The organism is Sphaerotilus microaerophilus (genome assembly GCF_023734135.1).
GTDB classification, from domain to species: Bacteria; Pseudomonadota; Gammaproteobacteria; order Burkholderiales; family Burkholderiaceae_C; genus Sphaerotilus; species Sphaerotilus microaerophilus.
Genome location: NZ_AP025730.1, coordinates 5,904,795 through 6,016,790, shown reverse-complemented (window position 1 = coordinate 6,016,790; position 111,996 = coordinate 5,904,795). Strand labels below are relative to the sequence as shown.

The 111,996-nt window shown below is 69.1% G+C and carries 109 protein-coding genes and 1 tRNA gene (2 of these 110 running past the window's edge); 66 read left to right on the top strand and 44 right to left on the bottom strand.

From position 1 onward, the window contains the following. The 4 genes in view from NGK70_RS26155 to mpl are tightly spaced (at most 58 nt apart) and all read right to left on the bottom strand, a layout consistent with a single transcriptional unit that may run on beyond the window. Positions 1-302: the 5' end (the start) of a ribonuclease catalytic domain-containing protein gene (locus tag NGK70_RS26155; RefSeq protein WP_251971346.1), read on the bottom strand. Its footprint begins 1,774 nt before the window's first position; the window shows 302 of its 2,076 coding nt (coding positions 1-302); its start codon is at positions 300-302; the stop codon falls past the left edge of the window. A 58-nt stretch (positions 303-360) separates the two neighbouring features. Further along, the gene (gene fabG / locus NGK70_RS26150; RefSeq protein ID WP_251971345.1) at positions 361-1,101 is read right to left on the bottom strand and encodes a 3-oxoacyl-ACP reductase FabG; all 741 of its coding nucleotides are present in this window, start codon (positions 1,099-1,101) and stop codon (positions 361-363) included. Between the two features lie 5 nt (positions 1,102-1,106). Continuing rightward, positions 1,107-1,721, bottom strand: coding sequence for a YqiA/YcfP family alpha/beta fold hydrolase (locus NGK70_RS26145; protein ID WP_251971344.1), 615 nt, complete (start codon positions 1,719-1,721; stop codon positions 1,107-1,109). 4 nt (positions 1,722-1,725) lie between these two features. Next, entirely contained in the window at positions 1,726-3,204 is a 1,479-nt protein-coding gene (gene mpl / locus NGK70_RS26140; RefSeq protein WP_251971343.1) for a UDP-N-acetylmuramate:L-alanyl-gamma-D-glutamyl-meso-diaminopimelate ligase, read from the bottom strand. Between the two features lie 170 nt (positions 3,205-3,374). Between mpl and NGK70_RS26135 the strand changes: the two genes are divergently transcribed. Further along, positions 3,375-4,433 (top strand): 6-phosphofructokinase, encoded by a 1,059-nt coding sequence (locus NGK70_RS26135; RefSeq protein WP_251971342.1) that lies wholly within the window; start codon positions 3,375-3,377, stop codon positions 4,431-4,433. Between the two features lies 1 nt (position 4,434). Here NGK70_RS26135 and NGK70_RS26130 read toward each other — a convergent pair whose 3' ends face one another. The 3 genes from NGK70_RS26130 to thiD all read right to left on the bottom strand — a co-directional run bounded on the left by NGK70_RS26130 (position 4,435) and on the right by thiD (position 7,624). Beyond that, positions 4,435-5,313: a D-hexose-6-phosphate mutarotase gene (locus tag NGK70_RS26130; RefSeq protein WP_251971341.1), complete on the bottom strand. Its 879-nt coding sequence runs from the start codon at positions 5,311-5,313 to the stop codon at positions 4,435-4,437. A gap of 8 nt (positions 5,314-5,321) precedes the next feature. Further along, positions 5,322-6,611 (bottom strand): glutamate-1-semialdehyde 2,1-aminomutase, encoded by a 1,290-nt coding sequence (hemL, locus tag NGK70_RS26125; protein WP_251971340.1) that lies wholly within the window; start codon positions 6,609-6,611, stop codon positions 5,322-5,324. A gap of 83 nt (positions 6,612-6,694) precedes the next feature. Beyond that, positions 6,695-7,624: a bifunctional hydroxymethylpyrimidine kinase/phosphomethylpyrimidine kinase gene (thiD, locus tag NGK70_RS26120; RefSeq protein ID WP_251971339.1), complete on the bottom strand. Its 930-nt coding sequence runs from the start codon at positions 7,622-7,624 to the stop codon at positions 6,695-6,697. A 222-nt stretch (positions 7,625-7,846) separates the two neighbouring features. On the opposite strand from thiD, the gene NGK70_RS26115 reads away from it, so the two are divergent. From NGK70_RS26115 to NGK70_RS26085, 7 genes are all read left to right on the top strand, one after another. Next, entirely contained in the window at positions 7,847-7,999 is a 153-nt protein-coding gene (locus NGK70_RS26115; RefSeq protein WP_251973909.1) for a rubredoxin, read from the top strand. Positions 8,000-8,018: 19 nt separating this feature from the next. After that, positions 8,019-8,468, top strand: coding sequence for a response regulator (locus NGK70_RS26110; RefSeq protein WP_251971338.1), 450 nt, complete (start codon positions 8,019-8,021; stop codon positions 8,466-8,468). 92 nt (positions 8,469-8,560) lie between these two features. Beyond that, positions 8,561-8,926 carry a response regulator gene (locus tag NGK70_RS26105; RefSeq protein WP_251971337.1) on the top strand — a complete coding sequence of 122 codons (366 nt, stop codon included), beginning with the start codon at positions 8,561-8,563 and terminating at the stop codon, positions 8,924-8,926. Positions 8,927-8,940: 14 nt separating this feature from the next. After that, positions 8,941-9,471 (top strand): chemotaxis protein CheW, encoded by a 531-nt coding sequence (locus NGK70_RS26100; protein WP_251971336.1) that lies wholly within the window; start codon positions 8,941-8,943, stop codon positions 9,469-9,471. 66 nt (positions 9,472-9,537) lie between these two features. After that, positions 9,538-11,874: a methyl-accepting chemotaxis protein gene (locus NGK70_RS26095; protein WP_251971335.1), complete on the top strand. Its 2,337-nt coding sequence runs from the start codon at positions 9,538-9,540 to the stop codon at positions 11,872-11,874. 64 nt (positions 11,875-11,938) lie between these two features. Beyond that, positions 11,939-18,811, top strand: coding sequence for a hybrid sensor histidine kinase/response regulator (locus NGK70_RS26090; RefSeq protein ID WP_251971334.1), 6,873 nt, complete (start codon positions 11,939-11,941; stop codon positions 18,809-18,811). A 26-nt stretch (positions 18,812-18,837) separates the two neighbouring features. Further along, positions 18,838-19,881: a GGDEF domain-containing protein gene (locus NGK70_RS26085; RefSeq protein ID WP_251971333.1), complete on the top strand. Its 1,044-nt coding sequence runs from the start codon at positions 18,838-18,840 to the stop codon at positions 19,879-19,881. A 37-nt stretch (positions 19,882-19,918) separates the two neighbouring features. Here NGK70_RS26085 and NGK70_RS26080 read toward each other — a convergent pair whose 3' ends face one another. Further along, positions 19,919-21,400 carry a cryptochrome/photolyase family protein gene (locus NGK70_RS26080; protein ID WP_251971332.1) on the bottom strand — a complete coding sequence of 494 codons (1,482 nt, stop codon included), beginning with the start codon at positions 21,398-21,400 and terminating at the stop codon, positions 19,919-19,921. 34 nt (positions 21,401-21,434) lie between these two features. Here NGK70_RS26080 and NGK70_RS26075 point away from each other — a divergent pair, with 34 nt between their 5' ends. The 8 genes from NGK70_RS26075 to NGK70_RS26040 all read left to right on the top strand — a co-directional run bounded on the left by NGK70_RS26075 (position 21,435) and on the right by NGK70_RS26040 (position 27,148). Continuing rightward, positions 21,435-22,016: a YqgE/AlgH family protein gene (locus NGK70_RS26075; RefSeq protein ID WP_251971331.1), complete on the top strand. Its 582-nt coding sequence runs from the start codon at positions 21,435-21,437 to the stop codon at positions 22,014-22,016. Beyond that, positions 22,013-22,504: a Holliday junction resolvase RuvX gene (gene ruvX / locus NGK70_RS26070; protein WP_251971330.1), complete on the top strand. Its 492-nt coding sequence runs from the start codon at positions 22,013-22,015 to the stop codon at positions 22,502-22,504. Before NGK70_RS26075 ends, ruvX begins: the two co-directional genes overlap by 4 nt. Then, complete coding sequence (gene pyrR, locus NGK70_RS26065) at positions 22,501-23,004, top strand: bifunctional pyr operon transcriptional regulator/uracil phosphoribosyltransferase PyrR (protein WP_251971329.1); 504 nt, start codon at positions 22,501-22,503, stop codon at positions 23,002-23,004. The genes ruvX and pyrR overlap by 4 nt, the downstream gene beginning before the upstream one ends. After that, complete coding sequence (locus NGK70_RS26060) at positions 23,004-23,966, top strand: aspartate carbamoyltransferase catalytic subunit (RefSeq protein ID WP_251971328.1); 963 nt, start codon at positions 23,004-23,006, stop codon at positions 23,964-23,966. Before pyrR ends, NGK70_RS26060 begins: the two co-directional genes overlap by 1 nt. 13 nt (positions 23,967-23,979) lie before the next feature. Further along, on the top strand, positions 23,980-25,290 hold the full coding sequence (locus tag NGK70_RS26055; protein ID WP_251971327.1) for a dihydroorotase: 1,311 nt from the start codon (positions 23,980-23,982) through the stop codon (positions 25,288-25,290). Positions 25,291-25,359: 69 nt separating this feature from the next. Then, positions 25,360-26,106, top strand: coding sequence for a lysophospholipid acyltransferase family protein (locus NGK70_RS26050; protein WP_251971326.1), 747 nt, complete (start codon positions 25,360-25,362; stop codon positions 26,104-26,106). Between the two features lie 30 nt (positions 26,107-26,136). Then, positions 26,137-26,463, top strand: coding sequence for a DUF1840 domain-containing protein (locus NGK70_RS26045; protein ID WP_251971325.1), 327 nt, complete (start codon positions 26,137-26,139; stop codon positions 26,461-26,463). A gap of 16 nt (positions 26,464-26,479) precedes the next feature. Further along, positions 26,480-27,148, top strand: a complete 669-nt coding sequence (locus NGK70_RS26040; RefSeq protein WP_251971324.1) for a histidine phosphatase family protein — start codon at positions 26,480-26,482, stop codon at positions 27,146-27,148. Between the two features lie 128 nt (positions 27,149-27,276). Here NGK70_RS26040 and NGK70_RS26035 read toward each other — a convergent pair whose 3' ends face one another. The 7 genes from NGK70_RS26035 to glpD form a co-directional block, all read right to left on the bottom strand. Beyond that, positions 27,277-29,007, bottom strand: a complete 1,731-nt coding sequence (locus tag NGK70_RS26035; RefSeq protein ID WP_251971323.1) for an ABC transporter substrate-binding protein — start codon at positions 29,005-29,007, stop codon at positions 27,277-27,279. Positions 29,008-29,097: 90 nt separating this feature from the next. Continuing rightward, on the bottom strand, positions 29,098-29,406 hold the full coding sequence (locus tag NGK70_RS26030) for a DUF2160 domain-containing protein (protein WP_251971322.1): 309 nt from the start codon (positions 29,404-29,406) through the stop codon (positions 29,098-29,100). A 12-nt stretch (positions 29,407-29,418) separates the two neighbouring features. After that, positions 29,419-30,231, bottom strand: coding sequence for a carbohydrate ABC transporter permease (locus NGK70_RS26025; protein WP_251971321.1), 813 nt, complete (start codon positions 30,229-30,231; stop codon positions 29,419-29,421). After that, the gene (locus NGK70_RS26020; protein ID WP_251971320.1) at positions 30,224-31,117 is read right to left on the bottom strand and encodes a carbohydrate ABC transporter permease; all 894 of its coding nucleotides are present in this window, start codon (positions 31,115-31,117) and stop codon (positions 30,224-30,226) included. Before NGK70_RS26020 ends, NGK70_RS26025 begins: the two co-directional genes overlap by 8 nt. Then, entirely contained in the window at positions 31,114-32,184 is a 1,071-nt protein-coding gene (locus NGK70_RS26015; protein ID WP_251971319.1) for an ABC transporter ATP-binding protein, read from the bottom strand. Before NGK70_RS26015 ends, NGK70_RS26020 begins: the two co-directional genes overlap by 4 nt. A gap of 3 nt (positions 32,185-32,187) precedes the next feature. Further along, complete coding sequence (locus tag NGK70_RS26010) at positions 32,188-33,261, bottom strand: ABC transporter ATP-binding protein (RefSeq protein ID WP_251971318.1); 1,074 nt, start codon at positions 33,259-33,261, stop codon at positions 32,188-32,190. Beyond that, a complete protein-coding gene (glpD, locus tag NGK70_RS26005) occupies positions 33,252-34,901 on the bottom strand; it encodes a glycerol-3-phosphate dehydrogenase (protein WP_251973908.1) in 1,650 nt (549 codons plus the stop codon). Before glpD ends, NGK70_RS26010 begins: the two co-directional genes overlap by 10 nt. Before the next feature lie 223 nt (positions 34,902-35,124). Between glpD and NGK70_RS26000 the strand changes: the two genes are divergently transcribed. The 3 genes from NGK70_RS26000 to NGK70_RS25990 all read left to right on the top strand — a co-directional run bounded on the left by NGK70_RS26000 (position 35,125) and on the right by NGK70_RS25990 (position 38,113). Next, on the top strand, positions 35,125-35,889 hold the full coding sequence (locus tag NGK70_RS26000) for a DeoR/GlpR family DNA-binding transcription regulator (protein ID WP_251971317.1): 765 nt from the start codon (positions 35,125-35,127) through the stop codon (positions 35,887-35,889). 68 nt (positions 35,890-35,957) lie between these two features. Then, a complete protein-coding gene (gene glpK, locus NGK70_RS25995; protein ID WP_251971316.1) occupies positions 35,958-37,451 on the top strand; it encodes a glycerol kinase GlpK in 1,494 nt (497 codons plus the stop codon). Between the two features lie 233 nt (positions 37,452-37,684). After that, positions 37,685-38,113 (top strand): VOC family protein, encoded by a 429-nt coding sequence (locus NGK70_RS25990; RefSeq protein WP_251971315.1) that lies wholly within the window; start codon positions 37,685-37,687, stop codon positions 38,111-38,113. Between the two features lie 3 nt (positions 38,114-38,116). Here the strand turns inward: NGK70_RS25990 and NGK70_RS26720 are convergent, their stop codons facing one another. The 6 genes from NGK70_RS26720 to NGK70_RS25960 form a co-directional block, all read right to left on the bottom strand. Beyond that, positions 38,117-38,722: a FitA-like ribbon-helix-helix domain-containing protein gene (locus NGK70_RS26720; RefSeq protein WP_428985557.1), complete on the bottom strand. Its 606-nt coding sequence runs from the start codon at positions 38,720-38,722 to the stop codon at positions 38,117-38,119. A gap of 26 nt (positions 38,723-38,748) precedes the next feature. Continuing rightward, complete coding sequence (gene ruvB, locus NGK70_RS25980; protein ID WP_251971314.1) at positions 38,749-39,819, bottom strand: Holliday junction branch migration DNA helicase RuvB; 1,071 nt, start codon at positions 39,817-39,819, stop codon at positions 38,749-38,751. Positions 39,820-39,847: 28 nt separating this feature from the next. After that, complete coding sequence (gene gpmI, locus NGK70_RS25975; protein ID WP_251971313.1) at positions 39,848-41,488, bottom strand: 2,3-bisphosphoglycerate-independent phosphoglycerate mutase; 1,641 nt, start codon at positions 41,486-41,488, stop codon at positions 39,848-39,850. Positions 41,489-41,617: 129 nt separating this feature from the next. Then, complete coding sequence (gene ruvA, locus NGK70_RS25970; RefSeq protein ID WP_251971312.1) at positions 41,618-42,190, bottom strand: Holliday junction branch migration protein RuvA; 573 nt, start codon at positions 42,188-42,190, stop codon at positions 41,618-41,620. Between the two features lie 43 nt (positions 42,191-42,233). Next, a complete protein-coding gene (locus NGK70_RS25965) occupies positions 42,234-42,908 on the bottom strand; it encodes a response regulator (protein ID WP_251971311.1) in 675 nt (224 codons plus the stop codon). Between the two features lie 93 nt (positions 42,909-43,001). Next, positions 43,002-44,957, bottom strand: coding sequence for a sensor histidine kinase (locus NGK70_RS25960; RefSeq protein WP_251971310.1), 1,956 nt, complete (start codon positions 44,955-44,957; stop codon positions 43,002-43,004). Positions 44,958-45,115: 158 nt separating this feature from the next. Between NGK70_RS25960 and NGK70_RS25955 the strand changes: the two genes are divergently transcribed. The 4 genes from NGK70_RS25955 to NGK70_RS25940 all read left to right on the top strand — a co-directional run bounded on the left by NGK70_RS25955 (position 45,116) and on the right by NGK70_RS25940 (position 49,260). Further along, positions 45,116-46,129: a PhoH family protein gene (locus tag NGK70_RS25955; protein WP_251971309.1), complete on the top strand. Its 1,014-nt coding sequence runs from the start codon at positions 45,116-45,118 to the stop codon at positions 46,127-46,129. Further along, the gene (gene ybeY, locus NGK70_RS25950) at positions 46,126-46,569 is read left to right on the top strand and encodes an rRNA maturation RNase YbeY (RefSeq protein WP_251971308.1); all 444 of its coding nucleotides are present in this window, start codon (positions 46,126-46,128) and stop codon (positions 46,567-46,569) included. The genes NGK70_RS25955 and ybeY overlap by 4 nt, the downstream gene beginning before the upstream one ends. 23 nt (positions 46,570-46,592) lie before the next feature. Next, positions 46,593-48,839 (top strand): prolyl oligopeptidase family serine peptidase, encoded by a 2,247-nt coding sequence (locus tag NGK70_RS25945; RefSeq protein WP_251971307.1) that lies wholly within the window; start codon positions 46,593-46,595, stop codon positions 48,837-48,839. 151 nt (positions 48,840-48,990) lie between these two features. Beyond that, positions 48,991-49,260: a hypothetical protein gene (locus NGK70_RS25940; protein ID WP_251971306.1), complete on the top strand. Its 270-nt coding sequence runs from the start codon at positions 48,991-48,993 to the stop codon at positions 49,258-49,260. Between the two features lie 97 nt (positions 49,261-49,357). On the opposite strand, the gene NGK70_RS25935 is transcribed toward NGK70_RS25940, so the two are convergent. From NGK70_RS25935 to NGK70_RS25925, 3 genes are all read right to left on the bottom strand, one after another. Then, positions 49,358-51,199 carry a phosphoenolpyruvate carboxykinase (GTP) gene (locus tag NGK70_RS25935; RefSeq protein ID WP_251971305.1) on the bottom strand — a complete coding sequence of 614 codons (1,842 nt, stop codon included), beginning with the start codon at positions 51,197-51,199 and terminating at the stop codon, positions 49,358-49,360. A 230-nt stretch (positions 51,200-51,429) separates the two neighbouring features. Beyond that, positions 51,430-52,179 carry a 16S rRNA (uracil(1498)-N(3))-methyltransferase gene (locus NGK70_RS25930; RefSeq protein ID WP_251973906.1) on the bottom strand — a complete coding sequence of 250 codons (750 nt, stop codon included), beginning with the start codon at positions 52,177-52,179 and terminating at the stop codon, positions 51,430-51,432. 75 nt (positions 52,180-52,254) lie between these two features. Then, positions 52,255-53,766 carry a YifB family Mg chelatase-like AAA ATPase gene (locus NGK70_RS25925; protein ID WP_251971304.1) on the bottom strand — a complete coding sequence of 504 codons (1,512 nt, stop codon included), beginning with the start codon at positions 53,764-53,766 and terminating at the stop codon, positions 52,255-52,257. Positions 53,767-54,015: 249 nt separating this feature from the next. Between NGK70_RS25925 and NGK70_RS25920 the strand changes: the two genes are divergently transcribed. The 22 genes from NGK70_RS25920 to htpX all read left to right on the top strand — a co-directional run bounded on the left by NGK70_RS25920 (position 54,016) and on the right by htpX (position 68,584). Then, positions 54,016-54,753 carry a TorF family putative porin gene (locus tag NGK70_RS25920; RefSeq protein ID WP_251971303.1) on the top strand — a complete coding sequence of 246 codons (738 nt, stop codon included), beginning with the start codon at positions 54,016-54,018 and terminating at the stop codon, positions 54,751-54,753. Positions 54,754-54,789: 36 nt separating this feature from the next. Then, positions 54,790-55,128 carry a P-II family nitrogen regulator gene (locus NGK70_RS25915; protein ID WP_251971302.1) on the top strand — a complete coding sequence of 113 codons (339 nt, stop codon included), beginning with the start codon at positions 54,790-54,792 and terminating at the stop codon, positions 55,126-55,128. A 34-nt stretch (positions 55,129-55,162) separates the two neighbouring features. Continuing rightward, positions 55,163-56,692: an ammonium transporter gene (locus tag NGK70_RS25910; protein WP_251973905.1), complete on the top strand. Its 1,530-nt coding sequence runs from the start codon at positions 55,163-55,165 to the stop codon at positions 56,690-56,692. Between the two features lie 178 nt (positions 56,693-56,870). Then, a complete protein-coding gene (gshA, locus tag NGK70_RS25905) occupies positions 56,871-58,166 on the top strand; it encodes a glutamate--cysteine ligase (RefSeq protein ID WP_251971301.1) in 1,296 nt (431 codons plus the stop codon). 255 nt (positions 58,167-58,421) lie between these two features. After that, complete coding sequence (gene rplN / locus NGK70_RS25900) at positions 58,422-58,790, top strand: 50S ribosomal protein L14 (protein ID WP_251971300.1); 369 nt, start codon at positions 58,422-58,424, stop codon at positions 58,788-58,790. 20 nt (positions 58,791-58,810) lie between these two features. Continuing rightward, on the top strand, positions 58,811-59,128 hold the full coding sequence (rplX, locus tag NGK70_RS25895; RefSeq protein ID WP_251971299.1) for a 50S ribosomal protein L24: 318 nt from the start codon (positions 58,811-58,813) through the stop codon (positions 59,126-59,128). Positions 59,129-59,142: 14 nt separating this feature from the next. Further along, positions 59,143-59,694: a 50S ribosomal protein L5 gene (gene rplE / locus NGK70_RS25890; RefSeq protein WP_251971298.1), complete on the top strand. Its 552-nt coding sequence runs from the start codon at positions 59,143-59,145 to the stop codon at positions 59,692-59,694. Between the two features lie 8 nt (positions 59,695-59,702). After that, positions 59,703-60,008, top strand: coding sequence for a 30S ribosomal protein S14 (rpsN, locus tag NGK70_RS25885; RefSeq protein ID WP_251971297.1), 306 nt, complete (start codon positions 59,703-59,705; stop codon positions 60,006-60,008). A gap of 35 nt (positions 60,009-60,043) precedes the next feature. After that, positions 60,044-60,439 carry a 30S ribosomal protein S8 gene (gene rpsH, locus NGK70_RS25880; protein ID WP_251971296.1) on the top strand — a complete coding sequence of 132 codons (396 nt, stop codon included), beginning with the start codon at positions 60,044-60,046 and terminating at the stop codon, positions 60,437-60,439. A gap of 15 nt (positions 60,440-60,454) precedes the next feature. Further along, complete coding sequence (gene rplF, locus NGK70_RS25875) at positions 60,455-60,988, top strand: 50S ribosomal protein L6 (protein ID WP_251971295.1); 534 nt, start codon at positions 60,455-60,457, stop codon at positions 60,986-60,988. 11 nt (positions 60,989-60,999) lie between these two features. Beyond that, positions 61,000-61,365 (top strand): 50S ribosomal protein L18, encoded by a 366-nt coding sequence (gene rplR / locus NGK70_RS25870; protein ID WP_251971294.1) that lies wholly within the window; start codon positions 61,000-61,002, stop codon positions 61,363-61,365. Between the two features lie 30 nt (positions 61,366-61,395). Further along, entirely contained in the window at positions 61,396-61,914 is a 519-nt protein-coding gene (rpsE, locus tag NGK70_RS25865; RefSeq protein WP_251971293.1) for a 30S ribosomal protein S5, read from the top strand. A gap of 17 nt (positions 61,915-61,931) precedes the next feature. Next, positions 61,932-62,114, top strand: coding sequence for a 50S ribosomal protein L30 (gene rpmD, locus NGK70_RS25860; RefSeq protein ID WP_251971292.1), 183 nt, complete (start codon positions 61,932-61,934; stop codon positions 62,112-62,114). A gap of 25 nt (positions 62,115-62,139) precedes the next feature. Then, positions 62,140-62,574, top strand: coding sequence for a 50S ribosomal protein L15 (rplO, locus tag NGK70_RS25855; protein ID WP_251971291.1), 435 nt, complete (start codon positions 62,140-62,142; stop codon positions 62,572-62,574). Positions 62,575-62,617: 43 nt separating this feature from the next. Next, positions 62,618-63,928, top strand: coding sequence for a preprotein translocase subunit SecY (secY, locus tag NGK70_RS25850; protein ID WP_251971290.1), 1,311 nt, complete (start codon positions 62,618-62,620; stop codon positions 63,926-63,928). A gap of 152 nt (positions 63,929-64,080) precedes the next feature. Further along, on the top strand, positions 64,081-64,194 hold the full coding sequence (gene rpmJ, locus NGK70_RS25845; protein ID WP_012348927.1) for a 50S ribosomal protein L36: 114 nt from the start codon (positions 64,081-64,083) through the stop codon (positions 64,192-64,194). A gap of 38 nt (positions 64,195-64,232) precedes the next feature. Continuing rightward, positions 64,233-64,598, top strand: a complete 366-nt coding sequence (gene rpsM, locus NGK70_RS25840; RefSeq protein WP_251971289.1) for a 30S ribosomal protein S13 — start codon at positions 64,233-64,235, stop codon at positions 64,596-64,598. 36 nt (positions 64,599-64,634) lie between these two features. Beyond that, positions 64,635-65,039: a 30S ribosomal protein S11 gene (gene rpsK, locus NGK70_RS25835; RefSeq protein WP_251971288.1), complete on the top strand. Its 405-nt coding sequence runs from the start codon at positions 64,635-64,637 to the stop codon at positions 65,037-65,039. Positions 65,040-65,265: 226 nt separating this feature from the next. Next, positions 65,266-65,889: a 30S ribosomal protein S4 gene (gene rpsD, locus NGK70_RS25830; RefSeq protein ID WP_251971287.1), complete on the top strand. Its 624-nt coding sequence runs from the start codon at positions 65,266-65,268 to the stop codon at positions 65,887-65,889. A gap of 137 nt (positions 65,890-66,026) precedes the next feature. Then, positions 66,027-67,013: a DNA-directed RNA polymerase subunit alpha gene (locus tag NGK70_RS25825; RefSeq protein WP_251971286.1), complete on the top strand. Its 987-nt coding sequence runs from the start codon at positions 66,027-66,029 to the stop codon at positions 67,011-67,013. Between the two features lie 105 nt (positions 67,014-67,118). Beyond that, positions 67,119-67,520, top strand: coding sequence for a 50S ribosomal protein L17 (gene rplQ / locus NGK70_RS25820; protein ID WP_251971285.1), 402 nt, complete (start codon positions 67,119-67,121; stop codon positions 67,518-67,520). Positions 67,521-67,708: 188 nt separating this feature from the next. Then, positions 67,709-68,584 carry a protease HtpX gene (gene htpX, locus NGK70_RS25815; RefSeq protein ID WP_251971284.1) on the top strand — a complete coding sequence of 292 codons (876 nt, stop codon included), beginning with the start codon at positions 67,709-67,711 and terminating at the stop codon, positions 68,582-68,584. A gap of 83 nt (positions 68,585-68,667) precedes the next feature. Here htpX and clsB read toward each other — a convergent pair whose 3' ends face one another. The 10 genes from clsB to NGK70_RS25765 all read right to left on the bottom strand — a co-directional run bounded on the left by clsB (position 68,668) and on the right by NGK70_RS25765 (position 79,052). Next, positions 68,668-69,978 carry a cardiolipin synthase ClsB gene (gene clsB, locus NGK70_RS25810; protein WP_251971283.1) on the bottom strand — a complete coding sequence of 437 codons (1,311 nt, stop codon included), beginning with the start codon at positions 69,976-69,978 and terminating at the stop codon, positions 68,668-68,670. Between the two features lie 7 nt (positions 69,979-69,985). Next, entirely contained in the window at positions 69,986-70,816 is an 831-nt protein-coding gene (locus NGK70_RS25805; protein WP_251971282.1) for an endonuclease/exonuclease/phosphatase family protein, read from the bottom strand. A gap of 34 nt (positions 70,817-70,850) precedes the next feature. Beyond that, positions 70,851-71,339 carry a dihydroneopterin triphosphate diphosphatase gene (gene nudB / locus NGK70_RS25800; RefSeq protein ID WP_251971281.1) on the bottom strand — a complete coding sequence of 163 codons (489 nt, stop codon included), beginning with the start codon at positions 71,337-71,339 and terminating at the stop codon, positions 70,851-70,853. 76 nt (positions 71,340-71,415) lie between these two features. Continuing rightward, positions 71,416-72,240 carry a hypothetical protein gene (locus NGK70_RS25795; protein ID WP_251971280.1) on the bottom strand — a complete coding sequence of 275 codons (825 nt, stop codon included), beginning with the start codon at positions 72,238-72,240 and terminating at the stop codon, positions 71,416-71,418. 117 nt (positions 72,241-72,357) lie between these two features. Continuing rightward, positions 72,358-74,154, bottom strand: coding sequence for an aspartate--tRNA ligase (aspS, locus tag NGK70_RS25790; protein WP_251971279.1), 1,797 nt, complete (start codon positions 74,152-74,154; stop codon positions 72,358-72,360). A gap of 65 nt (positions 74,155-74,219) precedes the next feature. Further along, on the bottom strand, positions 74,220-74,882 hold the full coding sequence (locus NGK70_RS25785; RefSeq protein ID WP_251973904.1) for a DUF502 domain-containing protein: 663 nt from the start codon (positions 74,880-74,882) through the stop codon (positions 74,220-74,222). Between the two features lie 13 nt (positions 74,883-74,895). Next, complete coding sequence (locus NGK70_RS25780) at positions 74,896-75,195, bottom strand: FmdB family zinc ribbon protein (RefSeq protein WP_251971278.1); 300 nt, start codon at positions 75,193-75,195, stop codon at positions 74,896-74,898. A 106-nt stretch (positions 75,196-75,301) separates the two neighbouring features. Continuing rightward, on the bottom strand, positions 75,302-76,765 hold the full coding sequence (locus NGK70_RS25775; protein ID WP_251971277.1) for a high affinity choline transporter 1: 1,464 nt from the start codon (positions 76,763-76,765) through the stop codon (positions 75,302-75,304). A gap of 132 nt (positions 76,766-76,897) precedes the next feature. Beyond that, the gene (ubiB, locus tag NGK70_RS25770; RefSeq protein WP_251971276.1) at positions 76,898-78,463 is read right to left on the bottom strand and encodes a ubiquinone biosynthesis regulatory protein kinase UbiB; all 1,566 of its coding nucleotides are present in this window, start codon (positions 78,461-78,463) and stop codon (positions 76,898-76,900) included. Positions 78,464-78,503: 40 nt separating this feature from the next. Then, a complete protein-coding gene (locus tag NGK70_RS25765) occupies positions 78,504-79,052 on the bottom strand; it encodes a hypothetical protein (RefSeq protein ID WP_251971275.1) in 549 nt (182 codons plus the stop codon). 146 nt (positions 79,053-79,198) lie between these two features. Between NGK70_RS25765 and galE the strand changes: the two genes are divergently transcribed. Next, positions 79,199-80,221 (top strand): UDP-glucose 4-epimerase GalE, encoded by a 1,023-nt coding sequence (gene galE, locus NGK70_RS25760; protein WP_251971274.1) that lies wholly within the window; start codon positions 79,199-79,201, stop codon positions 80,219-80,221. 39 nt (positions 80,222-80,260) lie between these two features. Here galE and NGK70_RS25755 read toward each other — a convergent pair whose 3' ends face one another. Both NGK70_RS25755 and NGK70_RS25750 read right to left on the bottom strand, forming a co-directional pair. Then, entirely contained in the window at positions 80,261-80,689 is a 429-nt protein-coding gene (locus NGK70_RS25755; RefSeq protein ID WP_251971273.1) for a TA system VapC family ribonuclease toxin, read from the bottom strand. Continuing rightward, positions 80,689-80,955: a CopG family transcriptional regulator gene (locus NGK70_RS25750; protein WP_251971272.1), complete on the bottom strand. Its 267-nt coding sequence runs from the start codon at positions 80,953-80,955 to the stop codon at positions 80,689-80,691. Before NGK70_RS25750 ends, NGK70_RS25755 begins: the two co-directional genes overlap by 1 nt. 92 nt (positions 80,956-81,047) lie before the next feature. Between NGK70_RS25750 and NGK70_RS25745 the strand changes: the two genes are divergently transcribed. The 11 genes from NGK70_RS25745 to NGK70_RS25695 all read left to right on the top strand — a co-directional run bounded on the left by NGK70_RS25745 (position 81,048) and on the right by NGK70_RS25695 (position 92,309). After that, on the top strand, positions 81,048-82,328 hold the full coding sequence (locus NGK70_RS25745) for a glutamate-5-semialdehyde dehydrogenase (RefSeq protein ID WP_251971271.1): 1,281 nt from the start codon (positions 81,048-81,050) through the stop codon (positions 82,326-82,328). A 10-nt stretch (positions 82,329-82,338) separates the two neighbouring features. Then, a complete protein-coding gene (queC, locus tag NGK70_RS25740; protein WP_251971270.1) occupies positions 82,339-83,067 on the top strand; it encodes a 7-cyano-7-deazaguanine synthase QueC in 729 nt (242 codons plus the stop codon). Continuing rightward, a complete protein-coding gene (locus NGK70_RS25735; protein WP_251971269.1) occupies positions 83,057-83,629 on the top strand; it encodes a LemA family protein in 573 nt (190 codons plus the stop codon). The genes queC and NGK70_RS25735 overlap by 11 nt, the downstream gene beginning before the upstream one ends. Before the next feature lie 181 nt (positions 83,630-83,810). Continuing rightward, a complete protein-coding gene (locus NGK70_RS25730) occupies positions 83,811-84,755 on the top strand; it encodes a hypothetical protein (RefSeq protein WP_251971268.1) in 945 nt (314 codons plus the stop codon). A 156-nt stretch (positions 84,756-84,911) separates the two neighbouring features. After that, positions 84,912-86,252 (top strand): 16S rRNA (cytosine(967)-C(5))-methyltransferase RsmB, encoded by a 1,341-nt coding sequence (gene rsmB, locus NGK70_RS25725; protein ID WP_251973903.1) that lies wholly within the window; start codon positions 84,912-84,914, stop codon positions 86,250-86,252. A gap of 68 nt (positions 86,253-86,320) precedes the next feature. Continuing rightward, entirely contained in the window at positions 86,321-86,995 is a 675-nt protein-coding gene (locus tag NGK70_RS25720; RefSeq protein ID WP_251971267.1) for a DUF4390 domain-containing protein, read from the top strand. Positions 86,996-87,068: 73 nt separating this feature from the next. Next, complete coding sequence (locus tag NGK70_RS25715) at positions 87,069-89,387, top strand: ATP-binding protein (protein ID WP_251971266.1); 2,319 nt, start codon at positions 87,069-87,071, stop codon at positions 89,385-89,387. 6 nt (positions 89,388-89,393) lie between these two features. Next, positions 89,394-90,155: a response regulator gene (locus NGK70_RS25710; protein WP_251971265.1), complete on the top strand. Its 762-nt coding sequence runs from the start codon at positions 89,394-89,396 to the stop codon at positions 90,153-90,155. 64 nt (positions 90,156-90,219) lie between these two features. Next, positions 90,220-90,295 (top strand) — tRNA-Phe (locus NGK70_RS25705). 49 nt (positions 90,296-90,344) lie between these two features. Continuing rightward, positions 90,345-90,773 (top strand): YkgJ family cysteine cluster protein, encoded by a 429-nt coding sequence (locus NGK70_RS25700; RefSeq protein WP_251971264.1) that lies wholly within the window; start codon positions 90,345-90,347, stop codon positions 90,771-90,773. A gap of 309 nt (positions 90,774-91,082) precedes the next feature. Continuing rightward, positions 91,083-92,309 carry an IS110 family RNA-guided transposase gene (locus tag NGK70_RS25695; RefSeq protein ID WP_251969229.1) on the top strand — a complete coding sequence of 409 codons (1,227 nt, stop codon included), beginning with the start codon at positions 91,083-91,085 and terminating at the stop codon, positions 92,307-92,309. Positions 92,310-92,502: 193 nt separating this feature from the next. Here the strand turns inward: NGK70_RS25695 and NGK70_RS25690 are convergent, their stop codons facing one another. Both NGK70_RS25690 and NGK70_RS25685 read right to left on the bottom strand, forming a co-directional pair. Then, a complete protein-coding gene (locus tag NGK70_RS25690) occupies positions 92,503-92,772 on the bottom strand; it encodes a hypothetical protein (RefSeq protein WP_251971263.1) in 270 nt (89 codons plus the stop codon). Positions 92,773-93,021: 249 nt separating this feature from the next. Beyond that, a complete protein-coding gene (locus NGK70_RS25685; RefSeq protein ID WP_251969229.1) occupies positions 93,022-94,248 on the bottom strand; it encodes an IS110 family RNA-guided transposase in 1,227 nt (408 codons plus the stop codon). Between the two features lie 338 nt (positions 94,249-94,586). Here NGK70_RS25685 and NGK70_RS25680 point away from each other — a divergent pair, with 338 nt between their 5' ends. Continuing rightward, a complete protein-coding gene (locus tag NGK70_RS25680; RefSeq protein WP_251971262.1) occupies positions 94,587-95,657 on the top strand; it encodes a helix-turn-helix domain-containing protein in 1,071 nt (356 codons plus the stop codon). A gap of 11 nt (positions 95,658-95,668) precedes the next feature. Here NGK70_RS25680 and NGK70_RS25675 read toward each other — a convergent pair whose 3' ends face one another. The 5 genes from NGK70_RS25675 to hsdR all read right to left on the bottom strand — a co-directional run bounded on the left by NGK70_RS25675 (position 95,669) and on the right by hsdR (position 102,107). After that, entirely contained in the window at positions 95,669-96,157 is a 489-nt protein-coding gene (locus tag NGK70_RS25675; protein WP_251971261.1) for a PIN domain-containing protein, read from the bottom strand. Positions 96,158-96,181: 24 nt separating this feature from the next. Beyond that, complete coding sequence (locus NGK70_RS25670; RefSeq protein WP_251971260.1) at positions 96,182-97,648, bottom strand: restriction endonuclease subunit S; 1,467 nt, start codon at positions 97,646-97,648, stop codon at positions 96,182-96,184. A 109-nt stretch (positions 97,649-97,757) separates the two neighbouring features. Then, positions 97,758-98,189 carry an endonuclease domain-containing protein gene (locus tag NGK70_RS25665; protein WP_256490726.1) on the bottom strand — a complete coding sequence of 144 codons (432 nt, stop codon included), beginning with the start codon at positions 98,187-98,189 and terminating at the stop codon, positions 97,758-97,760. A 1-nt stretch (position 98,190) separates the two neighbouring features. Beyond that, the gene (locus tag NGK70_RS25660; RefSeq protein ID WP_251971258.1) at positions 98,191-99,648 is read right to left on the bottom strand and encodes a type I restriction-modification system subunit M; all 1,458 of its coding nucleotides are present in this window, start codon (positions 99,646-99,648) and stop codon (positions 98,191-98,193) included. 17 nt (positions 99,649-99,665) lie between these two features. After that, positions 99,666-102,107, bottom strand: a complete 2,442-nt coding sequence (gene hsdR, locus NGK70_RS25655) for an EcoAI/FtnUII family type I restriction enzme subunit R (RefSeq protein ID WP_251971257.1) — start codon at positions 102,105-102,107, stop codon at positions 99,666-99,668. A gap of 246 nt (positions 102,108-102,353) precedes the next feature. Between hsdR and katG the strand changes: the two genes are divergently transcribed. The 5 genes from katG to NGK70_RS25630 all read left to right on the top strand — a co-directional run bounded on the left by katG (position 102,354) and on the right by NGK70_RS25630 (position 108,079). Next, on the top strand, positions 102,354-104,579 hold the full coding sequence (gene katG, locus NGK70_RS25650) for a catalase/peroxidase HPI (protein ID WP_251971256.1): 2,226 nt from the start codon (positions 102,354-102,356) through the stop codon (positions 104,577-104,579). A gap of 145 nt (positions 104,580-104,724) precedes the next feature. Next, the gene (gene minC, locus NGK70_RS25645; RefSeq protein ID WP_251971255.1) at positions 104,725-105,579 is read left to right on the top strand and encodes a septum site-determining protein MinC; all 855 of its coding nucleotides are present in this window, start codon (positions 104,725-104,727) and stop codon (positions 105,577-105,579) included. 93 nt (positions 105,580-105,672) lie between these two features. Further along, positions 105,673-106,488, top strand: a complete 816-nt coding sequence (gene minD / locus NGK70_RS25640; RefSeq protein ID WP_251971254.1) for a septum site-determining protein MinD — start codon at positions 105,673-105,675, stop codon at positions 106,486-106,488. Positions 106,489-106,493: 5 nt separating this feature from the next. Then, on the top strand, positions 106,494-106,757 hold the full coding sequence (gene minE / locus NGK70_RS25635) for a cell division topological specificity factor MinE (RefSeq protein ID WP_251971253.1): 264 nt from the start codon (positions 106,494-106,496) through the stop codon (positions 106,755-106,757). A gap of 8 nt (positions 106,758-106,765) precedes the next feature. Continuing rightward, the gene (locus NGK70_RS25630; RefSeq protein WP_251971252.1) at positions 106,766-108,079 is read left to right on the top strand and encodes a M16 family metallopeptidase; all 1,314 of its coding nucleotides are present in this window, start codon (positions 106,766-106,768) and stop codon (positions 108,077-108,079) included. A gap of 32 nt (positions 108,080-108,111) precedes the next feature. Here NGK70_RS25630 and NGK70_RS25625 read toward each other — a convergent pair whose 3' ends face one another. Then, positions 108,112-109,002 carry a LysR substrate-binding domain-containing protein gene (locus NGK70_RS25625; RefSeq protein ID WP_251971251.1) on the bottom strand — a complete coding sequence of 297 codons (891 nt, stop codon included), beginning with the start codon at positions 109,000-109,002 and terminating at the stop codon, positions 108,112-108,114. 238 nt (positions 109,003-109,240) lie between these two features. Here NGK70_RS25625 and NGK70_RS25620 point away from each other — a divergent pair, with 238 nt between their 5' ends. From NGK70_RS25620 to NGK70_RS25610, 3 genes are all read left to right on the top strand, one after another. Next, positions 109,241-110,467 carry an IS110 family RNA-guided transposase gene (locus NGK70_RS25620; RefSeq protein ID WP_251969340.1) on the top strand — a complete coding sequence of 409 codons (1,227 nt, stop codon included), beginning with the start codon at positions 109,241-109,243 and terminating at the stop codon, positions 110,465-110,467. 293 nt (positions 110,468-110,760) lie between these two features. After that, positions 110,761-111,510, top strand: coding sequence for an SDR family NAD(P)-dependent oxidoreductase (locus tag NGK70_RS25615; protein WP_251971250.1), 750 nt, complete (start codon positions 110,761-110,763; stop codon positions 111,508-111,510). 58 nt (positions 111,511-111,568) lie between these two features. Beyond that, a protein-coding gene (locus NGK70_RS25610; RefSeq protein WP_251971249.1) for a TRAP transporter substrate-binding protein crosses the window boundary here: on the top strand, positions 111,569-111,996 show its 5' end (the start). The gene runs 559 nt beyond the window's last position; the window shows 428 of its 987 coding nt (coding positions 1-428); it begins with the start codon at positions 111,569-111,571; its stop codon lies beyond the right edge, outside the window.

The following is a 111,996-nucleotide window of genomic DNA, read 5'->3' as shown; positions in this document are numbered from 1 at the left end:
AGCGCGGCGGCTTGCTGCACCACGCCGGCCTTGGCGTCGAAGTAGTCGCGTGCCAGGTCGGCGAAGCTGAACTCCTCGGTGGGCGCGAATTCCCAGGCCAGGTCCAGGTCCATCTCGGCGGCCAGCCGCTGCCCTTCGGCGAGCAGCTCGGCCGGGGTGGGCTTGTCGAATTTCAGCAGCACATTGGCCGCCTTGACCTTGACCCGCTTGCCCGATTCCAGCTCGATCTGCATCGAGCTATCGGCTTCGGACATCACGCGGCCGGCGAGGAACTTTCCGGCGTCTTCGAACAGGGCATGCATAGGGGCGCGATTGTCGCCGAACGGCCACCGCGCCCCGTGCCGGTCCCGGGTGGGGGGATCAGACGGTCAGGCCGCCTGCCACCTCGATCACGGTGCCGTTGATGTAGCTGGCCTCGTCGCTGGCCAGGAAGGCGTAGACGTTGGCAATTTCCTCGGGTTGGCCGAGGCGGCGCAGCGGGATGTCGGCGCGCATGCCGTCGATCACCTTCTCCGGCATGGTCTTCAGGATCGGCGTGTCGATGAAGCCCGGCGCCACCGCGTTGACGCGCACCCCCTTGGGGCCCAGCTCGCGGCTCCAGGTCTTGGTGAAGCCGATCACGCCGAACTTGGTGGCCGCGTAGTTGGTCTGGCCGAAGTTGCCGTAGATGCCCACCACGCTGGAAGCGTTGAGGATCACGCCCGAGCCCTGCGCGACCATGGTGTCAGACACCGCCTGGGCGCAGTGGAAGACGGCGCGCAGGTTGACGTCGATGACGGCGTCGAACTGCTCGATGGTCATCTTCTGCAGCCGGGCGTCCTTGGTGATGCCGGCGTTGTTGACCAGCACGTCGATGCGGCCGAACTGCTCGTTGACGGCCGCGACCATCGCGTCGACCGCATCACGGTCGGTCACGTTGACCGCGTAGCCAACGGCCTGGGCACCCAGCTCGCGGCAGCGCGCCACCGCCGCGTCGACGCCGGGCTGGCGCAGGTCGCAGACAATGACGATGGCACCTTCACGGGCGAACTTCTCGGCGGTGGCCAGGCCGATGCCCTGGGCGGCGCCGGTGATGATGGAAACCTTGTCTTTCAAGCGCATGGTGGTCAGGCGGCGTCGGGCGCCGCGGTGAGGTCGAGGAAGCCCAGGATGTCCGCGAGGTGATCGTCGAAATCGCTCAGGGCGTGGTCGCTGCCTTCGAGCAGCTTGATGTGGGCCCCTTCGTAGCGCGCGAACATCTCGCGCCAGTCCAGCAGCTCGTCTCCTTGGGCGATGATGGCCAGTCCGCGTTGCACCGGGCTGACCGTGGCAGGTCGCAGGGCCTGCAGTTCGGGGATGAATGCCGCCTTGAAATGGAAATGCTCGCTCGGGTCCTGCCAGGTGGTCTGCTCGCCGATGTACTTTTCCAGATCTCGGGCGGGTTCGACGGCCGGGTTGATCACCACGAAGCGGCAGCCCAGGCGGGCGGCCAGCACGGTGGCATAGAAGCCACCGAGGCTGGAGCCGATGACGGCCAAGTCGGCCGAAGGGTCGATGCCCCAGCGGGCGATCGTGTCGAGCAGCCCGGCCACCGCCTCGGCCGGCGAGGGCGGCAGCTGCGGGCAGTGCCAGACGATGTCAGGCCGGTGTTCGGCCATCCAGCGGCCCATCCGCTGCGCCTTGAACGACAGCGGCGAGGAGCGGAAGCCGTGCAGGTAGAGCAGGTGGGTGGGCGCGGCCATCGGCTCAGCGGCGTGCGGCCAATACGGCCAGGGCGTCGAGCAGCTTCGCGTGGATGCCGCCGAAGCCGCCGTTGCTCATGCACAGCAGGTGGTCGCCGGGCTGGGCCGCTTTGACGACGGCGGCCACCAGCGCGTCGATGCGGTCGTGCACCTGCGCCTGTGCGCCCATCGGCGCCAGCGCGTCGGCGGCGTTCCAGTCCAGCCCGCCGCTGTGGCAGAAGGCCAGGTCGGCCTCCTCCAGCGCCCAGGGCAGCTGGGATTTCATCGTGCCCAGCTTCATGGTGTTCGAGCGTGGCTCGAACACCGCCAGGATGCGTTGGTGGCCAGGCCCCTGGCGCTCGATGCGCCGGCGCAGGCCGTTGATGGTGGTGTGGATCGCGGTGGGGTGGTGGGCGAAGTCGTCGTAGACCTTCACCTCGCCCGCGCCGAGCATCACGCTGCCGCGCAGCTCCAGGCGACGGCGCACGTTCTCGAAGCGCGCCAGCGCGGCGGCCGCGGCGTCCGCCGCCACGCCGACCGACTCGGCCGCACCAATGGCGGCCAGCGCGTTGAGCTGGTTGTGCTCGCCGGCCAACGCCCACTCGACGCGGCCGATCTTCAGGCTGCCGCGCAGCACGTCGAAGGCGTGCGGCTCGCCACGGGCGCGCAGCGCGCCGGGCTCCTCCTTACGCGCCCCGAAGTGCTGCACCGGCGTCCAGCAGCCGCGGGCGAGCACCCGCTTGAGGCTGTCCTCGCGGATGTTGACCACCAGCCGGCCGTTGCCGGGCACGGTGCGCACCAGGTGGTGGAACTGGGTCTCGATGGCGCCGAGGTCCGGGAAGATGTCGGCGTGGTCGAACTCCAGGTTGTTCAGGATCGCGGTGCGTGGCCGGTAGTGGACGAACTTGCTGCGCTTGTCGAAGAAGGCGGTGTCGTACTCGTCCGCTTCGATGACAAATGGAGCCCCCACGCTTGCCACTGCGTGCGCTGCGCTGCCCCCCGAGGGGGCGCTCGCACCTTGGGACGGCCCGGCGGCGCTCGGTGGCGCTACCTGGCCAAGCCGCGCCGACACGCCAAAGTTCTGCGGCACGCCGCCCACCAGGAAACCCGGCTGCTGCCCGCAGGCCTCCAGGATCCAGGCCAGCATCGCGGTGGTGGTGGTCTTGCCGTGCGTGCCGGCCACCGCCAGCACCGGTCGGTCCGCCAGCACGTGCTCGGCCAGCCACTGCGGACCGCTGGTGTAGCGCGCCCCGGCGTTCAGGATGGCCTCCATCAGCGGGTTGCCGCGGCTGACGACGTTGCCGACCACGTAGACGTCGGGCGCCAGCGCCATCTGCCCGGGGTCCCAGCCCTCGATCAGCTCGATGCCCAGCGCGCGCAGCTGGTCGCTCATCGGCGGGTAGACGTTGGCGTCGCAGCCGGTGACGCGGTGGCCAGCCTCGCGCGCCAGCGCGGCCAGGCCGCCCATGAAGGTGCCGCAGATGCCCAGGATGTGGATGTGCATGGCCGCGGATTCTAGGAGTGGGGTCCCCGTTGGGCGGGGCCGGCGCCTGCAGGGGCGCGGCGCGCGTGCGACTTTGTTGCGTTGCAGCAGAAGGCGGCCACCGCTTGACACGCCGCTGGAACCGGCGCGCACTAGACTGACGCCCACGTCACATCAACCGGACCGCACCCATGCGCATCGGCATCCTCACCGGCGGCGGCGACTGCCCCGGGCTCAACGCGGTGATCCGCGCTGTCACTAAGTCCCTGATCCAGCGCTGCGGCGCCGAGGTGATCGGCATCGAAGACGGCTACCTCGGCCTGATTGAGCGGCGTGTGCGGCCGCTCAGCTGGGACGACGTGAGCAGCATCCTCGCGGTGGGTGGCACCATCCTGGGCACCAGCAACAAGGCCACGCCGTTCTCCTGGCAGGGCCGGGACCACTCGGGCGCCTGTGCCGAGTACGTGCGCGACCTGCAGCTCGAAGCCCTGGTGGCCATCGGCGGCGACGGCACCATGACCATCGCACAGCGCTTTGGCGAGCATGCCGGCGTGCCGGTGGTGGGTGTGCCCAAGACCATCGACAACGACATCGAGGGCACCGAGCGCAGCTTCGGCTTCGACACCGCGGTGGCCACCGTCACCGACGCGCTGGAGCGGGTGCAGACCACCGGCCAGAGCCACGGCCGGGTGATGATCGTCGAGACCATGGGCCGCTACGCTGGCTGGATCGCGCTGGAGGCCGGCCTGGCCGGTGCGGCCGATGTGATCCTGCTGCCCGAGATCGGCTACGACGTGCAGCAGATCGCCAAGGTCTGCCGTTCACGGGCGGCGCGCCGCCGCTCCACGCTGATCTGCGTGGCCGAAGGCGCTAAGCCGGCCGGCGGCGAGCTGACGGTGGAGAGCACGATCGCCGACAGCCCGGACCCGATCCGCCTGGGTGGCGTGGCGCATGTGCTGCGCGCGCAGCTGCAGCCGCTGGTCAACGCCGAGGTGCGTGCCACCGTGCTCGGCCACGTGCAGCGCGGCGGCTCGCCCACGCCCTTCGACCGCGTGTTGGCCACCCAGTACGGCAACGCCGCGGCGCACCTGCTGCAGAACCGCGACTACCACCGCATGGTGGCGCTGCAGCGCGGCGAACTCAGCAGCGTCTCGCTCAACGAGGTGGCCAACAAGAACCGCCTCGTGCCGCCCGACCACCCGCTGCTGGTCTGCGCCCGCGAAATCGGCGTCTGCCTGGGCGACGACTGACTCAGCTCGCCAGGATCAGCGTCTGCATGCCGGCCCACTCGTCGCCGGGGTGCAGGTGGATCGGCGTGCCGATCTGTGCCGCCTCGACGCAGAGCATGCCCAGCCAGCCGTCGGCGGGCATGTCGGGCAGGGTGGCGCACTTCTCCGGGCCGGGGTTCCAGACCACCACGTCCTCGAAGCCCTGCGAGGCGATGGTCAGCCGGCGGCCCGGCTCGCGCAGCAGCAACTGGTCCGGCGCGTTCCAGTAGATGCGGTCCAGCTCCTGGGCGACGGTGACCACGTCGATCCACTGCTCGCGGGTCTCGTCGGTCACGGCGTCCAGGTAGGTCCGGTTGATCAGGCCTTCGAGCTGGGCGCGGCGCACGTCGCCCACGCCCAGGTAGGTGTGCAGCGCAGCGGCGCACTCGAAGGGCGCGTCACCGCGGTTGATCACCGCCAGCTCCATGTCGAGCCGGCCGGCGTCGACCGACACCGTCAGCTCCAGCGCAAAGGCATGCGGCCAGATGGCGCGCGTGGCGTCATCGTCTTCCAGCCGCAGCACGGCAAAGGCATGTTCGCCGCGCACCTGCGCCTGGTCGAGCGTCCAGGCCCGGTTGCGGGCAAAGCCATGCTTGACCGGCAGTGTGCCGCGCAGGTTGAACTGCGGGAAGATCACCGGCACGCCGCCGCGCACCGCCGCGCCCTCGCCAAAGGCGGTGGCAGGGGAGAGGAAGAGCTGCTCCTCCGCGCCGGCCGGGATCCAGGACACCACATGCCCGCCGTGCAGCAGCACGGTGGCCTGCGCGCCGCCGGGCGAGCGCAGGTGAACGGCCGGTTGGCCATTGAATTCGCAGGGGCCGGTGGGGCGGAAGGCGCGGGGTTGCTCGTTGCTGCTCGACATGGTCGGCATCACAGCGTGGCAAACACCGCCCGTGCGGCGGTGAGCGTCGCTTCGAGGTCGGCATCGCTGTGCGCCGCGCTGACGAAGCCGGCCTCGTAGAGTGCCGGCGCCAGGTAGACGCCGCGGTCGAGCATGCCGTGGAAGAAGCGGTTGAAACGCTCCTTGTCGGTGGCCATCACGACGTTGTAGTTCTGCGGCAGTTCGCTGGTGAAGAAGAAGCCGAACATGCCACCTTCGCTGTCGCCGACGAAGGGGATGCCCGCGTCGCGTGCCGCCTGGGTCAGGCCGGCGACGAGGCGCTGCGTCTTCGCGCCCAGCGCCTCGTAGAAGCCGGGCTTGCTGATTTCCTTCAGCGTGGCCAGGCCGCAGGCGGTGGCCACCGGGTTGCCGCTGAGCGTGCCGGCCTGGTAGACCGGGCCCAGCGGGGTCAGGTTCTGCATGATCTGGCGGGTGGTGCCGAAGGCGGCCAGCGGCATGCCACCACCGATCACCTTGCCGAACACCGAGATGTCCGGGCGGAAGCCGGGGATGGCCTTCGCATACACGCTCTGCGCCGAGCCGAGTGCGACGCGAAAGCCTGTCATCACCTCGTCGAACACGAACAGCGCGCCGTGCTGGTCGCAGAGCTCGCGGATGCGCTTGACGAAGGGGATCTGCGCGCGCACGAAATTCATGTTGCCGGCAATCGGCTCGATCATCACGCAGGCGATCTCGCTGCCCTGGGTGCGGAAAGCCTCCTCGATCTGCTCGATGTTGTTGTATTCCAGGACCAGGGTGTGCTGCACCACCTCGGCGGGCACGCCCGCGGAGGTCGGGTGGCCGAAGGTGGCCAGGCCTGAGCCGGCCTTCACCAGCAGCGCGTCGGCGTGGCCGTGGTAGCAGCCCTCGAACTTGATGATCTTGCTGCGCCCGGTGGCGCCGCGTGCCAGGCGGATCGCGCTCATGCCGGCCTCGGTGCCGGAGCTGACCAGGCGCACCTGCTCGATGCTGGGCACCTGGGCGACGATGGCCTCGGCCAGCTCGATCTCGCGCTCGGTGGGCGCGCCGAAGCTGAAGCCCTCGCGCGCGGCGCTCAGCACCGCCTCCAGCACGGCGGGGTGGCCGTGGCCCAGGATCATCGGACCCCAGGAGCCGATGTAGTCGATGTACTTCTGGCCCTCGGCGTCCCACATGTAGGCGCCTTCGGCGCGGGCGATGAAGCGCGGGGTGCCGCCGACGGCGCGGAAGGCGCGCACGGGCGAGTTGACGCCACCGGGGATGACCTGCTGGGCGCGTTCGAAGAGTTGGGCGTTGTTCACGGGGGACCTGCCGGAAGCGAAAGGCCGCGACCAGGGGCCGCGGCCGTGGGGTGAAGCCAGATTCGGTGCGTCGGGGCAACGGCTCAGTGCACGCTGCGCGGGCCGGGGGGCGTGTCGCCGCCGGCCATCGGGTCGTCGGCGGCACCGTCCTCACCTTCTTCCTCGGGCGGCATGGCCCAGAAGAAGCGGTCGGGGATGACGTTGCCCATGCCGGGGCGGAAGCCCGCATCGAGCGACTGGTCGAGGAAGGCCAGCGCCTCCGATACCGCCAGGTGCAGCTCCTGCCCGGTGCCCAGCAGCGCAGCCAGCGCAGCCGTCAGCGTGTCGCCGGCACCGACGAAGCCGGTATCGAAGCGCTCGAACTTCTCGCCGGTGATGGCGCCCTGCGGCGAGGCCAGCACGTTGTCGATGAAGTTGTTGGGCAACTGAACGCCGGTGACCAGCACGTAGCCGCAACCGCGCTCGCCAGCGGCGACCGCCAGCTCGCGCGCCGAGGGCGGGCGCTCGGATTCCCAGTCGGGCAGCAGGAAGTCGGTGAGCGTCTTCTGGTTGCCCACCAGCACCTCGGTCTGCGGCAGCACCAGCTCGCGCAGCGCGTCGTGGTAGGCCTGCGCGGCGTCCTCGTCGTCCATCCAGCCCAGCTGCGGCAGGTAGGTCACCAGCGGCACATCGGGGTAGTCGGACAGGACCTCGGCCACGGCGCCGACGGTCTCAGCATTGCCGAGGAAGCCGACCTTCCAGGCCGAGATGGTCAGGTCTTCCAGCACGCTGCGGGCCTGTTCGACGACGACCTCGTCATCGATCGGGTGCTGGTCGAAGACCTCGGCGGTGTCGCGCATCACGATCGCGGTGACCACCGGCAGGGCGTGTGCACCCATCGCGGCGATGGTGGCGATGTCGGCGGACACGCCGCCGGCCCCGGTGGTGTCGCTGGCGTTGAAGCTCATCACGCAGGCCGGGGAGTCGAGCTCCTGGGCGTCCGGGCTGGTGGTGTCGGGGGCATTGGATGTCATGGGCGCGGGGATCGGCTGCGGAGCGGGCCTGCCAAACCGCCGAGCCGGCCGGTCCGACTCGCGCCAAGGGTGGGCATGCAAGCTCCGGGAGTTCCAGGAGTTTCTGAGAAATGTTGTGTAGGTGCCCACGCTGGCTTGCCTTTTCGCGCAGGGCCAGTCGCTACAATCAAAGTCCATTGTAGACAAGCTGGATCCTGCGGCGTGAGCTCTCCCAAAACCTGGATGTGTCTGATCTGCGGCTGGATGTACGACGAGGCGGAGGGCGACCCCGAGCATGGGATCGCACCCGGCACGCCCTGGCCTGACGTCCCGATGAACTGGGTCTGCCCGGAGTGCGGTGCCCGCAAGGAAGACTTCGAGATGGTGCCTGTCTGATGGACCAGGAGGCGCAGCCATGAACGAGCACCCCCATGAGGAACTGGCTGTCGTGGCGCCGCCATCCCTGTCAGGCTCGCCTGCACAGGCCCAGGCGTCCCTGCGGATCCTGGTCATCGACGACAGCAACACCATCCGCCGCAGCGCCGAGATCTTCCTGAAGCAGGGGGGCTGCGAGGTCGTGCTGGCCGAAGATGGCTTCGATGCCCTGGCCAAGATCAGCGACCACCGTCCCGATCTCATATTCTGCGACATCCTGATGCCGCGGCTGGATGGTTACCAGACCTGCGCGATCATCAAGCGCAATCCGCAGTTCGCCAGTGTGCCGGTGATCATGCTGTCGTCCAAGGACGGCCTGTTCGACAAGGCGCGCGGCCGCATGGTCGGCTCCGAGGATTACCTCACCAAGCCTTTCACCAAGGACCAGTTGCTGCAGGCCGTGCGCCAGCATTGCCGGGTCGCACCGTGACCGTCGCCCTGGCGGTCACTGGTCTATGCTCGCGCCTGATGAACCGTCGCGGTTCGTGGGCCTGCCTACGGGTCATGCCTTGAGGATGCGCCATGCCGATCCATAACATCCTGCTGGTGGATGATTCGAAAACTGAACTTCATTTCCTGTCTGACGTGCTGAGCCGTCAGGGCTTCAGGGTGCGTACCGCCGAGAACGGCAACGAGGCGCTGCGCCGCATTGCCGAGGAGAAGCCCGACCTGATCCTGATGGACGTGGTGATGCCCGGTCTCAATGGGTTTCAGTTGACACGGACGATTACACGCGACCCGCAGTACGCTGATGTGCCGGTGATCATGTGCACCAGCAAGAATCAGGAGACCGACAAGGTGTGGGGAATGCGGCAAGGTGCGCGTGACTATGTGGTCAAGCCCGTCAATCCGGACGAGCTGGTGCAGAAGATTCGCGCCTTCGGCTGAGGGCGGGGTTGTCGATGGCCAACAAGGAAGCCCTGCGAGAACTGCAGGGGCGGCTCGCCGAGCGCCTGCAGGAGGCGCGTGAACTGGAGCCCACCGTGGGCTGGCTCGCGGTCGAGTCGGCGGGGTACCCGTTCCTGCTGCCGCTGATCGAGGCGGGCGAGATCTTCCAGCCCGGTGCGCTGGTGACGGTGCCTCACGTGCTGCCCTGGTTCCTCGGCGTGGCCAACCTGCGTGGCGCCCTGACTGGCGTGGTGGACCTGGCGGGCTTCCTGGGGCTGCGCGAGCGCGTGCCGCAGGCGGTGCGTGACCAGGCCCGGCTGGTGGCCTTCAACCCGAAGCTGGAAATCAACGTGGCGTTGCTCGTCGACCGGCTGGCCGGCCTGCGCAATGCCGAACAACTCACGCCCGAGGCGCCGCAGGATCCGGCACGGCCGGCCTTTGTCGGGGCGCGTTACCGCGATGTCGCGGGGCGGGTGTGGCAGGAGCTGAGCCTGGCGGTGTTGGCGCGTGACGAGCGTTTCCTGCGCATTGCCGGCCGTGAATGACCTCATGATGCACTGTGCTGCGATGTTCTTCCTCACCGGATCAACCTGCGGAAAGACGAGGCGAGGATGAGTTTGCTGGATCGATTCAAGCGTCCCGACGCCCAACAGCGTGCCGACGAACTGGCCGATGACGTGTCCTACGGCGGCGCCTACCTGCCTTCGGGTGACGCCGCCGACGGGCCGGCGACCGTGCAGCAGGATTCGGCACAGCGCAGCGCGGTGGCTGATGCCGAGGCGGCCTCCATCATCAGCGAGGCGTCGCCTTCCGGGGCGGCTTCGGGTTACCTGCACACCCGCTCGCTGCCGCTGGAGTCGCAACGCGTGGACGCGTCCCGGGCCGGCTCGCGCCTGCCGCTGATTGGCCATCTGGCCCCGGAGCGCCAGCAACTGCTGCTGGTGGTGTTGCTGTCGCTGGGCCTGTTCGTCCTGGTGCTGGCCTCGGTGCTGGCAGTGCGTACTGCGGGTGGCAGTGCCGCCCAGGTGGGTGCCACCGGGCAGGCCCTGATGGAATCGCAGCGGCTGGCCAAGTCGGTGCTGCAGGCCCTGGTGGGGCAGGCACCCGCGTTCGCTGAGGTGCGTGAATCCGCTGCGGTGCTGGCGCGCAACGTGCGCGGCCTGCACGGCAGCAGCTCCGAGGCCGGGCTCGATGCCGCGCCGGCCGGCGCGCAACGGGCCCTGGAGCCGCTGCTGCCGCTGGTGGACCGGGCTGAAAAGAACGCCGGCACCATCCTGGCCCAGGAAAAGCTGCTGACGCAGGTGGGGCAGGCGCTGCAGGTCATCCAGCGCCAGTCCGGCGAGATGCTCGACACTGCCGAGGCCGTGGCTGCCTTCAAGGTGCAGCAGGATGCGCTGTCCACCGAGGTGTCCGCGGCGGGCCGGCTGGTGATGCTCACGCAGCGCATCGGCAAGTCCGCGCAGGAGACCGTCGGTGCGCGCGGCGTATCGCCCGAGGCGGTGTTCCTGCTGGGCAAGGACCTGAATACCTTCCGTGACATTGCCCACGGACTGCTCGATGGCAGCGCCGAACTGCGCCTGACGGCCACCCGCGACGCGGCCACCCGTGAGCGCCTGCAGGCGCTGATTGCCGCACACGACCAGCTGCGCACCCAGGCTGGCTCCATCCTGGGCAACCTGCAGGGGCTGGTTGCTGCCCGCGAGGCCCAGACGGCGGTGCTGGCCGATAGCGCGGCGTTGCGCCAGGGGCTGGCGCAGGTGCAGGCCAGCCTGTCGGCCGCTGGCGGCATGGGCTGGTTCAACGTGGCGCTGATCACTGCTGCATTGCTGCTGGTGGGGGTGGGTGGCGTCGGACTGCTGCTGGTGTTCACCCACGGCCAGCGCCAGCGGGCGGTGGTGGCCGAGGCCCAACGCCAGGAGGCCGAGCGCCAGGAACGCGAGGCCAAGCGCGTCAACGATGCCAACCAGGCCGCCATCCTGCGGCTGATGAACGAGCTGCAGTCGGTGGCCGAAGGCGACCTGACCCAGCAGGCCACCGTGACCGAGGACATCACCGGCGCCATCGCCGACTCGGTGAACTACACCGTCGAGGAGCTGCGCACGCTGGTGTCGCAGGTGCAGGGCACGGTGGCCCGGGTGACCGACACCACCCAGCAGGTCGAGGCAACCTCCACCGAGCTGCTGGCCGCGTCGGACGAGCAGCTGCGTGAGATCCGCGAGACCGGCGAGGCGGTGCTGCAGATGGCCGGGCGCATCCAGCGCGTGTCCGGCCAGGCCCAGCAGTCGGCCGATGTGGCCCGCGAGTCGCTGACGGCGGCCACCTCCGGCCTGACCGCGGTGCTCGACACCATCAGCGGCATGAACACCATCCGCGAGCAGATCCAGGAAACCTCCAAGCGCATCAAGCGCCTGGGCGAGAGCTCGCAGGAGATCGGCGAGATCACCGAGCTGATCTCCGACATCACCGAGCAGACCAACGTGCTGGCGCTGAATGCGGCCATCCAGGCCGCCTCGGCGGGTGAAGCCGGACGGGGTTTCTCGGTGGTGGCCGAGGAGGTGCAGCGCCTGGCCGAGCGCTCGGCCGACGCCACCCGCGCCATCGCCGTGCTGGTCAAGACCATCCAGACCGATACCGCCGATGCGGTGGCGGCCATGGAGCGTTCCACCCAGGGCGTGGTCGAGGGAGCCAAGCTGTCCGACAACGCCGGCACCGCGCTGGCCGAGATCGATCGGGTCTCGCGCCAGCTGGCCGAACTGATCGAGGACATTTCCGCCCAGTCGCGCCGCGAGGCCGAATCCGCCACCATCGTGGCGCAGAACATCCAGCACATCTTCGCTGTGACCGAGCAGACCGGCGAAGGGACCCGCTCGACCGCCCAGCTGGTGCGCCAGCTCTCGCGCACCGCCGAGGAGTTGCGTCAGTCGGTGGCCCGATTCAAGATTGCCTGAGCCGGCCCGCACCGTGTCGATGCCCCCGCAACGTACGCCCCGAGCCGCTGCCCCCTGAACCCCGATGGACAACCCAACCCCAGTGGCAGCCACCGATGATCTCAGCGCCCTGGCCTGGGTGCACGAAGAGCTGCGCAAGACGCTGGAAGCCGCGCACAAGGCGCTGCGCCGCTACCTGCGTGATGCCGAGGCCAGCCGGCAGTCGGACCTTGATGACATAGAGCCCACCGTGCTGCGCACCGCGCGCCAGCACCTGCATCAGGGTGTTGGCGCGCTGGAGCTGGTCAACATGCCCGAGGGCGCGCAGCTGCTGCGCGCCGCCGAGGCCGCGGTACAGCGCTTCATCGGTCGGGCCGGGCGCATCGATCCGGCCGGTGTGGAGACGGTCGAACGGGCTTCCTTCGCCCTGCTGGACTACATGGGCCGGCGCCTGGCCGGCAAGCCGGCGCCAGCGGTCGCGCTGTTCCCGCAACTGCGCGCGCTGCTTGAACTCAACGGCGCCGAGCGTGTGCATCCCGCCGACCTCTGGCTGCACGACTGGCGCTGGCGCGAGGTGCTGCCGCCCGAGTCGACCGTGGCCACCGTGGGGCCGCGACCGGGGGCGATGCAGGCCGATTTCGAGCGCCGCCTGCTGGCGCTGGTGCGCAGCAACGCCTCCGACGCGGCGGCAGCCCTGGCGCGTGACTGTGGCCTGATCGCCACCGAGTCGGCCCTTGCCAGCCCGGCGTCGGTGGCGCCGGCCACCTTCTGGCGCATCGCCGCGGCCTTCTTCGAAGCCTGGGGCCTCGGTCTGCTGGCGCCGGACGTCTTCGTCAAGCGCAGCGCCTCGCGCGTGATGGCGCAGCTGCGTGCGCGTGGCAAGGGCGATCTGGAGGTGTCGGACCGCCTCGCCCAGGACCTGCTGTTCTACTGCGCCCGTTGCGCGGTCCCGGCCCAGGATGCGGCAGTGGCGACGGCGCCCTGGCTGGCGAGCGTACGGCAGGCCTACCGCCTGGGTGACGAGCCGGCGGTCGACTACCACGCGGTGTTCTACGGCCGTGTCGATCCGGGCCTGGTCGGCCAGGCCCGCAAGCGCGTGGCGGCGGCCAAGGAGGCCTGGAACGGCGTGGCTGGCGGCGAGCTGCACCGGCTGGACAGCCTGCTCGAATCCTTCAGCCTGGTGGGCGACTCGATCCGCCGCCTCTACCCGGCGGGCACCCACCTGGCCGAGGCGCTGTCGCACGCCGCGGTACACACCGGGCGGCTGGCGCGGCCGCCGGCCGTACCGCTGGCGATGGAAGTCGCCACCAGCCTGCTGTACCTGGATGCCTCCCTTGAGGAGGGCGAGTTCGATCAGCCCGACCAGGCCGCTCGTTCCGAGCGGCTCGCGCAGCGCATCGCGGCGGCGGCGGCCGGCGAGCCGCCGCAGTCGCTCGAACCCTGGATGGAGGAGCTGTACCGCCGCGTGTCCGACCGCCAGACCATGGGCAGCGTCGTGCATGAGCTGCGCGCCACGCTGTCCGAGGTCGAGCGGCAGATCGACCAGTACTTCCGCAACCCGCGTGAAAGTGCGCTGCTGGTGGCGGTGCCGGGGCAGCTGGTGTCGATGCGCGGCGTGCTCTCGGTGCTTGGCGTCAACGCCGCGGTGCAGGCCAGCGCACGCATGCGCGAGGATGTCGAGCACCTGTTGCACGACGAGGCCGATCCGCAGGCGATCGCGACGCTGGAGTCCTTCCAGCGCCTGGCGGGCAACCTGGGCGCGCTGGGCTTCCTGATCGACATGCTCAGCGTGCAGCCGCAGATGGCTCGTTCGCTGTTCCGCTACGACGCCTCCACCGGCATCCTGGCGCCGGTGATGGGCCGCAGCGCCATGGCGCCGGACCTGATCGACCGCGCCCACGCGATCGCGGCGGCGGTGCAGCGCGACGAGGTGCCGCTGCAGGCCGTGTCGGCCCAGATCGACGCCCTGTCGAAGGAGCGTCAGGTCACTCGCCAGCCGGCGTTGACGGCCAGCTTGACGGCTGCGCAGGAGGCGCTGGACCGGATCGACCATCAGGCCGGTGCCGAGGAGGCCGCACGCGAGCACGTGGCCCAGGCGCTCAACGATTTCGTCGCCACGGCCACGAATCCGGTCGGCCTGGAGCCCGTGGCCGCGCCCAGCCTGATTTCCAGGCCGATCCCGCTGCAGCTGGACGAGCCGCCGGCCTTCGTGCCCACCGGGCTGGAGGACGACCAGGAGATGCGCGACGTCTTCCTGGAGGAATCGCGCGACGTGCTTGCCCAGGCCGAAGGCGCGCTGGCGATCCTGGCCGAGGCGCCCTCCGACGTGGCGCAGCTCACCACCGTGCGGCGTGCCTTCCACACCTTGAAGGGCAGCGCGCGCATGGTCGGGCTGGCGGCCTTCGGCGAGGCCGCCTGGGCTGGCGAGCAGCTGTACAACCACTGGCTGGCCGAGCAGGCGCCGGCCAGTGCCGACCTGCGCACCTTCACCTCGGATGCGCTGCAGTACTTCGACGCCTGGGTCGACGCGATCGGTGCCGGCCATGCCGAGGCCTTCGTGCCCGAGCCGGTGATCGCCGCGGCCGAAGCGCTGCGCCTGGCCGGTGAGTTGATGCGCGTGCATCTGCCGGGTGAGGCCTTCCCGGTCGCGCCGCCCGCGGTGCCCACCGAACCGATGGACCTGGGCGCGCTGGACCTGGAGGTGCCCTCCGAGTCGCCGAACACGCCGGTGATGGAGCCACTGCAGGCCACCCGGCCGCTGGAACTCACGCCGATCTGGGAAGAGGTCTACGGGGCCCAGCGGGACGGCCGTTCGATGCTGCCGGAAGTGTCCGGATTCGCGCTCGACCTCGATCTCGGTGGCGAACCGGCTGGCCTGCCCGCGCAGGCGCCGGCCGAGGAACAGCCGGATCTGGCCGAGGCCGTCGATCTGCCCATCGAGCCCGCCGGGCTCGACCTCGACCTGGGCGCCTCGGCAAGCGATGGCACCCTGTCTGCCGAACCCGCGGCGCCAATCATCGACTGGCCTGCCGAAGCCGTCGTCGAGCGCATCGAGGTGGGGGTGGCGCCAGCGCCATTCGACAGCCCGGACAGCTGGCGCGCGCCGCTGGAAACCCGCACCGGCCCGGTGGCCGGCGACACGGCGCAGCCGCCCGTCGACGAGGTGATGCCCCAGCCTGGGTTGCTGCCCGAGGCGCCCGCGGCCGAGCCGACCGCAGCCACCGAGGCGGGCGGCGCGATCGGCGTCGACGAGCCTGTGCCGCCGTTCGAGGAATCGTCCGGGGGGGCACAGGTCATCCGGCTGGAGGACTTCCGTGCGAGCGCGCCGGCGGCCGAACCGGTCGAACCCGTCGAATCGGCTGCGCCGGTCCACGACGAGGACGAGGAGGCGGACGAGGTCAAGGTCATCGGGCCGCTGCGCCTGCAGATCCCGCTGTTCAACATCTACCTGAACGAGGCCGACGAACTGTCGCGCCGCCTGAACACCGAGCTGGCGGAATGGGCGCTGGAGCTCCATCGGCCGGTGGGCGGCAACGCCGTCGCGCTGGCGCACTCGCTGGCGGGCAGTTCGTTCACGGTCGGCTTCAATGACCTGGCCCAGCTCGCGCGGGACCTGGAGCACGCGCTGTCCGACTCGGACCGCATCGGCCAGGGCGAGCCCGGCGACGCGGCGCTCTTCACCGAGGTGGCCGAGGAGATCCGTCGCCTGCTGCACCAGTTCGCCGCTGGTTTCCTGCGCAGCCCGCCCGAGGAGCTGGTGCAGCGACTGCACGCCTGGCAGGCCGCAGCGGGCGAGCAGGTGCAGCGGGCACTCGCCGCCGCTGCCCAGTTTGCCTCGCAGGACGAGGTGGGCGAACCGCTGGCAGAGGAGGTGACGTTCCCGTCGACCGACCTCGACCTTGACCTGGACATCGGCTCGCAGGAGTCTGCGCCTGTGGCGCTGGTCGAGCCGGACCAACCCATCGCTGGCGAGACCCGGGTGACGCTCGACCCCAGCCTGACCTGGCCCTGGGCGGATGGCCAGCCGGCAGGCGACGGCCAACCGCTGCTGGCGGCGACCGAGCCCGATCTGCTGCTGCCCGAGTTGCAGGACTCGGCGCTGGCGTCCCTCCCCGCGCTGCCCGAGCCGACCGAGTCGCCCGGTACACACGGTCTGGCCAGCATCGACCTGCCGCTGTTGCTGGACGAGGGCCTGGGCGACGCGGTGGACACGGGCGTCTCGGTCGACTTCCCGCTCGTCGAGGGGCTGCCCGATCAGGCCGCCACGGGGGCGACCGCGGACATCCCGCTGGACCTGCTGCCCGATTTGACGCTCGACCTGCAGCCCATCGGCGAGGTGACCGGGCTGGCTGTGCCCGCCGGACCGGCGCCGATGCCTGCACCGATCCCGGCCGCCGTGCCGCCGGCCGGGGCCTTCGACGCCGACATCGACCAGCAGGACCAGCTCGACGCCGAGCTCTTCCCGATCTTCGAGGAAGAAGCCGAAGAACTGATGCCGCTGCTGTCGACCCAGCTAGCGGAGTGGCTCATGCATCCGGGCGACAACGCGCTGGCGACCGCGTGCATGCGCACGCTGCACACCTTCAAGGGCAGCGCGCGCCTGGCCGGGGCGATGCGCCTGGGCGAACTGGCGCATCGATTCGAGTCCGCCATCGAAGCCCTGCAGACTGGCCCGGGCGAGCCGCTGCGCCAGGAGCTGGAGGCCCTGCAGCAGCGCGGGGACCACCTCGCGGCGGCCTTCGAGGCCCTGCGGGCGCAGCGTGGGGCACCGTCCCCGAGCACGCTCGCCGTGCTTGGGGCGATGCCGCTGCCAGCGCACTGGAGCGCGCCTGCGCCGGCCGCCCGGTCGGTGCGGCCGGGCGAGCCGATGCCGGCCGTGCCCGTGCTGCTCCCGCTGCCGGAGACCGAGGTGGCTCCGGCCGAGGACGACTCGGGTGGGATGGCTGCCGAGGCCGAGGCGAGCACCACGGTGCCGGCCACGCTCGATGCCCGGCCGCACGACGCGGGCGGCATGGAAGTGGTGCATGCCGATGCGCCGATCGACTGGTCGCGCTTCCTGGGCAATCTGCCTGCGAGCCGCCAGGTCACGGTGGACCGCAGCCCGGCCAGCACCCAGCCGGTGCGCGTGCGTGCGCCGCTGCTGGACCGGCTGGTCAACCTCGCTGGCGAGGTGAGCATCACCCGCACCCGGCTGGAGGCCGAGGTCGGACAGATCCGTTCGTCGCTGGCCGACCTGACCGACAACCTGGAGCGCCTGAACCAGCAGCTGCACGACATCGCGCTGCAGGCCGAGACGCAGCTTGAATCGCGCATGGAGGCCGCACGGGCGGCGGCGCAGGCCTTCGACCCGCTGGAGCTCGATCGCTACACCCGCCTGCAGGAACTGACGCGCATGATGGCCGAGTCGGTCAACGACGTGGCCACGGTGCGCAGCGCGATGCAGCGCACCCTGCAGACCACCGAGGACGAGCTGGCGGTGCAGGCCCGTCTCACGCGCGAGCTGCAGGGTGACCTGCTGCGCACCCGCATGATCGAGTTCGAGAGCCTGTCCGAGCGGCTCTACCGCGTCGTGCGCCAAGCCTCGAAGGAGACCGGCAAGCAGGTGCGCTTCGACATCGTCGGCGGTTCGATCGAAGTCGATCGGGGGGTGCTGGACCGCATGACCGCGGCCTTCGAGCACCTGCTGCGCAACTGCGTGACGCATGGCATCGAGCCGCCCGAACGGCGCGCGGCCGCCGGCAAGGACCCGACCGGCAGCATCGTCATCACCGCCGAGCAGGAAGGCAACGAGGTCAGCATCGAGATCCGTGACGATGGTGCCGGGCTGGACCTGGCGCGCATCAAGACGCGCGCCATCGAGATGGGCCTGCTGGCTGCGGATGCCCGGCCGTCCGACCGCGAGTTGGCCAACCTGATCATGGCGCCCGGTCTGTCCACGGCCGCGGCGGTCACCGAGCTGGCCGGCCGGGGCGTGGGCATGGACGTGGTGCGCTCGGACGTGCAGGCCATGGGCGGGCGGGTCGAGACCCGCACCAATGCCGGACGGGGCACCCGCTTCAAGCTGGTGCTGCCGCTGACGACCGTCGTGACGCAGGTGGTGATCCTGCGCGCGGGCGACAAGTCGATCGCGGTGCCCTCCAACCTGGTCGAGCTGGTGCAGCGGGCCACGCCGGTGACCATTGGCGATGCCTACGACGCCGGCGCCTACGGTTATGGCGGCCTGCAGTTGCCGTTCTACTGGCTCGGGGCCCTGCTGCAGTCCAGCGCGCGCGGCAGCGAGGTGGGCCGCACGCTGCCGGTGGTGATCGTGCGCTCGGCGCAGCAGCGCGTGGCGTTGCATGTGGACGAGGTGCAGGGCAGCCATGAAGTGGTGGTGAAGAACCTCGGGCCGCAGCTGTCGAGCGTGCCGGGCCTGGCCGGGATGACACTGCTGCCCTCCGGCGCGGTGGCGCTGATCTACAACCCGGTGGCGCTGGCCAGTGTCTACGGGCCTGGCGCGCTGCAGACCATGCGGTCGGCCCATGGGGCCATGCCGGGCGACGAGGCCGCCCGGTCCCACGAGGTGGCGTTGCCGGCGCCGCTGGTGCTGGTGGTGGACGACTCGCTCACCGTGCGTCGCATCACCAAGCGGCTGCTGGAGCGTGAAGGCTACCGGGTCGCGCTGGCCAAGGACGGACTGGACGCGCTGGACATGCTGGCCGGTGAACGCCCGGTGGTGGTGCTGTCGGACATCGAGATGCCGCGCATGGACGGCTTTGACCTGCTGCGCAACATCCGCGGCGATACCACGCTGGCCAGGCTGCCGGTGGTGATGATCACCTCGCGCATCGCGCAGAAGCACCGCGACATCGCGCTGGAACTGGGCGCCAACCAGTACCTCGGCAAGCCCTACCGCGAAGACGAGTTGCTCGCGCTCATCCGCCAGTACGCGGGCGAGGCTGTCCACGCGGGCGCCTGAGCGGCGCCACCGCAGGTCACGCCACCATGTCAGAAGCCCTTCAGCACGTCGCCGACATGACCCGCTCGCGCGACCGCGGGCAGGTCGATGCCAGCCTGCTCACGGCGCTGAAGGACTTGCTGCCGCTGCGGCGGGCGCTGCTGTGGCGTGTGCTGGGTGAACCGGGGGGCCGGCGGGCCTGGCAGTTGGTGGGCAGCCATGCCGCGGGTGCGCTGGTGCCCGCGGTGGATCACCTGGGGGGCGATGCGGCGGAACCATTGCCCTATGAGCAGTTGGCCTTGCACGTCGAGTGCTTCGAGCAGCTGGGCCTGGTCCAGCTGCCGGTTGCCGCCGGCCATGGCGTGCTGCTGCCCACGGCGAGTGAGCGCGAGGTGGATGGGGTGGTCGAGCTGGAGCTCGACGGGCCGCTCGATGCCGCACAGCTGCGCGTGGTGCAGACGCTGCTGAAGATCCACCGGAACTTCCTCGGCCTGCTGGACTACAGCGAGCGCGACACGTTGACCGGCCTGCTCAACCGCAAGAGCTTCGACGAGACCTTCCTGCGCGCCACCGTGCTGGAGGCCACGCGCATCTACGGCAGTGCCGCGCCGGAGTCGCAGGCACGCCGCCGTGGGGGGCTGCGGCGCCACTGGCTGGGGGTGCTGGACATCGACCATTTCAAGCAGGTCAATGACGTGCATGGCCACCTGATCGGCGACGAGGTGCTGCTGCTGGTGGCGCGCATCCTGCGCAGCACCTTCCGCTTCGACGACCGCCTCTACCGCTTCGGCGGCGAGGAGTTCGTGGTCCTGCTCACCGCGCCCGACGAAGCGGCGGCCGGCATCGCCTTTGAGCGCCTGCGGGTCAACCTGGGGTCCTACTCGTTCCCGCGCGTGGGCCGCATCACGGGCAGCATCGGCTACAGCGACGTGCGCCCCGGCGACACACCGCAGGCCGCTTTCGAGCGGGCCGACCGCGCGGTCTACCACGCCAAGCAGCACGGCCGGGACCAGGTGCAGTCGCAGGCCCGCCTGGTCGATGCCGGCCTGCTCGACGAATCCGGCATCGTCGGCGAGATCGAGCTGTTCTGACCCGGCGGCGCTCGCCGACGCCTCCCGCGCCGCGGGTTCAGCCCTTGGCGGGGCGCTTCACCACCGCATAGCGTTCCAGCGTGCGTTCGCGCGCCACGGCATGGTCCACGATCGGGCGGGGGTAGTCGCGGTCCAGCAGCACGCCGGCGGTGGCCAGGGCGATTGCCGGGGCGTCCCAGGGCGCGTGCAGGCTGGCATCGTCCAGCGCGGCCAGTTCCGGCACGTAGCGGCGGATGAAGCGCCCGTCCGGGTCGAACTTGCGGCTCTGGCTCACCGGGTTGAAGATGCGGAAGTAGGGCTGCGCGTCGCAGCCGGTGGAGGCCGCCCACTGCCAGCCGCCGTTGTTGGCGGCGAGGTCGAAGTCGTTGAGCTGGTGGGCGAAGTAGGCCTCGCCGCGGCGCCAGTCCAGCCCCAGGTCCTTGGTCAGGAAGCTCGCCACGATCATGCGCAGGCGGTTGTGCATGTAGCCGGTCTGGTTGAGCTGGCGCATCGCCGCGTCCACGATCGGGTAGCCGGTGCGGCCCTCGCACCAAGCCGCGAAGTGGGCCGTGGCCTGCGCGCCGTGCTCCCAGTGGATGCGGTCGTACTCGGGCTTGAAGGCGTGCTGCTCCACCCGGGGGTGGTGGTGCAGCAGCTGCTGGTAGAACTCGCGCCAGATCAGCTCGGACAACCAGACCTCCGCGCCGCGCGAGCCGCCCGTCATGCGCTCGTGGGCGAGGCGCACCAGCTCGCGCACCGACACCGTGCCGAAGCGCAGGTGCACGCTCAGGTAGCTGGGGCCCTTGACGGCCGGGAAGTCGCGCGCATCGGCATAGCGGTCGATGCGCTGCAGGAAGTCCTCCAGCAGCTGCGCCGCGCCGTGCTCGCCCGGGTGCAGCCGGCCAGCCATGTCGGTGGGCAGGAAGTCCAGGTCCGCCAGGCTGGGCAGCCCGTGCTCCAGGGCCACGGGCACCGGCGCGAGCTGGCCCGGCCGGGGCGCCACTTCCCAGGGCTGCAGCCGCAGCGGTTCCAGCTTCTTCAGCCAGGCGTTCTTGTAGGGCGTGAAGACCGAGAAGGGCGTGCCGTTGGCGGTCAGCACATCGTCGGCCTCGAAGATCACCTGGTCCTTGTGGGTGTGCAGCGCCACCCCGGCGTGGGCCAGTTCGCCTCGCACCCGGGCGTCGCGGGCCACGGCGGCCGGCTCGTAGTCGCGCGCGGCATGCACCACCTGCACGTCGAGCTGGCGCGCCAGCGCCGGCAGCTCGACCAGCGGGTCGCCGTGGCGTGCGATCAGGGCGCTGCCCTGCGCGCGCAGGGCCGTGTCGATCTCGGCCACGCTGGCGTGGATGAACTCCACCCGCCGGTCGGCACGCGGCAGGGCATCGAGGAGGGTCGTGTCGAACACGAAGACGCACCAGACCTGGCGTGCCTGTGCCAGCGCGTGGTGCAGCGCTGCGTGGTCCGACAGGCGCAGATCGCGGCGCAGCCAGACCAGCGCACGGTCGACGGGCGGAGGGGTGTAGGCGGAGGAATGGACCATGGGCCGAGTGTGCGCGATCGCTACAATCCGCGCCATGTCCTCGGCCGGTGCGATCAACCTCACGAACCAGTTCCTCATCGCCATGCCGGGCATGGCCGACGAGATGTTTGCCGGTTCGGTGGTCTACCTGTGCGAGCACACCGAGCGCGGCGCGCTCGGGCTGGTGATCAACAAGCCCATCGACATCAAGCTCAAGAACCTGTTCGAGCGCGTGGATCTCACGCTGGACCGCCCCGAGCTGGCCGACGAGCCGGTCTACTTCGGCGGGCCGGTGCAGACCGAGCGCGGCTTCGTGCTGCATGACCACCTGGTCAGCGACGTGCCTGGCTACAACTCGACGCTGTCGGTGCCCGATGGCCTGGACATGACCACCAGCCGCGACGTGCTGGAGGCGCTGTCGCAGGGCGCCGGCCCGCGCCGCGTGCTGATCACCCTCGGCTACGCCGGCTGGGGCGCGGGGCAGCTGGAAGACGAGCTGTCGCGCAACGGCTGGCTGAACGTGCAGGCCGACCCCGGCATCATCTTCGACACGCCGGTGGAGCAGCGCTACAGCCGCGCGCTGTCGCTGCTGGGGGTCGACCCGGGCATGCTGTCGCAGGAGGCGGGCCACGCATGAGCGAGGCAGACCGCTGCTCGCCGCCTCCGTCGCCTGCCATGGCTCCCCAGGAGCCCCAATCCTTCCTCGCTTTCGACTACGGCCTCAAGCGCACCGGCGTGGCCAGCGGCCAGCGCCTGCTCGGCCAGGCGCGGCCGCTGCGCACCATCGCCGCGGAGGGTGATGCCCGCTTTGTGCCCATCGCCGCGCTGATCGCCGAGTGGCAGCCCGATGCGCTGGTGGTGGGCGTGCCGCGCCACCCCGACGGTGCCGAACACGACAACACCCGCCGCGCCCGCCGCTTTGCCCGCCAGCTGCACGGGCGCTTCCACCTGCCGGTGTTCGAGGTGGACGAGCGCTACAGCACCGTCGAGGTGGAAGCTGGCGGCGCCCGGCGCGCGGATGTCGATGCCGCCGCCGCGGCGCTGATCCTGGAACAGTACTTTCGCGAGGCCGATGCCCCCGCCTTGGCGGCGCCAGCCTCTTCAGCCCACAAGGAAACCCCATGAGTGCCCTGCAACTCGACGCCGAAGCGCTCTACACCGAGCTGCTCGCCGGCGTGCGTCGCCTGCTGCTGCCCGATGTGGCGCTGGTCGGTGTGTGGTCCGGCGGTGCCTGGCTGGCCGAGCGCCTGCAGCGCGACCTCGGCCTGCCCGGCAAGCACGGCGTGATCTCCAGCGCCCTGCACCGCGACGACTTCGGCTCGCGCGGCCTGGCCTCCGGCCACGACGCCACCTCGCTGCCCTTCGCGGTGGACGGCCGGCCGATCCTGCTGATCGACGACGTGCTGTTCACTGGCCGCACCATCCGCGCCGTGATCAACGAGCTCTACGACTTCGGCCGCCCCTCCAGCGTCCGGCTGGCGGTGCTGGTGGACCGTGGCGGGCGCGAGCTGCCGATCGAGGCCGCCTACGCCGCCTCGCGCATCGTGCTGCCGGCTACGCAGCGCCTGTCGCTGACCCGCGACGACGCGGGCGGCTTCACCTTCTCGGTCCGGGAGGCGAGCTGATGCTGTCCAAGCGCAACCCCCAGCTCAACCGCAACGGCGAGCTGATCCACCTGCTGTCCATCGAGGGCCTGCCGCGCGACATCGTCACGCTCATCCTGGACACCGCCGGCACCTTCCTCTCGGTCAACGACCGCGAGGTCAAGAAGGTGCCGCTGCTGCGCGGCAAGAGCGTGTTCAACCTCTTCTTCGAGAACAGCACGCGCACTCGCACCACCTTCGAGATCGCCGCCAAGCGGCTGAGTGCCGACGTGATCAACCTGGACATCGCCAAGTCCAGTGCCAGCAAGGGCGAAAGCCTGCTCGACACCATCGCCAACCTGTCGGCCATGCATGCCGACATGTTCGTGGTGCGGCACAGCGAATCCGGCGCGCCCTACCTGATCGCCCAGCACTGCGCCCCGCACGTGCACGTGGTCAACGCCGGTGACGGCCGCCACGCGCACCCGACGCAGGGCCTGCTGGACATGTACACGATCCGGCACTTCAAGAAGGACTTCACCCAGCTGAGCGTGGCCATCGTCGGCGACATCGTGCACTCGCGCGTGGCGCGCAGCGACATCCACGCGCTGACCACGCTGGGCGTGCCGGATATCCGCGCCGTCGGCCCCAAGACCCTGGTGCCGGGTGACCTGCGCGAGATGGGCGTGCGCGTGTGCCACGACATGGCCGAGGGCATCCGCGGTGCCGACGTGATCATCATGCTGCGTCTGCAGAACGAGCGCATGAGCGGCGCGATGCTGCCCAGCGCGGGTGAGTTCTTCAAGACCTTCGGCCTCACGCAGGACAAGCTGGCGCTGGCCAAGCCGGACGCCATCGTGATGCACCCGGGGCCGATCAACCGCGGCGTGGAGATCGACTCCAGCGTGGCCGATGGCAGCCACAGCGTGATCCTGCCGCAGGTCACCTTCGGCATCGCGGTGCGCATGGCCGTCATGTCGATCATTGCCGGCAACGAGGCATAAGGGACGCCAGGACATGAAGATCCTCATCAAGAACGGCCGCGTGGTCGATCCGGCCTCCGGCCGCGACGAGCGCGCCGACATCGCCATCGCTGCGGGCCGCATCCTGACCATCGGCTCGGTCAGCGCCGATTTCCACGCCAACCGGGTCATCGATGCCGCCGGCTGCGTCGTCGCGCCCGGCCTGGTCGACCTGGCCGCGCGCCTGCGCGAGCCCGGCCACGAGCACGAGGGCATGCTCGAATCGGAGCTGAACGCCGCCGCTGCCGGCGGCGTGACCAGCCTGGTCTGCCCGCCCGACACCGACCCGACGCTCGACGAGCCCGGCCTGGTCGAGATGCTCAAGTTCCGCGCCCGCAAGCTGAGCCTGTGCCGGCTCTTCCCGCTGGGCGCGCTCACGCGCGGCCTGAAAGGCGAGACGCTGACCGAGATGGTCGAGCTGACCGAGGCCGGCTGCGTCGGCTTCTCGCAGGCCGAGGTGGCCGTGCGCGACACCCAGGTGCTGCAGCGGGCGATGCAGTATGCCGCCACGCACGGCTACGCTGTGTGGCTGCGCCCGCAGGACGGTTCCCTCGGCCGCGGCGTGGCCGCCAGCGGCGCAGTGGCCACGCGCCTGGGCCTGTCCGGCGTGCCGGTGGCGGCCGAAACCATCGCACTGCACACCCTGTTCGAGCTGATGCGCGTCACCGGGGCCCGGGTGCACCTGTGCCGCCTGTCCAGCGCCGCCGGGGTGGAGCTGCTGCGCCAAGCCCGCCGCGAGGGCCTGCCGGTCACGGCCGACGTGAGCATCAACTCGCTGCACCTCACCGACGTGGACATCGGCTACTTCAACCCGGCGATGCGCCTGACCCCGCCGCTGCGCCAGGGCCGCGACCGCGACGCGCTGCAGCAGGCGCTGGCCGACGGCACGCTGGACTGCCTGGTCTCCGATCACACCCCGGTCGAGCAGGACGCCAAGATGCTGCCCTTCGGCGAGGCCGAACCCGGCGCCACCGGCCTGGAGCTGTTGCTCAGCCTGGCGCTGAAGTGGGGCGACCGCCAGGGCCTGGGCCTGGGCGCGACGCTGGCGCGCGTCACCAGCGACCCGGTGCGGGTGCTGGGCGACGCGATCGGCTCGCTCGCCTCCAGCGCGGGCCGGCTGGTCGAGGGCGGCGTGGCCGACGTCTGCGTCTTCGATGCGGCGGCGACCTGGACCGTCACGCCCGATGCCCTGCTCAGCCAGGGCAAGCACACGCCCTTCGGCTTTGCCGACACCGGCATGGCGCTGCCCGGCCGGGTGCGCACGACGCTGGTGGCCGGTACGGTGGCGCATGAACTGGCGGTGTGATCGCGTGGGCGTGGGCGTGGGCGCGACCCGTCCCGTGACGGCCCGCCCCGCGGCGGCCGGGGGCGCACGGTGATCCGCGCGCTGGGTGGCGCCTGGCGCCTGCTGCGGCTGGTCCTGCACGTCTTCCACGGCCTCTGGGTGGCGGCGCGCGAGTTCGGCGCGGCCACCGAGGCGCAGCGCTGCGCCCACATTCAGTGGTGGGCGGCCAAGCTGCTGCGGCTGATGGGCATCTCGCTGCAGGTCAGCGGGCGCTTCCAGAATGGGCCGCAGCTGCTGGTGGCCAACCACGTCTCCTGGCTGGACATCCTCGCGGTGCACGCGGTGTGCCCGCAGGCGCGCTTCGTCTCCAAGTCCGACGTGCGCGGCTGGCCGGTGCTGGGCTGGCTGGTGGGCAAGGCCGGCACGCTGTTCATCGAGCGCGAGAACAAGCGCGACGCATTGCGCGTGGTGCACCAGATGGCCGAGGCGCTGCGCCAGGGCGACACCGTGGCGGTCTTCCCCGAAGGCACCACCGGCGAGGGCCACGAGCCGCTGCCCTTCCACGCCAACCTGCTGCAGGCCGCGGTGGCCACCGGCACGCTGACCCAGCCGCTGGCGCTGCGCTACAGCGAGCCTGGTCACGCCGTCAGCCCGACGGCCAAGTGGGTGGGCGATACATCACTGGGCGAAAGCCTCTGGAGCATCGCCACCACGCCCGGCCTGAGCGTGCAGGTGACGGTGCTGCCCATGCAGGACCCGGCGGGCCTGGAGCGCCGCGCGCTGGCCGCCGTGCTGCGCCAGCGCATTGCCCAGGCGCTGGCGGCCGCATCCGCCTGACCCGAACCCGCTGTTGCACGAGGACGCCCCATGCTCTACAAGTTCAAATCCAAGGCCACCGCCGATCTGATCATGACCGAGCCGGTGGGCGACCGCCTCCTGCGGCTGATCGGCCGCGAGCCGGCGCCCCAGGGCATCCTGCTGCTGGCCGACATGCCCGCCGCGCTCGAGGCGCTGCACGCCGCGATCGAGGCCGATGAGGCTGCCCGACGCGCCGCGGCCGAGAGCGACGACGAGGCCGTGCAGGCCGAGGCCGCCGCGCGCGACCGCATCAGCCTGCGCCAGCGCGCCTGGCCCTTCGTCGAGGTGATCAAGCGGGCCCAGTCGGGCCGGGCCGACCTCGTCTGGGGCGTCTGAGCCGCCGCGACCACCCATGCCCTACAGCGAGATGACCCGGATCCTGGCGATCCGCCACGGCGAGACCACCTGGAACGTCGACAGCCGCATCCAGGGTCAGCTCGACATCGGCCTGAATGCGCTGGGCCGCCGCCAGGCCGAGTGCGCCGCGCGGCACCTGGCCGACGAGGGGCTGGACGCCATCTACAGCTCCGACCTGCAGCGCGCGCACGACACCGCCCTGGCGCTGGCGCAGCCCGCCGGGCTGGCGGTGCAGGCCGATGCCGGGCTGCGGGAGCGGCGCTTCGGCGTCTTCGAGGGCCGCACCTTTGCGGAGATCGACGCCGAGTGGCCCGAGCTGGCGCTGCGCTGGAAGCGCCGCGACCCGGACTTCGGTGCGCCCGGCGGTGAGACGCTGGCCGAGTTCTACGACCGCTGCGTGGCCACCGCCACCCGCCTGGCCGCGGCCCACGCCGGCCAGACCCTGGCGCTGGTCACCCACGGCGGCGTGCTCGACTGCCTGTACCGCGCCGCCACGCGGATCGAGCTGAACGCGCCGCGCACCTGGACCATCGGCAACACCAGCATCAACCGCCTGCTCTGGACGCCCGACGGCTTCACGCTGGTCGGCTGGGGCGACACCCAGCACCTGGACGGGCTGGACGCGGTGCTCGACGAGGCGAGCGACGGCGGCCGCGTCGGCTGATCGGCCCGGCCAGACGACGCCCGCCGTCGTTCCGGGGCGCTTCCCCGCGCACGAAAAAAGGGGCTGCGCGGCCCACGCCGCACAGCCCCAGCCCTGTCCATCGAGGAGAACGGGGAGAACGGGAGAACTCAGCGCACCTTGCCGGCCTTCCAGGCGTTCAGCAGGGCGTCGTAGGCGATGGTTTCACCCTTGGGCTTCTCGTTGGCCAGCTTGGCCCACGGCGCGCCCTTGTCGGACAGCCACTTCTTCGGGTCTTCCTTCTTGTTCAGCTTGGGCGCGCAGGTGGCCATGCCGGCGCGCTCGAGGCGGGCCATCACCTGGTCCATCTCCTCGGCCAGGTTGTCCATCGCCTGCTGCGGCGTCTTCTCGCCGGTCACGGCCACGGCCACGTTCTTCCACCACAGCTGGGCCAGCTTCGGGTAGTCGGGAACGTTGGTGCCGGTGGGCGTCCAGGCCACGCGCGCGGGGCTGCGGTAGAACTCCACCAGGCCGCCGAGCTTGGGCGCCATGTCGGTCATGGTCTTGCTCTGGATGTCCGACTCGCGGATCGGCGTCAGGCCGACCACGGTCTTCTTCAGGCTGACCGACTTGGCGGTGACGAACTGGGCGTACAGCCAGGCCGCGGCGGTGCGGTTGGCGTCGTGGCCCTTGAAGAAGGTCCAGGAGCCCACGTCCTGGTAGCCGTTCTGCATGCCGCCCTTCCAGTACGGGCCGTTCGGGCCGGGGGCCATGCGCCACTTCGGCGTGCCGTCGGCGTTGACCACCGGCAGGCCCGGCTTGGTCATGTCGGCGGTGAAGGCGGTGTACCAGAAGATCTGCTGGGCGATCTGGCCCTGCGCGGGCACCGGGCCGGCTTCGCCGAAGGTCATGCCGGTGGCTTCCTTCGGGGCGTACTTCTTCATCCAGTCGACGTACTTGGTCAGGGCGTAGACGGCGGCCGGCGAGTTGGTGGCGCCCCCCCGCGAGACCGAGGCACCGACCGGTGCGCACTTCTTGTCGTCGACGCGGATGCCCCACTCGTCCACCGGCACGCCGTTGGGGATGCCCTTGTCGGCGGTGCCGGCCATCGACAGCCAGGCGTCGGTGAAGCGCCAGCCCAGCGACGGGTCCTTCTTGCCGTAGTCCATGTGGCCGTAGATGGCCTTGCCGTCGATGTTCTTCACGTCGTTGGTGAAGAACTCGGCGATGTCCTCGTAGGCGCTCCAGTTCAGCGGCACGCCCAGGTCATAGCCGTACTTGGCCTTGAACTTGTCCTTCAGGTCCTGGCGGGCGAAGAGGTCGGCGCGGAACCAGTACAGGTTGGCGAACTGCTGGTCGGGCAGCTGGTAGAGCTTGCCGTCCGGGGCGGTGGTGAAGCTCGTGCCGATGAAGTCCTTCAGGTCCAGGCCCGGGTTGGTCCACTCCTTGCCCGCACCGGCCATGTAGTCGGTGAGGTTCATGATCTTGCCGTAGCGCCAGTGCGTGCCGATCAGGTCGGAGTCGCTGATCCAGCCGTCGTAGATCGACTTGCCCGACTGCATCGAGGTCTGCAGCTTCTCGACCACGTCGCCTTCCTGGATCAGGTCGTGCTTGACGGTGATGCCGGTGATCTCCGTGAAGGCCTTGGCCAGGGTCTTGGCCTCGTACTCATGGGTGGTGATGGTCTCGGAGACGACGTTGATCTCCTTGACGCCCTTGGCCTGCAGCTTCTTGGCCGCGTCGATGAACCACTTCATCTCGGCGAGCTGCTGGTCCTTGTTCAGCGTGGACGGCTGGAACTCGGCGTCGATCCATTTCTTCGCCTCGGCCTCGCCGGCCCAGGTGTGGCCGGCCACGGCGAACATTGCGGCCACGGCCAATGCGGTGTAGCGCACCTTCATCGCTCATCTCCTCGTTATTGCCCCCGTTGGCATCGGGAACCACGGCCAGCGGGGGCGCCCGGCCGGATTCTGGAAACGTTCAGGCCGGGCTCAGCCGCGGCGCATGATCAGCGCGAGCACCGCCATGCTGAGCACGAAGCTCACCCAGATGCTGGGCTCGGACTCCAGCGACAGCCACTCGCCCAGCTTGCCGGCCAGGCCGACGAAGCCCAGGTTGATGTACGCGGCCGTCAGCAGGCCGATGAAGAGCCGGTCGCCGCGCGTGGTGGCGATCGGCAGGAAGCCCTTGCGCAGCGCCGTGGGCGACTTGATCTCCCACACCGTCATGCCAATGAGCATGAGCACGATGCAGCTGAAGAACACCGCCACGGGCGTGGTCCACACCATCCAATCGAACATCTCGGCGGCTCCTCAGACGCGGCCCATCGCGAAACCCTTCGCGATGTAGTGGCGGACAAACCAGATCACGATCGCGCCGGGCACGATGGTCAGCGTGCCGGCGGCGGCCAGGGTGGCCCAGTCCATGCCGCTGGCGCTGACCGTGCGGGTCATCGTCGCGACGATGGGCTTGGCGTTCACGCTGGTCAGCGTGCGCGCCAGCAGCAGCTCCACCCAGCTGAACATGAAGCAGAAAAAGGCCGCCACGCCCACGCCCGCCTTGATCAGCGGCAGGAAGATCGTCAGGAAGAAACGCGGGAAGCTGTAGCCGTCGATGTACGCCGTCTCGTCGATCTCGCGCGGGATGCCGGACATGAAGCCCTCCAGGATCCACACCGCCAGCGGCACGTTGAACAGCAGGTGCGCCAGCGCCACCGCGATGTGCGTGTCCATCAGCCCGACGGTGGTGTAGAGCTGGAAGAAGGGCAGCAGGAACACCGCCGGCGGCGTCATGCGGTTGGTCAGCAGCCAGAAGAAGACGTGCTTGTCGCCCAGGAAGCTGTAGCGGCTGAAGGCATAGGCCGCCGGCAGCGCCACCGTCAGCGAGATGACCATGTTGATGGCCACGTAGATCAGGCTGTTGATGTAGCCCGAGTACCAGCTCGCGTCGGTGAAGATGGTTCGGTAACTCGTCCAGCTGACCTGCGCCGGCCAGAGGCTGAAGCTGGCGAGGATCTCCTCGTTGGTCTTCAGACTCATGTTGACCATCCAGTAGATGGGCAGCAGGGCGAAGATGAGGTAGGCGATCAGAAAGATCGTCCTCTGCTGGAAGCCACGCTTATTCATGGCCGCCCTCCTTCTCGGTTTGGCCCAGGCGCTGCATCCAGTTGTAGAGCACGAAGCAGAACAGCAGGATGATGAGGAAGTAGATCAGCGAGAAGGCCGCCGCCGGGCCGAGGTCGAACTGGCCGACCGCCTTCTGCGTCAGGTACTGCGACAGGAAGGTGGTGGCGTTGCCGGGCCCGCCGCCGGTGAGCACGAAGGGCTCGGTGTAGATCATGAAGCTGTCCATGAAGCGCAGCAGCACCGCGATCATCAGCACGCCGCGCATCTTGGGCAGCTGGATGTAGCGGAACACCGCGAGCTTGCTGGCGCCGTCGATGCGCGCAGCCTGGTAGTACGCGTCCGGGATGCTGCGCAGGCCGGCGTAGGCCAGCAGCGCCACCAACGGCGTCCAGTGCCAGACGTCCATCAACAGCACCGTCAGCCAGGCGTGGGTGGCATCGCCGGTGTAGCTGTAGTCGATGCCCAGGGCCTGCAGGCCGTGGCCCATCAGGCCGATGTCGGCACGGCCGAAGATCTGCCAGATCGTGCCGACCACGTTCCAGGGGATCAGCAGCGACAGCGAAACGATCACCAGCGTGGCCGAGGCCTTCCAGCCGGTGGCCGGCATGGACAGCGCCAGCACGATGCCCAGCGGGATCTCCACCAGCAGCACCGCCAGCGAGAACTTCAGCTGGTTCCACAGCGCGGCGTGCAGGTCCTCGTCGCGCATCACCTGCACGAACCATTCGGTGCCGACGAAGACGCGCCGCTCCGGGTCGATGATGTCCTGCACCGAGTAGTTCACCACCGTCATCAGCGGCAGGATGGCCGAGAAGGCCACGCAGATGAACACCGGCAGGATCAGGAACCAGGCCTTCTGGTTCACGGGCTTGTTCTGGACACTCATGCCACGAGTTCCTCGTTCTTGTAGAAGCAGGTGTGGCTGCCCAGCACCTGCAGGCCCACGGCCGCGCCGACGGCCGGGCGCTCGGCCTCCGGCGACAGGCGCGCCTTCAGCGTCTGGCCGGCCACGTCCAGCGTCACCAGGAAGTAGGTGCCGATGTCCTGCACCTGCCGCACGCTGCCGGGCAGGGCGCCGTCGCGGCCAGGCTCCGTCAGCACCAGGTACTCGGGGCGGATGCCCAGGCGCAGCGCCCCCTCGGGCAGCGCGCGCGGCGCCGGCACCGACAGCGCACCGATGTGCAGTGCGCCACCGGCGGCCCGGGCCTCCAGCAGGTTCATGCCCGGCGAGCCGATGAAGTGGCCGACGAAGGTGTGCGCCGGCCGCTCGAACAGTGCATCGGGCGTGCCCATCTGCACCACCTTGCCGCGGGTCATCACCACCACCTGGTCGGCGAAGGTCAGCGCCTCCACCTGGTCGTGGGTGACGTAGATCAGCGTGAGCTTGAGCTCGTGGTGGATCTGCTTGAGCTTGCGGCGCAGCTGCCACTTCAGGTGCGGGTCGATCACCGTCAGCGGCTCGTCGAACAGCACCGCCGACACGTCCGGGCGCACCAGGCCGCGGCCCAGCGAGATCTTCTGCTTCTGGTCGGCGGACAGCCCTGCGGCGCGCTGGTCGAGCTGGTGGCTCATCTCCAGCATCTCGGCGATCTGGCCGACGCGCTGGCGGACGACGGCGTCCGGCACCTTGCGGTTCTTCAGCGGAAAGGCCAGGTTCTGCGCCACCGTCATGGTGTCGTAGATCACCGGGAACTGGAACACCTGGGCAATGTTGCGCTCCTGCGGCGTGGCGCGGGTCCGGTCACACCCGTCGAAGTGGACGCTGCCCTGCGAGGGCACCAGCAGGCCCGACATGATGTTGAGCATCGTCGTCTTGCCACAGCCCGAGGGGCCCAGCAGCGCGTAGGCGCCGCCGTCCTCGAAGGTCATCTTCAGCGGCAGCAGCGCGTAGTCGCTGTCCTGCGCCGGGTTCGGCTTGTACGAGTGCGCGAGGTCGAGGTCGATGCGGGCCATCGCTCAGGTTCTCCGTTGGGGCGCGACGAGCAGCGCTCCCGTTGCATCGAAGGCATAGACCTGCGTCGGGCTGACGTGCAGCGTCAGCCCGGCCCCCAGGTCGAACTCGTGCACGCCGGTGAGCTGCGCCACCAGCTCGCCCACCGCGGTGTGCACGTGCACGAAGGTGTCCGAGCCGGAGATCTCCGCCAGCTCCACCCGGCCGGGCAGGGCCACGTCGCCCGGGCGTGGCTGCACCCGCAATGCGCTGGCGCGGATGCCCAGGGTCAGTCCCCGGGACGATTCCCGCGGCAGCTCGACTGCGATCACCTCACCGGTGCTGAGGCGGGCGCCGCGTTCGGCCACCTCGGCGGCCAGCAGGTTCATCGGCGGGTCGCTGAAGGCCTTGGCCACGCGCAGTGACGCCGGGCGGTGGAACACCTCCGCCGTCGGGCCGTACTGCAGCAGCTCGCCGGCGTCCATCACCGCGGTCCAGCCGCCCAGCAAGAGCGCCTCGGAGGGCTCGGTGGTGGCGTAGATCACGGTGGCGTCGCCGGCGGCGAACAGCGCCGACAGCTCCTCGCGCAGCTCCTCGCGCAGCTTGTAGTCCAGGTTGACCAGCGGCTCGTCCAGCAGCATCAGCGGGGCGTTCTTGGCCAGCGCCCGCGCCAGCGCCACCCGCTGCTGCTGGCCGCCGGAGAGTTCGGCCGGCAGGCGGTCGAGGAAGACGTCGATGTGCAGCTTGGCCGCCAGCTCGCGCACCCGGCGGTCGATCTCCGCCTTGGGCCGCCCGCCCAGCTTCAGCGGCGAGGCGATGTTGTCGTACACCGTCATCGAGGGGTAGTTGATGAACTGTTGGTAGACCATCGCGACGTTGCGCTCGCGCACCGGCGTGCCGGTCACGTCGTGGCCGTCGACGAGCACGCTGCCGCTGCTGGGCACGTCCAGTCCGGCCATCAGGCGCATCAGCGTGGTCTTGCCGGCCTGGGTCGCGCCCAGCAGCACCGTGACCGCGCCGGGGGCCGGGGCCAGGCTCATGTCGTACAGCCAGGTCTGGGCGCCCACGCGTTGGCTGATTCCCGAGAGCGTCAGTTGCATGCCGTCTCGCTCCGTGTTTCGGGGGTGGGGTCGTTCATGTCGTCGTCGGTGGGCAGGGGATGGGCGGCCAGCCAGTCGGCCACCTGTTGTCGTTCGGCGGCGCTGTAGTGCAGGCCGAGCTTGCTGCGCCGCCACAGCAGGTCGTCGGCGCAGGTCACCCACTCCTCGCGCTGGAGGTAGCGGATCTCCGCCTCGTGCAGGCCGGGCGCCACTTCGGTGCCCAGGTCGGCCAGGGACTCGGCGCGGCCCAGCACCCGGTCGATGCGCGCGCCATAGGCCCGCGCCAGGCGCCGCGCCAGCGCCAGCGGCAGCCAGCCGTGGCGCGAGCGCAGCATGCTGACGAAACGCTCGAAGTCGGTGTCCGGCCGCCGCGGCGTGCCGATCCAGCCGCGCAGGTCGCCGCCGGGCAGCGGTGCCGGCTCGGTCCAGGCCGGGCGCGCCTCGCCCAGCATGCGGCCCACCTCGTCGGCGGCGTCCTCGGCCAGCTTGCGGAAGGTGGTGATCTTGCCGCCCCAGATGCTGAGCAGGGGGGCCCCTGCCACGGCCAGGGTGCTGGTCTCCAGCAGGTAGTCGCGCGTCACTGCCGAGGGGTCTCCCGATTCATCGTCCAGCAGCGGGCGCACGCCGGCGTAGCTCCACACCACATCGCTCGGCCGCACCGGCCGGGTGAAGTAGCGGCTGGCCTGCTCGCAGAGGTAGGCCACCTCGTCGGCATCGATCGCCGCGCCGCGCGGATCGCCCTGCAGCTCCTGGTCGGTGGTTCCCATCAGGGTGAAGTCCTCCTCGTAGGGGATGGCGAAGATGATGCGCTTGTCCGGGTTCTGGAAGATGTAGGCGTGGTCGTGCTCGAAGCATCGCGGCACCACGATGTGCGAGCCCTTCACCAGCCGCAGGCTGCGCGTGGCCAGCACCTCGCCACCGGCCGGGCGCGCCACGCCCCGCAGGAAGCTCTCCGCCCAGGGCCCGGCGGCGTTGACCAGCGCCCGGGCGCGCAGGCTGCGGCGCGCGCCGCCCGGGCCCTCAAGCTGCACCTGCCAGCCTTGGGCGTCGCGCTGCGCGGCCACGCAGCGGGTGCGGGTCAGCACCTGGGCGCCGCGGTCGCGGGCGTCCAGCGCGTTGAGCAGCACCAGCCGGGCGTCGTCCACCCAGCCGTCGGAGTAGATGAAGCCGCGGGTGTAGCGCTGCTGCAGCGGCGCGCCCACCGGGTGGCTGCGCAGGTCCACGCCGCGCGAGCCGGGCAGCACCTCGCGCCGCGCCAGGTGGTCGTAGAGAAAGATGCCCAGGCGGATCAGCCAGGCCGGCCTCATCGAGGGATCGTGCGGCATCACGAAGCGCAGCGGCCACATGATGTGCGGGGCGCTCTTGAGCAGCACCTCGCGCTCCTGCAGCGCCTTGCGCACCAGCCCGAACTCGTAGTACTCCAGGTAGCGCAGGCCGCCGTGGATCAGCTTGGTGGACGACGACGAGGTGTGCGACGCCAGGTCGTCCTGCTCCACCAGCGTCACGCGCCAGCCGCGGCCGGCCAGGTCGCGGGCGATGCCGCAGCCGTTGATGCCGCCGCCCACGATCAGCACGTCGCAGTCGCCGTCCCGGGCCTGCCGGGCGTTGATGGAGGTCGTCCCCGACGGGGGCGAAGCAATGGACAAGGGGTGTCTCCTGGAACGGATGCGATGACCGGCGCTCACCGGCCGTCATCCAATGGCGCCCAAACGCGCCGCATCCGGGTTCTTCTTTTTTCTTTTTACCGCCCTCAATGTTCGTTTGCAATAGGTATTGCATCTATTTCGTTTCCTTTGGGTTCGTTTAGGCTCTGCGGCACATGAGAAGGCAGCCGTCAGCCGTCGGCCCTAGCATCCACACGCCATGACGCCCAACCCCCGCCAATCCCAGCTGCTGGACGCGGTGCGCCAGCACGGCGCGCTGAGCGTCGAGACCCTGGCCGAGCGCTTCGGCGTGACGCTGCAGACCGTGCGCCGCGACGTGAAGCTGCTGGCCGAGGCCGGCCTGCTGGCGCGCTTCCATGGCGGGGTGCGGCTGCCCAGCTCCACCACCGAGAACATCGCCTACCGCCAGCGCGAGGCGCTGCACGCCGAGGGCAAGCAGGGCATCGCCCGGGCGGTGGCCGCGCGCATCCCCAACGGCAGCTCGCTGCTGATCAACCTGGGCACCACCACCGAGGCGGTGGCGCGCGAGCTGCTGCAGCACGCTGGCCTGCGCGTGATCACGAACAACCTGAACGTGGCCGCCATCCTGGCCGACAACCCGGACTGCGAGGTCATCGTCACCGGCGGCATGGTGCGCCACCGCGACCGCGGCATCGTCGGCGCCGCGGCGGTGGACCTGATCCGCCAGTTCAAGGTGGACATCGGCCTGATCGGCATCTCCGGCATCGAGGCCGACGGCAGCCTGCGCGACTTCGACTACCGCGAGGTGCAGGTGGCGCGCGCCATCATCGAGCAGAGCCGCGAGGTCTGGCTGGTGGCCGACCACAGCAAGTTCAACCGCCCGGCGATGGTGGAGCTGGCCCGCATCGACCAGATCGACCTGCTCTTCACCGACGTGGCTCCGCCCGAGCCCTTCCCGCAGTTGCTGGCCGAGGCCGGCGTGCAGGTCGAGCTCGCCGGCTGAACGGCCGCAGCGCACGGCCCGCCGCTGGTCGGCCGTCGCTCCGCGCCCGACCACAAGGAGACACTTCCATGACCTACCTGCTGGCCCTGGACCAGGGCACCTCCAGCTCGCGCAGCATCGTCTTCGACGCCCAGGGCCAGGTCGTCGCGATGGCCCAGCGCGAATTCCGCCAGATCTACCCGCAGCCCGGCTGGGTGGAGCACGACCCCGAGGAGATCTGGCAGACCCAGCTCGACACCGCACGGGAGGCCATCGCCAAGGCGGGGATCCGGGCGGCGGATGTGCGCGCCATCGGCATCACCAACCAGCGCGAGACCACCGTGGTGTGGAACCGCCGCAGCGGCCGTGCCATCCACAACGCCATCGTCTGGCAGGACCGCCGCGCCGAGCCGCTGTGCGCGCAGCTGCGCGAGCAGGGCCACGCCGAGCGCATCCGCGAGGCCACCGGCCTGGTGGTCGACGCCTACTTCTCCGGCAGCAAGATCCGCTGGATCCTCGACCACGTGCCGGACGCCCGCGCTCTGGCCGAGCGCGGCGACCTGGCCTTCGGCACCGTCGACAGCTGGCTGCTCTGGAAGCTCTCCGCCGGCCGGGTGCACGCCACCGACGTCAGCAACGCCGCGCGCACCATGCTCTTCGACGTGCGCCGCAACGCCTGGGACGAGGGCCTGCTGGCGCTGCTGGATGTGCCCGCCACCCTGCTGCCAGCGGTGCACCCAAGCAGCCATGTGTTCGCCGAGAGCGAACCCGACCTGCTCGGCGCCTCGCTGCCGATCGCGGGCATCGCTGGCGACCAGCAGAGCGCCCTGTTCGGCCAGGCCTGCTTCCGTGCCGGCCAGGCCAAGAACACCTACGGCACCGGCTGCTTCATGCTGATGCACACCGGCGGCCAGTTCCAGACCAGCCACAACGGCCTGATCACCACCAGCGCGGCGCAGCCCGACGCCGCGCCGCAGTTCGCGCTGGAAGGCAGCGTCTTCATCGGCGGCGCGGTGGTGCAGTGGCTGCGCGACGGCCTGCGCGCCATCTCCGCCAGCTCCGAGGTGCAGTCCCTGGCCGAAAGCGTGCCCGATGCCGGCGGTGTCATGTTCGTGCCCGCCTTCACCGGCCTGGGCGCACCCTACTGGGACGCCGACGCCCGCGGCGCCATCGTCGGCCTGACGCGCGGCAGCACCGTGGCCCACATCGCCCGCGCCGCGCTGGAAAGCATCGCCTACCAGAGCGCAGCTCTTCTCCAGGCGATGTCCCGCGACGCGGTGGCGGCCGGCGCCGCCCCGGTCAGCGAGCTGCGCGTGGACGGCGGCGCCTGCGTCAACGACCTGCTGATGCAGTTCCAGGCCGACCTGCTCGGTATCCCGGTGCTGCGCCCGAAGGTGATCGAGACCACCGCGCTGGGCGCCGCCTACCTGGCCGGCCTGGCCACCGGCGTCTGGTCCGGCTTGGATGAACTGGCTGGCCAGTGGCAGGCCGAACGCGTCTTCCACCCCACGCTCTCGCGCGACCGCGCCGAGGAAGCGATGGCGCGCTGGGAACGTGCGGTGCGGCAGGCGGTGGCGGAGTGAGCGGCGCCCGCGGCTGAACCAGCACATCGGGGCCCGGTGTGGGCTGGCCTGTGGAATCCAGCCATGGCCCGACCAGCGGATCAGTTTCCGCGCGGGATACTCTCGCCACGCTCGATGCCGCCCAGCCCGTCGGGGGACTTGCGCGGACCCGTAAAGACTGTACATTCATACAGTCATGCGGTCGTATGCACGGTGCCGACCGCTCACTCAGGCTGACTCAGGAGAACCTTCCCATGCTGGACCACATGACCTTCCGCGTCACTGACATCCGTCGCGCCAAGGCGTTCTTCAGCGCTGCGCTGGCGCCACTCGGCTACGCCGTCTGCTTCGAGGGCCACTACGGTTCGAACATCCTGGGCTTCGCTTATCCGGACCCGTCCGAGCCCGATGGCAAGAAGGCGGATGTCTGGTTCGTCGACGGCCCTTCACCCTACGGCGGTGCCCCGGCCACCACGGCCTGCCACCTGGCATGGAAGGCCGGCAGCCGTGCCCAGGTGGATGCGTTCTACAGCGCAGCGATGGCTGCGGGCGGCAGGGACAACGGCCCCCCGGGTCTGCGCCCCGACTACCACCCCAACTACTACGGTGCGTTTGTCATCGACCCGGAAGGAAACAACATCGAGGCTGTTTGTCATCAGGCCGAGCAGACGTCGCTCTCCTGAACTTCAGCCCCAGGGATTCACCACCCGCACACCCGTGCCATGAAAGTCGCGCACATTGCGTGTCGCAATCGTGAAACCCCTGGCGGCAGCAATCGCCGCGATGGCGCCATCCGCAAAGCCAATCGGGTTGCCGGCGGCCTTGGCTGCGGTGTCGAAGTCCAGCACACGGTCTTCGAACAGGGGGCGCACTTGCTGAGTCAGCGCCCGATGCAGATCCGTACGGCGGCGGCCCAGGGGCAACGCTGCCACGCCGGACAGCGGCTCGGCCCAGCTGATGGTGGTCAGGAACAGGCTGCCGACCAGCTGCGCATCCAGCCAGGTCAGCACAGCGGCAGACCGGTCAGGTTTGAGCGGCGGTCGAGGACGATTGTTCGAACGTGGCCGGCGCGATTGGCGTCGTTTCCCGCTGCAGGCACAGCTCCAGCTCATCCACTCCACCCACCCCCGCCCAATCCGAGCGAGCGCAGTTCCTGGCCCGATCTTCGACTGGACCGCCTCATCCAGAAGGCGGCGCGTCTCGTCCTCCACGCTGTGGCCGTGCTGGCTGGCCAACCGTTCGAGTGCGCTGAGGGTTTCCTCAGACAGGTCGTGGAGGGTCAAGGTGGGCATGGCGAGTTTCTCGGAGTCCGCTTCCCTCACCCCTCGAACAAATCCCCCAGCCCCGCCTTGTTCGGCGGCGCCACCCCCAGGTGGCGGTACGCGGCCAGCGTGGCGATGCGACCGCGCGGGGTGCGTTGCAGGAAGCCCTGCTGGATCAGGTAGGGCTCGATGACGTCTTCGATGGTGCCGGGCTCCTCGCCGATGGCGGCGGCGACGTTGTCCAGGCCGACCGGACCGCCGTCGAATCGGTGCACCACCGCCTCCAGCAGCTTGCGGTCCATCAGGTCGAAGCCCTGGGGGTCGACGTCCAGCATCGCCAGGGCCTTGTCGGCAATCGCCTTGATGATGCGGCCGTCGCCCTTGACCTCCGCGTAGTCGCGCACCCGGCGCAGCAGGCGGTTGGCGATGCGGGGGGTGCCGCGCGAGCGCCGGGCGATTTCCATCGCGCCTTCGGCGTCGATCGGCGCCTTCATCAGCCCGGCCGAGCGGGTGACGATGCGCACCAGTTCCTCGGGCGTGTAGAACTCCAGCCGCGCGACGATGCCGAAGCGGTCGCGCAGCGGGTTGGTCAGCATGCCGGCGCGGGTGGTGGCGCCCACCAGGGTGAAGGGCTGCAGGTCGAGCTTGATGCTGCGGGCGGCCGGGCCCTCGCCGATCATGATGTCGATCTGGTAGTCCTCCAGCGCGGGGTAGAGGATTTCCTCGACCACCGGCGAGAGGCGGTGGATCTCGTCGATGAACAGGACGTCGTTGGCCTCCAGGTTGGTCAGGATGGCGGCGAGGTCCTTGGGCTTCTCGAGCACCGGGCCGCTGGTCTGGCGCAGGTTGACGCCCAGCTCGGCGGCGATGATGTGGCTGAGCGTGGTCTTGCCCAGCCCGGGCGGGCCGAAGAGCAGCACGTGGTCGAGCGCCTCGGCGCGCTTCTTCGCGGCGCCGATGAAGATCTCCAGCTGCTCGCGGGCCTTGGCCTGGCCGACGTACTCCTGCAGCAGCTTGGGCCGCAGGGCGCGCTCCAGCGCCTCCTCGTTGGGCGAGGTGGGGGCGGCGCTGATCAGGCGGCGCTGCGGGGCGGGCGCGGCGCCCAGGTCGTCGGTCTGGATGGCCATCCAGTGATTATCGGGCGCAGCCCCCCATTTACTTCACCGTCAGCAGGCTCTCGTCCCAGCTGGCGTGCTTCTCGAAGCCCAGCAGGTTGGCGGTGGTGGCGGCGATGTTCGACAGGCCGGCCGTGTCCGTCTGGCGCAGGCCCAGGCGGCCGCCGCTGACGTTGTCGTACAGCACCAGCGGCACCTGGTTGAGCGTGTGCGCGGTCTTGGCCTTGAAGCTGCCGTCGGGGTTGGTGGCCGGCTGCTTGGTCTTCTTGTCGATCTCGTACATCTCGTCGGCGTTGCCGTGGTCGGCGGTGATCAGCGCCACGCCGCCGGCGGCATCCACGGCCGCCAGCACCCGCGCCAGTTCCAGATCCACCGCCTCGATGGCCATGGTCGCGGCGCGGAAGTGGCCGGTGTGGCCGACCATGTCGCCGTTGGCGAAGTTGCAGCGCAGCGTGCGGTACTGGCCGGACTGCAGCGCGGCGATCATCGCGTCGGCGATTTCGGCGGCCTTCATCCAGGGGCGCTGCTCGAAGGGCACCACGTCGCTGGGCACCTCCTGCCAGGTCTCGCCCTCGAACTTGCTGGAGCGGTTGCCGTTCCAGAAGTAGGTGACGTGGCCGAACTTCTGCGTTTCCGAGCAGGCGAACTGCGCCAGCCCGGCCTTGGCGAACCACTCGCCGGTGGTGTTGCGGATCGCCGGCGGGTCGACCAGGAAGCGCTGGGGCAGCTTCAGGTCGCCGTCGTACTGCAGCATGCCGGCGTAGGTGACCTTGGGGTGGCGCTGGCGGTCGAACTTGTCGAACACCGCGTCCTCGAAGGCGCGGGTGATCTCGATGGCGCGGTCGCCGCGGAAGTTGAAGAACACCACCGCGTCGCCGTCCTGCACCGTGCCGATGGGCTGGCCGGCCTCGGCGATCACGAAGGGCGGCAGGTCCTGGTCGATGGTGCCGGGGTGCATCTCGCGCAGGGCGCGCACGGCCGTGGCGCAGTCGGCGAACTGCGGGCCCTCGCCCAGCACATGCACGCGCCAGCCCTTGTCCACCATGGCCCAGTTGGCCTCGTAGCGGTCCATCGTGATGTTCTGGCGGCCACCGCCGGAGGCGATGCGGGCGTCGAAGCCGGCATCGTTCAGCCCGGCCAGGAAGGCCTCGAAGGGCTCGACGTAGTCCAGCGCGCTGGTCTCGGGCACGTCGCGGCCGTCCAGCAGCACGTGGATGCGCACGGTGGGCACGCCCTCGGACTTGGCGCGCGCCACCAGCGCCTTCAGGTGGTCGATGTGGCTGTGCACGTTGCCGTCGGAGAACAGCCCCAGGCAGTGCAGCACGCCGCGCCCGGCCTTGGCCGCGGCGACGATCTCCTGCCAGGCGGGGCCGGCCCAGATCGAGCCGGCGGCGATGGCATCAGCCACCAGCGCCGCGCCCTGGGCGTAGACCTGGCCGGCGCCGATGGCGTTGTGGCCGACTTCGGAGTTGCCCATGTCCTCATCGGAGGGCATGCCCACCGCGGTGCCGTGGGCGCGCAGGCGCACGTGGGGGTACTGCGCGAACAGGCGGTCGAGCGTGGGCTTGCGCGCCGCGGCGATGGCGTTGCCGACCTCGCTGCGGCCGATGCCGTAACCATCCAGCACGATGGTGACCACCGGGCCGGCCACGCCGGGGAAGGCTGAGAACTTGGGCAACATGAAGCGTTCCTGGGAGCAAGCAGAACCTGGGATTTTCGCACCCGGGCTCGCTGCCGCGCAGCCCTCGGAACGGCGCTTGAGCGTGCGCAATGGCCGGCGGAGCGAGCCGACTCGCTCAGCGCAGCGCGTTCAGCCCAAGGCCTTCAGCGCGAGCTTGATGCCCTCGCTGACGCCGACGTCCTTGGGCAGGTTCTTCAGCGCGGCGCCGGCTTCCTTTTCGTTGTAGCCCAGGGCGACCAGGGCCTGCACGATGTCGGCCTGGGCGTCGCTCTGCACCACCGCGCCGGGCAACGCCAGATCCGGGCCGAGCTTGCCCTTGAGTTCGAGCAGCAGGCGCTCGGCGGTCTTCTTGCCGATGCCGGGCACCTTGATCAGCCGGCCGGCCTGCTGGGCGGAGACGGCCTGCGCCAGGTCGTTCACGCTCAGGCCCGACAGGATGGACAGCGCGGTGCGCGCGCCCACGCCGGTGATCCTGATGAGCTGGCGGAACGTGGCGCGCTCTTCGGCGGTGAGAAAGCCGTAAAGCAGTTGTGCGTCCTCGCGCACGACGAAGTGCGTCAGCAGCGTGACGCGCTCGCCGAGCGCCGGGAGGTTGTAGAAGCTGCTCATCGGCACGTCGACTTCGTAGCCGACGCCGTTCACATCGATGAGGATCTGCGGCGGAGTCTTCTCCGCCAGGGTGCCGCTGAGCCGTCCGATCATCCGGGGATGATACGGGGCGACGGGCCGGGCGCTCAGCGGCGGGTCAGCGGCGGAAGAGGCCGAGGCGCTGGGCTTCCAGGGCGGCTTCGGCGCGCGAGCTCACGTTGAGCTTGCGGTAGATCTGCTTGACGTAGTCGGCGATGGTGTGGCGCGAGAGGCCGAGCTGCACGCCGATCTCGGGCAGGGTGAAGCCCTTGGCCACGCGCAGCAGCACCTCGCGCTCGCGCTCGGTCAGCTGCACGTTGGGCATCAGGCTGTCCTGCGTGCTCACGGCCTGCTGCGCGCCGGGGCGGTTGGCCTGGGCGGAGAAGTAGCTGATCATGCGCCGCGCAATCGACGGCGACAGCGGCGGCTCGCCCTGGCTGATGCGCTGCAGGTGCTCCATCAGCTGCTCGCGCGGCTGCTCCTTGAGCAGGTAGCCGTAGGCGCCGGCCTGCAGGGCGGGGAAGAGGTGGTCGTCGTCGTCGTGGATGGTCACGACCACCGACTGCGCATCGGGCTGGTTGTCGCGCAGCGCCTGCACGACCTTCACGCCGGAGCCGTCGGGCAGCCCGAGGTCGATCATTGCCAAGTCGAAGCGCTGGGCGCCCACCTGCTGCAGCGCGTCGTGCACCCGCGCGGCCTCGGTGACGGTGGAGCCGGGAAACACCTGCAGCACCAGGGTGCGCAGCCAGGCGCGGATCTCGGGCAGGTCTTCAAGCAGCAGGATCTGTTTCATGGTCGGGGCTCCGAAAGGGGCGCGCGGGGGGCGTCGAGGCGGTTATCGGTGGCAGGGCGGGCGAACTGGAGGGGCAGCGGCGGTGTCAGGTGCTCAAAGCGGCAAGGTCAAGCGGATCGTGGTGCCGTACCCGGGGCCGGACTCCACCAGGCACTGGCCCTGCAGTTGCTTGGCGCGGCCCTTCATGGTGGACATGCCATGCCCGCGGTCGAGCTTGCCGTCCATCTCCATCGGGATGCCCTTGCCGTTGTCGGCAATGGTCAGTTCGAAGTCGTTGTGATCCTGGCGGATCGAGATCTGGCAGTGGCTGGCGCCGCTGTGCTTGAGCACGTTGCTGACCGCCTCGCGCAGGATGCGGGTGGTCTGCACGTAGGCGCGTGCGCTCATCGCACGTTCGCTCATCAGCAGCTCGTCGGGCGTGTCCCAGGCGAGTTCGACGCCGCCCTGCGACAGGCGCATCATGATCTCGCTGCGCCAATCGCCGATGGCATCGCCCAGTTGCACCGCCTTGCCGGTGAGGCCGCGCACGGACAGGCGCATCTCTTCGAGCGCCTCGCGCGCCAGGGTGGAGATACGGTCGCTTTCGCTGGTGTGCACGATGGTCAGCAGCTTGGCGCCCAGATCGTCGTGCAGGTCGGCGGCGATGCGCTTGCGCTCCTTGGCGGTGACCTGCTCGACGCGCAGCTCGGCCATGCGGTCGTAGTTCTGCTCCATGTCGGTGGAGACTTCCTGCATGCGCTTCTCGGCGGCGGTGCGGGCCTGCTCGGCGGCTTCGAGGGCGCTGCGCTGCACCTGTTGCAGGCGCCAGACCATGCCGGCGAACATCACCAGCACCGACACGCTGATCGCCAGCTTGCCCGGCAGGAGCAGCGGGCCGGGCGAGAGCAGCCACTCGCCTGCGAGCACCAGCGCGCCGGAGCCGGCCGAGGCCGTGGCCAGGCGGAAGTCGGTGCGCGACATGTGCCAGGCGCGGTGCAGGAACACGCCCAGCGCGGCCACCAGCTCCACCACCAGGATCACCGCCCAGGGCTGCGCGACGGTGTAGACCCGCTCCGGCAGCGCCACCGCCAGGCCCAGCAGCACGAACAGGCACTGCAGGGCCAGGGAGGACTCCAGCCAGTCGATGCGCAGGCCGCAGGAGCGCAGCAGGAAGAGGATCGCCGCCACCGCCACCGGGGGCGTCAGCACGGTGATCACGATCTCGACGCCCAGGGCCGGCAGCGGCAGGTCCACCCCGAGCAGCAGGGCGCACAGGACCGACCAGCCCAGCGCCGCGGCGCCGAAGTAGGCCAGGTAGGGCAGCTTGCTCGTGACGGCCAGGACCAGCGCCGCCGCGCCGATGACGCCCGACAGCGCCAGCAGGGCCAGCGGCAGGCCCAGCTGCAGCGCGCGGGCGCGGGCGCGCTCGGCCTCCAGGGCCGGGTGAGCACCGATGCGCACCTCGGACAAGGCCCCCGCCCGCTCGTGGGAGGCCACCTTGCGCACCGGCAGGGCGCGCACCTGGATGTCCAGCAGGTTGCCGCGCTCGCGCAGCAGGCCGGGCGGCAGGTCGATCAGCGCCGGCTCGTGGCAGTCGGTCGCGCGCGGCTCGGGGTCGGCGCCCCGGCTGGCGATGTACTGGCCGTTCAACCGGACCGTGTACTGCGCGCACACCCTGGCAAGGTAGGCCGCCGGCATGCCGGGGCCGAAGCCCCCGCGTGGCACCTCGAACTCCATGCGGTACCACATCGGCAGCTCGTCACGCAGGCCGCGTTCCCAGGTGTGGGGCAGCTCGATGCGCTGGGCGGCAGTGCCTTCCGGGAACACGGGCGCAGCCGAGCGTATCGCCCAGGCCTGCACGATCGTGAGGCCGCCCTGGGTGGTGCTGCTGGACCCCAGCAGGCCGACCAGGGCTGCCAGGATGACCAGCAGGCAGGCCAGCAGCAGCGGCCAGCGGGCCGGGTGCAGGACGTGCCAGAGGGGGCGCTGCCCGTCGGCACCGGGTTTCAGCAAGCGGCCAAGCCAGCCGGGGAGGAGGCCGCTGGAGGCCGGCGCAGGGGGGGCGGACACGAAGGATCGGGTGGGCGCAAGAGGGTGGGGGAAACGGTCGGGGCGGCTGGTACACCAGTGCGCCCACAGGTGTAAAGGATTCTGCCGGAGCCCCACTCGGGTCGGGGGCAGCGACAATCGCGCCACCGGGCCCCGGCTCCAAACTTCGCACGCTTGCCTTGATCCTGCGCCTCGCCTTCACCCCCGTCGACAACGCGCGGCTCGCGCACCTGTGCGGTCCGCTCGATGAGCACCTGCGCAGCACCGAGGTGGCCTTGGCCGTCCAACTGCGGCGCCACAATGAAAAAATCCGCATCGATGGGGCGCCTGCGAACGCCCGGGTGGCGCGGACCTTCCTGGAGCAGATGTACCTGCGCTCGCAGCGGCCGATCGAGGCGGCCGAGCTGCAGCTGGCGCTGGTGCAGGCGATGCAGGGGCTGGCCGCCCGGGCCGAGGAGGGCCAGGCGGCGCCAGCGGATGCCGATGCGGGCGATCCCATCGTGCTGCGCACGCGCCGTGCCGACTTGGTGGGGCGCACGACCAACCAGATGGCCTACCTGCGCCACATGCTCAGCCACGACATCACCTTCGGCATCGGCCCGGCGGGCACCGGCAAGACCTTCCTGGCGGTGGCCTGCGCGGTCGATGCGCTGGAGCGCAACACCGTGCAGCGCATCATCCTGACGCGCCCGGCGGTCGAGGCGGGCGAGCGGCTGGGCTTCCTGCCCGGCGACCTGGCGCAGAAGGTAGACCCCTACCTGCGCCCGCTCTACGACGCGCTGTACGACCTGATGGGCCTGGAGCGCGTCACCAAGGCCTTCGAGAAGGGCCTGCTGGAGATCGCGCCGCTGGCCTTCATGCGCGGGCGCACGCTCAACCACGCCTTCGTGATCCTGGATGAGGCGCAGAACACCACCGTCGAGCAGATGAAGATGTTCCTCACCCGCATCGGCTTTGGCAGCCGCGCGGTGGTGACCGGGGATGTCAGCCAGATCGACCTGCCGCGTGGCACGACCAGCGGGCTGGTCGATGCCGCCCAGGTGCTGCGCGACGTGCGTGGCATCGCGATGACGCATTTCACCGCCGCCGACGTCGTGCGCCACCCGCTGGTGGCGCGCATCGTCGAGGCCTACGACGCCCAGCGCGAGCGCCGCGAGCGGGCCAACCCGTCCGCGGCCGAGGAACCCCGATGACCCTGCCGAGCCTGACCCTGTCGCTGCAGTTTGCCGACCCCCGCCACCGCGCCGACCTGCCGCGGCACAAGGTGATCCGCTGGCTGCGCCACGCGCTGGCCCTGCCTGGCGAGATCACCGTGCGCATCGTCGATACCGAGGAGGGTCAGGCGCTGAACCGTGACTACCGCGGCAAGGACTACGCCACCAACGTGCTGACCTTCGACTACGCGCGCGAGCCGGTCGTGTCGGCCGATCTGGTGCTCTGCGCGCCCGTCGTGCAGGCGGAGGCGGCGGTGGCCGGCAAGACCTTGCAGGCCCATTACGCCCACCTGCTGGTGCATGGTGCCCTGCACGCGCAGGGCTACGACCACGAGGACGACGAGGCCGAGGCCGAGCGCATGGAAGCGCGCGAGCGCGAGGTGCTGGCCACCCTCGGCTTTGCCGACCCCTACGCCTGATGGATCCTGATGGAGAACGCACCATGCCCTTCCGCCTCGGCCTGGCCGTCGCGCTCGTCTTCCTGCTGGGCCTGGTCGGGGTGCCGGCGATGAGCGCGGGCCCCGACGGGTCGGCTGCGCCGGCCGTGCCGGTCGCGTCCGTCCTGCCCACCGCGGCGGGCGACGATCCCCACCTCTGGCTGGAGGATGTGCTCGGCGAGCCCGCCCTGGACTGGGTGCGCGAGCGCAATGCCGAATCCCAGGCCGTGCTGACGGCCCCGCCGCTGTTTGGCGAGCTGAAGGCGCAGATGCTGGAGGTGCTCAACGACCGCCAGCGCATCCCGTCGGTGCGCCGCATCGGCGACCAGCTCTACAACTTCTGGCAGGACGCCGATCACCAGCGCGGCCTGTGGCGGCGCACGACCCTGGACGAGTACCGTCGCGCCGAGCCGCGCTGGGAGACGGTGCTCGACCTGGACGCGCTCGGCGCGGCCGAGGGCGAGAACTGGGTCTGGAAGGGCGCGAGCTGCCTGCCGCCGACGGGCGGCGACGCGGCCTGGACGCGCTGCCTGCTGCACCTGTCGCGTGGGGGCGCCGACGCGGTGGTGCTGCGCGAGTTCGACCTGCAGCAGCGCGCCTTCGTGCCCGGCGGCTTCAGCCTGCCCGAGGCCAAGAGCGATGTGGCCTGGCTGAGCCGCGATGAACTGCTCGTCGGCACCGACTTCGGCCCGGGCTCGCTGACCGACTCCGGCTACCCGCGGGTGATCCGGCGCTGGCGGCGCGGCAGCCCGCTGGCCGAGGCGCCGGTGGTGTTCGAGGCGCAGCGCAGCGATGTCAGCGCCTCGGCCTGGGTCGACCACACGCCCGGCCACCTGCGGGTCGGACTGTCGCGCTCGATCGATTTCTACCGCAGCGAGGACTTCCTCTGGCAGGACGAGGCGGCCGCACGGCCCGCCGGCCGGCTGCAGCACCTCGACAAGCCGGCCGATGCCAGCCTGTCCTTCCACGACGACTGGGTGCTGATGAGCCTGCGCAGTGCGCTGCCCGCACCGGACGCTGCCGGCGGCAGCCACCCGGCGGGCAGCCTGCTGGTGGCGCGGGCGGCGGATCTGCTCGCCGGCCGCCCGCGCTGGCAGGCCCTGTTCACGCCCACGGCCACGCGCTCGCTCGACGGCTGGACCTGGACCAGGACCCGCCTGCTGCTCACCGTGCTCGACAACGTGGCCACCCAGGTCGAGGAACTGCGCTGGGAGCCACCGGCTGCGGGCGCGCCGCCGACCGAGGGCCGGTGGGCGCGCCAGCCGCTGGCGCTGCCTGGTCCTGGCACGCTGTCGCTGGCGGCATTGCACGATCCGCACCGGCGTGACGACCCGCTGGCCGAGCACTACCTGATCAGCTACACCGATTTCCTGACGCCCGACAGCCTGATGCTGGGCCGCACCGGGGCGACCGTGCGGGAGCTGCTCAAGCAGCGCGCACGCCACTTCGACGCTGCCGGCATGCGCGTCGAGCAGCGCTTCGCCACCAGCCGGGACGGCACCCGCGTGCCCTACTTCGTGGTCTGGCCCGCCGGTGCCCAGGCGGACGGGCGCAACCCGACGCTGCTCTATGGCTACGGCGGCTTCGAGGTGTCGATGCAGCCCTGGTACTCCGCGGCCTTCGGCAAGGCCTGGTACCAGCGTGGCGGCGTGCTGGTGGTGGCCAACATCCGCGGTGGCGGTGAGTTCGGCCCGGCCTGGCACCAGGCGGCGGTGAAGGCGCACAAGCAGCGCAGCTACGACGACTTCATCGCCGTGGCCGAGGACCTGGTGCGCAGCGGCGTCACCGAGCCGAAGCGCCTGGGCATCATGGGCGGCTCCAACGGCGGCCTGCTGGTGGGCGCGGCCGTCACGCAGCGCCCGGACCTGTTCGGCGCGGTGGTCTGCCAGGTGCCGCTGCTGGACATGCGCCGCTACCACCTGCTGCTGGCCGGGGCGTCCTGGATGGCCGAGTACGGCAACCCCGACCTGCCGCAGGAGTGGGACTGGATCCGCCGCTACAGCCCCTACCAGCAACTGCGCCCCGGTGTGGCGTATCCGCGCCTGCTCGTCACCACATCCACGCGCGACGACCGTGTTCACCCGGGCCACGCCCGCAAGATGGTGGCGCGGCTGCGTGAGCTGGGTGCCCCGGTGCTCTATTACGAGAACATCGAGGGGGGGCATGGCGGTGCGGCCGACAACGCCCAGCGTGCCCACCTGATGGCGCTGGAATACAGCTACCTGTGGATGCAGCTCGGCGGTGGGCGCTGAAACGGGGCAGGGACCCCGGGCGCCAGGGCGGGCCTGGCGTGCAATGTTGCACCGCAACATCCCTGAACCCGACGCGGACTTCAAGTTGATGCAGCGATGTAATCAGGGTTAACCCTAGAATGAATTTCAGGGTTTTCCCTTAGGAGTCGCCATGAGCACACTTTCCATCCCCTCGGGCAGTTACCGCTCGCCCGCTTCCCTCGCGCTCACCACCCGTCTGCGGCGCGCCGTCTTCCACCTGTTCCACGCGGTCGGTTCGGCGGGTGTGGCGGTGTGGTCGGGCATCGGCCGGTCCCTGGAGCTGCGGGAGGTCGAACCGACCAACGCCGAAGAACTGCTCGAATACGCCGGACGCTTCGAGAAGACGCAGCCGTCCTACGCGGCCGATCTGCGTGCTGCGGCGCTGCGCTACATGGAGTGATGCCGTCACGGCGGGTCGACCGGTGATCAGGGTCGATTCGCGGCGCAGACACAAAAAAGCCCGCTGGCGCGGGCTTTTTGCCGAGCGGCGAGACCGTTCAGGCAGACAGTTCGGCTTCGAGCTTCTGCTTGGTGGCGGTCAACTCGGCCGGCAGGTGGTAGGCCAGCTGGGTGAACAGCTCGTCGTGCAGCTTCAGCTCGGCCTTCCAGGCGTCGGGGTCGGCATTGATGATGCTGGCGTACTGCTCCTTCGAGAAGTCCAGGCCGCTCCAGTCCAGGTCCTCGTAGCGCGGGCTCACGCCGAAGAAGTGGCCTTCGCCCTGGCCCGTGCCTTCCACGCGCTCGACCATCCACTTCAGGACGCGGGCGTTGTCGCCATAGCCCGGCCAGACGAACTTGCCGTCGGCGCCCTTGCGGAACCAGTTGACGCAGAAGATCTTGGGCAGCTTGGCGCCTTCGCCTTGCAGCTTGTTGCCCACGTCCAGCCAGTGCTGGAAGTAGTCGGCCATGTTGTAACCGCAGAAGGGCAGCATCGCGAACGGGTCGCGGCGCACCACGCCCTGCGCGCCAAAGGCGGCGGCGGTGGTTTCCGAGCCCATCGTGGCGGCCATGTACACGCCTTCGGTCCAGCTGCGCGCCTCGGTGACGAGCGGCACGGTGGTCGAGCGGCGGCCGCCGAAGATGAAGGCGTCGATCGGCACGCCGGTGGCGTCGTCCCAGGCCGCGTCCAGGGCTGGGTTGTTGGTGGCGCCCACGGTGAAGCGCGAGTTCGGGTGCGCGGCCTTGGTGCCCTTTTCCTTGGCGATGGCCGGGGTCCAGTCGTTGCCCTGCCAGTCGATCGCGTGGGCCGGCGCGTCGCCGTCCATGCCTTCCCACCACACGTCACCGTCGTCGGTCAGCGCGACGTTGGTGAAGATGGTGTCCTTCTCGACCGACTTCATGCAGTTCGGGTTGGTCAGGAAGTTGGTGCCCGGGGCGACGCCGAAGTAGCCGGCCTCGGGGTTGATCGCGTACAGGCGGCCATCCTTGCCGGGCTTGATCCAGGCGATGTCGTCACCGATGGTGGTGACCTTCCAGCCACCCATGGCCGCCGGCGGGATCAGCATCGCGAAGTTGGTCTTGCCGCAGGCCGACGGGAAAGCGGCGGCGACGTGGTACTTCTTGCCCGCGGGCGAGGTCACGCCCAGGATCAGCATGTGCTCGGCCAGCCAGCCCTGCTGGCGGCCCATCGTGGAGGCGATGCGCAGCGCGAAGCACTTCTTGCCCAGCAGCGCGTTGCCGCCGTAGCCCGAACCGTAGGACCAGATCTCCTGGGTCTCGGGGTAGTGGACGATGTACTTGGTGGTCGGGTTGCACGGCCAGGTGGTCGTGTCCTTCTCGCCCTCGGCCAGCGGGGCACCCACGGTGTGCATGCAGGGCACGAAGTCGCCATCGTTGCCCAGCAGGTCGATCACGGCGCGACCCATGCGGGTCATCAGCTTCATGTTCACGGCCACGTAGGCCGAGTCGGACAGCTCCACGCCGATGTGGGCGATCGGCGAGCCCAGCGGGCCCATGCTGAAGGGCACCACGTACATCGTGCGACCCTTCATGCAGCCCTTGAACAGCGCCTTCTCACCGGTTTGCAGCAGCGTGCGCATCTCGGCCGGGGCCATCCAGTTGTTGGTCGGGCCGGCGTCTTCCTTCTTCTGCGAGCAGATGTAGGTGCGGTCCTCGACGCGGGCCACGTCGGACGGGTCGGTCACCGCCAGGTAGCTGCCCGGGCGCTTGGCCAGCTTCTTGAAGCTGCCGGCGTCGACCAGCTGCTGGCACAGGCGGTCGTACTCTTCCTGCGTGCCGTCGCACCAGTGGATCGCAGCGGGCTGGGTGAGTGCGGCCATCTCGGCCACCCAGGCAATCAGTTTGGAATTCTTGACGTAGTCCGGTGCGTTGACGGTCATGCGAAGGCTCCTAAGGTTGAAAAAGGCATCTCGGAAACGCTCGAAGACGCAAGCGCGACCGAACGTTTTCGGGATGCCATGAAAAAACAGTGTAGGGGCCGCCCTTTCTGGATCACAGAGGGGTTACATGCGTTTTTTGCATAGATAGATGCAGGGCGCGCGAATCGAGGGTGATGCGTGCGGTTTTTGCTTTTTGGCCCCGGCGCAGCCCGGCGGGTGCGCGCGGCTGGTTACAGGCGGGTTCCGATGGCAGCGAGCACGGCAAGGGGGGCGGTCTCGGCGCGCAGCACCCGGGGGCCCAGCGTCGTGGGCAGGGCGCCCTGGCCGCGCAGAGCGGCCTCCTCCTCCGGCGTGAAGCCGCCTTCCGGCCCGCTGAAGAGGGTCCACTGGGTGATCCGGGCTGCCACGCCGTCGTGCAGCCGCTCGGCCAGCGGGCGGGCCTCGGCCAGGGACAGCAGCAGCCGTCCCATGGCGGACGCACCGGTGTTGACCGTCCCGGCCGCCTCTGTCAGGAGCGCGGTCAGTGTGCGGATGGGGCCGATGCGGGGCACCCGGGTGCGGCCGCACTGCTCCGCGGCGGCGATCGCCACGGCCTGCCAATGCGCTTGCTTGCGCTCGGCCCGCTCGCCCGACAGGCGCAGGACGCTGCGCCCGGTCTGCACCGGCTCGATCGCGGTGGCGCCGAGCTCGGTGGCCTTCTCGACCAGCCAGTCGAAGCGGTCGTTGGCCGGCATCGCGGCCACCAGCGTCACGTTGACCGGCAGTTCGCGCTCGACCGGATCGTGGTCGATCACCCGGACGTCGACGTGCTGTCGGCCCATCGAGACCACCTCGGCAGACCACTCGCCGCCGCGCCCGTCGAACAGCGTGATGCCCTCGTCGGGCTGCAGGCGCAGCACCTGGACGTGCCGGGCTGCAGCGGGGGGGAGCCGCAGGGAATCGGTGGCGGCGAGGGGGAGATCGACGAAGAAGCGCGGCATCGGTGGCATGGAGGTGGGTGCGGCGAGGCTGCCATTGTCGGCCCGCCCCCGGCCCGGCGCTCCACGGGAGCAGGCTCAGGCGGCCGCCAGTGCGCGCCGCAGCTGGATGGCCTCTGCGACGTGTGCCACGCCGATGTCCGCCGCGCCTGCGGCATCGGCGGCGCTGCGTGCGATGCGCAGCACCCGGTGCACGCTGCGGCCGGACCAGCCCAGGCGCAGGGCGGCGGCATGGAGGAAGTCCAGCGCGGCCTTCGCGGCGTGGGCGTGCTCGTCCAGGGCCGGGCCTTCGAGGTCGGCGTTCCAGCAGCCCTGGCGCTGCCACTGCAAGGTGCGCGCGGCGGCGACCCGCTCGGCGACCACGGCGCTGGGCTCGCCGTCGGCCACGGCGTTGAGCACCTCCGGGGGGAGCACGGGCACCTCGACGCGCAGGTCGATGCGGTCCAGCAGCGGCCCGGAGAGGCGGGCCTGGTAGCGCGTGACCGCATCCGGGCTGCAGCGGCAGGCGCGCAGCGGCGAGCCCTGGTGGCCGCAGGGGCAGGGGTTCATCGCCGCGACCAGCTGGCAGCGGGCCGGGAACTCGGCCTGGCGGGCCGCGCGCGAGATGCGGATGCGGCCGCTGTCGAGCGGCTCACGCATCGCTTCCAGCGCGGCGCGGGGGTACTCGGGCAGCTCATCGAGGAAGAGCACACCGTGGTGGGCCAACGAGATCTCGCCCGGCCGGGGCGGCGAACCCCCACCCACCAGTGCCACCGCCGAGGCGGTGTGGTGGGGCGCGCGCAGGACGCGCCGTGCCCAGCCGCGCGGGTCGAACTGCCCGGCCAGGCTGAGGATCGCGGCGGATTCGAGCGCCTCCTCCTCGCGCAGCGGCGGCAGCAGCCCGACCAGGCGCTGCGCCAGCATCGACTTGCCGGTACCGGGTGGGCCGACGAACAGGACGCTGTGGTTGCCGGTGGCCGCGATCTCCAGCGCCCGCTTGGCCTGGGTCTGCCCCTTGACGTCACGCAAGTCCGGCCAGGGCGGGGGGGCATCCGGGGCGGCAGGTTGCGGCGTGGCCAGCGCCTGGGCGGTCTCGGCGGGCTGCAGCGCCTGCACCACATCAAGCAGGTGGTCGGCCAGGCGCAGCTGCAGGCCGGGCACGCGCGCGGCTTCCATTGCGCTGGTGCGTGGCAGCACCAGGGTGCGCGTGCTGCCAGCACGTTGCAGGGCCACGGCCATCGCGAGGGCGCCGCGCACGTCGCGCAGGTCACCGGCCAGCGACAGCTCGCCGGCGAACTCCAGCCCCTCCAGATCGCCCTGGATCTGGCCGCTGGCCGCGAGGATGCCCACCGCGATCGGCAGGTCGAAGCGTGCGCCTTCCTTCGGCAGGTCGGCCGGTGCCAGGTTGACGGTGATGCGCTTGTTGTGCGGGAAATCCAGTCCGCTGCTCTGCAGGGCGGAGCGCACCCGCTCGCGCGCCTCCTTGACCTCGGTGTCGGCCAGCCCGACCAGCGTGAAGCTGGGCAGGCCGTTGGCGAGATGCACTTCGACGGTGACGTCGGGTGCTTGCAGCCCGAGCAGGGCGCGGCTGTGGACCAGGGCGAGTGACATGGTGTAGGAGGTGGCGGGCGGGGCCCCATTTTGAGAACCAGATCACGCCGCGGCTCTCCCTCCAAAGGGTGGTGCACCCGGATGGTGCGGCGTGGGGCGGCGTTCTTGGTGCGTGCCCGTGCCGGGTCGGCGCGGGCTGCGCCAAGGGGGGGCGCGCCACGCCTTGTTACGCACGGACGTGCTTGGCATGGAAGCTGCAGTGTCTGCTTCGGTACCGCCCTCTTCGACCTCAATACCTGGAGTTTCCGCATGAACCACGTCGCCAAGTTTTCCGCCCTGGCCGCTCTCGCTGTTGCCGGCATGGCGCCTCTGGTCGCCCGCGCCGATGACGGGCTGTCCTTCAACGCGGGCGCCGTGTCCGACTACCGCTACCGTGGCATCTCCCAGACCCACCTGAAGCCGGCGCTGCAGGCGGGGGCCGACTACACCAAGGGTCCGTTCTACGTGGGCACCTGGGCCTCCACGATCAAGTGGATCAAGGATGCCGGCGGTGACGCCAACGTCGAGCTGGATGTCTACGGTGGCTACAAGGGCGAGATCGTCAAGGACCTGGGCTACGACGTGGGCGTGCTGACCTACGTCTACCCGAAGAACAAGCTGGCAACGAGCGCCAACACCACCGAGGTCTACGGCGCGGTGTCGTTCGGTCCGGCCACGCTGAAGTACTCGCACAGCCTGACGAACCTGTTCGGCTTCGTGGACAGCAAGAACTCTGGCTACCTGGACCTGAGCGCCAGCTTCGAGGTCGGGCCGGTGTTGGTGGCGCCGCACCTTGGTTACCAGAAGGTGGCCAAGAACGGTGACTACTCCTACACCGACTACTCGCTGACCGTCAGCAAGGAAGTCGTCAAGGGCCTGACGCTGAGTGGCGCATTGGTCGGCGCCGACACCAAGAAGATCGCTGGCACGCCGGCCTACTATTACGCCCCGAAGGACAAGGATCTCGGCAAGGCCGGCCTGGTCGTCGGCGCCAAGTACGCCTTCTGAGCGCCCAGCACCCAGCATCCGCATCGGAGTTCCACCATGAAAATGGTCACCGCCATCATCAAGCCCTTCAAGCTCGACGAGGTGCGCGAAGCCCTCGGCAACATCGGCGTGCAGGGCATCACCGTCACCGAGGTCAAGGGCTTCGGCCGCCAGAAGGGCCACACCGAGCTGTACCGCGGCGCCGAGTACGTGGTCGACTTCCTGCCCAAGGTGAAGATCGAAGCCGCCGTCGATGACGCGGTGGTCGATCGCGTCATCGAGGCCATCGAAGCTGCCGCGCGCACCGGAAAGATCGGCGACGGGAAGATCTTCGTCTGCCCGATCGAGCAGGTGCTGCGCATCCGAACCGGCGAGACCGGCAAGGACGCCCTCTGAGCCCGGCAACCCCTCCGCAAGAGAGACAACCATGTTGAAGAAATTCCTCGCCAGTCTGGCGCTGGGTGTGGCGCTCCTCGGCTTGGCCGGGGTGTCGCATGCCCAGGCCGCTTCCGATGCCGCCGCGACGGTGTCGGCCCCGACCGCAGCGGCCTCCGCCACAGCGGCTGCTGCTGCACCTGCACCTGCGGAGGCGGCTTCGACCGCCGCTCCGGCTGCCGCCGCCGCATCGGCCCCCGTGCCGAACAAGGGTGACATCGCCTGGATGCTGGTGTCCACCCTGCTGGTCATCCTGATGGCCATTCCGGGCCTGGCCCTGTTCTACGGCGGCCTGGTGCGCAGCAAGAACATGCTGTCGGTGCTGATGCAGGTCTTCGTCACCTTCTCGCTGATCACGGTGCTGTGGGTCGTGTACGGCTACAGCCTGGCGTTCACCGAGGGCAATGCCTTCATTGGCGGCTTCGACCGGCTCTTCCTGAAGGGCGTGTTCGACCCGGCGGCAGGCACCTTCGCGATGGCGGCCACCTTCTCGAAGGGCGTGGTCATCCCGGAAATCGTGTTCGTCGCCTTCCAGGCCACCTTCGCGGCCATCACCTGCGGCCTGATCGTGGGCGCCTTCGCCGAGCGCATCAAGTTCGGTGCGGTGCTGCTGTTCATGACGCTGTGGTTCACCTTCAGCTACCTGCCGATCGCCCACATGGTGTGGTACTGGATGGGCCCGGACGCGTACACCGGCAAGGACGTCGTCGACGCGATGAACGGCAAGGCCGGCCTGATCTGGCAGTGGGGCGCGCTGGACTTCGCCGGCGGCACCGTGGTGCACATCAACGCCGCCGTGGCGGGCCTGGTGGGTGCCTACATGCTGGGCAAGCGGGTGGGCTACGGCCGTGAAGCCTTCACGCCGCACTCGCTGACGCTGACCATGGTCGGTGCCTCGCTGCTGTGGGTGGGCTGGTTCGGCTTCAACGCGGGTTCCGCGCTGGAAGCGGGCAACAGTGCCGCGCTGGCTTTCATGAACACCTTCGGTGCGACCGCTGCGGCCGTGCTGGCCTGGTGTGCGGGTGAAGCGCTGCTGAAGGGCAAGGCCTCGATGCTGGGTGCAGCCTCGGGTGCGGTGGCTGGCCTGGTGGCGATCACGCCGGCTGCGGGCAACGTCGGCATCGTCGGGGGCCTGGTGATCGGCTTCGTCGCCGGTTTCGCCTGCCTGTGGGGTGTGAGCGGCCTCAAGCGCCTGCTGGGTGCTGATGACTCGCTGGACGTGTTCGGTGTGCACGGCGTGGGCGGCATCGTCGGTGCCCTGCTGACCGGCGTGTTCAACAGCCGGGCGCTGGGCGGCCCGGGCCTGGTGACCGACTGGGTTTCGGCCACCGTGGGCAGCAACGGCGTGTTCGACCAGTTCCTGATCCAGGCCAAGGCGGTGGGCGTTACCGTGGTGTGGTCGGCGGTGGTCGCTGCGGTCTCGTTCAAGGTCGTCGACCTCGTGATCGGCCTGCGGGTCACCGAGGAAGAAGAGCGCGAGGGCCTGGACATCTCCTCGCACGGCGAAACGGCCTACCACGGCTGATCGACCGATTTCGGTTCCGTTTCCCCCGAAAGGGCCGCCTCGTGCGGCCCTTTTCTCATGCGGCCTTGCGTCCGTGAGGGCCTCCCCCATCTGAATCACTCCGCGCGTGGGTCGCCCTTTGGCACACTCACGGCATCGCTTCATCCACTGGCGCGCCTTGGTCGGCGCCCGAGACAGCATGGTCCCCCACCTCGTCACCGCACTGAATGGCCCGATCAATGAACTGGAGGCGCGCATCATCGACTCCATGCCGGCCATCGAGCGCTGGTTCCGGCTGGAGTGGATGGAGCACACGCCGCCCTTCTACACGTCGGTGGACATCCGCAACGCCGGCTTCAAGCTGGCGCCGGTGGACACCAACCTGTTCCCGGGTGGCTGGAACAACCTGACGCCGGCGATGCTGCCGCTGGCCGTGCAGGCGGCGATGGCTGCGATCGAGAAGATCTGCCCCGAGGCCAAGAACCTGCTCCTCATCCCCGAGAAGCACACGCGCAACACCTTCTACCTGAGCAACGTCGCGCGCCTGCGCCAGATCTTCAGTCTGGCGGGGCTGAACGTCCGCCTGGGGTCGCTCGATCCGGAGGTCAAGGCGCCCACCACCTTCGAGCTGCCCGACGGTGATTCGATCACCGTGGAGCCGTTGCTGCGCAGCAAGCGCCGTCTCGGGCTGAAGGACTTCGACCCCTGCACGGTGCTGCTCAACAACGATCTGTCCGCCGGCATCCCGGATGTGCTGCGCGGGCTGCACGAGCAGTACCTGCTGCCCCCGCTGCATGCCGGCTGGGCGGTGCGGCGCAAGAGCAACCACTTCCAGTCCTATGAGGAGGTGGCCAAGAAGTTCGCCAAGCTGCTCGGCATGGATGCCTGGCTGATCAACCCCCTGTTCAGCCGCTGCGGCGAAGTCGACTTCGCCCAGGAGCAGGGCCTGGAGTGCGTGCGTGCCAATGTGGATGCGCTGCTGGGCAAGGTGCGCCGCAAGTACAAGGAGTACGGCATCAACGAGAAGCCGTTCGTGATCGTCAAGGCGGACAACGGCACCTACGGCATGGGCATCATGACGGTGCGCGACGCAAAGGAACTCGATGAAGTCAGCCGCCGCACGCGCAACAAGATGAGCGTGGTCAAGGATGGCCAGGAGGTCTCCCAGGTGATCATCCAGGAGGGGGTGCCCACCTTTGAGCGGATGAACGACGCCGTGGCCGAGCCGGTGGTCTACATGATGGATCGCTACGTCGTGGGCGGCTTCTATCGGGTGCATGCCGAGCGCGGGGTCGACGAGAACCTGAACGCGCCGGGCTCGCACTTCGCGCCGCTGGCCTTTGCCGAGAGCCCGCAGCTGCCTCGCCCGGGCGTCAAGCCGGGGGCGAGTGCGCCCAATCGCTTCTATATGTATGGCGTGGTGGCGCGCCTGGCGATGCTGGCGGCGAGCTACGAGCTGGAGGCCACGGATCCGGATGCCGAGGTCTACGACTGAACACGCAGGAGGCTCTGCGGCCCTTCAGCGACTCGCCCACGAAGGCTGTTGACAGCGGATGATGTGGCCTGCATAATCGAAGGCTCTTCTGGCTTGCGCGCGTGCCTAGCCGTACGTGGTGCAACCCAGTTTCGCCCCCAAGCGCAGTCTGTTGATGACCTCCGGGTTGTCTTGCGGACTGCGACACGGGCCCAAGACTGACCGTGTACGTAGGCCGAGCCAGGTCGATTGCGCGGGATAAGTTGGGAACAAGACATGATCCAAATGCAATCGCGACTTGATGTCGCGGACAACACCGGTGCCAAGTCCGTCATGTGCATCAAGGTGCTTGGCGGTTCCAAGCGCCGTTATGCCGGTATCGGTGACGTGATCAAGGTCAGCATCAAGGAAGCTGCGCCGCGTGGTCGCGTCAAAAAAGGCGAGGTCTACAGTGCCGTGGTCGTGCGCACCGCCAAGGGTGTGCGCCGCCAGGACGGGTCCCTCGTGAAGTTCGATGGCAATGCAGCGGTGTTGCTGAACAACAAGCTGGAGCCGATCGGCACCCGCATCTTCGGCCCGGTGACCCGCGAACTGCGGACCGAGCGCTTCATGAAGATCGTGTCGCTCGCGCCCGAAGTGCTCTGAGCCACCGCGAGGAACAGGCCATGAACAAGATTCGCAAGGGCGACGAAGTCATCGTGTTGACCGGTCGCGACAAGGGCAAGCGCGGTAGCGTGTCGCTGCGTGTGGATGACGATCATCTGGTCGTCGATGGCGTCAATGTCGCCAAGAAGCATGTGCGGCCGAATCCGCTCAAGGGTACGACCGGTGGCATCGTCGACAAGACCATGCCGATCCACCAATCCAATGTGGCGATCTACAACCCCGCAACCGGCAAGGCCGATCGCGTGGGGATCAAGCTGCTGGCTGACGGCAAGAAAGTGCGCGTCTTCAAGTCCAGCGGCGAAGAGATCAAGGCCTGAGGTAGGGGTTGCAAATGGCTCAACAACAAGCTCGCCTGCAGGCGTTCTATCGCGACAAGGTCGTTCCGGATCTGGTGGCCAAGTTTGGCTACAAGTCGGTCATGGAAGTGCCGCGTTTCGAGAAGATCACCTTGAACATGGGTGTGTCCGAGGCTGTGTCCGACAAGAAGGTCATGGAGCACGCGGTGGGTGATCTGACCAAGATCGCCGGCCAGAAGCCCGTGGTCACGAAGTCGCGCAAGCCGATCGCCGGTTTCAAGATCCGCGAAAACGTGCCCATCGGCTGCATGGTCACGCTGCGCGGCGTGCGCATGTTCGAATTCCTGGATCGCTTCGTGACGATCGCCCTGCCTCGTGTGCGTGACTTCCGCGGTATCTCGGGTCGCTCCTTCGACGGCCGTGGCAACTACAACATCGGCGTCAAGGAACAGATCATCTTCCCGGAAATCGAGTACGACAAGGTGGATGCGCTGCGTGGTCTGAATATCAGCATCACGACGTCGGCCCGGAGTGACGACGAGTGCAAGGCGCTGCTGTCGGCCTTCCGCTTCCCGTTCAAGAACTGAGGTCTGACGTGGCAAAACTCTCTCTCATGCAGCGCGAAGAAAAGCGCGAGAAGCTGGTTGCAAAGTACGCGAAGAAGTACGCCGAACTGAAGGCCATCATCGCGGACCAGGGCAAGTCGGAAGACGAGCGCTATTTCGCCCGCCTCGCGCTGCAGAAGCTGCCGCGCAATGCCAACCCGACCCGCCTGCGCGCCCGCTGCGAAATCACCGGACGTCCGCGTGGCACGTTCCGCAAGTTCGGTCTGGGGCGCACCAAGATCCGTGAACTGGCATTCCGTGGCGACATCCCGGGTGTCGTCAAGGCCAGCTGGTAATTCAGCGTCCCCAGGGCACGAACAGGAGAAATCCAATGAGCATGAGTGATCCCATTGCGGACATGCTGACCCGCATTCGCAATGCGCAGTCGGTCGAGAAGGTCAGCGTGGCGATGCCCTCGTCCAAGCTGAAGGCGGCCATCGCGCAGGTGCTGAAGGACGAAGGCTACATCGATGGCTTCGCCGTGAAGAACGAGGGCGGCAAGTCGCAGCTCGAGATCTCGCTGAAGTACTACGCCGGTCGGCCTGTCATCGAGCGCATCGAGCGTGTCAGTCGTCCTGGCCTGCGCGTCTACAAGGGTCGTCACGACATTCCGCAGGTCCTCAACGGCCTGGGTGTGGCGATCGTGACCACGCCGAAGGGCGTGATGACCGACCGCAAGGCGCGCGCTGCCGGTATCGGCGGCGAAGTGCTGTGCTACGTCGCCTAAGAGGAAGGAACGGAAATGTCCCGCGTTGGAAAGATGCCGGTGGCCGTCCCTCAAGGTGTCGAGGTGGCGCTCACTGCTGACCAGATCAGCGTCAAGGGCGCCCAGGGTGCCTTGGTGCGTCCGGTCCACCGCCTGGTGAAGGTCGCCAGCGAGAACGGTCAAATCAACTTTGCACCTGCCGACGAGTCGGCAGAGGCGAATGCCATGTCGGGCACGATGCGCGCGCTGGTCGCGAACATGGTGACTGGTGTGAGCAAGGGCTTCGAGCGCAAGCTGAACCTGGTCGGCGTGGGTTTCCGCGCCCAGGCCCAGGGGCAGAAGCTCAACCTGCAGATCGGTTTCTCTCACCCCGTGGTGAAGGAAATGCCTGCAGGCATCAAGGTCGAGTGCCCGACCCAGACGGAAATCCTCATCAAGGGTGCTGACCGTCAGGTCGTCGGCCAGCTGGCCGCCGAGGTCCGCGCCTTCCGTCCTCCCGAGCCCTACAAGGGCAAGGGCATCCGTTATTCGGATGAAAAGGTCACGATCAAAGAGACCAAGAAGAAGTAAGGAGCCGCAGCATGTTGACCAAGAAAGAACAGCGGCTGCGTCGGTCTCGCCAGACCCGTGCCCGCATTGCGTTGCAGCAGGCGGTTCGGCTGGCCGTGTTCCGCACGAACCTGCACATCTACGCCCAGGTGATTTCCGAAGACGGTGGCAAGGTGCTCGCGAGTGCATCGACCGTCGAGAAGGAAGTGCGCGAGCAGCTTGGCGCTGCCGGCAAGGGCGGCAACGCCGCTGCCGCCACGCTGGTTGGCAAGCGGATCGCCGAAAAGGCGAAGGCTGCCGGCATCGAGAAGGTGGCGTTCGATCGCTCCGGTTTCGCCTACCACGGTCGCGTCAAGGCGCTGGCCGAGGCAGCGCGCGAAGCTGGCCTTCAGTTCTGACGCCCCGGCTCGCACACGAAGGAATACGAAATGGCTAAGTTTCAACCGAAGGTTGCGGACGAGGGTCGCGACGACGGCATGCGCGAGAAGATGATCCAGGTGAACCGCGTGACCAAGGTGGTCAAGGGCGGTCGGATCATGGGCTTCGCGGCACTGACGGTGGTCGGTGACGGGGATGGCCGCGTCGGCATGGGCAAGGGCAAGGCGCGTGAAGTGCCGGTGTCGGTCCAGAAGGCGATGGAGCAGGCTCGTCGCAACCTGATCAAGATCCCGCTGCGCAACGGCACGGTCCACCACAACGTGACCGGCGAGCACGGCGCTGCGAAGGTGCTGCTGGCACCGGCGCCCGCGGGTACCGGCATCATCGCCGGTGGTCCGATGCGCGCTGTGTTCGAGGTGCTCGGCATCACGGACATCGTTGCCAAGAGCCACGGCTCGACCAATCCCTACAACATGGTCCGTGCCACGTTCGACGCGCTCTCGCGCATCACGACCGCCTCGCAAGTGGCGGCCAAGCGTGGCAAGTCGGTTGAAGAAATCTTCAACTGATCGTCCAGGAGCACATGATGTCTGAACAAAAGACGGTCAAGGTCAAGCTGGTTCGCAGCCCCATCGGCACTCGCTCCGACCACCGCGCCACGGTGCGTGGCCTGGGTCTGCGCCGCGTGAACAGCGAATCCGTGCTGGTCGACACCCCGGCGGTGCGCGGCATGATCAACAAGATTTCCTACCTCGTTCAGGTGCTCTGAGCGCTGGCGGGACAGAAAGTACGACATGGAACTCAATACGATCCAGCCGGCCTCGGGTGCCAAGCACGCCAAGCGTCGTGTCGGTCGTGGCATCGGCTCCGGTCTGGGCAAGACCGCTGGCCGCGGCCACAAGGGTCAAAAGTCCCGCGCCGGTGGCTACCACAAGGTGGGCTTCGAAGGCGGCCAAATGCCGATGCAGCGTCGCCTGCCGAAGCGTGGCTTCAAGTCGGCCCTGCTGAAGTTCAACGCCGAAGTCAACCTGAACCAGTTGCAGCAACTGGGGGTGGACGAAGTCGACCTGGCTGTGCTGAAGCAGGCTGGCCTGGTGGGTCAGCTGGTCAAGGTGGTCAAGGTCATCAAGTCTGGCGAGCTGACCAAGAAGGTGGCACTCAAGGGCATCGGCGCCACCGCCGGCGCCAAGGCCGCCATTGAGGCTGCGGGCGGTTCACTCGACGCCTGAGGCGTCGAAACCGTCGAACGATTCGGCCCAGAACAGGTTCTCCGTGGCAACCAACGCAACACAGCTGGCCAAGAGCGGCAAGTTTGGCGACCTGCGTCGCCGGCTTGTTTTTCTGCTGCTGGCCCTCGTGGTCTACCGCATCGGCGCACACATCCCCGTGCCTGGGATCAACCCTGAGCAGCTCGCGCAGTTGTTCAAGGGGCAGCAGGGCGGCATCCTGAACCTGTTCAACATGTTCTCGGGTGGTGCGCTATCGCGCTTCACGGTCTTTGCCCTCGGGATCATGCCGTACATCTCGGCGTCGATCATCATGCAGCTCATGAGCTACGTGGTGCCGTCGCTGGAGGCACTGAAGAAGGAAGGCGAGTCCGGGCGTCGCAAGATCACGCAGTACACCCGCTACGGCACGCTGGGTCTGGCGATTTTCCAGTCGATGGGCATTGCCCTGGCGCTGGAAGGTTCGCCTGGGCTGGTGATTGATCCGGGGCCGATGTTCCGGATCAGCGCGATCGTCAGCCTGACCGCCGGCACGATGTTCCTGATGTGGCTGGGTGAGCAGATCACCGAGCGTGGTCTGGGCAACGGCATTTCGATCCTGATCTTCGCTGGTATCGCGGCCGGTCTGCCCAGTGCGATCGGTGGGTTGCTGAATCTGGTGAACACCGGGGCGATGAGCATCATCGCGGCGCTGTTCATCGTCGCGATCGTCGGGTTGGTGACCTTTGCAGTGGTGTTCGTCGAGCGTGGTCAGCGCAAGATCCTGGTGAACTACGCCAAGCGTCAGGTCGGCAATAAGGTCTATGGTGGCCAGTCGTCGCACCTGCCGCTGAAGATCAACATGTCGGGCGTGATCCCGCCAATCTTCGCGTCGTCGATCATCCTGCTGCCGGCCACGGTCGTCGGTTGGTTTGCGACCGGTGAGGGCATGCGCTGGCTGAAGGACATCTCGTCGGCGTTGTCACCGGGGCAGCCGATCTATGTGTTGCTGTACGCGGCGATGATCGTGTTCTTCTGCTTCTTCTATACGGCGCTGGTGTTCAACAGCCGTGAGACTGCAGACAACCTCAAGAAGAGTGGTGCGTTCATCCCGGGTATTCGGCCAGGTGACCAGACTGCTCGGTACATCGACAAGATCCTGGCCAGGTTGACCCTGGGCGGTGCGGTCTACATCACTGCGGTGTGTCTGCTGCCCGAGTTCCTGGTTCTGAAATACAACGTGCCGTTCTACTTCGGTGGTACCTCGCTGTTGATCATCGTGGTCGTGACCATGGACTTCTGGGCGCAAGTGCAGTCGTACGTGATGTCGCAGCAGTACGACAACCTGTTGAAGAAGGCGAACTTCAAGGCAGGTTGATGAGGTAAGCAAGTCAGCCGGCGATGGTGGGGGTTGATCGTCAACAACGTATCGACCTCGGTATCTGTCAAAGGCGCGAATCGTTTTTCGGGCGCATTGAGCCCAACCCATTCAGCTTGCAAGCCAAGCGCAAGCCGACCTAGGAGAAGACCATGAAAGTCTCGGCATCCGTCAAGAAGATCTGCCGCAACTGCAAGATCATCCGTCGCAAGGGCGTGGTGCGAGTGATCTGCACCGACCCGCGCCACAAGCAGCGTCAGGGTTGAGCCACCCCCGCCGCGCAGGAAACGTTTAGAGGATTCACATGGCACGTATTGCTGGTATCAACATCCCGCCGCACAAGCACGCAGAGATCGGGCTGACGGCGATCTACGGCATCGGCCGCACCACCGCACAGAAGATCTGTGACAGCTGCGGGATTCCGTTCAGCAAGAAGGTCAAGGATCTGTCGGACACCGATCTGGAGAAGATCCGGGAAGAAGTCGGTCGCATGACCATCGAGGGCGACCTGCGTCGCGAGATCTCGATCAACATCAAGCGACTGATGGACCTGGGTTGCTACCGTGGGTTCCGTCACCGCCGTGGTCTGCCGGTCCGTGGTCAGCGCACCCGTACAAACTCCCGCACGCGCAAGGGCCCGAAGAAGGGTGCCGCGGCGCTGAAGAAGTAATTCGCAGTGTCACTGCGCGCTGGAAAGATCTGAGTCATGGCAAAAGCACCTGTCAACAACGCCGCACGTCGCGTCAGCAAGAAAGTCCGCAAGAACATTGCTGACGGCATTGCCCACGTGCACGCCTCGTTCAACAACACGATCATCACGATCACCGACCGCCAGGGCAATGCGTTGTCCTGGGCGTCCAGTGGCGGCCAGGGCTTCAAGGGTTCGCGCAAGTCGACCCCGTTTGCCGCCCAGGTGGCTGCGGAAGTCGCCGGTCGTGCTGCGCAAGAGCAGGGCATCAAGAACCTCGAAGTTCAGATCAAGGGCCCTGGCCCGGGTCGTGAGTCGTCGGTGCGTGCCCTGGCCTCGCTGGGCATCCGCATTGCGCTGATCTCCGACGTGACGCCCGTGCCGCACAACGGCTGCCGTCCCCAGAAGCGTCGCCGCATCTGATTCACGACGCGCGCCTCGTGCGCGCGTTCGTGTAGCCAGTCTATAATGCTCGGCTGTCCGGCGAGCGCCTTGGTGCGCCGCCGGTTTTTCCGTTGAAGTCCAGGCGTCGCGAGCAGCGCCACTTTCCGGACTCATTTCCTAAGACCACCGTTCGGGTCGCCAGCCGGCCCGGACTCGCGCGAGGAACGCTTCTCGCGTCAGACAGAACCTCCCAAAGGACAACACTGTGGCACGTTATCTCGGACCGAAGGCCAAACTGGCCCGTCGCGAAGGCACCGACCTGTTCCTCAAGAGCGCCCGCCGCTCGATCAGCGACAAGGCCAAGTTCGACTCCAAGCCGGGTCAGCATGGTCGCACTTCCGGCTCGCGCACTTCCGACTATGGCCTGCAACTGCGTGAAAAGCAGAAGGTCAAGCGCATGTATGGCGTGCTGGAGCGTCAGTTCCGTCGCTATTTCGCTGAAGCCGAGCGCCGTAAGGGCAATACCGGCGCAAACCTGCTGCTGATCCTTGAGTCCCGTCTGGACAACGTCGTCTACCGCATGGGCTTTGGTTCGACCCGTGCCGAAGCGCGCCAACTGGTGTCGCACAAGGCGGTGACGGTGAACGGCGAGGTGGTGAACATTCCGTCGTACATGGTCAAGGCTGGCGACGTCGTGTCTGTGCGTGAAAAGGCCAAGAAGCAGCTGCGTATCGCCGACGCGCTCAAGCTGGCCGATTCGATCGGCCTGCCGGGCTGGGTGGCTGTGGACATCACCAAGATGGAAGGTGTGTTCAAGAAGGCCCCGGACCGCGATGAATTCGGCGCCGACATCAACGAATCGCTGATCGTCGAACTCTATTCGCGTTGATGAGCGGCCCGCCGCGTCGCCTGCTGGCGGCGTGGCGACCCTTGGCAACGCCTGCCGGTGCCGGGTGGCGTCCCCGGAATCGGCCCGTCCTCAGCCTTATCGGTGTAACGAGCCGAGGGTATTGACAGGAACCATCAATGCAAACCAATCTGCTGAAGCCCAAGGCCATCAACGTCGAACCGCTGGGTGGTCACCGTGCCAAGGTGATCCTCGAGCCGTTCGAGCGGGGATACGGCCACACCCTGGGCAACGCGTTGCGTCGCGTGTTGCTGTCGTCGATGGTGGGCTACGCGCCGACCGAGGTGACGATCGCCGGCGTGCTCCACGAGTATTCCACCGTGGACGGCGTTCAGGAAGACGTGGTTCACATCATGTTGAACCTCAAGGGCGTGGTGTTTCGCCTGCACAACCGTGATGAGGTCACGCTCGTGCTGCGCAAGGAGGGCGAAGGCCCGGTGCGCGCTGGCGACATCCAGACCCCGCACGATGTCGAGATCATCAACCCGGACCAGGTCATTGCGCACCTGGCGCAGGGTGGCAAGCTCGACATGCAGATCAAGGTCGAGAAGGGCCGTGGCTACGTGCCGGGCAGCATGCGTCGCTACGCCGATGAGCCGACCAAGTCGATTGGCCGCATCGTGCTGGATGCTTCGTTCTCCCCGGTCAAGCGCGTCAGCTATACCGTCGAAAGCGCCCGCGTCGAGCAGCGTACCGACCTGGACAAGCTGGTGATGGAGATCGAGACCAACGGTGCGATCTCCCCGGAAGAGTCCATCCGTGCGTCGGCCAAGATCCTGGTCGAGCAGCTTGCGGTGTTCGCCCAACTCGAAGGTGCCGACCTCGCCGCCTTCGACACGCCGGCGCCGCGGGCCCAGCACTTCGATCCGATCCTGCTGCGTCCGGTGGACGAGTTGGAGCTGACGGTGCGCTCGGCCAACTGCCTGAAGGCCGAGAACATCTACTACATCGGCGACCTGATCCAGCGCACCGAGACCGAGCTGCTCAAGACCCCGAACCTGGGTCGCAAGTCGCTCAACGAGATCAAGGAAGTGCTGGCCTCGCGTGGCCTGACCCTGGGTGCGCGCCTGGAGAACTGGCCGCCGCAAGGTCTCGACAAGCGTTGATTCGGCGCGAATCGCATTTTTTGAAGGTGGGCGGGGCTCGAACCCGCCCGGTGCACCCGGCGGTACCTGATCCGGCCACCGGTTTTATAAGGAAAGGAAAGCACCATGCGTCACGGAAACGGACTGCGCAAACTCAACCGTACCTCGTCGCATCGCCTGGCGATGCTGCGCAACATGGCCAACTCGCTGATCGAGCACGAGGCCATCAAGACCACCGTTCCGAAGGCCAAGGAACTGCGCCGCGTCGTCGAGCCGCTGATCACGCTGGCCAAGACGCCCACGGTGGCGAATCGCCGCCTGGCGTTCGACCGCCTGCGCAGCCGCGACAACGTCGTCAAGCTGTTCGACGTCCTGGGTCCGCGCTTCGCCGCGCGTCCGGGCGGCTATACCCGCATCCTGAAGATGGGTTTCCGCGTGGGCGACAACGCGCCGATGGCCTACATCGAGCTGGTGGACCGTGGCGAAGAAGCCCCCGCCGCCGGGGTGGCTGCCGACAAGGCGGAGTGATGCTGTCGGGGCTCTCCTGACGGGGGGCCTGAACGCTGTCAGGAAGGCCGGCACATGCCGGCCTTTGTCATTGGTGCGTCCGCGAAGTGGCCGGTACGCGCTCGGTGGCCGAGGTCTTGAATGCCTGGCTGGCAGGCCCCATCTGTTTCAGGCAGCATCGGCTGCGTGTCACCTGCCTTGCCATCGCCATGAAACGCGTCCTTCTCTTTCTGCTGACCAACCTGGCCGTGATGCTGGTGCTGGGGATTGCTTCGAGGCTGCTCGGCGTCGATCGCTTCCTGAGCGCCAACGGCCTGAACCTCGGTGCTTTGCTGGGCTTTGCACTGCTGATGGGCTTTGGCGGTGCCACCATCTCGCTGCTCATGAGCAAGCCGATGGCCAAGTGGAGCACCGGCGCGGTGGTCATCAACGACTCGCCAGAGGCGATGCACCGCTGGATCGTTGGCACGGTGGCCAACTTCTCGCAGCGCGCCGGCATCGGCATGCCCGAGGTGGCCCTCTACGAGGGGGAGCCCAACGCCTTCGCCACCGGCGCCTTCAAGAACTCGGCCCTGGTGGCGGTGTCCACTGGCCTGCTGCAGTCGATGAGCCGCGAGGAGGTCGAGGCGGTGATCGGCCACGAGGTGGCCCACGTCGCCAACGGTGACATGGTGACGATGACGCTGATCCAGGGCGTGATGAACACCTTCGTGGTTTTCCTCTCGCGCGCGATCGGCTACTTCGTCGACCGGGTCTTGCTGAAGAATGACCGTGAAGGCCCGGGCATCGGCTACATGGTCACCTCGGTGATCCTGGACATGGTGCTGGGCGTGCTGGCTGCCGTGATCGTGGCCTGGTTTTCGCGGCAACGCGAGTTCCGTGCCGACGCGGGTGCCGCTGAACTGATGGGGAGCAAGCAGCCAATGATGCGTGCGCTGGCGCGTCTGGGCGGCCTGGATCCTGGTGACCTGCCGCAGAGCGTGGCCACGATGGGCATCTCGGGCCGGCCCAGCGGGCTGCTCGCCCTGTTGAGCAGCCATCCGCCGATCGAGGAGCGTATCCGCGCGCTGCGCGACGGCCGCTGAGTCAAGAAAACGCCGGGCCGCCCCAAGTTTTCTTGCGCCCCCGCGGGGGGCCGGGACGGGCAACGCCCGGCCCTTGGGGGTGCTCAGTACCGCCCGGTCACGCCGGCCAGCCGCAGGTAGACGTAGGCGCACCAAGCCACCACGGCGCGACGCAGCAGGCGCACCCAGCTGCGCTCGTGCAGCACCTCTTCGCGCAGGACCTCGTGTGACTGCTGCACAGCCGCCTCCACCTCCCGGCGCATGCCGGCGGCGAAGGCATCATCGCGCACGATGAGGTTGGACTCCAGGTTCAGCAGCAGCGACAGTGGGTCGATGTTGGAGCTGCCCACAGTGGCCCAGCGGTCGTCGACCACCATCACCTTGGCGTGCAGGAAAGCGGGCAGGTACTCGTGGATGCGCACGCCGCCGCGTATCAGCTCGCCATACAGCACCCGGGCGGCCAAGGCGGCGAAGCGGTAGTCCACCTTGCCCTGCAGCAGCAGGTGCACGCTCACGCCGCGCTGCGCCGCCGCGACCAGCGCACGCCGGAAGTGATTGCCCGGGTAGAAGTAGGGCGTGACGATCCACAGGCTCTCGCGCGCCATGCCGATGGCCTGGATGTAGGCCCGCTCGATGGTGCGGCGCTGGCGGAAGTTGTCGCGCACCACGAAGGCGCAGTGCACCGGCCGGCCGGGCACCCTGTCCTGGGGACGGAGCGGGCGCCGCGTCAGGCGCAGGCGTGACCAGAGGGCGCGCATCTGCTGCCAGGGCCGACGGGCGCGCAGGATCGCCTGGGCCTCGGAGCGCCAATCCCGACCGAACCAGGCGCGCGACCACATCGCCCGGGCCGCCTGCTCCATCGGCGCGACCACTGGGCCGTGCGCCCGTACGGCAAAGTCCAGGCGCGGCTGCTCGCTGTGCCCGTGGTTCAGATCGATGTGGTCGTCGATGAGGTTGATGCCACCGACGAAGCCCAGCTCGCCATCGACGATGCAGACCTTCATGTGCAGGCGCCGCAGCTGGCCAGGCTGCAGCCAGTGGGTCCAGCGCTGCAGCGGACGGAACACCGCCAGCGCCACCCCCGAATCTGCCAGCCGCTGCTGCAGTGCCGTCAGCCCCTGGTGCGTGCCGAACCCGTCCACCACCATGCGCACGCGCACGCCGCGCCGTGCGGCGGCACACAGCGCGTCGAGCACCGGCTGCGTGGCCGTGTCGATGTGAAAGATGTAGGTTGCCAGCCAGACCTCGTGGCGCGCCCGGTGGATCGCCGCTGCCACGGCTGGAAAGAGGTCTTTCCCCCCGCGCAACAGCTGGACCTCGTTACCGCCGCTGAACACCGGCCGCCCGACGAGGTACCAGCTCCAGTCCGGCGAGGTGGGTGGGTCGGCGTGGCCGTCAGGCAGGGGCGGTGGCATCGGCGCCTCAGGCGAGTCCCAGTTCCGCCACCAACGGCAGGTGGTCTGACATGCGGGCCCAGGCCGGGCCGCGTGGTACGGTCATCGACAGGCAGCGCAGCCCGCGTGTGTACATGCGGTCCAGTGCGAACAGCGGCATGCGCGAGGGAAAGGTGACCGGGCTGCGCGGTGTCCCCGGTGGCGCCGCGCGCACCAGTCCGCTGGCAACGAGGGCGGGGTCGAGCCGCTCGCCCCAGTCGTTGAAGTCACCGGCCACCAGCACCGGCGCGGCGGGGGGGACCTCGGCGGCGATGTATGCGCCCAGGCGCTGCGCCTGCCGAATCCGGCTGGCATGCACCAGGCCGAAGTGCGCCACGATGCAATGCACCGCCTGGCCCTGCCAATGCACCACCACATGCAGCAGGCCGCGCTGCTCGAAGCGGTGGTCCGACACATCGTGGTGCTCCACCTCGCCCAATGGCCAGCGCGACAGCAGGGCGTTGCCGTGCTCGCCGTCGCGCGTCACGGCGTTGGTGCGATAGGCGGCCTCGTAGCCCTCGGGGGCGAGGAACTCGGCCTGGCCCTGTTCCGGCCAGCCGAACCAGGTGCGGTCGAAGCGGCGCGCATCACGGTGGTGGAACAGCCGGACCTCCTGCAGGAAGACCAAGTCGGCATCAAGTGCCTTCACCCCGAGGCCGAGGTTGTGGATCTCCAGCCGCTTGCGAGGCCCGACGCCGCGCACGCCCTTGTGGATGTTGTACGTGGCCACGCGCAGGCGGGCCACGCCGTCGTCGGCCGGCAGGTCGGTGCTGGCACGTGGGGGTCGTCGCAGGCCGGTGGTGCCGTGACCTGTCTTCATGCCAATCCTCCTGGGTGTTCTGAAGTCACTGAAGTCAGCCGGGTGCGATCCCGCTGCGCCGGGGCAGCTGCAGGATGGCCTCTGCATTGCTGGGCGAAAAACAGCGGTCGGCCGCCTCCCGCCAGGGCAGCCAGACATGCTGCAGGTGCTCGCGCGGGGCGAGCCGCACGGCGATGTCGCGTGGCACGCACAGGCCGAACACATGCTCGGTGTTGTGCGTCACGCCGGGGGCGTAGCGGTGCCGCCAGACGGGGTAGATCTCATAGACATTGCGCAGCTGCCAGTCCTGCAGGGCCTGCGCCGGTACCTCGGCGGAGCCGACGAGGATGCCCGTCTCCTCGGCCACCTCGCGCCGGCAGGTGTCGTGCAGGGGCTCGTCGGCGTGGTCCCTGGAGCCCGTCACGCTCTGCCAGTACCCCGGATGGTCGGCGCGCTCAATCAGCAACACCTCGCCCTGCGGCGAGTGGATGACGACCAGGACCGATTCCGGGATCTTGGGGGGGCGCAGGGCGGCAGTGTTCATGCCGGTGAGGATAGCCGTAGCCGCACCTTACTTCATGCCACGCCGCGGGAATGCGGCCGCGTGCATCGGCTGTGGCTCAGCGCAACGCCACCACGGCCCAGAGCGCGGCGGTCAGCAGCAGTGCGTGCAAGAGGGCGGCCAGCCAGCCCCAACCCCGCCCGAGCCGGCTCGCGCCCGCCATCGTCGCCACGCCCGCGACCAGGCTCAACGGCGCCGCTGCCAGTGCCCACCAGGCCGAGGTCGGCAGCCAGTCGGCCCACCACCAGCCGAGCAGCCACGCGTGGCCAGCCAGTGCCAGCGCGCCGGACAGCAGCCTGAGCCTGGCTTTGTCACGCCCAGGGACCTTCTGCAAATGGGCAGCGGCGACGAGCAATGCCAATCCCCCACCCATGAGTGCGCCCATCGCACTGAAGCCATGGCGATGCGCCTGATCCACCCCGACGACGGTGAGCCAGCTGCCCAGGCCGGCAGCCAGTGCCCGCCAGACAGGTGCGACCGGAAGACCCGGACGGGTGGTGCCCCAGCCCAGTGCGATGGCTGCGATGCCGACCACCAGCAGGCCCGGCCCACTGCGGGCGGCGAGCAGGACACCTGCGCCGATCACCCCCATGGCGAGCATGTCTGCCCGGTCCCGCCAGGGACCGCCCTGCAGCCCGCTGGCCGCGGCACGGCGGCGCCACTGCAGCGCCAGGTGGCCGAGCGTCGCGACGGCGACCGCGGCGAGCGCCGTCGGCGTGTCGGCGCCGCAGCCGCAGGCCAGTGCCACGCTGAGGCCCAGCCCACCGGCTGCCAAGGTCAGGATCAGGTACAACGGGGTCGCTGAGCGTGGGCCGCCGGTCTCGAAGCTCGACATGGCGCGAGCATCGGCGTAATGCGGGCGGGCCGCGATGCGCGAGATCATGCCGGCGCCGCCACCCTGATGTCCAGGATGCGCTGGCGCAAGGCCGCGCTTCGGAGCACCCATGAAAAAGCCGGCCTCGCGGGCCGGCTCGTGCGGATCAGGTTGACGGCCTGTGCGTCAGGCCTGGGCAGCCGCCTGGGCGTTGCGAAGGCGGATGTGCAGCTCGCGCAACTGCTTTTCGTCGACCAGGCTGGGCGCGCCGGTCAGCAGGCACTGGGCGCGCTGGGTCTTCGGGAAGGCGATCACGTCGCGGATCGACTCGGCCTTGGTCATCAGCGTCACCAGGCGGTCCAGACCGAAGGCCAGGCCACCGTGCGGCGGCGCGCCGTACTGCAGGGCGTCGAGCAGGAAGCCGAACTTCACGCGCTGGTCCTCCGGCGAGATGTTCAGCGCAGCGAAGACCTTGGCCTGCACCTCGGCGCGGTGGATCCGCACCGAGCCGCCGCCCAGCTCCCAGCCGTTGAGCACCATGTCGTAGGCCTTGGCGACGCACTTGCCCGGGTCGGTGGCGAGGTGTTCCTCATGACCATCCTTCGGGCTGGTGAACGGGTGGTGGCAGGCATTCCAGCGCTGCTCGTCCTCGTCGTACTCGAACATCGGGAAGTCCACCACCCACAGCGGCGCCCAGCGGTCCTCGAACAGGCTGTTCTTCTTGCCGAAGTCGCTGTGGCCGACCTTCAGGCGCAGCGCGCCGATCGAGTCGTTGACCACCTTGGCGCGGTCGGCACCAAAGAACAGCAGGTCGCCGCTCTGTGCGCCGGTGCGGCTCAGGATGTCGGCAATCGCCTGGTCGTGCAGGTTCTTGACGATCGGGCTCTGCAGTCCGTCACGCCCCTTGGCGGCGTCGTTGACCTTGATCCAGGCCAGGCCCTTGGCGCCGTAGATCTTGACGAACTCGGTGTAGCCGTCGATCTCACCGCGGCTCATTGCTGCGCCGCCTGGCACGCGCAGCGCGACCACACGCCCGCCCGGGGTGGTGGCCGGGCCGGAGAAGACCTTGAAGTCCACCGTTCCCATCACGTCGGTCAGCTCGGTGAATTCGAGCCTGACGCGCAGGTCGGGCTTGTCCGAGCCGAAGCGGTGCATCGCCTCGCTGTAGGGCATCACCGGGTAGTCTCCCAGCTCGACGTTCATCGTCTTGCGGAAGACGTGGCGGATCATGCCCTCGAACATCGAGCGGATCTCCTCCTCGCCGAGGAAGGAGGTCTCGATGTCGATCTGCGTGAACTCGGGCTGGCGGTCCGCCCGCAGGTCCTCGTCCCGGAAGCACTTGGTGATCTGGTAGTAGCGGTCGAAGCCCGCGACCATCAGCAGCTGCTTGAACAGCTGGGGCGACTGCGGCAGCGCGAAGAAGTGGCCGTCGTGCACGCGGCTGGGCACCAGGTAGTCGCGTGCGCCTTCGGGCGTGGACTTGGTCAGCATCGGCGTCTCGATGTCGATGAAGCCCTGCTCGTCGAGGAACTTGCGTGCCTCCATCGCCACCTTGTAGCGCAGCATGAGGTTCTTCTGCATCGCGGGGCGGCGCAGATCCAGCACGCGGTGCGTCAGGCGGGTGGTTTCGGACAGGTTCTCGTCGTCGAGCGGGAAGGGCGGCGTCACGCTGGGGTTGAGCACCTCCAGCTCGTGGCACAGCACCTCGACCTTGCCCGAGACCAGGTTGGCGTTGTCGGTGCCACCCGGGCGGGCGCGCACCAGGCCGACCACCTTCAGGCAGAACTCGTTGCGCACGCCTTCGGCGGTCTTGAACATCTCGGGCCGGTCGGGGTCGCAGACGACCTGGACCAGGCCTTCGCGGTCACGCAGGTCAATGAAGATCACGCCGCCGTGGTCGCGGCGACGGTGGGCCCAGCCCATCAGGGTCACGGTCTGGCCCATCAGCTGTTCGCTGACCTGGCCGGCATAGCTGCTGCGCATGGAGGTTCTCCGTTGTCGCTCGTTCTGTATCGGTGAGGCGGGTGCGGGCCAGGCGGCCGGCCCGGTCAATTTCGCGTGGCTGACGTCGCGGTCACGGCCGCGGGGGCGCTGCCGTTGGTCGGAGGCGAAACCACGCCCATCGAGATGACGTACTTCAGGGCCTCGTCCACGCTCATCGACAGTGGCTTGACGTCCGCGCGCGGCGCCATCAGGAAGAAGCCGGAGGTTGGGTTGGGCGTGGTCGGCACGTACAGGCTCACATGGTCGTCGTGCAGGTGGGTGGCCACCTCGCCGCCCGGTCGACCGGTGACGAAGGCGATCGTCCACGATCCCTCGCGCGGGTACTGCACCAGCACGGCTTCGCGGAAGGCCTGGCCGCTGCTGGAGAACAGCGTGTCCGACACCTGCTTGACCGAGCTGTAGATCGACTTGACGATGGGGATCTGGCCCAGCAGCCGGTCCCACTGCTTGATCCACCACTGTCCGACGAAGTTGGCCACGAACATGCCGGTCAGGAACATCAGCGTGACCAGCAGCACGACACCCAGCCCGGGAACGTGCGCCAGCGTTGCCAGCCCCTGCTGGGCGCTCTCCGGCAGCACGGCCCCGGCCGCCGACAGCAGCGCCTGGAACACGCCATCGAGCACGCCCAGGATCCAGGCGAGCACCCAGATCGTGATGGCCAGCGGCAGCCAGACCAGCAGGCCGGCGACGATGTATTTCTTCACGTGCAAGCCGTCATCAGTGGCACGCGCAGGAGCCGCCACAGGGGGTGGACGGCGCCGCTGCCGCGGCCGGCGCTGCGGCGGTTGGTGACTCCGCTGGCGTGCTGGGTGCGGGCGCGGCACTGCTGCTGCCGCCGCCCTTGAAATCGGTCGCATACCAGCCCGAGCCCTTGAGCTGGAAGCCCGCGGCGGTGACTTGCTTGGTAAAGGCCTCGGCTGCGCACGCTGGACAGGTGGTCAGCAGCGGATCGGAGATCTTCTGCAGCACATCCTTGGCATGGCCGCAGGCTGAACAACGGTAGGCGTAGATCGGCATCGCTCGAAAACCTTGATGCAAAACCAGAAAGTATACGGCGCAGGGTCCGGGCGCCAGCGTGCCCTGCATTACGCCGCGGGGCGCCATGGCGCATTGCAGCGCCCACTCAGGCGTTCAGCCCCTTGACGTGGTGGTCCGGGTCGTGGCGGTTGACCAGCACCTGCGGCAGCAGCGAACCCGCCAGCATGCCGACCACGGCCGCGATCAAGCCGGCGAGCTGGCCGGGGAAGAACTCGCCCAGCAGGCTGACCTGCGGCAGGAAGACGATCCACACCGCGATCCCGGCCGTGACTGAGGCGATCGCGCCCTGGGTCGTGGAGCGCTGCCAGTACAGGCCGAACACCAGCGGCACGAAGGCGCCCACCAGCGTGATCTGGTAGGCCGAGGACACCAGGTCGTAGATCGAGGTGCCCTGCATCGCGATCGCGTAGGCCAGCACCAGGCCGGCGAAGGCGACGATGGAAAAGCGCATCGCGCGCAGCTGCTGGCGGTCGCCCATGTGCGGGCGCAGGTTCTTCAGGATGTTCTCGACGAAGCTGGTGGCCGGGGCCAGCAGCGTGGCCGACGAGGTGCTCTTGATGGCCGACAGCAGCGCGCCGAAGAACAGGATCTGCATCACCAGCGGCATCTTGGCCATCACGAAGGTGGGCAGCACGCGCTGGTAGTCGTCCTTGGCCAGCGTCATGGCCTGTTCGCCCATCACCACCACGGCACTGGCGACCACGAACATGGGCACGAAGGCGAACAGGATGTAGCTCGCGCCACCGATCACCGCGCCATTGCGCGCCGTCCGTGCGTCCTTGGCCGACATCACGCGCTGGTAGACGTCCTGCTGCGGGATGCTGCCCAGCATCATGGTCAGGCCCGCGCCGATGAAGAAGGCCACGTCGTGGAAGCTCGGCTCAGGCAGGAAGCGCCAGAGGTCCTGCGAGGCGATCTTGTCGAGCACCACCCCGGCGCCACCGGCCAGGTCGGCCGAGAACCAGGCGATGATCGACATGCCCACCACCAGCACGATCATCTGGATGAAGTCGGTCCAGGCCACGGCCAGGAAGCCGCCGACGACCACGTAGACCAGCACCGCCAGGGTGCCCACGATCATGCCGGCGGTCTCGCTCATCGCGCCATTGGTCAGCACCGAGAACACCAGGCCTAGGGCGGTGATCTGCGCCGCCACCCAGCCCAGGTAGCTCAGGATGATGGCGGCCGAGCAGAACACCTCGATGCCCTTGCCGTAGCGCTGGCGGTAGAAGTCGCCGATCGTCAGCAGGTTCATCCGGTAGAGCTTGCTGGCGAAGAACAGGCCCACCAGGATCAGGCAGGTGCCGGCGCCGAAGGGGTCCTCGACGATGGCGTTCAGGCCGCCCTGCACGAACTTGGCCGGGATGCCCATCACCGTCTCGGCGCCGAACCAGGTCGCGAAGGTGGTGGTCACCACCATGATCAGCGGCAGGCTGCGCCCGGCGATGGCGAAGTCGGCGGTGTTCTTGATGCGTGTGCCTGCCCACACGCCGAGGGCCAGCGTGCCCAGCAGATAGAGCACGACGAAGACGATCAGGGTGACGTTCATGCCAGGACCCGCGTGAAGGTAGGGCTGCACAAGCAGCGTGCGGCGCGCATTATCGAGCCAGCTGACGCCTGTGCATGCAAGCTGCGCGCCACATCGATCACCAACGGACCGCGGCCGGGCGTGACAGCGGTGTCAGTGGATCCAGGGCAGCAGCAGGTTGGCCGCCAGCGCGCCAACGACAAAGCCGGCCACCGCCCAGACGAGGCCCTGCAGCAGCCGGTTGGTGCGGCGCTGCTCGATCAGCAATGCGGCAACCAGCTCGCGCGAGGGGCCGTCGGCCGTGCGGGCCTGGGCCTGCAGTGCGTCGTGCAGCAGGCGCGGCAGCTGCGGCAGCAGCTTGGCGTACTGCGGCGCTTCGTCCTTGAGCGAGTCGAGCAGGGCGCGCCAGCCGATCTGCTCGTTCATCCAGCGTTCCAGGAAGGGCTTGGCGGTGGCCCAGAGGTCCAGCTCGGGGTCGAGCTGGCGGCCCAGGCCTTCGACGTTGAGCAGCGTCTTCTGCAGCAGCACGAGCTGCGGCTGGATCTCGACGTTGAAGCGCCGCGAGGTCTGGAACAGCCGCAGCAGCACCTGGCCGAGCGAGATGTCCTTGAGCGGGCGGTCGAAGTGCGGCTCGCAGACCGCGCGCACCGCGCCTTCGAGCTCGTCCACCCGGGTGCTGGCCGGCACCCAGCCGGATTCGATGTGCAGCTCGGCCACGCGACGGTAGTCGCGCCGGAAGAAGGCCAGGAAGTTCTGCGCCAGGTAGGCCTTGTCGCGCTCGTCAAGTGTGCCGACGATGCCGAAGTCCAGCGCGATGTAGCGCCCGAAGGTCTCCGGCGCCACCGACACCATGATGTTGCCCGGGTGCATGTCGGCGTGGAAGAAGCCGTCGCGGAACACCTGGGTGAAGAAGATCGTCACGCCGTCGCGCGCCAGCTTGGGGATGTCCACGCCCGCCTCGCGCAGCCGGTCCACCTGGCTGATCGGCAGGCCCTTCATGCGCTCCATCACCAGCACGTCGGCGGTGGAGAGGTCCCAATGCATCTCCGGGGCGATCAGCAGGTCCAGCCCGGCCATGTTGCGGCGCAGCTGGGTGGCGTTGGCCGCCTCGCGCACCATGTCCAGCTCGTCGTGCAGGTACTTGTCGAACTCGGCCACCACCTCGCGCGGGCGCAGCCGCCGGCCGTCGGCCGAGACGCGCTCCAGCCAGGCCGCCGCTGCGCGCAGCAGACCCAGGTCGGCGTCGATCACGTCGACCATGCCCGGGCGCAGCACCTTCACCGCCACCTCGCGGCCGTCGTGCAGGGTGGCGAAGTGCACCTGCGCGATCGAGGCGCTGGCCACCGGGTCGGTGTCGAAGCTGGCAAACGCCTCCTCGATCGGCCGGCCCAGCGAGCGCTCGACGATCGCGCGGGCCTGCTCGCTCGGGAAGGGCGGCACCTGGTCCTGCAGCTTGGCCAGCTCGTCGGCGATGTCCGGCGGCAGCAGGTCGCGCCGGGTGGACAGCACCTGGCCGAACTTGACGAAGATCGGCCCCAGCCGCTCCAGCGCCAGGCGCAGGCGCACGCCGCGCGGCGCGTCGTGGGTGCGGCCCAGCGCCAGCAGGCGGGCGAGCAGGCGCAGGCCGCGGTGGTGGCGCAGCTGGTTCAGCACCAGCTGGTCCATGCCGTGGCGCAGCATGACCCAGGCGATCAGGGCCAGGCGTGGCCAGTGTTTCATCGGGAAGGAGCGGGGAAGCGTGTGTGCAGGCGGCGGCGGTTCAGGCCGAGCCGCCGCCGCTTGGGCGCAGGCGCTGCAGGAAGCTGCGCAGCCCCTCGGCCAGCGTGCGGCCGAAGCGTGCCAGCGTGTGCGCGGGCGCGTCGCCGATCAGCCGGGCCAGGTCGTCTTCGATGTCCCAGCGCAGGTGGTCGGCCAGCCAGCTGACCTCGGCGGCCAGGGCGGCGTCACCGCGGATGTCCATCGGCGGGCGCCCGGGCATGCCGGTGGAGACCCAGCGCATCAGGTCGGCGGCGTCCAACGTCACCGTCAGGGTGGCTTCGCCGGTGCCGGGCGGCAGCCCTTCGGCCTGGGCGGCGAGCAGGGCCTCATCCAGGTCGAGGAGGCCGGCGGGGGTGATCGTCCACTGCGGTTGCGGGGGCGGCGGCAGGAAACCCGGCCAGGCCCGCCAGGCCAGCGCGATGCTGCGGCCCACCTGGCCCTGCAGGCGGCGGGTGGCCTCGGGCTCGGCGCTCAGCACATGGTTGATCAGCAGGGTGGTGCGCGCCAGCGCCTCCCTGCCCAGCGGTTCGAGCAGCGCTTGGAGAAACATCCGGCAATTGTAGGTGGCTGTTCACACTCCACCGGTCCGAGGGCAGCGCCTCTGCCGGGGCGCGATGGTGGTTTGCCAGAATCAGCAGCGACGCGCGCCGGTTTGGCGCAGCTCCAGCAACCGTTCCGCTCCGTTCAGATACCGCCATGACCACCATCCTCCTCACCGGCGCCACCGGCTACATCGGCTCGCACACCTGGGTCGCGCTGCGCAACGCGGGCTACCGGGTGGTGGGCTTCGACAACTTCGCCAACAGCTCGCCCAAGGTGCTGCAGCGCCTGGAGGGGCTGATCGGCGAGGCGCCGGTGTTCGAGCCTGGCGATGTCAACGACACCGCCCGGGTGCGCGAGGTGATCCAGAAGCACGATGCCCGCGCCGTGATCCATTTCGCCGCGCACAAGGCGGTGGGCGAATCGACCCAGAAGCCGCTGGAGTACTTCCGCAACAACCTGGGCGGGCTGGTCAGCGTCGGTCAGGCGATGAGCGACGCCGGTGTGCGCGCCCTGGTGTTCAGCTCCTCGGCCACCGTCTACGGCTCGCCCGAAAAGCTGCCGATCACCGAGGATTCGCCGCTCTTCGCCACCAACCCCTATGGCCTGACCAAGCTGATGGGCGAGCAGCTGCTCAACGAGCTGGAGCGCTGCGACCCGAGCTGGAAGATCGCCTACCTGCGCTACTTCAACCCGGTCGGCGCGCATCCCAGCGGCACGATCGGCGAGGACCCGCGCGGCATCCCCAACAACCTGATGCCCTATGTCACCCAGGTGGCGGTGGGCAAGCGCGCGCAGCTCTCGGTCTACGGCGGCGACTACGACACACCCGACGGCACGGGGGTGCGCGACTACATCCACGTGATGGACCTGGCCGAGGGCCACGTCGCCGCGGTCAAGCACCTGCTGGAGCGCGAGCGCTCGCTCACCGTCAACCTCGGTACCGGCCAGGGCTACAGCGTGCTGGAGGTCATCAAGGCCTTCGAGGCGGCCAGCGGCCGGGCGATCGCGCACCAGATCGTCGATCGTCGCCCGGGCGACGTGGCGTCCTGCTATGCCGACCCGGCCGCGGCTCAGACGCTGCTGGGCTGGAAGGCCCAGCGCGGCCTGCGCGAGATGTGCGAGGACTCCTGGCGCTGGCAGAGTCGGAATCCGAACGGGTTTGAGTCGGCGGCCTGAAGCCGTCGCTCAGCCTCAACAGGTTGAGGCCGAAGGGGCCTACAGCACGACGAGGTGTTCCGGGCAGGCCCCGCGCACGGCCGACAGCGGTATGCGCTGGTCGAAGGTGACGAGGCGCCCGCCGTGCCGCACGGCCAAGCCGAGCAAGTAGAGATCGGTCAGTTGGCGGTGGCCGTGCACCTGGGCATGGTCGAAGGACTGCGCATCCAGCACGCTCAGATCGTCCGGCCAGAAGGCGTGGTGCCGCGTGGCGGTCGAGCGCTGCAGCATGGCCGTGACCTGCGCCAACGGAGCCGGGTTGACGTATCCCGGCTGACTCATGATGCGCAGGCAACCGTTTTGCGTCAGTGGGCAACTGGCCCAGCCGTGGCGGACTTCGGTGGCCAGCCAGGCCAGTGCGCGGGTGTGGTGAATGTGGTCCGCATCGTGAACGGCGATGAGTACATTCACGTCGAGCAGGGCTCGCATCACGGCGCCTCGTCGTCCAGCAGGCGCTCGATCAGATCCGGGCTGACCACGCCCCCGCGCGGCGGCAAGGGCTCTATGCCCAGGACCGCAAGGTAGTCGCCCGCCGGTTCCGCGAGCACAGCAGCACCAGACTGCCGGGCAGCCTGTCCGGCGAAGGCCTGACGCGCCAATTCGGAAATGACTTGCCCCAACGACTTCTTCTGGCGGCGCGACAACTCGCGCGCTGCGTAGAGCACGTCGTCGGCGATGTCGAGGGTGGTTCGCATTTGCGCTCTCCAGCTGATGCTTGATGCTATCGCATCACCGGGGGCCGCCATGCATCCCCCCACCGGGCAGGCCCTCTGCCACAATCCTGGGCATGAACGCCCAGGACATCCCCGCCTACATGGCCCAGGTCGGCGCGGCCGCCCGCGCTGCGTCCACCGAGATGGCGCGCGCCGGCACCCGCGCCAAGAACACCACGCTGACCGAGCTGGCGCGCCTGCTGCGCGCGGCGGTGGGCCCGCTGGGTGAAGCCAACGCGAAGGACATCGCCGCCGCCGAGGCCGCCGGCCTGGCCGCGCCGATGGTCGACCGCCTGCGCCTGACGCCCAAGGTCATCGAGACGGTGGCCGAGGGCTGCGAGCAGCTCGCCGCCATGCCCGACCCGGTCGGCGAGATCACCGGCGTCAAGCGCCGCCCCACCGGCATCAGCGTGGGCCAGATGCGCGTGCCGCTGGGTGTGTTCGGCATGATCTACGAGAGCCGGCCGAATGTGACCATCGAGGCTGCCTCGCTGGCCATCAAGAGCGGCAACGCCTGCATCCTGCGCGGCGGCTCCGAGGCCATCCACTCCAACCTCGCGCTCTGGCAGCTGGTGCAGCAGGCGCTGGTGGCGGCCGGGCTGCCGAAGGCGGCGGTGCAGCTGGTCGAGACCACCGACCGCGCCGCGGTGGGCCGGCTGATCGCGATGCCCGAGTTCGTCGACGTCATCATCCCGCGCGGCGGCAAGGGCCTGATCGAGCGCATCAGTGCCGAGGCGAAGGTGCCGGTGATCAAGCACCTGGACGGCAACTGCCACACCTACATCGACGCGGAGGTGGACATCGCGCAGGCGCTGGTCGTCACCGACAACGCCAAGACGCAGAAGTACAGCCCCTGCAACGCCACCGAGTCGCTGCTGGTGCACCAGGCCAGCGCCGCGGCCTTCCTGCCGCAGATCGGTGCGATCTTCGCGGCCAAGGGCGTCGAGATGCGCTGCGACGCCGCCAGCCGCGCGATCCTGGCCGACGTGCCGGGCGCGAGAGTGGCCGAGGCCAGCGAGGCCGACTGGGCCGAGGAGTACCTCGCGCCGGTCATCAGCGTGAAGGTGGTGGCGGACCTGGACGAGGCCATCGCCCACATCAACCGCTACGGCTCGCACCACACCGACGCCATCCTGACCACCAACCACCCGAACGCGATGCGCTTCCTGCGCGAGGTCGATTCGGCCAGCGTGATGGTCAACGCCAGTACGCGCTTTGCCGACGGTTTCGAGTACGGACTGGGCGCCGAGATCGGCATCTCCACCGACAAATTCCACGCCCGCGGGCCGGTGGGGCTGGAGGGGCTGACCTCGATGAAGTGGGTGGTGCTGGGCCAGGGCGAGGTCCGTTCCTGAGCCACCAGCGATGATGTCGGATCCCCGCACGGCCGTCGTCCTGTTCTCCGGCGGGCAGGATTCCACCACCTGCCTAGCCTGGGCGCTGGAGCGCTTTGCGCGCGTCGAGACGCTGGGCTTCGACTACGGCCAGCGCCACCGCATCGAGCTGGACTGCCGGCTCACCGTGCGTGATGAGTTGGCGCGGCAGTTTCCGCACTGGGGCGTGAAGCTGGGCGAGGACCACCTGCTCGACCTCGCGCTGCTCGGCCAGATCAGCGACTGCGCACTGACCGACGAGCGGGCCATCGAGCTGCAGGCCAACGGGCTGCCCAACACCTTCGTGCCGGGGCGCAACCTGCTGTTCCTGACCTTCGCGGCCACGCTGGCCTACCGCCGCAGTGCCTCGGTGCTGGTGGGTGGCATGTGCGAGACCGACTACTCCGGCTATCCGGACTGCCGCGACAACACGCTCAAGGCGCTGCAGGTGGCGCTGTCCCTGGGCCTGGGCGCGCCGATGACGGTCGAGACGCCGCTGATGTTCCTCACCAAGGCGCAGACCTGGGCGCTGGCCGAGCGGCTCGGCGGCGCGGCGCTGGTGGACCTGATCGGCGAACACACCCACACCTGCTACCTCGGTGAGCGCGGCGCCCGGCACGACTGGGGCCATGGCTGCGGCCACTGCCCGGCCTGTGCGCTGCGCCGTGCCGGGTACGCCGAGTGGCGCGCATCGCTGCTGCAGGATGCCCATGGAGCTTGAAGTGCAGATCGCGATCGCCGCCCTGGTGGCCGTGCTGGTGTTCTGGCTGCTGGGGGCGCACAACCGCCTGGTGCGGCTGCGGCAGGCGGCCCGCAGCGCCTTTGCGCCGCTCGTGAGCCAGCTGCGCCAGCGCCACGCGGTGGCGCGCGCGCTGGCCGATGCCTCGCGCGGCCTGCTCGGGGCCGAGGCCACGTTGGCCGACGAGCTGGTGAGTGCGGCGCAGGCGGCAGGCGAGGTGAGCGACCAGCTGCAATCGCGCCCCCTGCGGGGCCGGGGCCTGTTGCAACTGGGCGAGGCCGAGGACGCGCTGGGACACCAGCTCGACCGGCTGGGGCTGGCCCTGCAGGACCTCACCTCGGGCGAGGGGCCGATGCCGGCGGTCAGCGAGCTGCTGCGCCAACGTGACCGCCTGCAGCAGCAGATCGCCGTGTCGCGCGAGGTCTACCACCGTGCGGCGCAGGACTACAACGCCGCGTTGGCGGTCTTTCCGACCACCGTGGCCGCGGCGCTGCTGCGCTTCCACGCCGTGCCCGAAGTGCCCGTGGGGCCGCTGCGGCGCTGAACTCGCGGCGCCGACGGGACGCCCGTTGAAACACCGTGGTGCTGGACAAGGCCCGCGACTCCGGTGCACCATGACTTTTTTCACTTCGGGGGTGCCGTGAGCCCGCTCCTTCGATCCAGCCCGATGGGCCGCCTGTGGGCGGGGTCTGCCGGGTCGCCGATCTGCTCGTCGCATGGATGGGATGAGCGTCGCTGACCTGCCCGAGCCGGCGGGTCCGCCGAGCCCGAGTGCTGCACCGGCTGCGCCCGTTGCCGCTGATGCGGCGGCGTGGCTGCCTGCCGCGCGACCGTTGGCCGGCGAGGCCCTCACCGCCTGGGAGCGCCTGGCGCGTGTGCGCAGCGCGGGGGAGCGCCGCGCTGCGCTGCTGGCGCTGCTGCTCACGCCCGACAGTGCGCGCGAGCGCCAGGCCTGGACCGAGGAGCTGGCTGGCGTGTCCACCGCGGTGCTGCTGCACACCCAGGTCCAGCTCCTGCCCCCGGCGGCACGCCTGCCGGTGTTGGAGCGGCTGCTGAACATGGCCGGGGACAGCGCGCTGGCCGAGCGCCAGGCCCTGCTGGTCAGCGCCCGCCGGGTGATGTGCGCCGATGGCCGCGTGCGCCCCGCCGACCGGTTGCGCTGGCTGCTGATGCGCCACCGCCTGGCCGCGCAGGCGCCGCTGCACCGCGGCGGGCTGCGCGAGTCGAGCGACCTGGCTGGCCTGCCGCTGGCGATGCGCCTGGCGGTGGCGCGCTTCACCGCCTACCTGGCGCGACTGGTACCGCTGCCCGCGCTGCCCGACGGCGAGGCCGTGGTCGGCGCCGCCGGTGCGGCCTGGTACCGCAGCGTCGTGGCCACGCTCTGGGGCACGGCGCCGGATCCACCGCCCTGCCAGCCGCCGGATGTGGATGCCCTCGGCCGGGCCCTGCTGACCCTGCGCGAACTCGCCTGGCTGCGCCGGCCGCTGCTGGCGCGCACCTGGGTGGACGCGGCGCTGCCCGGTTGGCGCGGCACCCCCGATGCCGACGCACGCCTGCCCGGCGCCGAGGCGCTTCGCATCGCCTGCGACCTGCTGGACACGCCCGTGCCGCCCACACTGGCGCGCCTGTTCACCGAGCCGCCCGTGGCGCTCACCGGCCGCGGCGCCTGATCGGGCACCGCCCCGGCACGTAGACTGCCGGCCGTGACTGCCTCCCGCCCACCTGCTCCGCCGCCCGGCTCGCCCCGTTCATCCCGTTCTGCCCGGACCCCGCGGCCCCACGCGCCGGCCGAGGCGGTGGAGCCCGCGGGAACGGACGCCCGCTCGCTGCCCCTGGCGCGGCTGCTCGCGCACGCTGCCGACGCGGTGGCTGCCGTGCAGGCCGGGCGCTCGCTCACCGAGGCGCTGGAAGCCTGCCCCGCGCCAGCGCGCCCGGGTACCCAGGCGCTGGCCTTCGAGGTCATGCGCTGCCTGGCGGGCGCCCGTGCGGCGCGCCGCGAGCTGGCGCCGCGCCCCCCGCCGGCCTGGACCGAGGCGCTGCTGCTCACCGCGCTGGCGCTGCTCTGGCCCGGCGCCCGTGCGGCCTACGCGGCCCACACCGTGGTCGACCAGGCGGTGGTGGCCATGCGCGCGCGCACGCCCGCGGCAGCCGGCTTCGTCAACGCCGTCCTGCGCCGCTTCCTGCGTGAGCGCGAGGCCCTGCTGGCCAGGCTGGAGGCGCGTGACCCGGAGGTGCGCCACCAGCACCCGCGCTGGTGGATCGAGCGCCTGCAGCAGGACTGGCCCGATCACTGGGCCGCGGTGCTGGCCGCCGACCAGGCGCATGCGCCGATGCTGCTGCGGGTCAACCCGCGCCACGCCGATGCGCCCGCCTACGCGGCGGAGCTGGCGGCGGCCGGTCTCGGCCCGGCCGAGCTGCTGGGCCGGCAGGCGCTGCGCCTGCCCCGCGCGGTGCCGGTGGGTGCGCTGCCGGGGTTTGCCCTGGGCCACGTATCGGTGCAGGACCTCTCGGCCCAGCTGGCCGCACCGCTGCTGCTGGGTGAACCGTCGGCCGACCCCGCCGTGCTGCTGGGCGACCACCCCGTCACCCTGCCGCCCGGGGCCCGCGTGCTGGACGCCTGCGCCGCGCCCGGCGGCAAGACCGCCGATCTGCTGGAACGTGCGGACGGGCTGGACCTGCTCGCGCTGGATGCCGATGCCGGCCGGCTCGGCAAGGTGGCCGACACGCTGGCCCGCCTCGGCCTGCAGGGGCAGACCCAGGCCGCCGACGCCCGCCAGCCTGCCAGCTGGTGGGACGGGCGGGCCTTTGACGCCATCCTGCTCGACGCGCCCTGCAGTGCCTCGGGCATCGTGCGCCGCCACCCGGACGCCCGCTGGCTGCGTCGTCCGGGTGACATCGCCGAGCTGGCGCGCACCCAGGCGGCCCTGCTGGATGCGCTCTGGCCGCTGCTCAAGCCGGGGGGGCGTCTGGTCTACGCAACGTGTTCGGTCTTCCGGGCCGAGGGACAGGCCCAGGTTGACGCTTTTATGCAACGAACCTCGGCCGTGATTTCCCGCGCTGCCCCCGGGCACCTGCTGCCGCTGGCCGACAATCCCACCGGGTTCGGGGGGCCAGCGGGAGGGTGTGGCGATGGATTTTTCTATGCCCGCCTCGACAAGGCGCCCTGAGCCGACCCGCCGTGCGTCGGCGCCGCTGCACCGTGGCGCGCTGGCGCTTCCTCCAACGCCGCCGGTCCATGGGGCCCACCGTGTCGCCCTCGCTGCTGTTGCCGCTGCTCGTTGTGCTGGCCGTCCCGGCCCTGATGCTGTCCTGGGCGACGCGGCCGTGGTCGCTGCGTGGGGGCCTGCGGCGCTCGTGCGGCCAGGCCCGCCTGGCAGCGGGGCTGGCCGCGGTGGCGCTGTGGGTGGGGGCGGCCGCGCCGTCCCATGCACTCGAACTGGCCCGGCTGGAGGTGCAGCGCAGCGACCAGGGCGTGCTGCTGAGCTTCGACGCCCGCTTCGACCTGCCCGCCGGTGTCGAGGGCGCGCTGCAGAAGGGCGTGGCGCTGTACTTCGTCGCCGAGGCGCAGCTGCACCGCGCGCGCTGGTATTGGTTCGACCGGCAGTTTGCCGAGACGCGGCGCGTCTGGCGGCTGACCTACCAGCCGCTCACCTTCAGCTACCGCGTCAGCCTGGGCGGCCTGTCGCAGACCTACGCCAGCCTGCCCGAGGCGCTGCGCGCCGTGCAGCGTGGCAGCCGCTGGCGCATCGCCGATCCGTTGGCGCCAGACGACGATGGCAACTACTACGTGCAGTTCCAGTACCGCCTGGACGCCGACCAGCTGCCGCGGCCGCTGCAGATCGGCATCGCCGGCCGTCCGGAGTGGCACCTGGCCATCGAGCGTACGATCACGCTGCCCCCCGAGCGGTGAGGCCGCTGGCCGACTGGCCGCCCGGCGGCGCCGTGCGGGTCGACCGCCTCTCCTGCGCCTGACTGCCTGACCCATGTCACCCCGTTCCCTGCGGTGGACCCTGCTCGTCGCCCTCGTCGCCACCGGCGCGACGGCGCTGGTGTTGGCCTTCCTGCTCTCGGTGGCCACCAACAACCGGGCCCTGTACGAACGCCACTTCGGCTGGATGCTGTGGGTCAACGTCGGCGTGGCGCTGCTGCTCGGGCTGGTCATCGTCATCGCGCTGATGCACCTGGCGCGGCGCATGCGCCACGGCAAGTTCGGCAGCCGGCTGCTGTTCAAGCTCGCAGCCATCTTTGCCTTCGTCGGCGTGGTGCCGGGGCTGCTGATCTACGGCGTGTCCTACCAGTTTGTCTCGCGCAGCATCGAGAGCTGGTTCGACGTCGAGGTCGAGGGGGCCCTGGAGGCCGGCCTCAACCTGGGCCGCAGCACCCTGCAGACCCTGGTCACCGACCTGGCCACCAAGACCCGCCTGGCCGCGCAGCGCGCCCAGGACCGCGAGGACAGCCTGCACGTGCTGGCGCTGGAGCGGCTGCGCGAGCAGCTGTCGGCGCAGAGCGTGGCGCTGCTCAACGGCAACGGGCAGGTGCTGGCCTCGGCGGGGGGCACCTACGGCGTCACCTTCCTGCCTGACCGGCCCAGCGCGGCCCTGTTGCGCAAGGCCCGCGAGACGCGCGTGGCCTCTGCGCTCGAAGGGCTGGACGTCGAGCCCGAAGGCCACGGCGTGCCGGCCTCGGCGCCGCGGGCCCAGGTGCGCGCATTGGCCTGGGTGCCCTCGAACGACTTCAGCCTGGCGCATGACGAGCGCTACCTGCAGGTCACCCAGGCCGTGCCCACCGAGATCGCCGTCAACGCCCTGCGGGTCCAGCAGGCCTACAGCGAGTACCAGCAGCGCGCGCTCGGCCGGGTCGGCCTGCGCAAGATGTACATCGGCACGCTCACGCTCACGCTCATCCTGGGCGTGTTCGCCGCACTGCTGATGGCCGCCGCGCTGGGCCACCAGCTCGGCCGGCCGCTGGTGATGCTCGCCGAGGGCATGCGCCGCGTGGCGCGCGGTGACCTGCGGCCCGCCGAGGTCTTCGGCTCGCGCGACGAGCTGGGTGGCCTGACACGCTCCTTTGCCGACATGACGCAGCAGCTCGCCGATGCCCGCAACCTCGTGCAGCACAGCCTCGCCGAGGTCGAGAGCGCCAAGGCGCACCTGCAGACCATCCTCGACCACCTCAGCTCCGGCGTCATCCTCTTCGACGCCGAGGGCCGCATCGGCACCGTCAACCCGGGCGCCACCCGCATCCTGCGCGCGCCCCTGTTCGCCTGGCGCGGCAAGCCGCTGGCAGAGGTCCCAGGTCTGGCCAGCATGGCGGCCACGGTGGAACAGCGCTTCGTGGCGCACACCCAGGAGATCGAGCTGGGCAGCCCCGACCACTGGCAGGAGACCTTCGAGCACGCCGCCGGGCGGGACCAGCCGGTGCTGCTCGTGCGCGGCGCGCTGCTGCCCGACGGGGCCCGCCTGCTGATCGTCGACGACATCACCGACGTCGTCTCCGCCCAGCGCAGCGTGGCCTGGGCCGAGGTGGCACGCCGCGTTGCCCACGAGATCAAGAACCCGCTCACGCCCATCCAGCTCTCGGCCGAGCGGCTGGAGCACAAGCTCGCCCCCAAGCTCACCGGGAGCGACCAGCAGATGCTCGTGCGCTGCGTGGCCACCATCGTCACCCAGGTGCAGGCCATGAAGACCCTGGTCAACGAGTTCCGCGACTACGCCCGCCTGCCCTCGGCCCGGCTCGCGCCGCTGGACCTCAACGCCCTGGCCGTCGAGGTGCTGGGCCTGTATGCCGTCCAGCAGGAATCAGGCGTGCTGCGTGCCGACCTGGATCCCACCCTCCCCCCGATCGAGGGGGATGCCACGCAGCTGCGGCAGGTCATCCACAACCTGGTGCAGAACGCCCTGGACGCCGTGGCCGACCGCGCGCAGGGCCAGGTCACCTTGCGCACCGAGGCCGTCCGCGCCGACGATGGCAGCCTGCGCAGCGTGCGCCTCAAAGTGACCGACAATGGCCCCGGTTTTTCCGACACCCTGCTCAAGCGTGCTTTCGAACCCTACGTCACCACCAAGGCCCGCGGTACCGGGCTCGGACTGGCCGTGGTCAAGAAGATCGTCGAAGAGCACGCTGCGCGCATCCGGCTGGGCAATCTGGCTGACGAAGCGCAAGAAGCCGAGGGTGTTGCCGCGCGTTGCGGGGCACAAGTTTCGATATCATTTTCACGCTGGTCTCCGGGTGGAGGCGACACCGTGGCGGGCGCTTTGCCTGCCGCCACCTCCGGCCCGGCCAACCCCGTGAGCGCGTCCTGACACTACATGGCCAATATTCTTGTCGTCGATGACGAAATGGGCATCCGTGCCCTGCTGCAGGAGATCCTGACTGACGAAGGTCACAGTGTCGAACTCGCAGAAAATGCCGCCCAGGCCCGTGCCCTGCGCGAACGACAGCGCCCCGACCTCGTGCTGCTCGACATCTGGATGCCCGATGTCGATGGCATCACCCTGCTCAAGGAGTGGGGCGCCTGCGCTCACCTCAACATGCCGGTCATCATGATGTCCGGCCACGGCACCATCGACACCGCCGTCGAGGCCACCAAGTACGGCGCGATGGCCTTCCTCGAAAAGCCCATCACGCTGCGGAAACTCCTGCGCGCCGTCGAGCAGGGCCTGGCCAAGCCGGCCCCGCGCCCGCCGGTGCCGGCACCGGCGGCGCCGCTGTCCACGCTGCGCCCCGAGCGCGAGCCCGGCCTGCCCGAGCTGAACGTGGGCCTTCCCCACAACGGCGTCCACCACAACGGCATCCACCCGTACCCCATGCACGCGGCGAGTGCCCAGGTGACTGCACCGACGCTGGCGATGGTCACCGGCCCGGTGAGTGAGCAGAGCTTCTCACTCGACCGCCCGCTGCGTGAGGCTCGCGACGCCTTCGAGAAAGCCTACTTCGAATTCCACCTCGCCCGCGAGAACGGCAGCATGACCCGCGTGGCCGAGCGCACCGGCCTGGAGCGCACCCACCTGTACCGCAAGCTCAAGCAGCTGGGTGTGGACCTCAGCCGCAACAAGCGCGGCGGTAACTGAAGCGCCTGCCGCAGCAAAAACTGCTTGCTGCCCGCTGAACTGGTGTTATAGTCACGGGCTCGACGGCCAAGTAGCTCAGTTGGTAGAGCAGCGGATTGAAAATCCGCGTGTCGGTGGTTCGATTCCGCCCTTGGCCACCAAATTCAAGAAACGCCCAGCGCCCGCTGGGCGTTTTGCTTGGTGCCTGCGATGCGCTCCTCGATCCGCCTCGTCGATGTCGATCGCACCGAGACCTGGACACGCTACCGCGCCGGCCTGTGCGACACCTGCGCGGCCAACTGCTGCACGATGCCGGTGGAGATCCGCCTGCCCGACCTTGTCCGCCTGGGCCTGGTCGACGCCTTCGAGGCCGAGCACGAGGAGCCCCGCCTGATCGCCCGCCGGCTGGTGAAGACCAGGCAGGTCGAGCGCTACAACCAGAAGGACGGCATCTTCACGATGGCGCGCCGTGCCAACGGCGACTGCCAGTTCCTTGATGAGGCCACGCGCCGCTGCACCGTCTACGAGAAGCGCCCGGGCACCTGCCGCAAGCACCCGCAGGTCGGGCCGCGGCCGGGGTACTGCCCGTATGGAGCGAAGCGGGCAGCGGGCGGTGCCTGGGACGACGACGCCGGCTGACGACGCTAACTGTCATGGCCCGGGCGGGTCACCCTGGATGATGGAAGACACTGAGGGTGTGCGGGCCTGAGCGGGTAGAGGTCGGTCAATATTTTGATGGCACTCGACCGCGATCGCTAACTTGACCCGCTGCCGACCACTCGTACCCAGGATTGCCTGCGGGCGCTGCTGAGTTCCTTGCGGAGCCCGGGCGCCCGACAGCCCACATTAAAGAGAGCCGCCAGGCTTTGTCCCGGCAGGCCGTTGGTCGGCGGCACCTGCGCGGGCCCGCACGCTTGTGATTGTTGTTCAAGCTGCAGGAGCCCGGCAATGGATCTGACCCCGATGCACAAACGCGTGATCGCGCTGGACGTACACCAGGCCAAGATCACCGCCTGTGCGGTGGTCGAGCATGACGATGGCCGAGTGGAGGTCACCAAGCGCGACTTCGGAGCCTTCAGACGCGACCGCCGTGCCTTGGCGCAATGGTCGCTGGAGATTCGGCCCGAGGTGGTGGTGATGGAGAGCACGGGGGTGTACTGGAAGAGCCCGTTTGCGGCGCTGGAGGCGGTGGGCATCATCGCGTGGGTGGTCAACGCGCGCCATGTCAAAGCTGTGCCCGGGCGCAAGACCGACATGGCCGATGCGCAGTGGCTGGCCACGCTGGCGCGTGCGGGCCTGTTGCGCGCCTCGTTCATTCCACCGGTGGACTTGCGCCAGCTTCGTCTGGTGGCGCGTCAGCGGCAGAAGCTCGTGGGCATGTGCAGCGCCGAGAAGAACCGGCTGCACAAGGTGCTGGTAGATGCGGGCATGCGCATCAACGTGGTGGTCAGCGACATCCACGGTGCCAGTGCACGCGCCATGGTCAAGGCGCTCATTGCGGGCCAAGCCATGTACGAGGTGCTGGATCAAAAGGGGCGCCTTCGGGCCAGCCGGGACGAGTTGTTCGAGGCCCTGAGCACCGAGCAGTTCAGCGCCGCGCACCGCTTCGTGGCCCAGGAGATCATGCAGCACATCGAGCACATCGAGACCCGCATCGCCCGCATGGACCAATACCTGCTGGACGGACTGCGCGCCTGGCAGCCGCAGCTCAAGCTGCTGCAGACCTTGCCGGGTATCGACATCCAGGGCGCGGCGATGCTGCTGGTGGAGATCGGCGCGGACATGGACGTCTTCGGCAGTGCCGAGCGGCTGGCCAGCTGGGTGGGCATCTGCCCGGGCAACAACGAGAGCGCGGGCAAGCGCAAGACCGGGCGCATCCGCAAGGGCAACGCCTGGGTCAGAAGGCTGCTGTGCGAGTTCGCCCAGGCTGCAGCGCGTACCCGCTGCGCGCTCAAGGCCAAGTTCGACGCGCTGGCCATTCGCAAGGGACACAAGAAGTCCATCGTGGCGCTGGCCCACAAGATGCTGCGTACCGTCTACGCCATGTTGGCCAACGGCACCCACTACCAAGACAAGGAGGTCGACTACGAGGCCCTGAACGTCCAGCGCAACGCCCCGCGCTGGCTCAAAATGCTGCGCAAGCACGGCTTCATCGCCACCCCCACCGCCACCTGAGACTCGCTTGCCTGCTGACCTTGCGGCCCCGACCAGCCTCAGGTCAGGCAGCCACACGTCCGCGCTTGGGTGTCTTCCACATTAAAGGGCGCGATGCCGGGCCGCCATGCCCGCACCCGGAGGAACCGCCCGGCGGCACCGGGCCGACGGGCGTGCAGGTCGTGATGGGGTTGGGGTGGGGCCTGGAATCCACTCAGGCGGCCGCAGGCGCGCTCGGCAGGGTCGGGTGCCACCAGCGGGGCCGCAGCAGTTCCAGCAGGCTCCAGCCGACCGTGTAGGGCGCCACCCGATGACCGTTGACGGTCAGCCACTCGTCGAGCGGCGGCGGGCTCACCTGCGCCAGGGTGTCGAGCCAGTACTCGATCTCGACCATGTCCCAGCGGGCGCGATCGCGGATCACCCGCGGGCGCGGCACGCGCCAGTGCGGCTGCTCGTACAGGTGCAGGAAGGTGTCGATCGGCACGCCCAGGCGAGCAGCGATGGCTCAGGTGCTTTGGTAACGGGGGCGATGGAGGCGGAGCATGGCGGGATCCAGAGACGAGGAGGAGACATCGGGTTGTTTGCCGAATTGGGTTGACACCGACGTTCAGACCCCACATGCGGGTGCAATTTCCTGGTTGACAAACGTTAATGTGGAAGACACCCAAGCGCGGACGTGTGGCTGCCTGACCTGAGGCTGGTCGGGGCCGCAAGGTCAGCAGGCAAGCGAGTCTCAGGTGGCGGTGGGGGTGGCGATGAAGCCGTGCTTGCGCAGCATTTTGAGCCAGCGCGGGGCGTTGCGCTGGACGTTCAGGGCCTCGTAGTCGACCTCCTTGTCTTGGTAGTGGGTGCCGTTGGCCAACATGGCGTAGACGGTACGCAGCATCTTGTGGGCCAGCGCCACGATGGACTTCTTGTGTCCCTTGCGAATGGCCAGCGCGTCGAACTTGGCCTTGAGCGCGCAGCGGGTACGCGCTGCAGCCTGGGCGAACTCGCACAGCAGCCTTCTGACCCAGGCGTTGCCCTTGCGGATGCGCCCGGTCTTGCGCTTGCCCGCGCTCTCGTTGTTGCCCGGGCAGATGCCCACCCAGCTGGCCAGCCGCTCGGCACTGCCGAAGACGTCCATGTCCGCGCCGATCTCCACCAGCAGCATCGCCGCGCCCTGGATGTCGATACCCGGCAAGGTCTGCAGCAGCTTGAGCTGCGGCTGCCAGGCGCGCAGTCCGTCCAGCAGGTATTGGTCCATGCGGGCGATGCGGGTCTCGATGTGCTCGATGTGCTGCATGATCTCCTGGGCCACGAAGCGGTGCGCGGCGCTGAACTGCTCGGTGCTCAGGGCCTCGAACAACTCGTCCCGGCTGGCCCGAAGGCGCCCCTTTTGATCCAGCACCTCGTACATGGCTTGGCCCGCAATGAGCGCCTTGACCATGGCGCGTGCACTGGCACCGTGGATGTCGCTGACCACCACGTTGATGCGCATGCCCGCATCTACCAGCACCTTGTGCAGCCGGTTCTTCTCGGCGCTGCACATGCCCACGAGCTTCTGCCGCTGACGCGCCACCAGACGAAGCTGGCGCAAGTCCACCGGTGGAATGAACGAGGCGCGCAACAGGCCCGCACGCGCCAGCGTGGCCAGCCACTGCGCATCGGCCATGTCGGTCTTGCGCCCGGGCACAGCTTTGACATGGCGCGCGTTGACCACCCACGCGATGATGCCCACCGCCTCCAGCGCCGCAAACGGGCTCTTCCAGTACACCCCCGTGCTCTCCATCACCACCACCTCGGGCCGAATCTCCAGCGACCATTGCGCCAAGGCACGGCGGTCGCGTCTGAAGGCTCCGAAGTCGCGCTTGGTGACCTCCACTCGGCCATCGTCATGCTCGACCACCGCACAGGCGGTGATCTTGGCCTGGTGTACGTCCAGCGCGATCACGCGTTTGTGCATCGGGGTCAGATCCATTGCCGGGCTCCTGCAGCTTGAACAACAATCACAAGCGTGCGGGCCCGCGCAGGTGCCGCCGACCAACGGCCTGCCGGGACAAAGCCTGGCGGCTCTCTTTAATGTGGGCTGTCGGGCGCCCGGGCTCCGCAAGGAACTCAGCAGCGCCCGCAGGCAATCCTGGGTACGAGTGGTCGGCAGCGGGTCAAGTTAGCGATCGCGGTCGAGTGCCATCAAAATATTGACCGACCTCTACCCGCTCAGGCCCGCACACCCTCAGTGTCTTCCATCATCCAGGGTGACCCGCCCGGGCCATGACAGTTAGGTCGACCTAAAATTCGTCAACCAAGGAGAGCACGATGATTCACGACCGAATCCGCCGTGCGCGTTTGCTGAGAGGTCTGAGCCTGGAGGCGCTGGCGCGCAGCCTCGGCGACATCAGCAAGCAGGGGCTGAGCAAGTTCGAGAAGGGCGGACCACCGCCCAATTCGACCCGACTGCTTCAGCTGGCGAAGGCGCTGTCGGTCAAGCCGGAGTACTTTTTCCGACCCGACGGGGTGCAACTGTCGGCGCTGGAGTTCCGCAAGCTCGCCCGCATGCCGCAGAAGCGCCAGGACCAGATCGGCGAGCAGATGCGTGACCACCTGGAGCGCTACGCCAGCCTGGAGCGTTGCTTCGAGCCGGACGCAGCCGCCCAGCCGCCCCTGCAGCCCCCGCGCGCGTTCGCCGTGAGCAGCTTCGAGCAGGCCGAATCGGCCGCTGAGCAGCTGCGTGCGCAGTGGGCGATCGGCGGCGACGCCATCGCGCACCTGGCCGAGCTGCTGGAAGAGCACGGCATCAAGGTGGCGCTGCTGGACGACCATGACGGCTTTGATGGCGCCTGCGCCGCCACCCACGACGAGCAGCATGTGCTGATCGCGCTGAACGGCAGCCGCCCCGGCGAACGCATCCGCTTCACCGCCGCGCACGAGTTGGGCCATTGGGTGATGGACCTGCCCGCAGACATGCCCGAGAAGGACAAGGAAACCTGCTGCCACCGCTTCGCAGGTGCCTTCCTGTACCCGGCCGAGCGGGTGCGGGCCGATTTCGGCAGCCACTGCCGCACGCGCGTGCTGGCGGCCGAACTGCTGAACGCCAAACGCCGCTACGGCGTGTCGATGGCGCTAGCCTTGCGCAGGCTGAAGGATCTGCAACTGATCACCGAGCCGGGCTATACGTCCATGAACATCCAGTTCGCGACCCACGGCTGGAAGAAGGCCGAGCCCGAGCCCTTGCTGGCTGAGCAGCCGCGCCGCTTCGAGTCCCTGGTCTATCGCGCGCTGGCCGAGGACCTGATCAGTCTGCCGCGCGCAGCCGAACTGATGCAGTGCCCGGTGTCAGAACTTGACCCGGGCCTGGCCCGCCTGTCCGCAGAACCCTTGGCGGCCTGACGCGCCGCGACTCAGGTCCGCCAGGCGGCCAGGCGGTGTGCGCAATCGACCGGCGGCAGCCGTGCGCCGGCATCCAGCATGGTTTGCAGCGCTGCGGCGGCATGGGCCTTGGTGACGATGTCGTGTGCCACCAGTTGATCCAGCAGCCACAACGCGCCGTGCACCTGCACGCCGTCCTTTGCCGCCTGCTTGCGAAGCCGACCATCGCCCGTGAGCAGCGGTAGGCCCTGCATCTTCGCGATCAGGTAGCACGACACGTCGGCCAGCGAGCTGTTGCCATGCTCGGCCATCAGCGTGAACAGCTGTTCGACCGCTTCTTCTGCCAGCGTCTCCACAACCAACCCGCGTTCCAGCAGACCTGCTGGCGCCGGGTTGTTCAGCTCGTCGACCACGATGTCGGTGCTGACGAAAGTGAACGGCAGCTCGAACAGCGCATCCAGCAACCCGGCCTGGCCGAAGTCGATCCAGATGTTGGTGTCGCTGATGTAGACACGCTGCATGGCGGTGGTCAGATCGTCAGAGGGTCAGCCCGCCACGGCCTGCGCCACCAACGCCTCGGCCAACTGCGCATGCTTGGCGCGCGCGGCGGCGATGCGGGCCTTGAGCTGGTCGCAGAGGGCGAGGAGTTCGGTGACTTTGGCGACGATGCGGCGTTGCTCTGCCGGCGGCGGCAGTTCGACCGGGATGCTTCTGATCTTGCCCACGCTCAGGTTGAAAAGCCCGCTGGTGGTGATGGCCAGGCGCCGCATGTGCGCCGTACCGACAGGCGAGTTGAGGTAGAGCGCCAGGTACTCGACGGCATCGTCGTCGGTCGGGCGAACTCGCATCAGGTGGTTCTGGTACACGCAATCATCGACCTCGCCGTGCCAGATCGCGCAACGGCCGATTTCGGTCTCGCTGCCGTTGCCTTCCACGATGAGCAGATCGCCTGCATACAGCCGCCAGCGATCCAGTTCGTCAGGCGCGAGCTCGTATCGCTCCAGCTGCGCAACATCGATGCGGCCGCGCTGCACATTGGCCACCCGCAGGTACGGGAAGTGATGCCGCACCGGTGCGCGAAGCGGCGTCTTCTGGATGCCCCCTTGCACTGTGCAGAACTCGTTGATCGTCTTGAGCTGCCAAGTCGAACGTGGTGCGCCAGCGCACAGCCGGCCCTCCACACCGATCTGCATCACCGTCTGCTTCAGCGAGTCGACGCTGCCATCGGTGGTGAACACGGCGTCGAACTGCTCCGCCACCCGCTGCCAGCACGTCTGGAACTCCTCCGCATCCCGCGCCTGCGTCAGGCTGTCCAGCAGCGCCTGCACCAGCCGGGCGTGCGCAGCCTCGGCGTCCTGCTGCCGCGCTTCCAGCCGGTCGCACAGGGCCATCAGTTCATCGACCTTGGCGACGATTCGGTGCTGCTCAGGCAGTGGGGGCAGTCGAACTGGAATGGAGCGGATCTTTCCGACGCTCAGGTTGAAGAGGCCGCTGGTGGTGATGGCCAAGCGACGCATGTGTGCTGACCCGACGGGCGAGTTCAGGTACATCGCCAGGAAGTCAATGCAGGCCTCTGCGCTGGGACGCACGCGCATCAGATGGTTCTGATAGACGCAATCAGACACCTCGCCCCGCCATACGGCGCAGCGGCCAATCTCAGACTCACTGCCGTTGCCTTCGACGATCAGCAGATCGCCAGGCACGAGGCGCCATCGTTCCAGTTCGTCAGGGGTGAGCTCGTATCGCTCCAGACTGGCCACGTCAATTCGGCCGCGCTGGACGTTCGCTACCCGCAGGTACGGGAAGTGATGAGACACCGGAGCGCGTAGCGGCGTCTTCTGAATGCCTCCCTGCACGGTGCAGAACTCGTCGATTCTGAGTTGCCGCGATTCGCCTTCGGTCGCGACAAGCTGACCGGTCGCTGCCAATTCAAGAATCAAGGAACGCAGCCGCTCCACGCCCGCCGGAGCCCCCGCCAGCAGCTCCAGGTTCTCCATCACTGCGGCGGTCATGGCTTGGCCTCGGTGGGGACGGCGGAAATCCCCCCTAGCCCCCCTTTTTCAAAGGGGGGGACCGGACCGGGTGGGGTGAGGTGGGGGTGGGCGCGTGTGTCGACGCTGGTCATGCCTTCTCTCCCCCCTTTGAAAAAGGGGGGTTGGGGGGGATTTCCTCGGCCTCACCCGCAGGACCCCTTCCCAATCTCGCCATCACCGCCTCGAGTATCACAGCCATCACGGCCTCGGTTTCCATCATCACCTGTCGATTGTTGAATCTCAGCACCCGCAGCCCCATGCCTTCCAAAACCTGCGTGCGCACCTGGTCGTACGCGCGTGCATCCGCTTCGCCGTGCTGAGACCCGTCGACTTCGATCACCAGACGTGCCGCCGCGCAATAGAAGTCGGCGATGTACCCACCCAGCGGCTTTTGCCGATAGAACGGCAGCCCGTCAACCTGCTTACCGCGCAGGCGTGACCACAGGTGGCGTTCGGCGTCGGTCATGTCCCGCCGCAGCTGCCGGGCCAGGGGCTTCAGCGCGGGGCGATACGGCAGCACGTCAGTGCCCGTCCAACGCCCCGGACAGCGCCGCCTTCAACTGCTCTTGCAGCGCCGCGATCTCCGCCTGCATCTGCCGGTACTGTGCGAGCAGTTCGTCAGGGTCGTGGCTTTCCTGCTCGCCGACGTGCGGGTTCTTGCAGTCGAGGTTCCAGTTGCGGGCGCGGATCTCGTCGAGACTGACTTTCCAGGCCATCGGCGTTTCCTGCCGGTCGCTCCACCACGCTTCCTCGGCAGCGAACTCCTCGATGCGCATCGGCCGCGTCTTGCTGTAGTTCTTCACCCCCACCGGGTAGGGGTGCTCGTAGAACCACACGTCGGTGGTCGGCCGGCCCTTGGTGAAGAACAGCAGGTTGGTCTTGATGCCGGTGTAGGGGTTGAACACGCCGTTGGGCAGGCGCACCACGGTGTGCAGATCGCACTCGGTCAGCAGCTTTTCCTTGATGCGGCTCTTGATGCCCTCGCCGAACAGAAAGCCGTCAGGCAGCACCACCGCTGCGCGGCCGCCGTCCTTGAGCAGATGCATGATCAGCACCAGGAAGAGATCGGCCGTTTCCCGCGTGCGGAAGGCGGCGGGGAAGTTGGTCTCGATGCCATCCTCCTCCATGCCGCCGAAGGGAGGGTTGGCGACGATGCAGGCCACCCGGTCTTTCGGTCCCCAGCTGATCAGCGGCCGCGCCAGCGTGTTGTCGTGTCGGATCTGGCTGGGCACCTCGATGCCGTGCAGGATCATGTTGGTGGTGGCCAGCAGGTGCGGCAGCGGCTTCTTCTCCACGCCGTAGAGGCTGGCCTGCAGCACCTGCTCGTCCTGCGGCGTCTTCACGTAGCGGCCGCGCTTGTGCTCGATGGTGCAGGTCAGGAAGCCGCCGGTGCCGCAGGCCGGGTCCATCACCTTCTCGTCCAGCTGCGGGTCGACCATGCGCACCATGAACTCGGTGACCGGCCGCGGCGTGTAGAACTCGCCCGCGTTGCCGGCGTTCTGCAGGTCGCGCAGCAGCTGCTCGTACATGTCGCCGAAAGCGTGGCGCTCCTGCGCCCGGTTGAAGTCCACCGCCGCCTGGATCTTGTTGAGCACCTGGCGCAGCAGCTGCCCGCTCTTCATGTAGTTGTAGGCGTCCTCGAACACGCTGCGGATGACGAAGGCCACCGGCGTGGGCGTGTGCCCACGGACCGGATCGGTCAGGCTCTGCAGCGCCGGGAAGAGCTCGTTGTCGACGAAGCTCATCAGCTCCTCGCCCGTCATGCCCTCCGGGTCGGCCGCCCAGTTGCGCCAGCGGTAGGTCTCGGGCAGCGGGCTGCGGTAGCCGTCGTCGAGCAGCTCCCATTCCTGCTCGCGGTCGTCGAAGATCTTCAGGAACAGCATCCAGACCAGCTGGCCGATGCGCTGGGCGTCACCGTCGACGCCCACGTCCTTGCGCATGGTGTCCTGGATGGATTTGATGGAGGCGGAGAGGGACATGGGATTTTGGTTTTGGGTCAAGCCTGGCGCAGGTCGTAGAGCTGGGCTTCCAGATCGGCCACGGCCCGGACATAGCCGGCCTTGCCGCCGAAGGCCTTCACCAGCTCGATCGGCGCGCCGATGCGGTCGAAGGGGGGCAGTTGCAGGATTTTCAGGTCCTCGATCGGCTCGATGCCGCTGTCCGCGTACTTGGCCAGCAGCGCCTCCAGCACCTGCCGCGCCGCGCCCTGGTACTTGGCGAAGTAGTTGCGCTTGCGCACGTTCTCGGCCCGCTCGCGGCGCGTCAGCGGCGGCTGGTCGAAGGCGACGTGGCAGATCAGGTCGAAGGCATCGAGCCCGCCCTGCGGCTGGCCGAGCTTGCCCTCGACTTCCTCCTGCAGCGCCTCCCAGATCACGCCCTGGGCGGCCAGTTCGTCGATGACCGCCTTCTTCTGCTCGACGCTGTTCCAGCGGCGCAGGAAGGCGTCCATGCTGGCGTACTGCTTGGCCACGCAGCCGCGGGTGTAGTCGCGCAGGCTCTCGGTGATGAGCTTGCCGTCCGGGCCGTAGTACTGCACCCGCTCGGCCACGATGTGGACGGTGACGTTGTCGCCGACGACGTACTTCTTGCGGCCGCCTTGCCCTTCGTCCGCTGCAAATCCCCCCTGCCCCCCTTTTTCAAAGGGGGGTTCCAGGTCAGCGGCAGCGCCTGTGAGGGCATCTTCTCCCCCCTTTGAAAAAGGGGGGTCGGGGGGGATTTCCTCCGGCGGGACGGGCGGCTCGTCGTCCTTGGGCTCATAGATCTGCACCGAATCCCCGTCGAAGGCCGGGTCCGCAAACAGCTCGGTGGCCTTCTTGAAGTCCATGATCGTGAACCAGAACTTGCCGTAGTCCTCGTTGATGCGGGTGCCGCGGCCAATGATCTGCTTGAACTCGGTCATCGACTGGATGTGCTGGTCCAGGACGATCAGCTTGCAGGTCTGCGCATCGACCCCGGTGGTCATCAGCTTGCTGGTGGTGGCGATGACGGGGTAGCGGCTCTCGGGGTTGATGAAGTTGTCCAGTTCGGCCTTGCCCTCGGCATCGTCACCGGTGATGCGCATGACGTACTTGCGGTTCTCGCGCACCCGCTCGGGGTTGAGGTTCACCAGCGCCTGGCGCATGCGCTCGGCATGGTCGATGTCGTCGCAGAAGACGATGGTCTTGGCGTAGGGGTCCGACGACTTCAGGAACTGCGTGATCTTGGCGGCCACGGCCAGTGTGCGCATCTCCAGCACCAGCTGGCGGTCCATGTCGCGCAGGTTGTAGATGCGGTCCTCGATGGGCTCGCCATGTTTGTCGAGCATGCCCTTGGGCGGGCGCCAGCCCTGCAGGTCGCGGTCGAAGTCGATGCGCACCACCTTGTAGGGGGCGAGGAAGCCGTCGTCGATGCCCTGGCGCAGGCTGTAGGTGTAGACCGGCTCGCCGAAGTAGTGGGTGCTGGAGACGTCCTTGGTTTCCTTCGGCGTGGCGGTCAGGCCGATCTGGGTGGCGCTGCCGAAGTAGGCCAGGATGTCGCGCCAGGCCGAGTCCTCGGCGGCGCTGCCGCGGTGGCATTCGTCCACCACGATGAGGTCGAAGAACTCCGGCGAGAACCGCTTGTAGATGTTCTTGTCCTCCTCGGCGCCCCCGGTGTTGTCCGTGATCGCCTGGTACAGGCTGAGGTAGATCTCGTAGCTGGTATCGATCCTGCGGCCGGTGATCTTGGTCATCGCCGCGCCGAAGGGCTTGAAGTCGTTGTTGCGGGTCTGGTCGACCAGGATGTTGCGGTCGGCCAGGAAGAGGATGCGCCGCGCCTGCCGGCTCTTCCACAGCCGCCAGATGATCTGGAAGGCGGTGTAGGTCTTGCCCGTGCCGGTTGCCATCACCAGCAGTACGCGCCGCTGGCCGCGGGCCACCGCCTCCACCGTGCGGTTGATGGCGTTGACCTGGTAGTAGCGCGGCGCGCGTCCGCTGCCGTCGTCGTAGTAGGGCACCTGCGCCCGGGCGCGCACGTCAGCGTCGGTCAGGTCAGCCCAGAGGCAGTAGCGCCGCCAGAGTTCGGCGGGGCTGGGAAATTGGTCCAGGCCGAGGTGGGTTTCCACCTGCGTGCCGGTACCGCTGCGGTCGTGGAAGACGAAGCCGTCGCCGTTGCTGGTGAAGACGAAGGGCGCATCCAGAGCCTCGGCGTAGTCGAGCGCCTGCTGCATGCCCTCGCCCGGGCCGTGGCTGTTGTCCTTGGCCTCGATCACCGCCAGCGGCAGGTTGGCCTGGTGGTAGAGCACGTAGTCGGCCCGCCGGGCCTGGCCACGCGTGTGTAGCCGGCCGCGCACGATCACGCGGCCCTGGGTGAACGTCACCTCCTCGCGCACCTGCCGCTGCAGGTCCCAACCCGCCGCCACGACGGCCGGGGTGATGAACTGGGTGCAGATGTCGCGTTCGCTGAGGGTCTTCTTGTTCACGTTCACGCTTCCCTGATTGCGCCCGGCCTGCTGGGCGGTTCCGCCTGCATTCTGACGGGCTCGACGTCTGCGGCCAGGGTCATTGGGGCCATCTGGGTCGGTGGGTCCGGCGCCGCCGTGCAGTGCGTTCCCGATTGAATTCAGTATTTAGCTATCGACAAATTAACTTCGATTGATTGGATAAAAATAGCGGTCATTCCTAGACTGCCTTCACCAGCCCAGAACGGGCTGTTGAAGGAGTCCCTCATGTCCGATGTCTCGAAGTGTCCCTTCGCGGGCCACGCGCCTTCCCAGACCACCATGGCGACCGGCGGCCGCGGCAACCGGGACTGGTGGCCGAACCAGTTGAACCTGGGCGTGCTGCATCAGCATTCGCCGGCATCCGACCCGATGGGCGCGGGCTTCGACTACGCCGCTGAGTTCAAGACCCTGGACCTGGACGCGGTGGTGCGCGACCTTCACGCGCTGATGACCGACTCGCAGGACTGGTGGCCGGCCGACTGGGGCCACTATGGCCCGCTGTTCATCCGCATGGCCTGGCACAGCGCCGGCACCTACCGCATTGCCGATGGCCGCGGCGGTGCGGGCACCGGCAACCAGCGCTTCGCGCCGCTCAACAGCTGGCCCGACAACGCCAACCTGGACAAGGCGCGCCGGCTGCTCTGGCCGGTCAAGCGCAAGTACGGCCGCAAGCTGTCCTGGGCGGACCTGATGATCCTGGCCGGCAACGTGGCGCTGGAGTCGATGGGGTTCAAGACCTTCGGCTTTGCCGGTGGCCGGGCCGACATCTGGGAGCCCGAGCAGGACATCCACTGGGGCGGCGAGAGCACCTGGCTGGGCGACGAGCGCCACAGCGCGGGGGCGGGTGGCCAGCACGAGCTCGCCAACCCGCTGGCGGCCGTGCAGATGGGCCTGATCTACGTGAACCCGGAGGGCCCGAACGGCCACCCCGACCCGGTTGCCTCCGGGCGGGATGTGCGCGAGACCTTCGCCCGCATGGCGATGAACGACGAGGAGACCGTCGCGCTGGTGGCCGGCGGCCACACCTTCGGCAAGGCGCACGGCGCGGGCGACCCCAGCCTGGTCGGCCGTGAGCCTGAAGGGGCTGGCATCGAGGAGCAGGGCCTGGGCTGGCGCAATGCCTTTGGCAGCGGCAAGGGCATGCACACCACCACCAGCGGCATCGAGGGCGCCTGGAAGCCCAACCCCACGACCTGGGACCACGGCTACTTCGACATGCTGTTCGGCTACGAGTGGGAGCTCACCAAGAGCCCGGCCGGTGCGCAGCAGTGGACGCCCAAGGACTGCCGGCCCGAGCACCTGATCCCGGACGCGCATGATCGGTCGCGCAGGCACCCGCCGATGATGACCACGGCGGACCTGTCGCTGCGCTTCGATGCGGGTTTCGAGCCGATCGCGCGGCGCTTTCACCAGGATCCGCAGGCCTTTGCCGATGCCTTCGCGCGCGCCTGGTTCAAGCTCACGCACCGCGACATGGGGCCGCGCTCGCGCTACCTGGGCAAGCTGGTGCCCGCGCAGGTGCTGACCTGGCAGGACCCGATTCCCGCGGTCGACCATGTCCTGGTCGATGCGCAGGACATCGCCGCGCTCAAGCAGCAGGTGCTGGCCTCGGGCCTGTCGATCGGCCAGCTGGTGCGCACGGCCTGGGCCTCGGCGTCCACCTTCCGCGGCAGCGACAAGCGCGGCGGCGCCAACGGGGCGCGCATCCGCCTGGCGCCGCAGCGGGACTGGGCCGTCAACCAGCCGGCCGAGCTGGGGCCGGTGCTGGCGACGTTGGAGGCCATCCAGCAGGGCTTCAATTCGGCGCAGGCGGCGGCCGGCAGCGGCAAGCGGGTCTCGCTGGCCGACTTGATCGTGCTGGCCGGCGGTGCGGCGGTGGAGGCCGCGGCGCAGCAGGCTGGCCACGAGGTGGCCGTGGCCTTCACGCCCGGGCGCACGGATGCCAGCCAGGCGCAGACCGATGTGGATTCCTTCGCGGTGCTGGAGCCACGGGCCGATGGCTTCCGCAACTTCGTCCGCCCCGGCCTGGAGGGGGTGGCCGCCGAGCTGCTGGTGGACCGGGCCCAGCTGCTGACGCTCTGTGCGCCGGAGATGACCGTGCTCGTCGGCGGCCTGCGGGTGCTGGGCGCCAACGTGGGCGGCTCGGCCCACGGCGTGTTCACCCAGCGGCCGGGGACGCTGAGCAACGACTTCTTCGTCAACCTGCTCGACATGGACACGCAGTGGCAGCCCAGCGCCACCACCGCAGGGGTGCTGGAGGGGCGGGACCGCCGCAGCGGGCAGCTGAAGTGGACCGGCACCCAGGTGGACCTGGTGTTCGGCTCCAACTCGCAGCTGCGCGCCCTGGCCGAGGTCTATGCCGGCGCCGATGCCGAGGGCCGGTTCGTGCAGGACTTCGCCGCCGCCTGGACCAAGGTGATGGACCTGGACCGCTTCGACCTGCGGTCCTGAGTTCGACGGGGCCCACCGGCCCCGGGCGGTCGCGCCGGCAGATAAACTGCCTGACCGTCTGATCGTCCTGCGGGGGGCGTGGGCCGATTCCCTGGTGGGGAAGCGGTGTCTCGTGCCTTCCCGCCGACCACTGCCGCCCCCTGCCATGTCCCATCCGGTCACGGACCTTCCCGCCTTCGATCTCAAGAGCAGCGCCTGGACGCTGACCGTGCTGCGCCTGCACACGGCCGACGACGAGGCGCTGGGCGCGGCACTGGCCGCCTGCGGTGCCGACAGCCCCGGGCTGTTCGACCACGAACCGGTGGTGGTCGACCTGGCCGCGCTGGCCGCCGACGACCTGGCCGTGGCCTTCGCAGACCTGCTGGCCACGCTGCGCGCGCAGGGCCTGTTGCCCGTGGCCGTGCAGGGCGGCAGCCCCGCGCAGATGGCCGCGGCCCTGGAGGTCGGCCTGCCCGAGGCCTGCGCCCGGCTGCCGCGCAGCGAGCCTGCGGCTCAGGCGCGTGCGGACGAACCGGCCGAGGCGTCCGCCGAGGCTTCGATCGAGCCGGCTGGTGATGCTCCGCCAGCCCCGCCAGCCCCGTCAGCCCCTTCTGTCCCGTCGGCCCTGAGTGAGAGCACCCTGGCGGTGCTGCCAGCCAGGGAGGGCGCCGAGCCGCACCGCATGGGGGGCACCCTGGTGGTGGACACGCCGCTGCGCTCCGGCCAGCGGGTCTATGCGCGCGGCGCAGACCTGGTGGTGCTCTCGGCGGTCAGTTTTGGCGCCGAGGTGATCGCCGACGGCAGCATCCACGTCTACGGTCCGTTGCGCGGCCGCGCCATCGCTGGGGCCAGCGGCGACAGCAGTGCGCGCATCTTCAGCACCGGCATGGACCCGCAGCTGGTGTCCATCGCCGGCATCTACCGCACCACCGAGGACCCCTTCCCGGCGGGCGTGCAGGGCCAGCCGGCGCAGGTGCGCCTGGAGGGCGAGCGCATCGTCATCGAGCCGATCCGGCTCTGAATGGCGCTTCGAGCCGCGCGCCTGCCTGACGCGCTCAAAATAGAGCCCTCGCGGACAACAGACAGCAAGTAGAGAGAGAGGACCGCCCTTCCCATGAGCAAAGTCATCGTCGTCACCTCCGGCAAGGGGGGCGTGGGCAAGACCACGACCAGCGCCAGCTTCGCCAGCGGGCTGGCGTTGCGCGGCCACAAGACTGCCGTGATCGATTTCGACGTCGGCCTGCGCAACCTCGACCTGATCATGGGCTGCGAGCGCCGAGTGGTCTACGACCTGGTCAACGTGATCCAGGGCGAGGCCAACCTGAACCAGGCGCTCATCAAGGACAAGCACTGCGAGCAGCTGTTCGTGCTGGCGGCCAGCCAGACGCGCGACAAGGAGGCGCTGACGCAGCAGGGCGTCGAGCGCGTGCTGGCCGACCTGGCGGAGATGGGCTTCGAGTACGTGGTCTGCGACTCGCCCGCAGGCATCGAGACCGGCGCGCTGATGGCGATGCACTTCGCCGACGAGGCGCTGGTGGTCACCAACCCGGAGGTCTCCTCGGTGCGCGACAGCGACCGCATCCTGGGCATGCTGGCCTCGCGCACGCGCCGCGCCATCGAGGGCGGCGAGCCGGTCAAGGAGCACCTGCTGGTCACCCGCTACAACCCGCTGCGGGTCGAGGGCGGCCAGATGCTGTCGCTGGAGGACGTGCACGAGATCCTGCGCATCCCGCTCATCGGCGTGATCCCCGAGAGCGAGGCGGTGCTGGAGGCCAGCAACCAGGGCCTGCCGGCGATCCACCTCAAGGACGCCGACGTGGCCGAGGCCTACAAGGACCTGGTGGGCCGCTTCCTCGGCGAGGAGCTGCCGATGCGCTTCACCGACGCGGTCAAGCCCGGCTTCTTCAAGCGCCTGTTTGGCGGGAGGTGAGCGACATGTCCTTCCTGTCCTTCTTCGCGGGCGAGAAGAAGAAGTCCGCCTCGGTGGCCAAGGAGCGGCTTCAGATCATCCTGGCGCACGAGCGCTCGGGCAGCGGCGCCACGCGCGCCGACTACCTGCCCAAGCTCAAGGAGGAGCTGCTGGCGGTGATCTCCAAGTACGTGCACATCGCGCCCTCGGACCTGAAGGTCTCGCTGGAGCGCCAGGAGAACCTCGAAGTGCTCGAAGTCAAGATCGAACTGCCGGACAACATCCGCTGACCGCCTCGGTGAACCTGCCCGCCACGACCCCGTCCGCGACGACCCCGCGCGCCGCTGCGCCCCAGGTGGCCACGCTGCCCAACGGCGTGCGCGTGCTCACCTGCGAGCTGCCGCACCTGGCCAGCGCCTGCGTCAGCGTGTTCGTGCGCGCCGGCAGCGTGCACGAGGCGAGGCGCTTCAGCGGCATCGGCCATGTGGTCGAGCACATGGTGTTCAAGGGCACACGCACACGCGACCGGCGGCGCATCAACCTGGAGGCCGAGCTGCTCGGTGTGGACGTCAACGCCCACACCGACAAGGACCACACCGCCTTCCACCTGCGCGGACTGGGGGTGGATGCGCCCACCTTCGTGCACATGCTGGGCGACCTGGTGCTCAACGCCACCTTCCCGGCCGACGAGCTGGAGTCCGAGCGGCAGGTGCTGCTGTCCGAGTACGCGGAGGACGAGGACGATGCGCTGTCCACCGCCTTCAAGCTGCTCGACCATGCCAGCTGGGGCCTGCACCCCTTCGGCCAGCCGGTGATCGGCACGCGCCGCCACATCGAGCGCTTCACCCGCGAGGACCTCGCCGCGCACGTGCAGCGGCTCTACACCGGCTGCAACGTCATCGTCGCGGCGGCCGGGGCGATCGACGTCGATGCGGTGGTGGCCGCGGCCGAGGCGGCCTTCGGGGCGCTGCCGGCGGGTGAGCCCAACCTCGTCGCGCCGGCGGTCTATGGCGGCGGCCTGGCCTCGCGCCACCTGGACGTCACCGGCCAGGCGCACGCGGTGCTGGGCTTCCCGATCCCGCCCCTGGCGGCGGACGACGGCGCGGCCACGCTGGCGGCGGCCGTGCTGGGCGAGGGCATGAGCTCGCCGCTGATGGAGCGCCTGCGCGAGGAGCGCGCGCTGGTCTACTACGCCGCCTGCTCGGCCGATGTGTTCGACGTGGGGGCGCAGTTCGTCATCGAGGCCTCGATGGCGCCCGAGCACCTCGACGAGGTGGTCGGCGAGGCACTGCGGCTGGTCCGGGCCCAGGCGCAGGGCGTGGCCGCGGTGGACCTGGAGCGCGCGCGCCGCCAGGTGCTGGTGCGCCGCCTGCGCGACGCCGAGCGGCCGGACCGCCTGCTGGAAACGGCGGCGCTGGACCTCTTCGTGCTCGGCCGGGTGCGCCCGCTGGCCGAAAGGGCCGCGCAGATCGAGGCGCTGGACGCGGATGCGGTGAGCGCCGAATTCCGCCGCCTGCTGGCCGCCGGGCCGTCGGTGGCCGTGACGGGCCAGGTCGGCCGCGGCGTGCGCGAGCGGCTGCGGCGGCTGGTGGAGCCGATCCGGGCCGGTTGACGCGCGGCCTCCTGGCCGAGCGCCCGTCTGCGTCAGGCCGGTGCCGGTGCGGCCTGCTGCCCGATCCAGGTGACGAAGGCCTCCACCTCCGGGCGCTTGGCGTGGCGCGCCGGGTAGACCAGGAAGTGCGCCTGCACCCGCACGGCCCAGGCCGCATCGAACACCGGCGCCAGCCGGCCCTCGCTGATGTGCGGCGCAGCCATCACGGCACTTTCCAGCGCCACCCCCAGGCCCTGCACGGCCGCATCCATCGCCAGCTGGGCGCGGTCGAAGCGCAGCGCGTAGCGCTCCGGCCCCTGGTGGACGCCGCGCGTGGCCAGCCAGTCGGCCCACTGCACCACGCTCACGGTGCTCTGGATCAGCGGCGTGGCCAGCAGCTCGGCCGGCTCGCGCAGCCGGTGCCGCTCGATGAAGGCCGGGCTGGCCAGCGGCAGGATGGGCTCCTCGAACAGCGGCTGCACCACCAGGTCCGGCCATTGCGGCAGGCCGTAGCGGATGTCCAGGTCGGCCTGGCCCAGCGCGAAGTCGCTGTGCGTGGGCGAGGCCGACAGGAACAGCGAGATGCCCGGGTGGGCCTGTGCGAAGTGCGCCAGCCGCGGCATCAGCCACAGGCTGCCGAAGCTGGGGCTGGCGTGCACGTACAGGCTGTTGCGCACGCCCTGGCGCACGTCCTCGGTGGCCGCGCTGATGGCGCCCAGCGCCCCGGCCACGCGGCGCAGGTAGGACTCGCCCACGGCGGACAGCCGCACGCCCTGCGGCGAGCGGTCGAGCAGCTTCACGCCGAGGAAATCCTCCAGCTTGGCGATCTGGTGGCTGACGGCCGAGGCGGTCAGGTTCAGCTCGCCGGCCGCCAGCGCAAAGCTGCGCCGACGCGCCACGGTCTCGAAGGCGACCAGGGTGGGCAGGGGGGGTAACTGGGCCATGTCAGTTGCTCCACCGCGCTTCGCGCGACCCGCGACGCATGAAACGGGCGTGTAATGCGGTGGCGGCGTCCGGCGCAGAGGTCGGTTCGTACTTGGTGTCTCGAACCCGTATGTCAGTTGGACCCGCGGCTCCACGAGCACCCCGCACTGTCGCCTTGGGCTTCGCGCCCCTGAGCACGCATCCTAGAGTTCGATGACGTGGGCCGCATGCCGATGTCGCCGCGGACTGGAGGCGATCATGGAAGTGATCTACCCGCGCTGCGCCGGACTGGACGTGCACAAGGAGACGGTGGTGGCGTGCGTGCGCATCGCCCGCGACGGCCCACCCTTGCAGGAGGTGCGCACCTTCCAGACGACTACCTCGGGCCTGCTGGCCCTTGGCGACTGGCTCGACTCCTTCGGCGTCGAGCACGTCGCCATGGAGGCCACCGGCGTGTACTGGAAGCCAGTGTGGCACGTGCTCGAAGGCCACTTCGAGCTCGTGCTGGCCAACGCCGCGCACGTGAAGAACGTTCCTGGCCGCAAGACCGACGTCAACGACGCGATGTGGCTGGCGGACTTGCTGGCCCACGGCCTGATCCGCGCCAGCTTCGTGCCGCCGGTGGCGGTACAGGAACTGCGCTCGCTCACGCGCACCCGCAAGCAGTTCGTGCGCGAGCGCAGCGCGCACGTCCAACGCATCGAGAAGGTGCTCGAAGACGCCAACTTGAAGCTTGGCGTCGTGCTGGCCGATATCGTGGGCAAGAGCGGCCGGGCCGTGTTGCAGGCCCTCATCGGCGGCGAGCGCGATCCCGAGCGCCTGGTCTCGCTGGTCAGCGTGCGCGTCAAGGCCAGCCGTGCCGAGTTGCTCGAAGCGCTGCGCGGCCGCGTCAGCGCTCACCACCGCTTCATGCTCAAGCTGCACCTGGGGCACATCGATGCGCTGGATCAGGCCATCGCCGCCATCGAGAAGGAGGTGGGTCAAGGGCTGGCGCCCTTTCGGCACGCCGCCAAGCTGCTGAGCACCATGCCGGGCCTCAGCGAGGTCAGCGCCCATGTGGTCGTGGCCGAGATCGGTATCGACATGTCGCGCTTCGCCACCCCGGCTCATCTGCTGTCCTGGGCCTGCATGTGCCCGCGCAACGACGAGAGCGCCGGCAAGCGTCGCAGCGTTCGCTTGCGCCGTGGCGGCAGGTGGCTCAAGACCACCCTCGTGCAAGCCGCCTGGGCAGCCATCAAAGTCAAGGGCAGCTACCTGCAGGCGCAGTTCCACCGCCTGCGCGCTCGTCGCGGCGCCAAGAAGGCGATCATCGGCGTGGCCGCCTCGATGCTCACCGCGGCTTGGCACATGCTGCGCGACGGCACCGAGTGGCATGACCTCGGCGCCGCCCACTTCGATCGCGCCGACGCCCACAAGACCGCCACCCGACTGGTGCGCAGGCTTCAGCAGATCGGTTACGCCGTACAACTCACGCCGGCTGCATGAAGATAGTTTCATCCTAGTACCGCCCGGCCGTCCGAAGGTACTGACGCGCCCCCTCGGGGGGCAGCGAGCGAAGTGAGCGTGGGGGCAGTTTCATTTCAGCAAAACCTCACGCGACTTTTGAGAATCCGTGTTCACCCTGAGCTGCGTCGCAGCATGAAGAACATTCATGTAACGCTGAAATTTTATCGCTTGTCTTCATGGTCACGGGCTCGAAGAATCGCGCCCATTCCAGCGATGCACTTCCTTCGTGCACCGCGCCCACCCCCTCCCGAACCCCCTCACGGAGACAAGAGATGCTGCTCAAAGACAAGGTTGCCCTGATCACCGGTGGTGCCGGCCTGAACGGACTGGGCTTCGCCACCGCCAGGATGATGGCCGCCCACGGTGCCCGTGTGGTGCTGCTGGACCTGGAACGCGCCGACCCGGCGGGGGCGGCTGCCCAGCTGGGCCCGCAGCACCTCGGCGTGGTGGCCGACGTGACCGACAAGGCCTCCTGCGAGCGCGCTGCTGCCGAAGTGCTGGCCCAGTGTGGCCGCATCGACATCCTGTTCAACAACGCCGGCATCACCCAGCCGCGCAAGACGCTGGACATCACCGGCGCCGACTACGACGCCGTGCTGGACGTGAGCCTGCGCGGCATGCTCTACATGTCGCAGGCCGTGATCCCGGCGATGCGCGCGCAGAAGAGCGGCTCGATCATCAACACCTCGTCGGTCTCCGCGCAGCGCGGCGGCGGCATCCTGGGCGGCCCGCACTACTCGGCGGCCAAGGCCGGCATGCTGGGCCTGGGCCGCGCGATGGCGCGTGAGTTCGGCATCGATGGCATCCGCGTCAACGCCGTGACCCCGGGCCTGATCGCCACCGACATCAACAAGGGACTGATCCCCGAGGACCGCATGAAGGGCATCCTGGAGCAGATCCCGCTGAACCGCATCGGCGAGCCCGCCGACGTGGCCGGCTGCGTGGTCTTCCTGGCCAGCGACCTCGCCAAGTACCTCACTGGCGTCACGCTGGACGTCAACGGCGGCATGCTGATCCACTGAACCAGACGATCCCTCGCACCCAGAACCTGGCCGCTTCGGCGGCCCTCAGGAGACAACGATGAACCGCAGAACCCACCTTCTCAGCACCGCCGCCCTGGCCGCCGCCGCCCTGTTCGCCAGCGCTGCGCAGGCCCAGGCCGTCAAGCTCAGCCTGGGCCACGGCGCCGCGCCGGGCAACCCGCGCCACGAGGCTTCGCTGAAGTTCGCCGAGGTGGTCAAGGCCAAGTCGGGTGGCCGCATCGAGGTGCAGGTCTCGCCCTCCGCCCAGCTGGGTGACGACGCGGCGATGGTGACGCAGCTGCGCACCGGTGCGCTGGACCTGTCGGCGAATTCGCAGGGTGCGGTGGCCGCGGTGGTGCCGGAGTACGCCGCCTTCGGCATGCCCTTCCTGTTTGCCAACCTGCCGCAGGCCTGGAAGGTGCTGGACGGCCCGCTCGGCCAGGAGCTGGCGGCCAAGTCGGCCGAGAAGGGCCTGGTGGTGCTGGG

Bases quoted from the DNA above. Each gene is read 5' to 3' on its own strand.
- fabG (WP_251971345.1), bottom strand. From the start codon at position 1,101: ATGCGCTTGAAAGACAAGGTTTCCATCATCACCGGCGCCGCCCAGGGC.
- NGK70_RS26145 (WP_251971344.1), bottom strand. From the start codon at position 1,721: ATGGCCGCGCCCACCCACCTGCTCTACCTGCACGGCTTCCGCTCCTCG.
- mpl (WP_251971343.1), bottom strand. From the start codon at position 3,204: ATGCACATCCACATCCTGGGCATCTGCGGCACCTTCATGGGCGGCCTG.
- NGK70_RS26135 (WP_251971342.1), top strand. From the start codon at position 3,375: ATGCGCATCGGCATCCTCACCGGCGGCGGCGACTGCCCCGGGCTCAAC.
- NGK70_RS26130 (WP_251971341.1), bottom strand. From the start codon at position 5,313: ATGTCGAGCAGCAACGAGCAACCCCGCGCCTTCCGCCCCACCGGCCCC.
- thiD (WP_251971339.1), bottom strand. From the start codon at position 7,624: ATGACATCCAATGCCCCCGACACCACCAGCCCGGACGCCCAGGAGCTC.
- NGK70_RS26115 (WP_251973909.1), top strand. From the start codon at position 7,847: ATGTGTCTGATCTGCGGCTGGATGTACGACGAGGCGGAGGGCGACCCC.
- NGK70_RS26110 (WP_251971338.1), top strand. From the start codon at position 8,019: ATGAACGAGCACCCCCATGAGGAACTGGCTGTCGTGGCGCCGCCATCC.
- NGK70_RS26105 (WP_251971337.1), top strand. From the start codon at position 8,561: ATGCCGATCCATAACATCCTGCTGGTGGATGATTCGAAAACTGAACTT.
- NGK70_RS26100 (WP_251971336.1), top strand. From the start codon at position 8,941: ATGGCCAACAAGGAAGCCCTGCGAGAACTGCAGGGGCGGCTCGCCGAG.
- NGK70_RS26095 (WP_251971335.1), top strand. From the start codon at position 9,538: ATGAGTTTGCTGGATCGATTCAAGCGTCCCGACGCCCAACAGCGTGCC.
- NGK70_RS26090 (WP_251971334.1), top strand. From the start codon at position 11,939: ATGGACAACCCAACCCCAGTGGCAGCCACCGATGATCTCAGCGCCCTG.
- NGK70_RS26085 (WP_251971333.1), top strand. From the start codon at position 18,838: ATGTCAGAAGCCCTTCAGCACGTCGCCGACATGACCCGCTCGCGCGAC.
- NGK70_RS26080 (WP_251971332.1), bottom strand. From the start codon at position 21,400: ATGGTCCATTCCTCCGCCTACACCCCTCCGCCCGTCGACCGTGCGCTG.
- NGK70_RS26075 (WP_251971331.1), top strand. From the start codon at position 21,435: ATGTCCTCGGCCGGTGCGATCAACCTCACGAACCAGTTCCTCATCGCC.
- ruvX (WP_251971330.1), top strand. From the start codon at position 22,013: ATGAGCGAGGCAGACCGCTGCTCGCCGCCTCCGTCGCCTGCCATGGCT.
- pyrR (WP_251971329.1), top strand. From the start codon at position 22,501: ATGAGTGCCCTGCAACTCGACGCCGAAGCGCTCTACACCGAGCTGCTC.
- NGK70_RS26060 (WP_251971328.1), top strand. From the start codon at position 23,004: ATGCTGTCCAAGCGCAACCCCCAGCTCAACCGCAACGGCGAGCTGATC.
- NGK70_RS26055 (WP_251971327.1), top strand. From the start codon at position 23,980: ATGAAGATCCTCATCAAGAACGGCCGCGTGGTCGATCCGGCCTCCGGC.
- NGK70_RS26045 (WP_251971325.1), top strand. From the start codon at position 26,137: ATGCTCTACAAGTTCAAATCCAAGGCCACCGCCGATCTGATCATGACC.
- NGK70_RS26040 (WP_251971324.1), top strand. From the start codon at position 26,480: ATGCCCTACAGCGAGATGACCCGGATCCTGGCGATCCGCCACGGCGAG.
- NGK70_RS26035 (WP_251971323.1), bottom strand. From the start codon at position 29,007: ATGAAGGTGCGCTACACCGCATTGGCCGTGGCCGCAATGTTCGCCGTG.
- NGK70_RS26030 (WP_251971322.1), bottom strand. From the start codon at position 29,406: ATGTTCGATTGGATGGTGTGGACCACGCCCGTGGCGGTGTTCTTCAGC.
- NGK70_RS26025 (WP_251971321.1), bottom strand. From the start codon at position 30,231: ATGAATAAGCGTGGCTTCCAGCAGAGGACGATCTTTCTGATCGCCTAC.
- NGK70_RS26020 (WP_251971320.1), bottom strand. From the start codon at position 31,117: ATGAGTGTCCAGAACAAGCCCGTGAACCAGAAGGCCTGGTTCCTGATC.
- NGK70_RS26015 (WP_251971319.1), bottom strand. From the start codon at position 32,184: ATGGCCCGCATCGACCTCGACCTCGCGCACTCGTACAAGCCGAACCCG.
- NGK70_RS26010 (WP_251971318.1), bottom strand. From the start codon at position 33,261: ATGCAACTGACGCTCTCGGGAATCAGCCAACGCGTGGGCGCCCAGACC.
- NGK70_RS26000 (WP_251971317.1), top strand. From the start codon at position 35,125: ATGACGCCCAACCCCCGCCAATCCCAGCTGCTGGACGCGGTGCGCCAG.
- glpK (WP_251971316.1), top strand. From the start codon at position 35,958: ATGACCTACCTGCTGGCCCTGGACCAGGGCACCTCCAGCTCGCGCAGC.
- NGK70_RS25990 (WP_251971315.1), top strand. From the start codon at position 37,685: ATGCTGGACCACATGACCTTCCGCGTCACTGACATCCGTCGCGCCAAG.
- NGK70_RS26720 (WP_428985557.1), bottom strand. From the start codon at position 38,722: ATGCCCACCTTGACCCTCCACGACCTGTCTGAGGAAACCCTCAGCGCA.
- ruvB (WP_251971314.1), bottom strand. From the start codon at position 39,819: ATGGCCATCCAGACCGACGACCTGGGCGCCGCGCCCGCCCCGCAGCGC.
- gpmI (WP_251971313.1), bottom strand. From the start codon at position 41,488: ATGTTGCCCAAGTTCTCAGCCTTCCCCGGCGTGGCCGGCCCGGTGGTC.
- ruvA (WP_251971312.1), bottom strand. From the start codon at position 42,190: ATGATCGGACGGCTCAGCGGCACCCTGGCGGAGAAGACTCCGCCGCAG.
- NGK70_RS25965 (WP_251971311.1), bottom strand. From the start codon at position 42,908: ATGAAACAGATCCTGCTGCTTGAAGACCTGCCCGAGATCCGCGCCTGG.
- ybeY (WP_251971308.1), top strand. From the start codon at position 46,126: ATGACCCTGCCGAGCCTGACCCTGTCGCTGCAGTTTGCCGACCCCCGC.
- NGK70_RS25945 (WP_251971307.1), top strand. From the start codon at position 46,593: ATGCCCTTCCGCCTCGGCCTGGCCGTCGCGCTCGTCTTCCTGCTGGGC.
- NGK70_RS25940 (WP_251971306.1), top strand. From the start codon at position 48,991: ATGAGCACACTTTCCATCCCCTCGGGCAGTTACCGCTCGCCCGCTTCC.
- NGK70_RS25935 (WP_251971305.1), bottom strand. From the start codon at position 51,199: ATGACCGTCAACGCACCGGACTACGTCAAGAATTCCAAACTGATTGCC.
- NGK70_RS25930 (WP_251973906.1), bottom strand. From the start codon at position 52,179: ATGCCGCGCTTCTTCGTCGATCTCCCCCTCGCCGCCACCGATTCCCTG.
- NGK70_RS25925 (WP_251971304.1), bottom strand. From the start codon at position 53,766: ATGTCACTCGCCCTGGTCCACAGCCGCGCCCTGCTCGGGCTGCAAGCA.
- NGK70_RS25920 (WP_251971303.1), top strand. From the start codon at position 54,016: ATGAACCACGTCGCCAAGTTTTCCGCCCTGGCCGCTCTCGCTGTTGCC.
- NGK70_RS25915 (WP_251971302.1), top strand. From the start codon at position 54,790: ATGAAAATGGTCACCGCCATCATCAAGCCCTTCAAGCTCGACGAGGTG.
- gshA (WP_251971301.1), top strand. From the start codon at position 56,871: ATGGTCCCCCACCTCGTCACCGCACTGAATGGCCCGATCAATGAACTG.
- rplN (WP_251971300.1), top strand. From the start codon at position 58,422: ATGATCCAAATGCAATCGCGACTTGATGTCGCGGACAACACCGGTGCC.
- rplX (WP_251971299.1), top strand. From the start codon at position 58,811: ATGAACAAGATTCGCAAGGGCGACGAAGTCATCGTGTTGACCGGTCGC.
- rplE (WP_251971298.1), top strand. From the start codon at position 59,143: ATGGCTCAACAACAAGCTCGCCTGCAGGCGTTCTATCGCGACAAGGTC.
- rpsH (WP_251971296.1), top strand. From the start codon at position 60,044: ATGAGCATGAGTGATCCCATTGCGGACATGCTGACCCGCATTCGCAAT.
- rplF (WP_251971295.1), top strand. From the start codon at position 60,455: ATGTCCCGCGTTGGAAAGATGCCGGTGGCCGTCCCTCAAGGTGTCGAG.
- rplR (WP_251971294.1), top strand. From the start codon at position 61,000: ATGTTGACCAAGAAAGAACAGCGGCTGCGTCGGTCTCGCCAGACCCGT.
- rpsE (WP_251971293.1), top strand. From the start codon at position 61,396: ATGGCTAAGTTTCAACCGAAGGTTGCGGACGAGGGTCGCGACGACGGC.
- rpmD (WP_251971292.1), top strand. From the start codon at position 61,932: ATGTCTGAACAAAAGACGGTCAAGGTCAAGCTGGTTCGCAGCCCCATC.
- rplO (WP_251971291.1), top strand. From the start codon at position 62,140: ATGGAACTCAATACGATCCAGCCGGCCTCGGGTGCCAAGCACGCCAAG.
- rpmJ (WP_012348927.1), top strand. From the start codon at position 64,081: ATGAAAGTCTCGGCATCCGTCAAGAAGATCTGCCGCAACTGCAAGATC.
- rpsM (WP_251971289.1), top strand. From the start codon at position 64,233: ATGGCACGTATTGCTGGTATCAACATCCCGCCGCACAAGCACGCAGAG.
- rpsK (WP_251971288.1), top strand. From the start codon at position 64,635: ATGGCAAAAGCACCTGTCAACAACGCCGCACGTCGCGTCAGCAAGAAA.
- NGK70_RS25825 (WP_251971286.1), top strand. From the start codon at position 66,027: ATGCAAACCAATCTGCTGAAGCCCAAGGCCATCAACGTCGAACCGCTG.
- rplQ (WP_251971285.1), top strand. From the start codon at position 67,119: ATGCGTCACGGAAACGGACTGCGCAAACTCAACCGTACCTCGTCGCAT.
- htpX (WP_251971284.1), top strand. From the start codon at position 67,709: ATGAAACGCGTCCTTCTCTTTCTGCTGACCAACCTGGCCGTGATGCTG.
- clsB (WP_251971283.1), bottom strand. From the start codon at position 69,978: ATGCCACCGCCCCTGCCTGACGGCCACGCCGACCCACCCACCTCGCCG.
- NGK70_RS25805 (WP_251971282.1), bottom strand. From the start codon at position 70,816: ATGAAGACAGGTCACGGCACCACCGGCCTGCGACGACCCCCACGTGCC.
- nudB (WP_251971281.1), bottom strand. From the start codon at position 71,339: ATGAACACTGCCGCCCTGCGCCCCCCCAAGATCCCGGAATCGGTCCTG.
- NGK70_RS25795 (WP_251971280.1), bottom strand. From the start codon at position 72,240: ATGATCTCGCGCATCGCGGCCCGCCCGCATTACGCCGATGCTCGCGCC.
- aspS (WP_251971279.1), bottom strand. From the start codon at position 74,154: ATGCGCAGCAGCTATGCCGGCCAGGTCAGCGAACAGCTGATGGGCCAG.
- NGK70_RS25780 (WP_251971278.1), bottom strand. From the start codon at position 75,195: ATGCCGATCTACGCCTACCGTTGTTCAGCCTGCGGCCATGCCAAGGAT.
- NGK70_RS25775 (WP_251971277.1), bottom strand. From the start codon at position 76,765: ATGAACGTCACCCTGATCGTCTTCGTCGTGCTCTATCTGCTGGGCACG.
- ubiB (WP_251971276.1), bottom strand. From the start codon at position 78,463: ATGAAACACTGGCCACGCCTGGCCCTGATCGCCTGGGTCATGCTGCGC.
- NGK70_RS25765 (WP_251971275.1), bottom strand. From the start codon at position 79,052: ATGTTTCTCCAAGCGCTGCTCGAACCGCTGGGCAGGGAGGCGCTGGCG.
- galE (WP_251971274.1), top strand. From the start codon at position 79,199: ATGACCACCATCCTCCTCACCGGCGCCACCGGCTACATCGGCTCGCAC.
- NGK70_RS25755 (WP_251971273.1), bottom strand. From the start codon at position 80,689: ATGCGAGCCCTGCTCGACGTGAATGTACTCATCGCCGTTCACGATGCG.
- NGK70_RS25750 (WP_251971272.1), bottom strand. From the start codon at position 80,955: ATGCGAACCACCCTCGACATCGCCGACGACGTGCTCTACGCAGCGCGC.
- NGK70_RS25745 (WP_251971271.1), top strand. From the start codon at position 81,048: ATGAACGCCCAGGACATCCCCGCCTACATGGCCCAGGTCGGCGCGGCC.
- queC (WP_251971270.1), top strand. From the start codon at position 82,339: ATGATGTCGGATCCCCGCACGGCCGTCGTCCTGTTCTCCGGCGGGCAG.
- NGK70_RS25735 (WP_251971269.1), top strand. From the start codon at position 83,057: ATGGAGCTTGAAGTGCAGATCGCGATCGCCGCCCTGGTGGCCGTGCTG.
- NGK70_RS25730 (WP_251971268.1), top strand. From the start codon at position 83,811: ATGAGCGTCGCTGACCTGCCCGAGCCGGCGGGTCCGCCGAGCCCGAGT.
- NGK70_RS25720 (WP_251971267.1), top strand. From the start codon at position 86,321: ATGGGGCCCACCGTGTCGCCCTCGCTGCTGTTGCCGCTGCTCGTTGTG.
- NGK70_RS25715 (WP_251971266.1), top strand. From the start codon at position 87,069: ATGTCACCCCGTTCCCTGCGGTGGACCCTGCTCGTCGCCCTCGTCGCC.
- NGK70_RS25710 (WP_251971265.1), top strand. From the start codon at position 89,394: ATGGCCAATATTCTTGTCGTCGATGACGAAATGGGCATCCGTGCCCTG.
- NGK70_RS25700 (WP_251971264.1), top strand. From the start codon at position 90,345: ATGCGCTCCTCGATCCGCCTCGTCGATGTCGATCGCACCGAGACCTGG.
- NGK70_RS25695 (WP_251969229.1), top strand. From the start codon at position 91,083: ATGGATCTGACCCCGATGCACAAACGCGTGATCGCGCTGGACGTACAC.
- NGK70_RS25685 (WP_251969229.1), bottom strand. From the start codon at position 94,248: ATGGATCTGACCCCGATGCACAAACGCGTGATCGCGCTGGACGTACAC.
- NGK70_RS25680 (WP_251971262.1), top strand. From the start codon at position 94,587: ATGATTCACGACCGAATCCGCCGTGCGCGTTTGCTGAGAGGTCTGAGC.
- NGK70_RS25675 (WP_251971261.1), bottom strand. From the start codon at position 96,157: ATGCAGCGTGTCTACATCAGCGACACCAACATCTGGATCGACTTCGGC.
- NGK70_RS25670 (WP_251971260.1), bottom strand. From the start codon at position 97,648: ATGACCGCCGCAGTGATGGAGAACCTGGAGCTGCTGGCGGGGGCTCCG.
- NGK70_RS25660 (WP_251971258.1), bottom strand. From the start codon at position 99,648: ATGTCCCTCTCCGCCTCCATCAAATCCATCCAGGACACCATGCGCAAG.
- katG (WP_251971256.1), top strand. From the start codon at position 102,354: ATGTCCGATGTCTCGAAGTGTCCCTTCGCGGGCCACGCGCCTTCCCAG.
- minC (WP_251971255.1), top strand. From the start codon at position 104,725: ATGTCCCATCCGGTCACGGACCTTCCCGCCTTCGATCTCAAGAGCAGC.
- minD (WP_251971254.1), top strand. From the start codon at position 105,673: ATGAGCAAAGTCATCGTCGTCACCTCCGGCAAGGGGGGCGTGGGCAAG.
- minE (WP_251971253.1), top strand. From the start codon at position 106,494: ATGTCCTTCCTGTCCTTCTTCGCGGGCGAGAAGAAGAAGTCCGCCTCG.
- NGK70_RS25625 (WP_251971251.1), bottom strand. From the start codon at position 109,002: ATGGCCCAGTTACCCCCCCTGCCCACCCTGGTCGCCTTCGAGACCGTG.
- NGK70_RS25620 (WP_251969340.1), top strand. From the start codon at position 109,241: ATGGAAGTGATCTACCCGCGCTGCGCCGGACTGGACGTGCACAAGGAG.
- NGK70_RS25615 (WP_251971250.1), top strand. From the start codon at position 110,761: ATGCTGCTCAAAGACAAGGTTGCCCTGATCACCGGTGGTGCCGGCCTG.